The sequence below is a fragment of the Paenibacillus assamensis DSM 18201 genome (genome assembly GCF_000422445.1).
Lineage (GTDB): Bacteria > Bacillota > Bacilli > Paenibacillales > Paenibacillaceae > Paenibacillus_B > Paenibacillus_B assamensis.
Window position 1 is genome coordinate 115,344 of sequence record NZ_AULU01000013.1, and the last position, 84,827, is coordinate 200,170.

The 84,827-nt window shown below is 42.6% G+C and carries 76 protein-coding genes and 1 pseudogene; 48 read left to right on the forward strand and 29 right to left on the reverse strand.

Features of this window, described 5'->3' with window-relative positions; all coding sequences use genetic code 11:
- Positions 1-21 precede the first annotated feature (21 nt).
- The 4 genes from H580_RS0109720 (at position 22) to H580_RS0109735 (ending at position 4,771) form a co-directional block, all read left to right on the forward strand.
- Positions 22-1,683, forward strand: a complete 1,662-nt coding sequence (locus H580_RS0109720) for a glycoside hydrolase family 13 protein (RefSeq protein ID WP_051217369.1) — start codon at positions 22-24, stop codon at positions 1,681-1,683.
- Between the two features lie 315 nt (positions 1,684-1,998).
- On the forward strand, positions 1,999-3,735 hold the full coding sequence (locus H580_RS0109725) for a sensor histidine kinase (protein WP_028594608.1): 1,737 nt from the start codon (positions 1,999-2,001) through the stop codon (positions 3,733-3,735).
- Positions 3,728-4,174 (forward strand): response regulator, encoded by a 447-nt coding sequence (locus H580_RS0109730; protein WP_028594609.1) that lies wholly within the window; start codon positions 3,728-3,730, stop codon positions 4,172-4,174. The genes H580_RS0109725 and H580_RS0109730 overlap by 8 nt, the downstream gene beginning before the upstream one ends.
- Before the next feature lie 3 nt (positions 4,175-4,177).
- Positions 4,178-4,771 carry a type II toxin-antitoxin system VapC family toxin gene (locus H580_RS0109735; RefSeq protein ID WP_028594610.1) on the forward strand — a complete coding sequence of 198 codons (594 nt, stop codon included), beginning with the start codon at positions 4,178-4,180 and terminating at the stop codon, positions 4,769-4,771.
- 286 nt (positions 4,772-5,057) lie between these two features.
- Here H580_RS0109735 and H580_RS0109740 read toward each other — a convergent pair whose 3' ends face one another.
- From H580_RS0109740 to H580_RS0109770, 7 genes are all read right to left on the reverse strand, one after another.
- On the reverse strand, positions 5,058-5,372 hold the full coding sequence (locus tag H580_RS0109740; protein WP_157282834.1) for a hypothetical protein: 315 nt from the start codon (positions 5,370-5,372) through the stop codon (positions 5,058-5,060).
- A 31-nt stretch (positions 5,373-5,403) separates the two neighbouring features.
- Complete coding sequence (locus H580_RS0109745) at positions 5,404-6,531, reverse strand: LCP family protein (RefSeq protein ID WP_084509116.1); 1,128 nt, start codon at positions 6,529-6,531, stop codon at positions 5,404-5,406.
- Between the two features lie 264 nt (positions 6,532-6,795).
- Complete coding sequence (locus H580_RS0109750; protein WP_028594613.1) at positions 6,796-7,362, reverse strand: NADPH-dependent FMN reductase; 567 nt, start codon at positions 7,360-7,362, stop codon at positions 6,796-6,798.
- Between the two features lie 12 nt (positions 7,363-7,374).
- Entirely contained in the window at positions 7,375-8,433 is a 1,059-nt protein-coding gene (locus H580_RS0109755) for an LLM class flavin-dependent oxidoreductase (protein WP_028594614.1), read from the reverse strand.
- A gap of 55 nt (positions 8,434-8,488) precedes the next feature.
- Entirely contained in the window at positions 8,489-9,430 is a 942-nt protein-coding gene (locus H580_RS0109760; RefSeq protein WP_028594615.1) for a ring-cleaving dioxygenase, read from the reverse strand.
- 58 nt (positions 9,431-9,488) lie between these two features.
- Positions 9,489-9,932, reverse strand: coding sequence for a MarR family winged helix-turn-helix transcriptional regulator (locus H580_RS0109765; RefSeq protein WP_028594616.1), 444 nt, complete (start codon positions 9,930-9,932; stop codon positions 9,489-9,491).
- A 145-nt stretch (positions 9,933-10,077) separates the two neighbouring features.
- Positions 10,078-13,254 carry a hybrid sensor histidine kinase/response regulator gene (locus H580_RS0109770; RefSeq protein ID WP_051217381.1) on the reverse strand — a complete coding sequence of 1,059 codons (3,177 nt, stop codon included), beginning with the start codon at positions 13,252-13,254 and terminating at the stop codon, positions 10,078-10,080.
- Between the two features lie 135 nt (positions 13,255-13,389).
- On the opposite strand from H580_RS0109770, the gene H580_RS0109775 reads away from it, so the two are divergent.
- The 5 genes from H580_RS0109775 to H580_RS0109795 all read left to right on the forward strand — a co-directional run bounded on the left by H580_RS0109775 (position 13,390) and on the right by H580_RS0109795 (position 17,919).
- Positions 13,390-13,677, forward strand: coding sequence for an alpha/beta-type small acid-soluble spore protein (locus tag H580_RS0109775; protein ID WP_028594618.1), 288 nt, complete (start codon positions 13,390-13,392; stop codon positions 13,675-13,677).
- A gap of 498 nt (positions 13,678-14,175) precedes the next feature.
- The gene (locus tag H580_RS23865; protein ID WP_028594619.1) at positions 14,176-15,060 is read left to right on the forward strand and encodes an AraC family transcriptional regulator; all 885 of its coding nucleotides are present in this window, start codon (positions 14,176-14,178) and stop codon (positions 15,058-15,060) included.
- Positions 15,061-15,355: 295 nt separating this feature from the next.
- Complete coding sequence (locus H580_RS0109785) at positions 15,356-16,099, forward strand: metal ABC transporter ATP-binding protein (RefSeq protein ID WP_028594620.1); 744 nt, start codon at positions 15,356-15,358, stop codon at positions 16,097-16,099.
- Positions 16,099-16,956 (forward strand): metal ABC transporter permease, encoded by an 858-nt coding sequence (locus H580_RS0109790; protein ID WP_028594621.1) that lies wholly within the window; start codon positions 16,099-16,101, stop codon positions 16,954-16,956. Before H580_RS0109785 ends, H580_RS0109790 begins: the two co-directional genes overlap by 1 nt.
- A gap of 18 nt (positions 16,957-16,974) precedes the next feature.
- On the forward strand, positions 16,975-17,919 hold the full coding sequence (locus H580_RS0109795; RefSeq protein ID WP_028594622.1) for a metal ABC transporter substrate-binding protein: 945 nt from the start codon (positions 16,975-16,977) through the stop codon (positions 17,917-17,919).
- Between the two features lie 113 nt (positions 17,920-18,032).
- On the opposite strand, the gene H580_RS0109800 is transcribed toward H580_RS0109795, so the two are convergent.
- Positions 18,033-18,926 carry a GNAT family N-acetyltransferase gene (locus H580_RS0109800; RefSeq protein ID WP_028594623.1) on the reverse strand — a complete coding sequence of 298 codons (894 nt, stop codon included), beginning with the start codon at positions 18,924-18,926 and terminating at the stop codon, positions 18,033-18,035.
- Between the two features lie 196 nt (positions 18,927-19,122).
- Between H580_RS0109800 and H580_RS0109805 the strand changes: the two genes are divergently transcribed.
- The 7 genes from H580_RS0109805 (at position 19,123) to glpX (ending at position 26,043) form a co-directional block, all read left to right on the forward strand.
- Positions 19,123-19,716: an RNA polymerase sigma factor gene (locus H580_RS0109805; protein ID WP_036604994.1), complete on the forward strand. Its 594-nt coding sequence runs from the start codon at positions 19,123-19,125 to the stop codon at positions 19,714-19,716.
- The gene (locus tag H580_RS0109810; RefSeq protein ID WP_028594625.1) at positions 19,679-20,629 is read left to right on the forward strand and encodes a hypothetical protein; all 951 of its coding nucleotides are present in this window, start codon (positions 19,679-19,681) and stop codon (positions 20,627-20,629) included. The genes H580_RS0109805 and H580_RS0109810 overlap by 38 nt, the downstream gene beginning before the upstream one ends.
- 96 nt (positions 20,630-20,725) lie before the next feature.
- A complete protein-coding gene (locus H580_RS23870; protein WP_051217370.1) occupies positions 20,726-22,132 on the forward strand; it encodes an ABC transporter substrate-binding protein in 1,407 nt (468 codons plus the stop codon).
- 229 nt (positions 22,133-22,361) lie between these two features.
- The gene (gene gap / locus H580_RS0109820) at positions 22,362-23,384 is read left to right on the forward strand and encodes a type I glyceraldehyde-3-phosphate dehydrogenase (protein ID WP_028594626.1); all 1,023 of its coding nucleotides are present in this window, start codon (positions 22,362-22,364) and stop codon (positions 23,382-23,384) included.
- 172 nt (positions 23,385-23,556) lie between these two features.
- Positions 23,557-24,213, forward strand: a complete 657-nt coding sequence (locus H580_RS23875) for a CBS domain-containing protein (RefSeq protein WP_036604995.1) — start codon at positions 23,557-23,559, stop codon at positions 24,211-24,213.
- A 24-nt stretch (positions 24,214-24,237) separates the two neighbouring features.
- On the forward strand, positions 24,238-25,041 hold the full coding sequence (locus H580_RS0109830; protein ID WP_028594627.1) for a pyruvate, water dikinase regulatory protein: 804 nt from the start codon (positions 24,238-24,240) through the stop codon (positions 25,039-25,041).
- Positions 25,042-25,056: 15 nt separating this feature from the next.
- Positions 25,057-26,043 carry a class II fructose-bisphosphatase gene (gene glpX, locus H580_RS0109835; RefSeq protein ID WP_028594628.1) on the forward strand — a complete coding sequence of 329 codons (987 nt, stop codon included), beginning with the start codon at positions 25,057-25,059 and terminating at the stop codon, positions 26,041-26,043.
- A 221-nt stretch (positions 26,044-26,264) separates the two neighbouring features.
- Here the strand turns inward: glpX and H580_RS0109840 are convergent, their stop codons facing one another.
- Positions 26,265-26,651 (reverse strand): tautomerase family protein, encoded by a 387-nt coding sequence (locus H580_RS0109840; RefSeq protein ID WP_028594629.1) that lies wholly within the window; start codon positions 26,649-26,651, stop codon positions 26,265-26,267.
- A 207-nt stretch (positions 26,652-26,858) separates the two neighbouring features.
- Between H580_RS0109840 and H580_RS0109845 the strand changes: the two genes are divergently transcribed.
- Positions 26,859-27,335, forward strand: coding sequence for an SRPBCC family protein (locus H580_RS0109845; RefSeq protein WP_028594630.1), 477 nt, complete (start codon positions 26,859-26,861; stop codon positions 27,333-27,335).
- Between the two features lie 122 nt (positions 27,336-27,457).
- Here the strand turns inward: H580_RS0109845 and H580_RS23880 are convergent.
- Positions 27,458-28,489 (reverse strand): annotated as a pseudogene (locus H580_RS23880) (Gldg family protein); the annotation flags it as partial.
- A gap of 487 nt (positions 28,490-28,976) precedes the next feature.
- On the opposite strand from H580_RS23880, the gene H580_RS0109855 reads away from it, so the two are divergent.
- On the forward strand, positions 28,977-29,918 hold the full coding sequence (locus H580_RS0109855; RefSeq protein WP_028594631.1) for an aminoglycoside phosphotransferase family protein: 942 nt from the start codon (positions 28,977-28,979) through the stop codon (positions 29,916-29,918).
- Between the two features lie 120 nt (positions 29,919-30,038).
- On the opposite strand, the gene H580_RS0109860 is transcribed toward H580_RS0109855, so the two are convergent.
- Complete coding sequence (locus H580_RS0109860; RefSeq protein ID WP_028594632.1) at positions 30,039-31,484, reverse strand: DEAD/DEAH box helicase; 1,446 nt, start codon at positions 31,482-31,484, stop codon at positions 30,039-30,041.
- A 222-nt stretch (positions 31,485-31,706) separates the two neighbouring features.
- Here H580_RS0109860 and H580_RS0109865 point away from each other — a divergent pair, with 222 nt between their 5' ends.
- From H580_RS0109865 to H580_RS0109900, 8 genes are all read left to right on the forward strand, one after another.
- Positions 31,707-32,459, forward strand: coding sequence for an N-acetylmuramoyl-L-alanine amidase family protein (locus H580_RS0109865; protein WP_245583531.1), 753 nt, complete (start codon positions 31,707-31,709; stop codon positions 32,457-32,459).
- Between the two features lie 115 nt (positions 32,460-32,574).
- Positions 32,575-33,453: a carbohydrate ABC transporter permease gene (locus tag H580_RS0109870; protein WP_028594634.1), complete on the forward strand. Its 879-nt coding sequence runs from the start codon at positions 32,575-32,577 to the stop codon at positions 33,451-33,453.
- A 46-nt stretch (positions 33,454-33,499) separates the two neighbouring features.
- Positions 33,500-34,345, forward strand: coding sequence for a carbohydrate ABC transporter permease (locus H580_RS0109875; protein WP_425414126.1), 846 nt, complete (start codon positions 33,500-33,502; stop codon positions 34,343-34,345).
- Between the two features lie 12 nt (positions 34,346-34,357).
- Complete coding sequence (locus H580_RS0109880; protein WP_028594636.1) at positions 34,358-35,548, forward strand: efflux RND transporter periplasmic adaptor subunit; 1,191 nt, start codon at positions 34,358-34,360, stop codon at positions 35,546-35,548.
- 50 nt (positions 35,549-35,598) lie between these two features.
- Positions 35,599-36,897: an ABC transporter substrate-binding protein gene (locus tag H580_RS0109885; RefSeq protein ID WP_028594637.1), complete on the forward strand. Its 1,299-nt coding sequence runs from the start codon at positions 35,599-35,601 to the stop codon at positions 36,895-36,897.
- Between the two features lie 27 nt (positions 36,898-36,924).
- A complete protein-coding gene (locus H580_RS25435; RefSeq protein ID WP_028594638.1) occupies positions 36,925-37,581 on the forward strand; it encodes a hypothetical protein in 657 nt (218 codons plus the stop codon).
- 84 nt (positions 37,582-37,665) lie between these two features.
- Entirely contained in the window at positions 37,666-38,346 is a 681-nt protein-coding gene (locus H580_RS0109895) for a response regulator transcription factor (RefSeq protein ID WP_028594639.1), read from the forward strand.
- Positions 38,343-40,127 (forward strand): sensor histidine kinase, encoded by a 1,785-nt coding sequence (locus tag H580_RS0109900; RefSeq protein ID WP_028594640.1) that lies wholly within the window; start codon positions 38,343-38,345, stop codon positions 40,125-40,127. Before H580_RS0109895 ends, H580_RS0109900 begins: the two co-directional genes overlap by 4 nt.
- Before the next feature lie 145 nt (positions 40,128-40,272).
- Here H580_RS0109900 and H580_RS0109905 read toward each other — a convergent pair whose 3' ends face one another.
- Positions 40,273-40,989: a Dph6-related ATP pyrophosphatase gene (locus tag H580_RS0109905; RefSeq protein WP_028594641.1), complete on the reverse strand. Its 717-nt coding sequence runs from the start codon at positions 40,987-40,989 to the stop codon at positions 40,273-40,275.
- A 319-nt stretch (positions 40,990-41,308) separates the two neighbouring features.
- Here H580_RS0109905 and H580_RS0109910 point away from each other — a divergent pair, with 319 nt between their 5' ends.
- The 4 genes from H580_RS0109910 (at position 41,309) to H580_RS0109925 (ending at position 45,927) form a co-directional block, all read left to right on the forward strand.
- Positions 41,309-42,163, forward strand: coding sequence for an AraC family transcriptional regulator (locus H580_RS0109910; protein WP_028594642.1), 855 nt, complete (start codon positions 41,309-41,311; stop codon positions 42,161-42,163).
- A gap of 164 nt (positions 42,164-42,327) precedes the next feature.
- Positions 42,328-43,230 (forward strand): exosporium glycoprotein BclB-related protein, encoded by a 903-nt coding sequence (locus H580_RS23890; protein ID WP_051217373.1) that lies wholly within the window; start codon positions 42,328-42,330, stop codon positions 43,228-43,230.
- Between the two features lie 338 nt (positions 43,231-43,568).
- Entirely contained in the window at positions 43,569-44,279 is a 711-nt protein-coding gene (locus tag H580_RS0109920; protein WP_028594643.1) for a hypothetical protein, read from the forward strand.
- Entirely contained in the window at positions 44,269-45,927 is a 1,659-nt protein-coding gene (locus H580_RS0109925; protein ID WP_028594644.1) for a helix-hairpin-helix domain-containing protein, read from the forward strand. The genes H580_RS0109920 and H580_RS0109925 overlap by 11 nt, the downstream gene beginning before the upstream one ends.
- A gap of 208 nt (positions 45,928-46,135) precedes the next feature.
- Here H580_RS0109925 and H580_RS23895 read toward each other — a convergent pair whose 3' ends face one another.
- From H580_RS23895 to H580_RS25440, 3 genes are all read right to left on the reverse strand, one after another.
- Positions 46,136-46,531 (reverse strand): NUDIX hydrolase, encoded by a 396-nt coding sequence (locus H580_RS23895; protein ID WP_342663186.1) that lies wholly within the window; start codon positions 46,529-46,531, stop codon positions 46,136-46,138.
- A gap of 12 nt (positions 46,532-46,543) precedes the next feature.
- Positions 46,544-46,633 carry an NUDIX hydrolase N-terminal domain-containing protein gene (locus H580_RS26905; RefSeq protein WP_342663187.1) on the reverse strand — a complete coding sequence of 30 codons (90 nt, stop codon included), beginning with the start codon at positions 46,631-46,633 and terminating at the stop codon, positions 46,544-46,546.
- 165 nt (positions 46,634-46,798) lie between these two features.
- On the reverse strand, positions 46,799-47,206 hold the full coding sequence (locus tag H580_RS25440; protein ID WP_084509118.1) for an HAD hydrolase-like protein: 408 nt from the start codon (positions 47,204-47,206) through the stop codon (positions 46,799-46,801).
- 130 nt (positions 47,207-47,336) lie between these two features.
- Between H580_RS25440 and H580_RS0109940 the strand changes: the two genes are divergently transcribed.
- From H580_RS0109940 to H580_RS0109950, 3 genes are all read left to right on the forward strand, one after another.
- Positions 47,337-50,255: an SIR2 family protein gene (locus H580_RS0109940; RefSeq protein ID WP_028594645.1), complete on the forward strand. Its 2,919-nt coding sequence runs from the start codon at positions 47,337-47,339 to the stop codon at positions 50,253-50,255.
- A 179-nt stretch (positions 50,256-50,434) separates the two neighbouring features.
- Positions 50,435-51,259, forward strand: a complete 825-nt coding sequence (locus H580_RS0109945; protein ID WP_028594646.1) for a Cof-type HAD-IIB family hydrolase — start codon at positions 50,435-50,437, stop codon at positions 51,257-51,259.
- Positions 51,260-51,415: 156 nt separating this feature from the next.
- Positions 51,416-52,090, forward strand: a complete 675-nt coding sequence (locus H580_RS0109950; protein WP_028594647.1) for a YdeI/OmpD-associated family protein — start codon at positions 51,416-51,418, stop codon at positions 52,088-52,090.
- An 80-nt stretch (positions 52,091-52,170) separates the two neighbouring features.
- Here H580_RS0109950 and H580_RS0109955 read toward each other — a convergent pair whose 3' ends face one another.
- Positions 52,171-52,710, reverse strand: coding sequence for an NAD(P)H-dependent oxidoreductase (locus H580_RS0109955; protein ID WP_028594648.1), 540 nt, complete (start codon positions 52,708-52,710; stop codon positions 52,171-52,173).
- A gap of 264 nt (positions 52,711-52,974) precedes the next feature.
- Positions 52,975-53,382, reverse strand: a complete 408-nt coding sequence (locus H580_RS0109960) for a winged helix-turn-helix transcriptional regulator (protein ID WP_245583532.1) — start codon at positions 53,380-53,382, stop codon at positions 52,975-52,977.
- Positions 53,383-53,731: 349 nt separating this feature from the next.
- On the opposite strand from H580_RS0109960, the gene H580_RS0109965 reads away from it, so the two are divergent.
- The 3 genes from H580_RS0109965 to H580_RS0109975 all read left to right on the forward strand — a co-directional run bounded on the left by H580_RS0109965 (position 53,732) and on the right by H580_RS0109975 (position 56,370).
- Positions 53,732-54,496 carry a class I SAM-dependent methyltransferase gene (locus H580_RS0109965; protein WP_245583533.1) on the forward strand — a complete coding sequence of 255 codons (765 nt, stop codon included), beginning with the start codon at positions 53,732-53,734 and terminating at the stop codon, positions 54,494-54,496.
- 173 nt (positions 54,497-54,669) lie between these two features.
- Positions 54,670-55,440 (forward strand): zinc ribbon domain-containing protein, encoded by a 771-nt coding sequence (locus tag H580_RS0109970; RefSeq protein WP_028594651.1) that lies wholly within the window; start codon positions 54,670-54,672, stop codon positions 55,438-55,440.
- Between the two features lie 192 nt (positions 55,441-55,632).
- Positions 55,633-56,370, forward strand: a complete 738-nt coding sequence (locus H580_RS0109975) for an SDR family NAD(P)-dependent oxidoreductase (protein ID WP_028594652.1) — start codon at positions 55,633-55,635, stop codon at positions 56,368-56,370.
- Between the two features lie 271 nt (positions 56,371-56,641).
- Here H580_RS0109975 and H580_RS0109980 read toward each other — a convergent pair whose 3' ends face one another.
- The 3 genes from H580_RS0109980 to H580_RS0109990 form a co-directional block, all read right to left on the reverse strand.
- On the reverse strand, positions 56,642-57,649 hold the full coding sequence (locus H580_RS0109980; protein WP_028594653.1) for a FecCD family ABC transporter permease: 1,008 nt from the start codon (positions 57,647-57,649) through the stop codon (positions 56,642-56,644).
- The gene (locus H580_RS0109985) at positions 57,646-58,656 is read right to left on the reverse strand and encodes a FecCD family ABC transporter permease (RefSeq protein ID WP_028594654.1); all 1,011 of its coding nucleotides are present in this window, start codon (positions 58,654-58,656) and stop codon (positions 57,646-57,648) included. Before H580_RS0109985 ends, H580_RS0109980 begins: the two co-directional genes overlap by 4 nt.
- A 120-nt stretch (positions 58,657-58,776) precedes the next feature.
- A complete protein-coding gene (locus H580_RS0109990; protein WP_028594655.1) occupies positions 58,777-59,694 on the reverse strand; it encodes an iron-hydroxamate ABC transporter substrate-binding protein in 918 nt (305 codons plus the stop codon).
- A 259-nt stretch (positions 59,695-59,953) separates the two neighbouring features.
- Between H580_RS0109990 and H580_RS0109995 the strand changes: the two genes are divergently transcribed.
- From H580_RS0109995 to H580_RS0110015, 5 genes are all read left to right on the forward strand, one after another.
- On the forward strand, positions 59,954-61,003 hold the full coding sequence (locus tag H580_RS0109995) for an NAD(P)/FAD-dependent oxidoreductase (protein ID WP_028594656.1): 1,050 nt from the start codon (positions 59,954-59,956) through the stop codon (positions 61,001-61,003).
- Positions 61,004-61,202: 199 nt separating this feature from the next.
- The gene (locus tag H580_RS0110000) at positions 61,203-61,559 is read left to right on the forward strand and encodes a nucleotide excision repair endonuclease (protein ID WP_028594657.1); all 357 of its coding nucleotides are present in this window, start codon (positions 61,203-61,205) and stop codon (positions 61,557-61,559) included.
- A gap of 412 nt (positions 61,560-61,971) precedes the next feature.
- Positions 61,972-62,751 carry an SDR family oxidoreductase gene (locus H580_RS0110005; RefSeq protein WP_028594658.1) on the forward strand — a complete coding sequence of 260 codons (780 nt, stop codon included), beginning with the start codon at positions 61,972-61,974 and terminating at the stop codon, positions 62,749-62,751.
- Between the two features lie 343 nt (positions 62,752-63,094).
- The gene (locus H580_RS0110010) at positions 63,095-64,072 is read left to right on the forward strand and encodes a ring-cleaving dioxygenase (protein WP_028594659.1); all 978 of its coding nucleotides are present in this window, start codon (positions 63,095-63,097) and stop codon (positions 64,070-64,072) included.
- A gap of 689 nt (positions 64,073-64,761) precedes the next feature.
- Positions 64,762-65,598, forward strand: a complete 837-nt coding sequence (locus H580_RS0110015) for a YitT family protein (protein ID WP_028594660.1) — start codon at positions 64,762-64,764, stop codon at positions 65,596-65,598.
- Between the two features lie 104 nt (positions 65,599-65,702).
- Here the strand turns inward: H580_RS0110015 and H580_RS0110020 are convergent, their stop codons facing one another.
- Together H580_RS0110020 and H580_RS23905 are read right to left on the reverse strand one after the other, a co-directional pair.
- Positions 65,703-66,485, reverse strand: a complete 783-nt coding sequence (locus tag H580_RS0110020) for a hypothetical protein (RefSeq protein ID WP_028594661.1) — start codon at positions 66,483-66,485, stop codon at positions 65,703-65,705.
- Positions 66,486-66,518: 33 nt separating this feature from the next.
- The gene (locus H580_RS23905) at positions 66,519-67,916 is read right to left on the reverse strand and encodes a choice-of-anchor I domain-containing protein (protein ID WP_051217375.1); all 1,398 of its coding nucleotides are present in this window, start codon (positions 67,914-67,916) and stop codon (positions 66,519-66,521) included.
- Positions 67,917-68,290: 374 nt separating this feature from the next.
- Between H580_RS23905 and rlmN the strand changes: the two genes are divergently transcribed.
- Positions 68,291-69,361 carry a dual-specificity RNA methyltransferase RlmN gene (gene rlmN / locus H580_RS0110030; RefSeq protein ID WP_028594662.1) on the forward strand — a complete coding sequence of 357 codons (1,071 nt, stop codon included), beginning with the start codon at positions 68,291-68,293 and terminating at the stop codon, positions 69,359-69,361.
- A gap of 105 nt (positions 69,362-69,466) precedes the next feature.
- On the opposite strand, the gene H580_RS0110035 is transcribed toward rlmN, so the two are convergent.
- Positions 69,467-69,778 (reverse strand): hypothetical protein, encoded by a 312-nt coding sequence (locus H580_RS0110035; protein WP_028594663.1) that lies wholly within the window; start codon positions 69,776-69,778, stop codon positions 69,467-69,469.
- A 571-nt stretch (positions 69,779-70,349) separates the two neighbouring features.
- Here H580_RS0110035 and H580_RS0110040 point away from each other — a divergent pair.
- Together H580_RS0110040 and H580_RS25445 are read left to right on the forward strand one after the other, a co-directional pair.
- Positions 70,350-72,260: a beta-N-acetylhexosaminidase gene (locus tag H580_RS0110040; protein ID WP_028594664.1), complete on the forward strand. Its 1,911-nt coding sequence runs from the start codon at positions 70,350-70,352 to the stop codon at positions 72,258-72,260.
- A gap of 142 nt (positions 72,261-72,402) precedes the next feature.
- The gene (locus tag H580_RS25445; protein ID WP_051217376.1) at positions 72,403-75,192 is read left to right on the forward strand and encodes a phosphotransferase; all 2,790 of its coding nucleotides are present in this window, start codon (positions 72,403-72,405) and stop codon (positions 75,190-75,192) included.
- A gap of 44 nt (positions 75,193-75,236) precedes the next feature.
- On the opposite strand, the gene H580_RS0110050 is transcribed toward H580_RS25445, so the two are convergent.
- The 3 genes from H580_RS0110050 to H580_RS0110060 form a co-directional block, all read right to left on the reverse strand.
- A complete protein-coding gene (locus H580_RS0110050; protein WP_169449362.1) occupies positions 75,237-75,827 on the reverse strand; it encodes a CDP-archaeol synthase in 591 nt (196 codons plus the stop codon).
- A gap of 73 nt (positions 75,828-75,900) precedes the next feature.
- Complete coding sequence (locus H580_RS0110055; RefSeq protein ID WP_028594666.1) at positions 75,901-76,797, reverse strand: hypothetical protein; 897 nt, start codon at positions 76,795-76,797, stop codon at positions 75,901-75,903.
- Complete coding sequence (locus tag H580_RS0110060) at positions 76,794-79,403, reverse strand: PEP/pyruvate-binding domain-containing protein (RefSeq protein ID WP_028594667.1); 2,610 nt, start codon at positions 79,401-79,403, stop codon at positions 76,794-76,796. Before H580_RS0110060 ends, H580_RS0110055 begins: the two co-directional genes overlap by 4 nt.
- Before the next feature lie 104 nt (positions 79,404-79,507).
- Between H580_RS0110060 and H580_RS0110065 the strand changes: the two genes are divergently transcribed.
- The gene (locus H580_RS0110065) at positions 79,508-80,137 is read left to right on the forward strand and encodes a CDP-alcohol phosphatidyltransferase family protein (RefSeq protein WP_036604997.1); all 630 of its coding nucleotides are present in this window, start codon (positions 79,508-79,510) and stop codon (positions 80,135-80,137) included.
- A 123-nt stretch (positions 80,138-80,260) separates the two neighbouring features.
- On the opposite strand, the gene H580_RS25450 is transcribed toward H580_RS0110065, so the two are convergent.
- Entirely contained in the window at positions 80,261-80,779 is a 519-nt protein-coding gene (locus H580_RS25450) for a hypothetical protein (protein ID WP_051217378.1), read from the reverse strand.
- A 141-nt stretch (positions 80,780-80,920) separates the two neighbouring features.
- Between H580_RS25450 and H580_RS0110075 the strand changes: the two genes are divergently transcribed.
- Both H580_RS0110075 and H580_RS0110080 read left to right on the forward strand, forming a co-directional pair.
- Positions 80,921-81,334 carry an Lrp/AsnC family transcriptional regulator gene (locus H580_RS0110075; protein WP_028594669.1) on the forward strand — a complete coding sequence of 138 codons (414 nt, stop codon included), beginning with the start codon at positions 80,921-80,923 and terminating at the stop codon, positions 81,332-81,334.
- Positions 81,335-81,827: 493 nt separating this feature from the next.
- Positions 81,828-82,760 (forward strand): macrolide 2'-phosphotransferase, encoded by a 933-nt coding sequence (locus H580_RS0110080; protein WP_028594670.1) that lies wholly within the window; start codon positions 81,828-81,830, stop codon positions 82,758-82,760.
- Between the two features lie 81 nt (positions 82,761-82,841).
- On the opposite strand, the gene H580_RS0110085 is transcribed toward H580_RS0110080, so the two are convergent.
- Positions 82,842-83,618, reverse strand: a complete 777-nt coding sequence (locus tag H580_RS0110085) for a GNAT family N-acetyltransferase (RefSeq protein ID WP_084509124.1) — start codon at positions 83,616-83,618, stop codon at positions 82,842-82,844.
- 279 nt (positions 83,619-83,897) lie between these two features.
- Between H580_RS0110085 and H580_RS0110090 the strand changes: the two genes are divergently transcribed.
- Positions 83,898-84,488 (forward strand): DUF1802 family protein, encoded by a 591-nt coding sequence (locus tag H580_RS0110090; RefSeq protein WP_028594672.1) that lies wholly within the window; start codon positions 83,898-83,900, stop codon positions 84,486-84,488.
- Between the two features lie 123 nt (positions 84,489-84,611).
- Here the strand turns inward: H580_RS0110090 and H580_RS26395 are convergent.
- A partial coding sequence (locus tag H580_RS26395) for a hypothetical protein (protein WP_425414123.1) occupies positions 84,612-84,827 on the reverse strand: 216 nt, incomplete at its 5' end.

Sequence of the window (84,827 nt, forward strand, 5' to 3'; positions counted from 1 at the left end):
AGCCGAAAGGATTTGAACGCAATGACAGAAACAGTAGCAAACACAATTAAGAATGAAAAAGAAGTAAAGTGGTGGCAGACGGCTGTTATTTATCAAATTTACCCGCGCAGCTTCCAAGATAGCGATGGAGACGGAATTGGCGATCTAAGAGGGATCATTAATCGAATCGATTACTTGAAGCTGCTAGGAATTACGGCAATCTGGTTGTCACCCGTTTACAAGTCCCCGAACGATGATAACGGCTATGACATCAGTGACTACCAAGACATTATGGATGAGTTCGGCACGATGGCAGATATGGACGAATTGCTTGCCAAGGCAAACGCAGCAGGTATCCGCATCATTATGGACCTCGTCGTGAATCATACATCTGATGAGCATAAATGGTTTATTGAAGCGAAAAAGGGCAAAGACAACGAGTACCGCGACTACTACATCTGGCGTGATCCGGTAAATGGGGATGTTCCGAATGATCTAGGCTCGATCTTTAGCGGTTCTGCTTGGGAGATGGATGAAGCGAGCGGCCAGTATTTCCTGCATCTATTCAGCAAGCGTCAACCAGACTTGAACTGGGAGAACCCGAAGGTCCGTCAAGAAGTGTATGACATGATGAACTTCTGGCTTGATAAAGGTGTGGGCGGTTTCCGTATGGATGTTATCGATCTCATCGGAAAGATTCCGGATCAGGGGATTACAGGCAACGGCCCAAAGCTTCATGAGTATTTGCAGGAAATGAACCAGCAAACGTTTGGCAAGCATGATGTTATGACAGTTGGCGAAACATGGGGAGCGACTCCAGAAATCGCAAAGCTGTATTCCGATCCAGCACGCAACGAGATGTCTATGGTATTCCAATTTGAGCATATTGGTCTGGATCAGCAAGAGGGCAAAGACAAATGGGATCTTAAGCCTTTGAGCGTAGCTGAGTTGAAACATGTACTTGTGAAGTGGCAAGTTTCCTTGGGTAACGAAGGATGGAACAGCTTGTTCTGGAACAACCATGACTTGCCGCGCATCGTGTCCAGATGGGGCAATGATAAACAGTACCATGAGCAAAGCGCAAAAATGTTCGCGATTCTTCTCCACATGATGAAAGGTACACCTTATATTTATCAAGGGGAAGAAATCGGGATGACGAACTGCCCGGTATCCAGCATTGATGAAGTAGAAGATATTGAAGCGATAAATATGTATCATGATCGTTTGGCAAAAGGGTACGCGGTTGAGGATATTATCCATTCCATTAATGCAAAAGGACGCGATAATGCTCGTACGCCAATGCAATGGGATGATAGCGCCAATGGTGGCTTTACGACAGGTACGCCGTGGCTGCATGTGAATAACAATCACAAGACGATCAATGTACAGCAGAATCTCGATAATCCAGATTCTATTTTCTACACGTATCAGCGCTTGATTCACATTCGTCAAGAGAACCCAATCGTTGTATGGGGCGAATTTGAACTGATTCAGAACACACATGAAGATGTGTTTGCGTACTATCGCTTGTACGAAGGTGAGAAATGGCTCGTTGCGGCAAATATATCGCAGCAGGAGCATGGCTTCTCTGTAAATGATGAAGTTTCCGAGCTCATTATGAGCAACTACAATCGTACGGAGTTAGATGCGAAGCAACTGACGCTGAAGCCATATGAGGCATTTGCGGCTAAGGTGAAGGCGTAGGTTATAGGATAGGCAAAATTATTGTTTAAATAGAAGGCTCACACAACTTTTGTGTGGGCTTTTCGGGCCGTTCTATAAAATAGGTTTTTTAGAACCTCGAATAGTATCAGTTGAAAATTATCGGAATACAATTAATTTGCAACCAGATAATACATGATTTTGGGGAGACTAATAATAGTTTCTTAGAAGATAATGAGCGCTAGGATAAGAAGTTATGAAGTGGGGTATTAAAAAACTGTATACGATGACGATAATTATAATCTAGCTGGAGTTATGGTATAGTTAAAGAATTAGGATAAATTTGGAGGAGAGGTAATGAGCCTTATCAAGGATGTTTTAAGTGATTTTGAATACTTTATGAGTCGTATAGATGAGCTTAGAAATGTAGGTGAATATCATAGTGCAATTCATGAGTGCTTACAACATATTGAGACGGCTCCACTTACAATTTTTAAATTTTATTATTTAAAAGAGCTGGGGGAGCTCTATTCACTGGTGAGTGAATTTGAAAAATCAGTGAGAGCATATGCTCAGGCTTATGACTATATTAATAATGATGAAGGAAATTTCAAGATTTTTGCTAGAAGCGTAGAGCGTTTTCTTAAAGTAGTACCTGGTGAATATTATGAAAAATTTAGAGATAACTTGGTTGATAAATTGAATGGTAACAAAATAAATATAGCTTATCAATTGTCTAATTTACTGGATTACTCATTTCCATTGGAGAACTTTCTGAGTCCCTTAGGGAAAGAACTTGCCGATTTAATGTCTAAAGATGTTTATTTCAAAGAAATGGTGCCTAAATTGAGAAGACTTGAAACCAGTAGTCCTGAGGAGTTACTAATCATTTTAGACATCAAGGTGCTAGATCGTAAGCGTACTTTCGAAACAATTCAAATTGATAAGTATTGTATTACAGTCTATGAAAGGTTAGAGAAATACTATAACGCCCAAAAGATAGCATATGAACTAATTGAGATAAAGCAAGACTCTGTTATGATACGTTCCTTATTCCGATTATGCAGGAAAATGGATGACTATAATTTAGCAAATCAATTACTACTAAAAGAACCAACGATTGAAAAACGAGTTGATTTTAACATTTTGTATGAACTTGTATATTACTACGATAAGATTAACAACACCCTTGCTAAAAAGTCTGCACTTGCAAAAATCGAAGGTTTTTCAGAAAGCCAACCTATATTAAGAACATTAAAAAATTTATACTTACGATTCGGTACTTTTGAGGACGTTCTTAGAGTTGAGCGTATGCTTAGTAAATCATCTTATAGTAAAAAGTCTAAAGGAGATACTGTAAAAGATTCCGAAGCTAGTGTGTGGTCTGCACTTGAGAACAGTAAGAGGTTAGAGGCATTAGCAAATTTGACTCAAGGCATTTCGCATGAACTTGGCCAACCAATAACAAACATTAGGTTTATGATTCAATATTATATGAATAGAGGACAGGACAGTCTAGATCAAAATACTATATACGAAATGTTTCAAACAGTATTATTAGAAACAGAACGGATGGGTGATCTGATAAATAGATTGTCGCCTATAACAACGGCAAAAAACACCATGATTGAATATAATGTCATGGAGCGAATTAGGTTAAGGATAAAAGCCGAATTTATTCGGCTAGAGTCCGAAGGTATTTTTGTTGATATTCCACCTAGTCCAGACATTGCGGTTTATGGAGATCCAAGTATGTTCGATCAAATATTTAGTAATCTATTGAATAATTCAATTCACTCATTACAGTCTTCAGATAAAAAGAGAAAACAAATCTCAATTCGAATAAAAGCTGATGAATCTAAAATTCGAATTTCATTTCAAGATAATGGTGTGGGGATTTCGCAAGAAAATAGGAGGAAAATATTCGAACCTTTCTTTACTACTAAACCAACTGGCCAAGGTCAAGGTCTCGGGTTATTCATTATATGGAATTTATTGAAGTATCAAGGTGGAACCATATTTTTGGATTATAAATTTAATAAGGGAGCTAGGTTTATTATTGAGCTTCCAAAGGAGGCAATACGTTATGAGTAACAAAGTATTAATAGTTGAGGATGAAGAAATTACAGGAAGATACCTCAAGATGGCACTAGAGGATAAAAAGGTTGAGGTTGAATGGATTAAAAATGGACAGGAAGCTGTGGAGAAATTCCGGAAAGGTGCCTATGACCTTATTGTACTAGATATTGTTCTACCAGGGATTAAGGGAGACGAAGTTTTAGAAATAGTTCGAGAAAAAGATCCTTATGTGGTGGTAGTGGTATATACAAATAATATTAATGAACATAATATGATGAGTAAATTTATTAATTTAGGTGTAGATGCATATATTAATAAGGGTCCAGGTGCAGATTTATCTAAAACTGTAGAAACAATCATGAAGAAACTAGAGCCATATTCGCTTGATAAATTTCATGAGCTAATGGATCATTTAGAAAATAATGAAGATAATACTAATAAGAAGGAGAGTTAACTAATGCCTCTTCCTTACTTAGTAGACACAAATGCATATCATTTATTTTTCAGTAATGCTGCACCAGACGCTAGGAAGCATCTGGAGGCACTGCTTTTTAATAATGGTCATATAGAATTTTACATATCGGAAATAACTTCTATGGAAATATATTCTGTATTAGGTAAGGATCGAAGAGGAATACAAAAACAAGAACAGATATGTTCGAGAACAATTTCAGATGGAGTCTGTACTCATACTTGGCTAACTGCTGGTAGAAAGGGTATAAAGGATAAACTATTTCGTCAGTTAATAAAATTAGCCTCTGATATTCAGGGTGACACAGGAGCAATACGTGCAAGTATTCTTCCACTAGATAATAATGTTATTTCAGCAGCTAAAGACTTTTTAATAGATTATGCAGATCGATATAATTTTGGATCACAAGATGCTTTAATCGCAGGAACGGTAATAGCATACAAAGAACAATATGGTAATGATTTGACGGTTATTACTTCAGACAGAGGACTGAAGGTGGCACTTTCTGCTGCTAGGATCCCCATCCTTGATCCTCTTGCTGTATCTTTATCACATTCAGATGAACTTGTAAAAGTATAGTGAATATTCAGGTGGACCGTTACTAATAACTTTCACGTTTTAGAAAATAGTTATGCTTATGTAAAGATAAGTATTTTTGAAAGGTATTTGAATTAAATCTATCTCGATTGTTTTTTACTCATTTTATATAACTTACTGATCATGCTCTAAGTAGAAATGGACTGAATGTACTTATTATAGAATTAACCGTGGCAGAATCAGCATGTTATCAAATTCATGCTCTATATAAAAAGGCTTTTCCTTGTGTAGAAGAAAAGCCTTTTAATATCATGTATTTATCAGCTACCTACGAGATTCTAAACAGATGGGCAGTAAAAATAAAAACCACGGCCAGCATCATTTGAAACATAGGAATCAGAGGGAAAATGATGCTCCTGCTCTTATTTCTCCTGATCATATAAATAACCAAACAGATGATATAAGTTAACGGATATATACTGGTCAAAAAGATAAAGGTGTAAGTCAGTACAAGCGTGAAGCCTTTCTCCACATAAGGATAGGCTGCCAACTGCATAATATTATCCATCATGACAAATGGATATAGGAATAGAGGAAGTCCCCCTGCAATCAATAAAGTGATGCTCGTTATTTTTTTGTTCAATTACGCACCTCGATTATGAACGACATCCCAACTACTCTTCTTGTTTCACCTTAGGATCAATTAATTGCTCTACAGCCATATTCGGGTCCATCCAGTTAGCGATCAATTGCTTCGTATACTCAACATCCTCCGGGAGGAGTTCATAGTACCAGTAGTCGGTGCGCACACCTTTTCCTTGCATCATATAGTTGCTGATCGGCGGCAGCGAATCCTTCATAAAGAATTCCTTCGCCATTGATACGATAAAGTCAGCGTTCATATTGGTCGTAAAGTTTGCACCTGCAATATCGATGAACTCCGGTATTTTCGTAATATTCTTAAGCGTCAGCATTTCATCCATGACGGCATTTAGGAAAATACGCTGTCTCATCGTTCGGTTCATATCGGAATCTTCACGGTATCGAACATAGTTAAGGGCATCTTCACCGTTGTAAATCGGCTTATTTGGCTCGATTCGAAGCTTCATATGGACTGGATTCTTGTTTTCGATAACCTCCGTTATGGGCAATTTAACGCCACCTAAGGCATCTACAAAATCTTTCAACCCATTGAAGCGAACCGATGCATAATAGTTAATTTTGGTCTGCAACAAGTTCTCGACAGTAGCTACACTCATTTTAGGGCCGCCGTAAGAATGAGCTGCGTTAATTTTCGTTTTCAAATCATTCATGCCAATCTCGTCCATGCCGATAAGGTCGACATAAGAGTCCCTAGGGATCGAAATGAGCAAAATTTTATTATCTTTTGGTCGGACAACGGAATAAATAATCGAATCAGAGAGACCGCGTTCATCGCCTCGTGCATCCACCCCAAGCAGCAGCACAGAAAATGGATCGGTATGTGCGGTTGGTTCTGGACTTACAGGTTCATTACCTATAGCTTCATACGATCTATCCAGTGTGTCTTTAATATCTCCGGCTGCGATCGTATCGAATAGAAAGAGGCCAATTTGTTTTTTGAAAATAAAACTTAAGCCGCCCACGAGAATAAGCGCGATGAGTATATATATGGATATACGGTAATAGTTCCGTTTTTTCTTGTCTGTTCTTTTGGGCAAATCAACGGGTTTCTGTTCCGTTGTAGCTTCACTTGCTTGGACCTGTTCTTGTTCCTGCTCTGCTTCTTTTTTTTCTAAATCCTGCTTTGGCTCCTGCTCCATTTCTTCCTCCAGTCCCTTCATTATTTGATGGAATTATTTTCATGTCCCATATTACTAACATACACTGAAAGATCTATGAAAATCAAATACATAGGCCATGTAAGCAGATGCGAAAAGGATTCAACCCTCTGGCCAGCTTGCAATAGCTAGCGCAAAAGAGTCGAACCCTCTTCAAAAGTAAGTGATAAAAACATCGATAATTGCCACAATTCTTTTAAACCAAGTGGTTCTAATCCTAGTTGCTTATCTTATATAAACGCTTATTTAAAAATCGTACTCCGCATCCTTCTCTTCGCGAATGTTGGCATAGGCGTTCGTAAGCTGTACCGTATCTTCCACTAGCCGTTCAATTCGGAACAAAATATCATCATTAATGATTTCTTTGCGATGAAAGTCTTTGTCTTCTAAAAATACATACGTGGGTACGATGTGCGCCTTCATATACGCCAAAATGGGCTTTAGCTGCATTTCGACCATAAGATAATGCCGTGCTGTTCCGGCGGTAACGAGTATACTGACCACCTTGTCACGGAATCCATTCACAGGCAGCAGGTCGAATATATTTTTCAACGTTGCTGGAATCGAAGCTTGAAACGTTGGTGTGCCGATAATAATCGCATCTGCAGCCATAATCGTCTCCGTTACGAACTTCGTATCACCTTCATAGTCCGTATAATTACGCCCATCACTAAAGACCATATCGTATTCGGCTAGGTCGAGCAGCGTAATTTCTGCGTCTGGATACTTATCACGAGCTTTCTGGAGTGTAACATCTACCGCTGTTCTCGTTTTCGTTCCTACGTTGGAACCTGCAATCCCTACGATTTTCATGAGCATCACTCCTTATTTTTTGGCTGTATGCTTCTTCACAGCAGGTATGATCTCCGTTGCGAGCAATTCAATATTTTTGGCAATCTTATCGAATGGCACGCCACCAAAGTCGATTTCTGCCAAGAAGCGTTGGTTGCCGTACAGCTCATATTGGTACAACATTTTCTCAATAATTTGCTGCGGGCTGCCGATCATTAACGCATCACGATGGTCTACCGCTTGCGCGAACTGCTGCTTCGGATAGCCGCCGCCCTTCAACGCCTGCATACCCGCATTGATATGTGGATAGTATTCGCGAAGCGCATCTTGCGAATCTTTTGCCGTATACAGCAGCCCTGTCGTTGCAATTGGCAGTGTTGCTGGGTTAAAGCCAGCCTTCTTCGCTGCTTCGCGATATGCGTCAACGGAATGCTTGAAGTTAATAGCAGGACCGCCAAGTGTCGTCAGCATCATAGGCACACCAGCATGTCCAGCTTTGATCGCGCTGGCAGGTGGCCCGCCTACTGCGCGCCAGATTGGCAAGACGCCATTCATAGGCTGCGGCAAAATAGATGCGTTTTTCAATGGTGCTCGGAACTGGCCTTCCCATGTCACCGTATCTTCGTTGTTCAGTTTCATGAGCAGCTCCATTTTTTCCTCGAACAATTCCTCGTAATCTCGTACGTCGTAACCAAGCAAGCTGTAAGCACCGACCCGAGAACCACGGCCTGCGACGATTTCAGCTCGGCCATTCGAGATAAGATCAAGCGTAGCGAAGTCCTCGTACACACGAACCGGATCGGAGGTGCTCAATACAGTTGCAGAGCTGGCCACTTTAATATTTTTCGTAGCTTGCGCGATAGCGCCAAGAATGACGGTGTGGGCTTGGGTTGTAAAATGAGTTTGGTGGCTCTCACCGACTGCAAATACGTCTAGTCCAGCTTCATCCGCAAGCTTACTTGCTTCAATTAGCTCAAGAATCCGCTGCTGGGAACTAATCAATTCTCCTGTATGCGGGTTAGGCAAATGCTCACCGATAGAATATAGTCCGATTTCTACACCTTTATCTGGCTCAATACGATATTGTTTCATGGATAATCTCTCCCTTGTTGTTGGTTTATTTACTCAATCAGTCAATCCAAGTCAATCAATCTATGGGTGCTAACGCCGTTTCAATTTCTGCCCGTCGGTCTTCTAAAAATGGCGGCAAATCTAATATCGTTCCGAGTTCTTCCACCGTTGAATCCACTGTAAATCCAGGGCCGTCGGTTGCAATTTCAAATAAAATACCGTTTGATTCACGGAAATATAAGCTTTTAAAGTAGTAGCGATCGACAATTCCGGTTGATTGGAATCCACGCTGCTTCACAGCCTCGTCCCAAAAGCGAAGTTCTTCTTCGTTGTTCACGCGAATCGCTAGATGATGCACGCTGCCTTTGCCATTTCGCTCAACAGGTCCATCTAATCGCTTAATGACAATTTCACCGAATGCTTGACCAGCTACGGACTGGTAAATAGCTTCATCTTCTGTGCGCGATGCTTCTGTGTAACCAAACGTATCTTTCAACAAGTTTGCCAATCGATCCAAGTAACGTACGGTCATTTCAACGGTACCGAGTCCTAGAATGCGATACTGCTCCTCAACAGGTGAGTCTCCCCATGCGGACCAGAACTGAGGAATGTCTCCACCATCATGATTCAGCAACATTAATCTCAAGCCATCTGGGTCTTCAAAGTGAATCGCATCTCGTCCGGCATATGTGGTAATACCGCTATGCTCGATGTTGAATTGTTCTAAGCGCCCTCGCCAATATATCAAGCTTTCATAGGATGGAACGAGCAGTCCAATTTGGGTGATAGCATTGGTGCCGCGTACCGTTCTTCCTGCCATCGGCATTTCAAAGAACGATAGCTCTGTTCCCGCACTGCCTGTTAAATCGCCATAAAAGAGATGATACATCTTCGGATTGTCTTGGTTAACCGTCTTTTTCACACGGCGCAAGCCGAGTATATTTTTATAAAACTGATTGTTTACAGAAGCTGTTTTCGTTAGCATGGAAACGTGGTGGTGTCCAGGTATCGTATACATGACAGTTCCTCCTTATTTTAACTTGACTAGTCAAGTGATGGTGTAAAAAAAATCCGTGCTACGCAGGCGGGATTTCTTTTTTCTCGCTATGTTTATGAACGCGTGACATTAACGCATATAGTGTTTTTTGTTCTTCTTCGCTTAATACATCGTCAAAGAAGGAGGATTGGAACGCCAGCTGCTCTGGCAATACTTGCTCCATAATCGCTTCTGCTTTATCGGTCAGGCTAATCGTTTTCGTCTTCCAGTCTTGTTTGCGGACAATGTAGCCTTCCTTCTCAAGACGGGCGAGCATACGAGAAATGCCACCTTGTGTAACGGTTACTTTCTCTGCTAACTCCATTTGCGTCAACGGCTGATAGGTGCGAACTTGTATCAATACATCAAATTGAGCTGTCGTTAAATCAAATCGTTTCAAAAATTCATTCGACATCTGGTTGCTCTGGTTCGTAAAACGCATTAAACGTAACCAGATTAGTGATCCTATCGTATTATTACGCATTTCGTTTTCATCCCCCTTCGCTAACCTTGATATCACTTTACTACTCAACTGATAAAATGTCAACTCCGTAGGTAGGAGGGGAAATACCCCTAGTATCATGTCGATTCTGTAACCGATTATGGATACTAAGGGTCTCCTGAAAGTTCTATTGGACGAGGCTGCGACGGTATCCGCAGCAATCAACTTGCTTCACACGTTGATCGGGAATAACAAAGGACACCGTTGTACCTTCACCAAGTTTGCTGTCAATGGACAGCCCCTGACCATACATTTGAATCAACCGACGATTGGTATTAGTAATGCCAATACCGCCTTTTCCTTTCATCGTTAGGTTCAATAGCGATTCAACTTTCTCTTGTTCTATGCCTTTTCCGTTATCCTTTATTTCGATAAGGACGGAATGGTCCTGCCTTGTTATTCGGATATGAATCGTACCGCCTTTCACTTGGCTAAGGACACCGTGCTTAACGGCATTCTCGACGATTGGCTGAATCGAGAGTGGAGGGAGCTGCAAGTTGATTCTCGATTCAACCTCCCACACGATGGACAACCTGTCTTCAAATCGGGCTTTTTCAATATGCAGATAAGCTTCTATAAGTCTTAATTCGTATTCAAGATCAACTAACTTGCCTGTATTTAAAAAGTCAAAGCTGATGCGTAAATACGATGCGAATGCTTCGCCTACATCTCGCATTTTATCTGTATCAATATCACTGAGTGCCATAATGGAGTTCAACGTATTGAACAGAAAATGAGGATGAATTTGCGCCTGAAGATAGGCGGCTTCCATCCGTAATCGCTCTTGGATGGACTGTCGCAGCATCGTCAATGCTCGAATACGGTATTTCAATTCCAGCGCGTCTACAGGCTTGGTTACATAGTCATTGGCACCAGACAAGAACCCAGTGTAAATGTCTGCAGGCTGGCTGCGTGCAGTCAACAGGAGAACTGGAAGCTCTGAGACCGAGTAAAGCTCCCTTACTCTTTGTGTTAATGCGTAACCTGACATATGCGGCATCATGACGTCAGCGATAAGCAGATCCCACTGCTGAGTACCTAGCAATTCCAACACCTCTTGTGCGGAATGTGCAGTCGTGATGTGATACGGCTCAGTGGAGAGGATGCCGACAAGCACATTTAAGTTAACCGGATCATCATCGACGGCCAAAATGTTGAGTTTGCCGTCATTCAATAGCGGTGGCACCAGTGTATTTGCAGCCATTTCCGTAATGGCATGGTTCAGCAGCATAAACCCGTTTGATTCTACTTTATTGGGCTCCACTACTACTTGATGAAGAAGATTACTATGCAGCGATGATGGGCTCGCAACATTTACAGATATCGGCAAACCAAAGCTGAATACGGAGCCTTGGCCAAGTTCGGAACGAACAGTCAATGTACTGCCGTGCAATTCAACCAGCTGCTTGCAAATATTTAATCCAAGGCCAAATCCTCTTCCATCATTTTTTCCATCAGCACCTTGTTCATAACGTTGAAACACCTTTGCTTGTGTTTGGTTATTCATGCCGATCCCGGTATCGGAAACATGGATGATGAGGTGCCCATCTTGAACTTCAGCAGAAACAGAGATAGTGCCTTCGTTTGTAAATTTGAGCGCATTATGAATGAGGTTGTACAAAATTTGTACGAGCCTTTTCTCATCGGCCATTACGCTTGGAACGGAATCCTCAATGTCGATCTTTAATTGGACAGACTTGCCCTCAGTCATAAAAGATAGCATACCGATAACACCGGGAATGACCGACTGAATGCGCAATGGCTCCTGTTGAAGTACAATACGATGTTCCTGAAGCCTTGCGACATCGAGGAGGTCGTTAAGTGTATAGGACATGCGCCGACTAATCGTAATCAGCAATTCCATATCTTTAATACTCCGCTCATTCATGTTGGCTTTTTCTTTAGTTACGACAGTCTGAGCGATATTCATAATCCCGTGCAAGGGTGTTCTTAGCTCATGCGATGTATTTGCGAGAAATTCGTCCTTTAACTTGTCTGCTTTTTGCAGCTGCTCGGTCAGCTTTTTATTTTCCTCTGTGTGACGGAAATATTGTTTAAACCAGTAAGCGGAGAAGCCGGTAAGTGCTGCAAGTAGATCGATTGGGTAGTAGACGACCGTAACATTGATATTTGAATTGATCATCGACCATATGGCGCCTGACAGTATGCTTGCCGCAGAGAACAATAAGTAAATCTTGTCGTTATCTTGCTTCGGAGAAATTTTGGCTATAAGTAAATAAATAAAACCAGCTAACGGTAACAAATAGAAGGCATAATAAATGCCCCATTCTACTGAGCTATGGACGAGTGAAGCGCTCGATATCCATATAAACCCGGTGTACGCAATAAGAGCCGATGTATATATGCGTAGCCACATGTTTTTTCGTGCAATTAAAAAGAATGAGTTGAACAGCGCTAAAATAAAGAATGAAAGCCATAAATAAGCGATCATCTTAATCTTCAGCGCCCATGTATAATTTATAAATGGTGCCCACAACATAAGCAAATTATCTCGATCAACGACAATGGATATTCCTACGGTTAACGTCAACAAACCGAAGTTCAGCAGTAATCGCTCGCGCCTGTTGAACAAATAAATGATACCTGCATACAAGCTATGCAGCATGACAATGATGAAGGAAACGAGCTGGAATCCAATGGAATACCAACGTACATGGTCAAGAGCTGCCAGCGATCCAAACCGAATGGAGCGTACGATCCCACCGTTATTTGGATTATCATAATTAGCTACGCGAATGAGCAGCTCGATTTCCTCCGCACCTTTAACCGAATAAGTGGCTGTATAGGAGGTGCTTTCAGGTACATATTCATTTGCCTGGTCGGATGGCTGTCCCACTTGCGCGGCGACTATACCATTTATCTCCGCAGTAGATGAAGCTTGTATGCCCTGCATCCAAAAAGAAATGGGCTCCTCCAACGGATCGATTAAAATACGAAGCCGATAAGTACCGTACCCGAACGAATTCGCTGATTCGTTTGTCAGTAGGCTGCTCCAATCTCCTGGTACTGGGATTGAATGGGGCTTCGTTGTGGTCAACGATAGGTCCTGATAAGAAATAAAGGTGTCAGGGTAGAACTTCCATTCTCCATCTAAAGGGATCGTGTCATATTTCTCTAAATCCCAGCCACGCATATCCAGTACCCCATTAACAGGACGAGGGTGATCGATAGCAGGGAAAAATAGTTCAGACCAAACCCAACGTAAACCGAGCATAATGCATAGAAAAATGAGTAGGACGACGATATTGTTGTAGATGGTTTTATTTTCTATTTGTTTTATCATACAGAGAATTTCGCTATATATCCGTGTTATTCCTTTAGGATCAAACATTTTCAGAATATGCCTGTGCCACCAAGGGATGAATAGGGGAGAGTCGGGCAAGTTATTGGAAAAGGTACGTCCAGGGAGTGAACTATAGTGGCAAGAAGAAGGAATCGAAGATATGCAATGCCTGGTGTCGAGCAGGCGGTACAAGATTTTAAGGCAGAAGTAATGAAAAACGAAGGCTACGCCGTTGATCCGAATCGACCTGACGATGTGAAATTCGAGGTGGCGAAAGAACTGGGCATACCGCTGCAGCATGGTGCAAATGGCCAGCTAACGACAGAAGAGGCAGGACAAATCGGTGGGAAAATTGGCGGCTCGATGGTACGTGAAATGATCCGTCTCGCGGAGCAGCAGTTGGCAAAGCAGCGGCAGTCATAGCGAAGCGATAAATGCTGTTATCATAGGTAGTTTTCGTACAATAGGGTTACGTTCTGCTTCTAAGCTCGAATGTAACCCTTATATCAGCTAAATTAATTAATAGTTGGCGCGTTTGATTTCTTGAGTAACTTGCTAGTACGCACGGTTCTTCTCAAAGACATGTTTGGAACCGCAGACATCGCTGATTCCCCAACTAAATAATAATAATCTGCAGCAGCTTGTTCATCGGACCAGTCTAAGGTTGCACTAGTAGCATGATAGGCAATAATGTTCTCGTCTATTGGAGGATGTTCTATGCTCGTATTTTTGGATCTGCTCGCTCATAGTTAGCACCTCAATGTATGAATTACATAATTTAAAAAGACATGCTTATGTACTTATTTGATAGTATGATCAATAGAGTTGTTTGTAAATTAGATTCAGGACAAATCAAAGCACCTCCGAACAGGAACTGCACGATTTTTTCCTTTACACTACTTTTGAAAGGAGATGATGACGGTGGAAGCTTTGCTTATGCTTCGGCAAGCGATCGATTATATCGAAGATCATCTTTCGGACAAAATGGAGATCGACGAGATTGCGAAGGCGGCGCTATTATCCAAGTACCATTTTCAAAGAATGTTCCACGCCCTAACTGGCTTTACCTTGACCGAATACATTCGCAATCGCCGATTAACGATCGCTGCCGAAGAAATCGCAGGAACAAGCAGCAAAGTCATCGACATCGCGCTTAAGTACGGTTACGAGAGTCCGGAAGCTTTTACGAAAGCCTTTCAGCGGCTGCACGGTGTAACCCCTTCGCAGGCGAAGAAGACGGATGTGAAGCTGAAGACTTTCCCCAAGCTCTCCTTTCAAATTCAGATTCAGGGAGTGATGGAAATGAATTATCGAATCGTGGAAGAACAGGCTATGATCGTAGCAGGCACCAGTAAACGGATTATGCAGGATCCTTATCAGGAAATACCTATGTTTGTTGAAGCGGTATGGAACAATGGCACACATGATCGAATTAATGAAGTGTTAGGAAATTCACTGCAGACACTGCTGGACGGCTATCATTTTGACTTGGATGAAGAAAGCAGAAGAAGTTATTTGGTAGGTGGAGTAGTCCCAGAAGGGATTCAAGTCCCTACTGACTTTTCTGTATTGAACATTTCTGCGCAAACCTATGCTGTATTTGATCGTATAGATAAATTGACGGAGGACAATCAATCTAGAACAGGTATAAAAGAAGTTTGGAGAAGGATCTACTCAGAATGGTTTCCTTCGGTTAGCTTCGAGCAAGTTGAAGGGCCTTGCATTGAAAAATATGAGTGGATTGATGATCAAAAAGTTGACTACAAATGTGAAGTTTGGATTCCTGTTAAGCGTAAAGCTTCATAGCTAGTCTATATAGCTTGTCTACTAAATGGCGGACACGAGGGCTGAATGGCTCAAGTGTCTTTTTTGTATGCAAAAAAGCCTAAGGAAGTGGAAAAAGAGGATTGACAGAAGGTGGCTCTTCGTTTAATTTGTTGTACAAGGGAAACATTTTTAAATCTATGCATATTATTTAACTAAAACAAACTCTTTTGTCATTAACCACATTAACATAGTTCGTTGCAAGACAGGTTATGATGGTGCTCGACTTATGGTATAGAGCGGATGCCAGTTAAAAATTTTGAGAGGAGAAAATGGTATGGAACAGGCTATCACAGTAAAAGAACTTCATGTCTCTTACCACGGTAATGAAGCTGTACGAGATGTATCGTTCTCCATCGAGCAAGGCAGTATGGTGGGGATTATCGGTCCGAATGGTGCGGGGAAATCCACGTTAGTCAAAGCTTTACTTGGACTACTTCCGAAAGATAAAGGATCGGTTCGGTTCTTCGGTAAAGATCCAGAGGAAATGAGAAAGAAAATTGCTTATGTTCCACAGCGCAGCAATATCGATTGGACGTTTCCGATTACGGTGATGGATACCGTCCTGATCGGGACTTATCCTAGCCTAGGCCTATTCAAATTTCCTAGGAAGAAGGAGAAAGCTCTAGCACTGGAATGCTTGAGAAAGGTTGGACTCGAAGACTACCGAGATCGTCAGATCGGGGAGCTGTCCGGTGGACAGCAGCAGCGTGTGTTTCTTGCGCGTGCATTGGTTCAACAGCCAGAATTGCTGCTGCTAGACGAGCCTTTTGTCGGGATTGACGTATCGAGTGAAGAAACGATTGTAACTATCCTGAAGGAATTGCAGCAGGAAGGGAAGACGGTCGTTGTCGTCCATCATGACTTGAGCAAAGCGAAAGACTACTTCGATCAGTTGCTCCTGTTGAACAAGGAACTCGTCAAGTACGGCGATGTGGAGGCGGTCCTTAATCAAGAGGTCATGTCCAAAGCGTATGCCAATCAACTTAGATTCCTACAGGAAGCGGAGGTGGCATTATGATCGATTTTTTACAAGCTGTTCAACAGTATGAGTTTCTACAAAAGGCATTGTTTACATCGGTAGTTGTGGGCATCATTTGCGGCGTAATTGGCAGCTTTATTATTTTGCGAGGAATGTCCCTCATGGGGGATGCCATTTCTCATGCGGTACTGCCTGGAGTCGCACTCTCTTACGCGTTCGGCATTAATTTCTTCATCGGTGCGGTGGCTACGGGTGTCCTGACGGCTGTGGGCATTGGGTTTGTTAGTCAAAATAGTCGGATTAAAAACGATACGGCGATTGGCATTTTGTTCACGTCTGCTTTTGCACTAGGTATCATTCTGGTCACGATGTTAAAGAGTAGCACCGATTTGTATCACATTTTGTTCGGTAATGTGCTAGCTGTACGTCCCTCTGATATGTGGACAACGGTGGGCATCGGAGTTGTCGTTCTTATTACGGTATATGCTTTTTACAAAGAGCTGTTGCTCACCTCATTCGATCCAACGATTGCGGCTGCGTACGGCTTGCCGAATAAGCTTATTCATTACTTGCTTATGACGCTGCTGACGCTCGTTACGGTCGCTTCCTTGCAAACGGTAGGCATTATCCTCGTTGTAGCAATGCTCATCACGCCTGCGGCAACGGCGTATCTGCTTACAGATCGGCTGTGGGTCATGCTTTGCTTGGCTGGATTGTTCGGAATGCTATCTTCCATTGTCGGCTTGTACTTTAGCTTTACTTACAATTTGGCGTCTGGTGCCACGATTGTTATGGTCGCCACGGCTTTCTTTATGCTAGCTTTTCTGTTCTCTCGCAAACACGGAATTGTGTGGAGATCAGTACGGGCACGCCAAAAGCGGGCTCAACTTTCATAGTAGAGGAGTTTATAGGTTATGAAAAAGTGGAATCTAGTATTTGTCCTTCTTCTCACCATGGTTATGCTGGCAGCCTGCGGTAATACAAATGATAAGACAGCAGCGGAAAAGCCGGATAACGATAAGCTGCAAGTCATCACGACGTATTCGATTCTGTATGACATCGTCAAAAATGTCGGCGGTGATCGTGTAGAGATACATAGTCTTGCGCCTATCGGTTCCAATCCGCATGAATATGATCCATTGCCTGCGGATGTACAAAAAACAACGGATGCAGACGCTGTGTTCTATAACGGTCTCAATTTGGAAGCGGGCAACTCTTGGTTCGAGAATTTATTGCAAACAGCGGGCAAGTCAGGTGAAAATGCGCCTGTGTTCCGTCTTAGTGAAGGAGTAGCAGCTAAGCATTTGACGACAAAAGGAAAAGAAAGCGAAGAAGACCCGCATGCATGGCTCGATGTTCGCAACGGTATCAAATACGCAGAGAACGCTCGTGATGCTTTGATCAAGGTTGATCCTGAGCACAAGGCGGCGTATGAGAAGAACGCTAAAGACTATATTGAAAAGCTCAACAAGCTGCATGAGGATGCGGTAAAGCAGTATAACAAGATTCCAAAGGAGCAGCGTGTGCTCGTTACAAGTGAAGGTGCGTTTAAGTACTTTAGTGAAGCATACGATTTCCAAACGGGCTACATTTGGGAAATTAACTCCGAGAATCAAGGGACGCCTGATCAAGTAAGTGCGATTGTTGACTTGATTCGAGAGAGAAAAATCCCAGCTCTATTCGTAGAGACGAGCATCGATCCTCGCAGTATGGAAATGGTGTCGCGTGAAACGGATGCGCCAATCGTCGGCAAAGTATTTACCGATTCACTTGGCAAGCCGGGTGAAGATGGCGATACGTACATCAAGATGATGGAATGGAACATTAAGACGATCTATGAGGGCTTGACGAAGAAATAAGCGAAGTTAGCTGAATATAGCGGAGTTGGCAGACGAATTATCGTTATAGCTATCCCATCAAAAGGACCGATCAGGAGGCATTTGCTTCGAGATCGGTCTTTTTTATGTCTTCTTTATGCTCGAGCTAAGGTGGGAATCATAAGCTTATGGCCTGAAAATATATAATCTTTGCTGCCTAGCACGAAGAGTGTTGTGTCTTCTTCATGCAAAGGTTCAATTGTGCAACCTTCCGTCAGCTTTGGCGTAAAGCCAAGCACAGCCGACTTCGTATGTTCCACAGCAACTGCACTTAAAATATCTTCAACACGGCCATCATTTCCACTTGAATAAATATCGTAACAAATCAACTGCTCACCTTCATGTTCGGCGATGACGATGGCGTCATATTCCTCAACATAGTAGATGAACTCATGAAACAATTCTGTACAGCAGAACATGAGCAGCTCGGTATTGTTCTCCATAGGGAGAGCAGAAAAAGGATTGGATAACTTGTACGTGTTTAGCAGCAGTTGAATATCTTGTGCTGATGTCATATCTAGCTTCTTTGCAGCAGCGTTTGACTGCTGAATGTTCATCGTATATTGATATTCATCAGCCCTCACGAATCCGAACTTAGGATAAAAATCAACGACGCTGTCGTTTGCCATTAAAAAAATCGCATCGCATTTTTCTGTCCATTCGCATAGTACTTCGTTCATTAACCAGCCGCTTAACCCTTTTTGACGATATTCATTGGCAGTCATTACAGTTCCAATTCCAATATAAAGGCGCTTCTGACCTTGCCATGTCGTATCGATAACGTTAACGGAAACGTTGGCGACAACCTTATGGTTAGTAACCAATGTATACGTGATGTATCGATCTCCCCAATAGCCCTTCTGATACCAAGGTTCAAAATCAAGCTCAAATGTTTCTTTAGCAAGCTGGAAGAAGCTTGATCGAAGCTGAACATCTGCTTTGACGTGTGTAACGTATTCATATTCTGCACCATTGATGATAACGTTCATAGGATACCTCGTTTACTTATTGATGTTTAAAGAAATAGTACCAATTTATAAACGATATTGAAATCTACGATGTCATACTTGCGATACTACATGTTCTTTATTTTATTCCTAGCGTAAAATTTATTATAAATTTTCTAATTAAATGTCACATTGTGGTATAGCTCATTCGTTGTACAGATTGAAAGGGGATGAGAGCGTGGATGATGCTGAGCTGCGTCAGGTAATTACTGATGTGCAGAATGGTGATATCGAAAGCTTCGAGAAGATCGTGCATCGTTATCAAAAATCAATTTTTCAATATTGTTATCACATGCTGGGCAACTATTCGGAAGCCGAAGATATGGTGCAAGAGGTATTTTTGAAGGCGTTCCGCAATTTGGAGAAATACAAAGAGGAAATCCCATTTGGGGCTTGGATCTACAAGATTGCTTACCATCAATGTATAGATATGATACGCAAGCGGAGGTTAGTGAAGTATTTGCCGTTCTTTTATCGCGATGAAAAAGAAAATAAACCGGTGGATCAACAAATTGAAGCCCACTACTTTAATGAGTTTGTACATAAGGCGATGACGAAGTTATCCATGGAAGAGCGGAACTTGTTAATTTTGCGCTGTGTTCAGGATAAGAGTTATCAGGAGATTAGTTTTATTTTGAATCAGAATAGTACGAATCTTCGAAAAAAGTACGGACGTACAGCTGAGAAATTTCGCAAGTACTACACCCAAGTGAAGGGAGTGGGAGAAGTTGACGTTGAACAACCATCCAGATTTGAAAAAACTTTTTCATGATTCACATCTTCCTGATGTCGATGTAACGGAAAAAGTAATGAAGCGTATCTATGCGGAGCAGCAGCCCAAAGCACGATTTATGACGAGACGAAAACTAAGTTTATTCATTGCAATAGGGTTGCTAGTGACAGCATCAACGGCTGTTGCAATGGTTGAATACCATTCTATTAAAAATAAGCAGGGTGAAGTCGTCTATCAGACCGGACCGTTGAAGGATTCCGATTTTCGAGTTCCTAGTAAAGAAGAGAGTATGCGTACGGGGACAAGTGAGAGGTTAAAGCAAGAGCTGTTGCCCAAAGGTTCAGCGGCCTACTTCTATGTCGTCCCTCATAATCCGAATAAAGAGCTGGACCTGAAGTTTACGCCGTTTGTTTTTACCGATGTAGCGGATCTTCGAGCAAATATGAAGGACAAATCGGTTCAGATTGTTGGGAGCCTGAATGAGACGTTAACGTTTCGAATTGCGGAAGTGTTCTATCAGCCAGAAGTATTATCAAAGCCTCCAACTCCTAAAGAAGAGGCAGCGATTGCAGATAAGTTGCATAAGCAAGCTAAGGAAGCAAAGAAAGACTATGCCATGATGCCCTTAACGTTCACTGATCAACTCATGCATATGAGTGCAACATACTCGCACAGAGACAAGGTTATTGAGGTTACGACTAGAAAACACGTTAAAGATGGTGATTCTATCCCTGCAACATATTGGGATGAAGACATCAATATGAAACAGGAAGTATTGACGGTAGACGGAGTAGAGCTCCTTTATATTAAGTTTGAGCAGAGTGGGTCTTCTCTTACATGGGTTGATGAGAACTCTGATCCTAAATATCAATATGTGTATGAGATTCATGCGGTTTCAGGTAAGACAACGAAAGAAGAATTATTGAAAATGGCGGAGTTATATATGAAATAGTTGAAGCTAAGAGGAGAATGTTTATGCTCTAACACGTATACGAGTAGATAGGGCCAGATAGCACGATAGACATCGACATCGAGGGGAGTTTGCAACTTGGGCAGAAGAAAATGGTGGAGTTGGGTTGTTGCGTGCATGGTTATCGTTCTGTTAAGCGGCTGTATGAAGGAAAAGCCGCTATTGGACGAGCTGGCTGAGGACGGAAGCGGCACGCTGCGAGTGATGTACTATGATGAGGAAAGTTTTCATGAGCAGTATGGAAACTATTTTTCTGTTAAATATCCAAATATGGATATCGAAGTGGTCAGTACGAAATCTATTTTTGACGATGGTGGTGGTAACGGATTAACGCCCAGTGAAATCGATCAGAAGCTAGTGTCATTTATTGAGAAGGAACGTCCGGATATTATTCATACTAGTATGGACGATCTGTCTAAGTTAGTCGAGCAGGGGAAGCTGTACCATATGGACCCTATCATTCAACAAGAGAGTTACAGCTTGGATGATATGCTCCCGGGTCTTATCGCTAAGCTGCGTGAGAAGGGCGATGGTGGTCTCTATGGATTGGCACCAAGCTTCTACACCAATGTGATGTTCTACAACGTCGATCTCTTTAAGCAGCATAATATCCAGCTGCCTACGAACAAGATGAGTTGGAAGCAAGTGTTGGAGCTTGGGGAGAAATTTAATCAGGTAGGCTCAGGGAACGAGAAGCTGTATGGATTATCAGCAGGACAACGCGATAGTTATGAGATCCTATCTATCATGATGCAAACGTCCAATCTGCAATGGTTCGATGCACGCGGGGAGAAGATTGTCATTGATACCCCAGCATGGCGGGAACTGTTCACAACTGTGGCGAAAGCGATTGAACGTGAGTTGATCTGGATGCCGGGCACGAAAGAGAACGGGCGACTTGATTATTCCACTCCAGAAGATCCATTTTATAATGGCAAGGCAGCAATGACGATGGATATCACCTACATGATCGACCAGATGGATAATATGTGGACTTGGCCAGATAAGAAGTTAAAGCCGTTCGTATGGAATATCGTAACGATGCCTATTAACCCTAATTATCCAAACGAGTCTCCTTATGTATCCACTTATGATGTGTTTGCTATTAATCAAGACTCACCGCATAAGCGTGAGGCGTGGGAGCTTATCAAGTTCATTCATAGTCCAGAAATAGCAAAGGTTACATCCAAAATGTTAGCGGGAGATATACCTACTCGTGTGACGTACTTGAAAGATAAAGATGGAGTACATATTGAAGCATTGGCACAGCTAGGCCCTACGGCAAATAACGCGCAGGATCGATTCGAGGAGATTATACAAGAACAGCGTGTGTCGAAAGACTTCAAGGTAAATGTGGAGTTGCGTATGAAGACAGCCTTGGATAAGATTGTTGCTGGTGAGTCCGTTGATGATGTATTGCCAGCTTTGCAGCAAGAGCTGCAAGCACTGTGGGATCAGGCTAGAGAGAAAGGGAATAAGGAATAGTGATAGGTCTGTAAAGGGTCCAATTAGCTTCGTCTTACAGCTAATATGGGCCTTTTTGTATACAATAATGAGGGTCACATTATACAATTTACACTGTAAAAGCATAATATTGGGCGGATATTTCACTTAATAATGTACATTAAATAATTATTTATGATGATTATATATTGATTAATGATGTAATATATAATACATTATATGTACAATATACAGAAAAGAGTGATCTTCGATGCGTGTAGCGGTTAGCGGTACGGGCCGAATTGGTCGATTGTTTCTTAGAAAAGCACTTACGATGGTATCAGGGTCTTTAGAAGTAGCAGTTATCAACTCGACAACTCCACCAGCAACTCTTTCGCATTTGCTGCAGTATGATTCGGTACATGGTAAATGGGCAGCGGAAGTTCATGCAGATGATGAAGGTTTGATCGTAAATGGGCGCCACATTCCGGTTATTTCGGAGCGTAATCCAGAGAAGCTTCCTTGGGCTTCTTACGGTATTGATCTCGTCGTTGATGCGACAGGCAAGTTCAACGATCGTGCTGGCGCTGAGAAACATATGGCCGCGGGCGCGAAGCGGGTACTTGTTACTGCCCCAGGCAAAGGTGCTGACGCCACAATTGTAATGGGTGTTAATGAAGAGAGCTATGATCCAGATCAGCATACTTTTGTTTCGACAGCTTCCTGTACGACCAACTGCCTCGCACCCGTTCTTTCTGTATTAGATACGGACTATGGCGTTAAACAAGGCTGGATGACTACGGTGCACGCTTATACGAGCGACCAGAATCATTTAGATAATCCACATAAAGATTTAAGAAGAGCTAGAGGTTGTGCGAGCTCTATCATTCCTACTTCTACAGGAGTAGGGAAGGCACTGAAGGAAGTATTGCCGCATCTCGCTCATGCCATCGACGGTGTTTCGCTGCGTGTGCCTACACCAAATGTTTCGCTCATCGATCTAACGGTTCAGCTCGCTCGAGAGACGACGGCTGATGAGGTGAGGGAGAGCTTTCGGATTAAGTCGCGAGGGAAAATGGGGAGTGTACTCGGCTATACTGAGCTGCCTTTGGTGTCGTCAGACTACATAGGCGACGATAAATCCGCTATTGTAGACGGCTTGAGCGTGATGAGCCGAGGGGATCAGGTGAAGCTGATGGCTTGGTACGATAATGAATGGGCCTATGCTTCACGTGTGTACGATTTTATCTGTTATGCACATGCTATTGAGAAGTCAGCTGTCCCTGTAGGTTAATAGTAAGTATGTAGGCAATTTGCCCATGTACCATTTATGGCATCTGGTTCTTCCTAGATTACATAAATGGATGAATTTATGAACGAATCATTGAAGTATGGTACGATTTATGAAATTATTTAAATTATATAGAGACTAGCTATGAAAAATAAAGCGTGGAGGAGGAGCTTATATCGAACTAACAGCGAGACAAAATGAGTTGTTGACCTTAATCCAGCGCAATGCGCCGATTACAGGGGAAATGTTAGCCGAAATGCTTGGTGTATCGCGACCGACTTTACGGTCGGACTTAGCTATACTAGCGATGCTCGGTTTGGTTGAAGCGAAGCCCAAGGTCGGTTATTTCCCTGGCAAGAAGCTGCAGCGGGAAATGCCGCAATTCGCGCAAGTACTTGATCTGCGGGTCAAAGATGTGATGAGCTTGCCGCAGGTTGTGCGCAACTCGGCGACCGTTTCAGATGCGGCGGTTATGATCTTTATGCAGGATGTAGGCAGTCTTGCCGTGCTTGATGAGGAGGATTTACTTACAGGAGTCGTATCACGTAAAGACTTGTTGAAGGTCCTCCTTGCTGGTGGAACGACAGCAGCCCAGCTTCCTATTGTGACAGCGATGACACGACAAGCGAGCATTATTACGCTAGATCCTGAGGCTAGCTTGTTGGAAGCTTCACGGACGTTGAATCGACATCATATTGATGGCGTTCCTGTTGTGAAGCCTGTTAAAGACAGTAAAGGCGAGCTTCGTTCGGAAGTGGTAGGCAGATTAACGAGAAAGCATTTGACAATGATCTTTGCGGATCTGCTGGAGTCAATGGCGGGGACAGAATGATATGACGACTATGGGGGTTCGCATATGACAATGCAACGAAAGCAAGTCGTCTACATCTGCTCAGATGCAACGGGGGAAACGGCTGAAGCGGTGACGAAGGCGACGGCAAGGCAGTTTGGTGATGGAAAAGTAAACATTGTTCGGTATGGTCAAATTAAGCATGAAGACGATATACGTCGTATTGCCGACGAAGCGGCTGAAGCTGGTGGATTTATTGCTTATACGTTGGTACAGCCTGAATTAAGAGAAACGATGAAAATGGAAGGGGTTCGTGCAGGTGTGCGAACCGTCGATATTCTTGGCCCGATGATGCAGGCCTTTGTGGATACGTTTCATGATTCCCCTCATCGGCAGCCAGGTCTTATGTATCAGATTGACGATGAATATTATCGTCGTATTGAAGCAATTGAATTTGCTATCCGCTGTGATGATGGCAAGTATGTCAAAGGCTACGAGGAAGCAGATGTCGTACTTCTGGGTGTTTCACGTACGTCTAAGACACCGCTTAGTATGATTCTTGCTCATAAAGGGCTGCGTGTAGCCAACTTGCCTATCGCACCAGAAGCAAAGCCGCCGGAGGAACTATTCCGCATTCCATCCGACAGGATTGTTGGTTTGATGATGGATGCAGCTGTGCTGCAGCGTATTCGCAGCGAGCATTTGAAGTGGCTAGGTTTGCCTGAAGGCGCGCAATATGCGCAGTTGAACCGAATCCAAGAAGAATTAGACTATGCCCAGCAGTTAATGAACAAGCTGGAATGTCGAGTCATTGATGTAACAGGCAAAGCGATTGAAGAAACCGCAGGCATGATTATGAGTCGTGACTAAAATGGGGGCATCGATATGGAGCGCGAATTATCTTTGGAGATTGTGCGAGTAACGGAGTTGGCAGCATTGGCTTCCGCTCCATGGACAGGTCGAGGCAACAAAAATGCTGCAGATGATGCAGCGACACAAGCAATGCGAGCCATGTTTGATTCGGTCTCGATCCAAGGAACCGTTGTCATTGGCGAAGGGGAAATGGATGAAGCACCGATGCTCTATATTGGTGAGCGGGTCGGAAGCATGGATGGTCCAGAGGTGGATGTAGCTGTCGATCCTCTGGAAGGCACCGAGATCGTTGCTAAAGGGCTTAACAATGCGCTATCTGTCATCGCCATTGCGAACAAAGGCTGCTTGCTGCATGCGCCAGATATTTATATGGAGAAGCTGGCTGTCGGCCCTGCACTCGTAGACAAAGTAAAATTAGACGATCCTATCGATGTTACGCTTCAAAAGGCATCAAAGCATTTGAATAAGCCGATTTCAGAACTAACCGTCATGATTCTTGATCGAGAGCGACATGCTGACATGATTCAGACGCTGCGTCGTATGGGAGCTCGTATCAAACTGTTGAGCGATGGCGATGTAGCGGGTGCGATGGCACCTGCCTTCCCTGAAACAGGCATAGATATGTACGTAGGATCAGGCGGTGCACCAGAAGGTGTGCTTGCGGCTGCTGCACTCAAGTGTCTCGGCGGTCAGATTCAGGGCCGCTTGATGCCTGCCCATGCTGCGGATTATGAGCGCTGCAAGTTGATGGGCATGGATGATCCGCGGAAGGTGCTAACGATGGATGATATGGTCGGCACCGAGGATGTTATTTTTGCGGCGACAGGCATTACACCTGGGGAGTTTCTAGAGGGAGTCCGCTATTTGCCGGGCAATCGCGTAGAGACTCACTCCATGGTCATGCGTGCTGCTACTCGTACAATCCGACATATTAAATCGCTGCACTATATCCCGAATAAACCTTTGCTGGATGTTGTTCAGAAAGCACAGTGTTCATAAGCAAGCAAACATAGATGTAGCCAACCGATAATAGCTGCAAGAAGCGAAATCGGGTAGCTACTCAGAAGACGATTCAGAACTTAAAGAGGCTCACCTTTCAGTTATTCATGGCTGTTGGGGCAGCCTCTTTGTTCTATTATTACTTTTAAAGGCTTGCATACTCCATCATTACAGGGCCCTTCAATAACGCTGCGTGCCGATATACAAACGACAGCATCCATTTAGAGATTTACTTTATAGTTAAGCTGCAACTCATCACCAGGCAATCCTCTTATTCCCCAACTACTCTTCTGTGTTTCAAAAATCGTTATTTCAATGTCATTTGACCCTATGCCTAATGTGCCGATTCTATCGAATAGCAGACGTATGAGTTCTTTCTTTACTTCAACGGAACGCCCTTCGAACATACTAATTTCTATGATCGTATACTTTTCCGTTCGATCGGAGGGATATATAAAGTCTTCGGGTTGCATACGGAAAAAGCGATGGAATCGTTTATCAGGGGGCAGTTGTAATGAATCAACGATACAAGAATGGATGATGTCAGATAGTTGGGCTTGAACAGGTGTTAAAAAGCTATGCAATCCGTACACTTTTACTTGTGCCACAACAATTCTCCTCTCGATACGATGGTAGGCTGTGTCTAGTGTTTCTAAGTTTGATTCACTCTATTTTACAAGTAGTGGAAGTGTAAATACAAATAAGGATTAGTTGACTAACATGCTGCATAAATCTCCGGTGCTATGTTCTTATATAGAAATCGTACATAATAAGGCGGTGCAGTATAGAGACTTGCTATATAAGGAGGTATATCTATGTTAGCTGTTCTGCAACAAGTTGAAGGAGAGCATTTAGCTCGTTTCGAGCGTCATCTACAGCACTCCGTTGAGGAAGTATGGTCTATATTGACGGAGAATGAAAAATTAGCGCAATGGTTCTCCGAGTTACGAGTAGACGAGCTTCGAGCAGGAGGATTTATTAAGTTTGATATGGGGGATGGGACGTTCGAGGAGCTTGCGATCACTGATCTTAAGACGCATTCTGTGTTGGAATATACTTGGGGGGAAGATCGTGTCCGTTTCGAGCTGCATCCAACACCCAATGGATGTGAATTGGTCTTACTTGAAACGATTCGTACGATTACAGACCACACACCAAAGGACCTTGCTGGCTGGCACGTATGTCTGAATGTTATTCACGCCTTGTTAGATGGAAGGGTGATTGAATCACGTACAAATGAGTGGAAGATATGGTATGAGAAATATATAAAGTTGATCAATGAATATAAATAAGGGTGAGTACGTAATTTCCAGAAGTGTGAGTTGTGAGAGTATAGTAAATAGGAGTCTACCCAAGATACGGGTTAGACTCCTTTCCATTTCTATTGTTGTAAGTCTTGAAGCTGCCTTTATTTATAAGATCCTGGCTTAAAGGTAGCGCTGTCCCACCATTTATAACCTGTAGTGGGTTTTTCCCAAGGTTCAGGGAGGGGTTCTGTTGACTTTTCTGGCTGTTCGAATGGAAGTAATGAGGTTGGCTGATCAAGCTGAATTTTGGTTTGCGTAAAGTCGGTGTACGACTCTTTTGCAGCTAACCATTTTACGATTTGTACGAGTAGTTTTCCATTATCTGTGCCGCGTTCTGTGAATCCAGAGTGAGTTGTTTTGGTTTCACCAGTCTCTTCATGCTTATATTTAGGTGTCGCATCTTCAACTGGAGAGGAGTCACCAATGAAAGCCGCTTTCCCTGCACCTAGCTTAGTAATGGCAGCATAAGGACCTTCAGCTTCCCCGCCTTCATAAACGCCTTGATCTACCGCAAAACGCCATTTTGGAACGATATATACGATCCCTTTTACCTTTTTCGGATCTAATATGGCTAATGTGCTGCCAGCGTGCATCGAAACTTTAGATATATCCTTCGTTACTTCAAATGTTTGCTCAGACAATGCGATCTGATTGGTCACTATATCGCCTAGAGCGTTAAAGCGGAAGCGCACCCCAAAGTTTTTGCCTAGCCAGTCCTCACTTGTAACGCCAGCCATCTTTGCAGATTGACTTTCTTCTTGTCCCATTCCTTTTGTAGGATTACCATAAGCACCACGACGGTAACCATTCAATACTTCGGAGGCATCCCAGCGATTTTTGTTGCGGTCGGCATTGTAATGATCCGCGATAAAGAACAGACCGCCGCCTCCTTGTACATATTGAAGGAGTGCTTCTTGTTCACTCTTTTTAAATGGAATATTAGGTTCAGGGAGCACGAATACATCGTAGTCTTGAAGATCTTTAATTGTTATCGGTTCAGACTTCCTCAGCTCATTCACGGTATAACCTGCTTCTTTAAGAGCATCAGCAAAATCAGAAAAACCACCATCGATGACCCAGTCTGCTTGTCCGGCTGTTTCACCGTGTGTATTGTCAAATAACACTTTTTTGACTGCATTGGCACGCATAGTACCGTTGTGAGGCTGATCTCCATCAACGTTGTTGCGTTTATCATGATGTGAAGCAGCTTTCATTTGGCTGCGAGTGGTGTTAGCCGCTCCTTGCCCCGTTTTCGTAGTCGTTCCCGTTCCGTATGAGCAGGCAGAAAATAAGCTCAGGCAAATCATTAAGGCGGTAACTGCCCTTACATGCTTCATTAATAGAGCCCCCAATTCGTAAACAATTCGGTGAGATCGAAATGTGGCGATTATAAACCATCGCAAGTCCTAACTTGTTCAATCCTCACAAACACAAATCATATTGTTGTACAGGGAGGTTTCTTTTATTAAAAAAGGACGTAAATTGCTCCATTCGGTAATCGGAAACCTATATGACTATACATGTTAAAAATGTGTTTTCTATATATGAAGAATATGGTATGTTAATTAGCCCGATAAATGGGGTTCACCAAAATTAACAGCTGAAAGGATAACCAGAAGTGTCATCATGAGACAACTTGAAACTTTGCGCAAATCGATTCCATTCCTTCGTAACAGCTTGAGGCTGGAGCAAATCCATAAAGGATACTCTAGTGATAAGAAGTACATTGTCTATGACAGTAATGAACGCCCGCAGTACATACTAAGAACCTATAGCATTACTGAAAATGACAACAAGCAAATCAAATTCAAACATCTTCAGATGATGGAAGAGCAGGGTGTGAGATGCACTAGACCTATTGAAATTGGCACCTTACCTGATCAAGAGCTAGGTTACACAATCCTTACATATGTGGAAGGTAATGAAGCTTCGGAAGAATTGCCGCTATTAACTGAAATGGAACAGTTTCATATTGGGTTTGAAGCAGGCATAGAGCTGCTGAAAATAAATCAGATTACTGCACCTGATCATAAGGAGCCTTGGCATGAGCTCATGTCTAGAAAACACCAATGGTATAGAACGCAGTATGCGGAATGCGGTGTCATCATCCATAACGATACAGCGTTATTATCCTTTATCGATAGCAATCTTCATTTGATGAAAGATCGACCTAACAGGTACCAGCACGATGATTTTCATCCTCGTAATCTGGTCATTAAGAACGACAAGTTCTCAGGCGTCATTGATTTCGATCGAGATGACTGGGGAGATCCGATACATGAATTTGTGAAGATTGGCTTGTTCAGCACGGAGGTTAGTCTCCCATTTTCAGCAGGGCAAATTCGGGGATATCATCATGGTGATGGCGAAGAGCCTGGTGAAGAGTTCTGGCGATTGTATGCCTTGTATCTTGCAATGACCTTGATCGCATCGATTGTATGGGTACTGAAGGTAAACGCTGATGAACTTGATGATATGATGCGGAGAATTCAAAGATGTATGGACGACCATGACAACTTCGAACTCATGGTGCCGAAGTGGTACAGCGAGTTTAAACTAAAAGCGTAAGGGTAAGACTCCGCCTTTTGGTCAGTGAAAATGCCAATGAGGAAAGTAAAAAGCTGCCTCGATAGCTTATATAGCTTATCGAAGGCAGCTTATTTCATGTTTATTGCGGGTCGATATGGATTACTTCTTGCCCTTGCGTACTTTTAAAAGTTTCCCCTTTATCGTAATATCCTGCATCATTTCAAGCACAAGCGGCCCTTTGCCGTTCAGAATCTCTACATCGGTTACATGATCAAAAATTGTAATAATGCCGATATCGTCTGCGGTTACACCGTCAAGTTTCGCAATGGTCCCCACAAAGTCTACGGCTCTAAATTTCTTCTTCTTGCCGCCATTAAAGTTCAACTTCATAATTTGCTTGTTCAACAGTTCACGCTTATCAACCTTCGGAACTTGTCTAATGTGCAGGTTTTGTTCGAACTGTTCTCTACGCAGCTCTACCTCTTCTTCGGAAGGGGCTTTTACTCTCGGAATCGCAAACCCAATATACGCTTCAATATCAGCTAGACGATGTCCGTCTTTAGGCGTGACGAAAGTAATCGCTTTGCCTGTGTTGCCTGCGCGTCCCGTGCGCCCCACGCGATGCACATAGCTTTCTTTCTCCAACGGAATATCGTAGTTAATGACATGGGTGATATTCGTGATATCGATTCCTCTGGCAGCTACATCCGTCGCAATCAAGTAACGGAATTGCCCTCTACGGAAAGCGTTCATCACCTCGAAGCGCTCTTCTTGCTCCATTCCGCCATGAATACGATCACATGGATAATCGAGGTCATCCATTTCATCGAACAACCGATCCACATGCTCCTGCGTACGGCAGAAAATAATACAGCTTTCAGGATTCTCAACAATAAGAAGATCCTGCAGCACATCTAGTTTATCTGCCTCTTTCACCTGAATAAGAGCATGTTCGATCGTAGCTGTTGTGACACCACTCGCTTCAATCTCAATCTCAACGGGGTTGTCCATATACTGGCGCGATAGTTTGGCTACATCCTCAGGGAACGTAGCGGAAAACAGCATCGTAACTCGGTTGCGAGGCAGCTCTTGAATAATCGCTTGAACTTGTTCAATAAAGCCCATATTGAGCATTTCATCAGCTTCATCAATAACGAGATAGGCAATGCGCTCTAACGATAACGTGCCACGCTGAATATGGTCGAATACACGACCTGGTGTACCCACCGCGATATGAGTGCGCTGCTTCAACTCCGCCTTTTGCTCATAAAAGGGATGCCTTCCATACAGGGCTGTTGCTTTAATCCGCTTAAAGCGGCCTATGTTCATGATGTCTTCGTTAACTTGTAGTGCAAGTTCGCGAGTTGGTGTTAAAATCAGTGCCTGCGGCTTATTCTCGTTCCACTCCACTAGCTCGCACAGTGGAATACCGTAAGCGGCAGTTTTGCCGCTGCCTGTTTGTGATTTGACAACAAGATCTTTTTGCTCAAATGCAACAGGAATAACCTTCGTTTGTACTTCTGTTGGCTTTTCATAGCCCAAGCTAGTTAGTGCTCTCACGATCTCTTCACTTAATGGATAATCTGTAAACTGCTTCTCGCTCATGTTAAACCTCTTCTACGTTTTATTCGGAATACACCTATACATACAGAGTTTCACCGTTCATCTTCCGTATACTCCTCCTATTATACTCGCCATTCTAGATTCAGTATCCTACCAAATAAAAAGGATATATTTTGATTCATCTTTATAGCATCTTCACCTCATCTTCATATAGCGTGAGTAGACTAAGGTCATCTGGTGGAGAGGCAGGGGAGTAGAGCGGTAATGAGACGACACACGAAACGAACGAATATGACAAATAATGATCCGATTTATAGATTGAAAAAATCAAAAAAGTCGAAAAGGGCCCCCAAACTAGCACTGCTAGGTGTGTTGAGTTTACTCGTACTAGGGCTAGTCTTCTACTACAACCTCAAAGAGGTTCGTGTACATGTAGAGGTGCAGCCATTGATGGCGGTATCTGGACGACCGCTAGAAGGAAAAACAATCGTCATTGATCCCGGCCATGGTGGGAAACATCCGGGGTCCATCGGTCAGCTAGGGACATTTGAGCGAGATGTGACGCTGCAGATGGCAAAAGAAATGGAGCAAGAGTTGCTGGAGAAGACAGGGGCGACAGTCCTTTTAACGCGAAATCAGGACGAAACCGTTGACCTACAGCAACGTGTTGATATAGCTGCAGAAGCAAGGGCTGATCTTTTCCTCAGCATTCATTTCGATGCGTTTACAACGAACGATGTGGAAGGAATGACGACTTACCATAAAGATAGCCATGATCAACCGATCGCTCAAGCGGTTCATGATCGTTTGATGGAAAAGGACTTTGATACAAGAGATCGTGGAGTGAGAGTAGGTGATTATTATGTTCTTCGTGAAAATACAGTCCCAGCACTGCTGCTTGAGCTGGGTTACATTTCAAATGAAAAAGACGAGAGGCGGATGAGATCATTGGACTTTCATAAGGAAGCATCGGAGGCGATTGTTGAGGGTATGATCGATTATTTTCGTGAACGTTAAATGACGAATGACGATAATGCCTGCAAAAATGTATCCTATTTCGTTCCGTATTCGCACAACGGATACATGACAAACGGGGAGTATTTCAACCTGAACGAAGGAGGTGTACAATGTCATGCTGCTGCGATTGCGGCGATTGGTTCGCAAACAGGGTTTTATAGCTGTCGGATTTTTGGCGCCGAGTATAGTCGGATTTGCGATGTTCTACGTAATCCCTCTCGGTGTAGGTATTCTGTATTCGTTGATGGATCAGACGATCGGGGGCGAATTTGTAGGGGCAGCAAATTACGAGAGTGTGCTGGCCAGTGCTTCATTTCGCACAGCAGCCATGAACACGTTGCAATTCACGGCTGTTAGCGTACCGATACTCATCTTATTGTCGCTGCTGCTAGCTCTCATATTGAACGGAAATGTCTATGTGAAGCGGTGGCTTCGAACGGCTTTTGTTTTACCTCTGGTCGTGCCTGTCGCCTCCATTGTGATGGTCTGGCAGATCCTATTTGATTGGAACGGGTCGCTTAACGCTTGGATGTCTTACTTTGGTTGGGAAAGGATTGACTGGATGAAGTCAGAATGGGCAATCGGTGTGCTGACACTTGTGTATGTGTGGAAGAACCTAGGCTATAACATAATTTTGTTCCTTGCGGGCCTGCAAAGCATTCCTAAGGATTATTATGAGACGGCTGATATAGAGGGTGCCGGGCCGCTGCATAAATTGCTTCATATTACAATCGTATATTTGACGCCAACGATGTTCTTCGTTGTCCTCATCTCCATTATTAACTCGTTTCATATTTTCAGAGCAACCTACTTAATTGCGGGAGATTACCCGCACGATAGCATTTACATGCTGCAGCACTATATGAACAACATGTTTGCCTCGTTAGATATGCAGAAGTTAACGGCAGCTGCGGTAATTATGGTCGTATGTATTCTAGTACTTGTCTCCAGTTTGCTAACAATAGAGCGGAAATTCAGCCGATCCCTAGAGTAAAGGAGAGCGGAAGATGAAGAAGCCGACTGTATTGTATAAATGTATCATGTCTCTTTTTCTCATCGTATGTGCGGTGATTACACTCCTGCCAATTGGCCTTCAGCTAACGAATTCGCTCATGAAGGAGAAGGAAATTAGCCAAAATTATGAACTGCTGGGTAAGATGCCCGATGCAGGTTCTGGGGCGACGGATCCTTTTGTTAATTTAAAAATAATTCCAGATTGGGTTTCCTTCGAGCAGTATGAAAAGGTGTTGTTGGAAACACCTCTCTTCTTAAATATGTTCTGGAACTCCGTATTTCTAGTCGTTCCGATTGTCGTAGGGCAGACCGTAGTAGGGGCATTGGCCGCTTATGCCTTCTCGAAACTGAAGTTCCGAGGCAGGGAGGCCTTATTCTTTGTCTACTTGATGACCATGCTGATGCCCTTCCAAGTAACCTTGGTACCCAACTACATTATCATCGACCTGTTAGGGATTGGGAACAGTGCGAGTGCCATCATTTTACCAGGTATATTTTCAGCGTTTGGAGTGTTTATGATGCGGCAGTTCATGCTTGCTATCCCGTATGCATTTGTGGAGGCGGCTGTTATGGATGGTGCAGGACACTGGTATATTTTCTGGCGGATTATCGTTCCTCTTATGAAGCCTGGCATTGCGGCTCTCGCCATCCTGCTGTTTGTTGACTACTGGAATATGGTCGAACAGCCATTAATATTTCTCGAAGATGCCTTTAAACAGCCGTTGTCCCTGTACTTATCTCGGATTCAGGAAGCAGAGAAAGGAGTGGGATTTGCCGCTTCGGTGCTGTATATGTCGCCGATGGTTCTCTTATTTCTATATGCGGAGTCTTACTTCGTACAAGGTGTCCAGCTGTCAGGTATTAAAGGGTAAGGAGGGGATTGTATGGATGCAGGTGCAAGTGCAGGCGTAGAGGAACATTCCACTCGAAAAAGAAAAAAAACGCTCCGGCTCCTCCTCATCGGAAGTACGATAGCGCTGCTAATTCTTACTTTGTACAGCAATACGCTGAGAACGTTGGATCTGCCTAAAGTATGGACAGAGGTTGGCAGACAAGGGCAGATCGTCCAAGAGTTTCGTGCGATTGGAACACTGCGGCCGGTAAGTGAGGTTGAGCTATCAAGCTCTGCGGGATGGACCGTGAAAAATGTAAGAATAAAGAAGGGAGATCGAGTAACAAGAGGTCAGACGCTGGTCACATATGAGAACCCAGATGCTCACAATCGACTGCAAGATGAACAAGCCGCACTTGTAAGGATGAGATTAGAATTGGAAGTACCCCAAGAAGGCTATGTCGAAGCGGTAAGGAATAATGATGAGGCGAGTATACGTACCTCCAAACGAGACATGAAGCTCGCGCAATTGCAAATAGAGAATCAGGAAAGAAAGATACAAAATCTAAGTCAGGAAATCCGGCGGGATTCAAGCATGGTGGCACCGTTCGATGGATTTATTACGCAGTTGAATGCTGTGACAGGTTCGCCGTCGGCCAATGATGGTTTCGATGTACGGCTATCGAATGAAAGTTTGGGCTATCAGGTGGAGCTTTCACTTCCTGCAGCTGCTACTGAGGAGTTAAAGATGGGGGATAAGTTGGATTTGCAAAGCTATGGTGGCGGGGCTGCCAGACCGCTGAACGGCACGATCACAACGATAGAGCATGTGGGTGCTAGAGAGTCCTCATCTCCCTCCCTAGCTGGAGATGAAGTAGAAACAGATATCCAGCAGCCGTTAGAAGCAGTGGCTAGGAATCGTCTTATTGTAAAAGTATCGGATAAAACCGTTCGAACAGGTGAACAAGTCCGTGTACATTTGACCCGTACATCTGGGGAAGGAAGCAGCATGCTCCTCTCTAATAAGGCAATTCATAAAGAAGGAAAGCACCACTATGTACATGTAGTAGAGGAAGCCAAAGGACCTCTGGGTAATACCTACCACATCCGAGAGACAAAGGTTGAAGTCGGAGCTGCCAATGACAGCGAAACCGTTATTCTTTCTGGTGCTTATCCAAATGAACAGATTGTCGTCGAAAGTACGGAGCCATTAGTAGAGGGAAGTAGAGTAAGACCACAATAAAATTCGAGTAGGTATGATGCAGCTTTCATAATGAGAGGAGACAATTACTTATGAAAAAATGGTTGATGTTGATGTGTGGAATACTAGCTATTACGCTTACAGGATGTGCAAGTGGAAGTGGAGATGAGCAGCCAAAAGAGAGCGGACCTAAGAAAGTGGTTCTCTCCGTACATACGGCGGATGACTACTATAAGTCAGCAAAGGCTGAGTTTGAGGCTTTGCATCCGAATACAATTATCGAGATTAAAGAGTACAAATCTGAGGGAGGAAACGCTGAGGCAGATTTCGAAAAGTATGTGCAAACAACAAATACACAAATTCTTTCCGGCAAGGGTGCGGACTTAATCGATCTGAACGTTGCTGGGCTTCAGATTGGAAAGTACGTAAATAAAAAGGCACTCGTCAATCTTACAGAATTGATGGAGCAGGATAAATCATTTCATAAAGATCATTACTATATGAATATTTTTGAACATGCGAAAATGAATGACGGTCTTTATGTGCTGCCGACGAGATTTTTCCTAGATACATTGCTCGGAGATAGTGAAGCGATCACGGCTGCGCAGCTCCAAATTGATGATAAGCATTGGACATGGAGCCAATTTGCACAAGTAGGTAAGCAGCTGCACGAGAAAAATGGTCGTTATGCGATCGGCAATACGCCTCCAGAACAAATGTTAGGCTATCTTGTCACGGATAACTATACGGAATTGGTCGATTCATCCACTTCGAACGCCAAGTTTCAGTCCCCTTTCTTTATTGATATGTTGGGTCAGGTGAAGGCCATGTATGACGAAAAAGTCATTACGACTGACCCTGTAGGTATTGGAGAAGCTTACTTTTACCGACTTTTACTATTATCACCAGGCGATTTTTTTACAGAGAGCGTCAGTTTCTTCAAGCAAGGAAAGGTATATCGCAAGCCTCATACGAGTGAACAACCTTCTGGGGTTTCTTTTAGAGGAGCTAACCCCATCGCAATAAATGCCAATTCAAAGGTCAAGGCGGAGGCGTGGGAGTTTCTTAAATTTCTCTTATCTGATCAGTTTCAATCTAAGTCTGATCAACAAGGGTTTGCAGTGAATAAGTCGGCTAATGAGAAAGCAATGATTCAGTTGGTGAAAAAGGGAAAGGTTAGTTCATTAACTGGAGAGGACGTACCCGTGACTGCTGCAAATATGGAAGTTTTAAAGCAGATGATAGCTGACGCCAGCATCTTTATTAAGGAAGATAGCAAGATTCAGTCTATTATAAGCGAAGAAGCGGTGGCTTACTTCAGCGGCCAGAAGTCGGCGGAAGAAGTCGCGAATCTGATCCAGAACCGTGTTACGACCTATCTTAACGAATAAACGATAGGAAACGAGAGGAGATTGAAGATGAAGCGCATAGCAACCTTTCTCATGTTTATTGTATTCGCAAGTACCATCATGGGCTGTACCCAGGTTTCATCTAACCTAAATGCAAATAAAGAGTCAAGTAAAGAACAAAGTTTACAGTCATCAGATGAGTTTACGGACAAAAAAGTTATTAAAATAATCCCAGATCATACAAAGGGAGAAAAGTTAGAAGAAAAACAGGTGCTCACTGATCAAACAGACGACCGATTAGAAAGGAAGACTGTACTTTCTAATCAACTAGAGATTTTGATTCCCAAAGATTTTAAGTCGGAGTCTCCCAACGACCGGGAAATCAAGTTTCATGATGAATCCAATCAAGTTACGATTACGATTATGCATGATCCGGAGCAAAAAAGCGGGGGAGAGGCTAGGCCAACTGAACAAAGTTTGAGAAAGATGAAGGGTATTCTGGAGCAGAATTATGAAGGCGCTGAGGGAATAGGTCAGGAAGTCAGGGAAGTTGATGGCAAGCATATAGCGGTGCAAGAGATAACGACTAAGAATAAATATATCCTTCTATCTTGGTCAAGTTTACATGGCGGGCATCTGGAAGTTCAAGTTTCTAGTCCCATTGAAATGAAAAAGGAATGGAGTCTATTAGCCAAAAAAATGATCGAATCTATCAAGATGAAGTAGTGCAAAGTTCAGGTGGTAGGGAGATGACTTCTATGTGTGCTGGTATAATATAGATATCACAACCTAGGGTTAGGAGTTATCATGATGCCAAGGACCATTCTAATCGTGGAAGATGAACCGATACTACGAGAGATTGCAAAAGATTATTTTATAAATGAAGGCTATGACGTGTTGGAAGCATCTGATGGCAAGGTAGGCTTAGCCTTGTTTCAAGAACACCAAGTGGACTTGATTGTGTTAGATATTATGCTGCCAGAAGTCGACGGTTGGTCAGTATGTCGACGCATTCGCAAGACATCGGACGTTCCCATTATTATGCTAACTGCACGGGTGGACGAAGATGATACGCTGCTGGGCTTTGAACTAGGGGCGGATGATTATGTGACGAAGCCCTATAGCCCACCCGTTCTGTTAGCTCGGGCTAAGCGTCTGCTCGACAGTCGAGCTCGAACAACTACAACGTCAGCAGATACGTTGATACATGGCGATGTATGTATTGATAATGCTTCACGGATGGTGATGATTGACGGTGCAAGCATCAGCTTCACCTATACCGAATTTGAGATTTTGTCGTATTTGATGGTGAATGAAGGGATTGTTATTACTAGAGAGCAATTAATTACAAAGATCTGGGGGTACGAGAGCTCAGGTGATGATCGTACGGTAAATACACATATTCGAAACATACGGGGTAAGCTGGGTAGTAAGGGCAAGCTCATCAAGACCGTTGTGCGAATGGGTTACAAATTCGAGGCTAATATATGAGAATCGGTGTAGTCTGGAAGCTATTCTTGCTAACGACAGCGTTATGTATGCTCATTTTAGCAACGGTTTATGTAGGACAATCGTTTTTCTTCAAGCAGTATTATGAGAGTCGTAAACTGGATGAGTTTCAAGCTAATCTACAAGTGTTTGAGAACGATTATGTAAATGCCAAAGGGAACATAGCTGCCATACAAAAGTTAGAACATGAGTTCTATCGAGATAACAATACATGGATTACGACGCTTGACAGGCATGGTAACTTGCGGAATGCGGACGACTTTTATTTAAAAATTAAACAACATAATACTTCTATAGAGGGAAAGGAATTTGATGGTGTTACTCGTATTCCCCTTTACAATCTGGTCAGTACAGAGGAAGCCGCTGCTGGAACGTCAATTCTGCGAGTAGGATCAAAGGTTCAAATTGTTGCAGCAAATAAGGATAAATATGTGCCGATTCGAATTAGGCAGGAGCTAGGTGAGTACTATTGGGGGAACGATCAAATTGTAAAAACGATAGACGACAAATTTATTAAAATGCAACACATGGAGGGTTTGATTGCAGTATGGTGGGGGACGATCATGGAGATCAAGCTTCCTGACGAGAGCAATGTATCCAGCCTAATGTACGACGATACATTGTTTATGGAGCAGATTAAACAATTTCAAGCGAGCCTATTGCAAGACAAGGATAATAAGGACATCGCTTCCATGCAAATGCTAGATAGAGTGCACAACAACGTGAAGTACAAACTATTTATTAAACCGATTCGCAACAGCGATGGTTCAACGGTTTATTTGTTCTCAATGGCATCATTACAACCGGTCGATGAAGCAGTGCAGATGCTAGAGGAATACTATGGATATGTTATCGCACTTGCGCTGCTGTTAGTCGTTCTCGTTTCCTTCTACTATTCCAAAAAAATAGCTAGACCGCTCTTACGAATCAGTAGTACTACTGAAAAAATCGCGAATCTGGACTTCTCCGAACAATTGTCTATCGGATCCAAGGACGAGATTGGTGACTTGTCGTCTAATATCAATCAGCTTTCGCAGACGTTGCATTCTTATATTGAGCAGTTGCAGCGAGATATTGAGAAGGAGAAGCAGCTGGAGAATACAAGGAAGGAATTTATTGCTGGCGTATCCCATGAATTGAAGACGCCTCTAAGCATTATGAAAAGCTGCATCTCTATACTGCGAGACGGCGTTGCCCAGCATAAACGAGAGCATTACTTCGAGGCGATGGTGAAAGAAGTCGATAAAATGGACTTGATGATCGTGGATATGTTGGAGTTGGCTAAGTTTGAATCTGGCACGTACAAGATGGAGATGGATATGTTCCAGCTCGATACGATCGTAGCCTATATATGCGAACAGCTTTCGCCCGAGATGGAAAAGAAACAGTTGCTTGTCCATATGCAGCTTGTACCTGTAACCGTTGAAGCGAATCAGCTGCGTATTGAGCAGGTCATTACGAACTTTATGACAAATGCAATACGCTACACACCTGAAGGAGAGGAACTGTATATTTTGACTGTCGAAGAGGGTGAATTCATAAAAGTAAGTATTGAGAACAAAGGGGTTCATATTCCGCCTTCTCAGTTGGATAAAGTGTGGGACCGTTTCTATCGGGGGGATTCATCTCGTCAACGGATTCAGGGTGGAACTGGACTCGGGCTTGCCATTTCTAAAAATATTCTTGAGCTCCACCACGTACCGTACGGCGCTGAAAATACCGAAGATGGTGTTCAATTTTATTTTTATTTGCGTAAGTGTTAGTTGTTGCATTAGTTACTCTTATATAGAAGTACAGGCAGAGATAATTGAAGCCATCGTTAGCGAAAAAATGATCCAAGCCATCCTAATCGGGATGGCTTGCGTGTTGTGTGTAACTTCAACTGGTGATACTCCAATCTCCTATAGCTTATGAGCCATTTCCTTTGCTCGTATCATCCAGCTCTAATGGAAGAAAGGCATAGTTTTCATGCCTTACAATTTCACATTTACGAACAGGAATAGGGTGCTTGAAAATAGGCCCATCGATGACCGTCGTATGGAACTCTCCGCCTTCTCCGCAAGGGTCGATGCCACGCGCTTCAAGTTCTTTCACGTATTCATGTGTTAGCGTTCGCCCAAGATCGTCTTCTGTCATCCCCAACGATAGATTGACCGTCACGACAACTGTAACAAACCCTAAATGGATAAATTCATCGACTGCTTCGCGATGGTCCATTTCCCACAGGGGCATGCCGAGCTTCATTCCCACTCGCTGCGTAATGCCATCCTGCCAGCAGCCATGAGCAGGCATATCCAGGTCGCCAGTTACCAACACTTCAGCACCTTGCTGCTTCGCTTGTTCTAGAAGGTCGATAAAGACGGCCTCATAATCGGCCCAGCTTGCAGCAGCTGTAAAGGCAGGCAAGCCAATGGATTCAGCTTGTGCATGAATGAGTTCGGGCGGCATGCCATGGGAACGGGAACGTTTCCCTTCCTCTTCTAGCATGACGATGAGCCCCAATGGCTCTCCGACTTTCATTGCTTTATACAATGCTAGGACGCTATCTTTTCCACCGCTAAACGAAGCAATAAACTTGCGACCAGCAGCTCCATTTCTCCAGTTGTTAATGTTAGTTTCCGTCATACGTATGTCCCCTTTACCCAAGATGTCTATTTCGTATTTTGTATTACCTATGATTCGTCCAAAGGCAGCTTGGATGATTGTAATTGTCTCATTATCCACCATTTTATTTCAACTCAATGTGTCATTGTATGGGGGTAGATAAAGGTATTTTCCCGTTACAAACGAAATAAATACTACGATTATAATGCTATCAATCTCTTACTTCCATTTGTGAGTTACCTATTTTCAAATATACGTATCCTTGCAGTTTGGTGCATCAAATGCACGGCTGTAGGCCTTAAATCAAGATATATTGATAATCGAAAGGACGGTTATGTGGATGGATTGGGTCACGAGAATGAATGAGGCAATCACCTACATTGAAAATCATATTACAGAAGACATTTCTTACGTAGAGTTGGCGAAAATAGTATGCTGCTCGACGTACCATTTTCAACGTATGTTCTCCTTCATTACAGAGGTCTCCTTATCGGAATATATAAGACGCCGCCGTCTGACCCTCGCTGCTTTTGAGCTGCAAAATAGCCAGAAGAAGGTGGTTGATGTTGCGCTTAAGTATGGGTACGATTCGCCAGAAGCGTTTACGCGAGCATTTCAGCAAGTACACGGAACTACACCGACGGCAGCACGTAGTGTAGGGACGCAGCTTAAAGCCTATCCACGCTTATCTTTTCAAATTTCAATTAAAGGAGTAGCCGCTATGGATTACCGAATGGAAGAAGTGGGGAGTTTCACCATTGTTGGGCAGAAGGAGTATGTGCGCCATAAAGATTCACCTCAGGTCGTTCCTCAATTGTGGGTGAAGGCACAAGAGCAAGGGCTGTTTGAAACGCTTCTGTCTATACAAAAGGAGTCGAGTCAAATTAGTGGCATCCTTGGTGTTTGCGCAAATGGACAATGGGGTGAAAATGAAGGATTTGAATATGTCATGGCGATTGCATCAGAACAAGAGGTTCCTGAGGGTTTAGTGAAACTAGAGTTTCCAGCGGCAACTTGGGCTGTATTTGAATCAGCTGGGGCACCACAAAACATTCAAGAAAGTTGGAAACGGCTATATACAGAGTGGCTGCCTGTATCTTCGTATGATCTTGCGAACTTGCCTGCGATTGAGCGTTATTTGCCGCCAGAAGAAAATAAAAATGAGCTGTGGATTCCAGTTGTGAAAAAGCAATAAATAGGTAAATTATTCAGATGAGGTCGCCCTAATTGGGGCGGCCTTTGTCTATAAATATGGACAAGTGACACAGAAAAATGATGTGTGAAAGGTACAGATGTCCAACCGAATCGTCTGCTCCCCCAATAAAATATGGGTAAGGAAAACGAAAAAGGAGGGACGATATGGTGTTTAATTACAAAAAGCGTCGGAATACCTTTAAAAAGAATGCTCATCGCAAGGTGAAAATAAAACGGCATAACCTATGCAAAAAAGTGATCGTGAAAGTAAAACGAATTGCCGGACCTCCTGGTCCGCAAGGGTCTACAGGGCCTCAAGGCCCAGCAGGAGCAGTAGGTGCCACAGGTGCTACCGGAGCCGTGGGAGCAACAGGCATTGGAGTGACAGGTGCCACAGGTGCGACGGGAATGGGGGTTACCGGAGCCACCGGCAGTGCAGGGGCCACGGGTACTACGGGTGTTACAGGTGTAACTGGAGCCACAGGGCTCACCGGTATTCAAGGTGCTACAGGTGCAACGGGAGCAACTGGGGCAACCGGAGTCACTGGACCTCCAGCTGTTGGAATTGGGGCGATCATCCCGTACAGTACCGGTGATGATACCATTTCACTAATTACAGGTGTCGATGATCCGATTGTGGATGGAGGGATGTTTACATTTGGTGTTGCTTCGCAAATAAGTGTCACCCCAGGTGGGCCCATAACGTTAGGCTTACCGAATGTACCTAACTTCAGCTTCGTTGTACCTCGAACAGGAACGATCACCTCGTTAGCAGGTTTCTTCTTTGTTTTAAATCAGGGCACTTTACCGGGCCCTGTGCAGGTGAACATGCAAATCTACTTGGCTCCGGCTAGCAGCAATACATTTAACCCAGCGGGGACACCGTTAGCCTTGGTGCCGAACTTTACTACCGTTGCTCCGGGAGACAACGCGAGTGGGATTAGTCCTCAAAGCATCCCTGTCGTAGCAGGGGATAAGCTGCTCCTAATCGTCATTCCTAACATTCTAGGCGCTAACTTTGGATCTGTCCTTACTGGATTAGCGAGTGCGGGCATTACGATCCACTAAAACGAAGAGAACCAATCACTTGGAGCACAGGACAGCTATTGTCCCATATCTAAGTAATTGGTTCTCTTTCTGCTGGTATCCACTTTTCAATCTAAAATAACGGGTTTCTCTGTATGCTCAAGAAACTCAAACATCGTTCTAATCTGCTTGGCTGTATTCCGTTCCAGTGATAGTGGCAGCAGATGATCGGCATCAAAAAACTCAACTGCGCTTGTTTCTAAGTCTGTGTTAGCGTTGTAGTATTTTATTAGGATGAGAAAAAAGAAAACGTGTATTTTATATTTATGACTGATCAATTATAATTAAATTTAAAACTGAGGAAATTTTAGGGAGGTACTATGAGTGGTTTAACAGCTGAATTATTATTAATTACAACAGCACAAGATTTGTCACGAAATATTAAAAAGCATGTTGAAGAATGTTCAGAAAAAATTTCTTCTATGATAAATCATTTGAATTTGCTTGATTTTTGGTCAGAAAGCTTAGTAGATACCCCCACTCAAGTGATACTAAAAGAAATTGGATATGACCTTCTCTCCTCTATTTATATAAGTACTAACGGGATGTATAGGAATGCTTACATTAGTTTAAGAAGTGCAATAGAACTAGGTATTGGATTTTTTTACTTCACGGATCATAATTATGATTTTCTAGAGTGGAAGAGAAACAATTTCGATTTAACATGGAGTAGATTAAAAGATTTTGACAAGGGAGTTCTATCAAAAAAGTACCTTTCTTTATTTAACGATAAGTTTAATTTTGAATTATACATAGAATTAGTTTCGAATATCTATAGAGAATGCTCTGAATATGTTCATGGTAAATATGATTACATGCACTCGACTGATTCACACCGAATTTTATTTAGTAAGGAAAAATTTAATGAATGGAGCAATATGTTCTTACAAATAGTCGAAGTTATTATAGTTTTATTGAGTGTACGATTTAATGAAAAACTTGGAGACCTAGATGGATTTCAGTTAGAGACTTCTAACGATATATTTAGAAAATTGGGGTTCATGGAGCTGATTATAGAAAATGAATATTGATGACTATATTTTTAGAACAGAAGATATTAAAGACGAAGAACTATTAGAGTTATACGTAGAATCTAAAATGGATAGGGAAAATATAAATTTTATTAAAACTAAAGCTCCCTTGTTATTGGTAGGAAGTCGTGGTACTGGCAAAACAATGTTACTTAAAGTAGCAGAAAAAGAAATGGATGATGCATTTCAAGAAGAAAGAGTGTTATGTATTTTTATAAGCTTTAAAAAAGCAATTTTCTTAGAGACTATAGATGATCCGCAGTATTTTAAACAGTGGATGATTGCAAAAATTTTATTTGCGATGAAAAGAAAAATTGAAAAAAAAGGATTGCAGATATCACACTCAGGTATATTCGGAAGATATTTTGATGTAGAAGAGCTCTTAGAGAACAGTATAATGAATAAACTACAGTCATTTATTAAAATTTTAGAGAGTTCTTCGAGAAAGAGAAATTTTGACTTTAGACAAAAGATTAAATCAATATTTCTCCAAGAAACAGAAGATATTGAGGTTTTAAATGAATTGGATTACTTCCATGCACTTATTGAAGATATTTGTGAAGAAATAAATATTAATAGAATTGTGTTCTTGTTTGATGAGGCGTGTCATAATTTTATACCTTCGCAACAAAGAGAATTTTTCACTCTATTTAGAGACTTGAGATCTTCTTTAATTTCTTGCAAAGCTGCAGTTTATCCTGGAATCACATCATACGGTACATTTCAACAATTTCATGATGCTACAATAAGAAGGGTCGAGCGGGACCTCCATGATCCTGATTTCATTTCAATAATGAGGGATATTATAAGAACTCAAACCAAGGAAGAAGTATATAAAAAGCTAGAACAGCATGGAGAGTTATTGGATTATTTAATTTATGCAGCTACAGGAAATCCTAGACTTCTATTAAAAAGTATACATCTTTCAAGTAGTAAAAATTTTAACAGTACAAATGTAAACAGTACTATTAAGGATTTCTATCGGAATAATATTTGGAACGAGCATACTAAGTTAGGTGAAATTTATAAAGGGCATAAAAAATTAGTCGACTGGGGCAGGGATTTCCTTGAAAAGATAGTGCTAGTGGATACCAATGAAAAAAACGAGACTAGATTTATCGAAGGAAAAAAACAACAAACGATTTACTTTGCGATACATCGTGATGCACCAGAAGCAGTAAAGCAAGCAATAAGAATACTGGAGTACTCAGGTATAGTTTCAATTGAAACTGAAGGAACAAGGGTTCGAGGTGAAGTGTTTGATAGATATCAAATTAATATTGGAATTATACTCAGTACTGCTCAGAGTCCTACTACTATTGCAAAGCACTTAGTCCAAGGGCTATCAGTTAAGTTATATACAGATTATGGAATGAAATCCTCGCATTATCATAATATCCCCGAGTTTTCAGAGCAACAAATTAATTTTAATGATGTTATAGAACGAGTTCTAGAAATACCAGTAGATTTTTTGGATATATCAGATTATCAGCGTATTAAGATCAAATCAGTGGGGTTCGATACACTTGGAGATATATTAAACGGTGATGAGGATGATTTACAAAGAGCTGAGCAAATAGGTCCTAAGCGGGCTAGAAGAATTTACAATGTTGCTTATAATGCAACAATGGAGTATTTTTCAGGATAATTATTTAGGAATGATTTAAATAATCACAACATGATCGAAGAGGAATATACTTATTCGGTCATGTTGTGATTAAGGCAACTCAATTAAGAACAATAAATTTGTCTTAATCCAACATAATGGGCTTATCAGGATATTCAAGAAACCAAACATCGTTTTTATTTGCTCAGCTGTATTCCGTTCAGGTGACAGCTCTGGTAGGCGATCCACTTCAAAAACTCAACGGTGCTTGTTTTAAGCTTACTATCGCTTCACAGCCAACAATTTCAAAGCAAATAAACAGCTTGTAGACATGATAAGGCTCAGGAGGATGGTTTTTATCCATAATTGCTAGCAAGTGGATAGCTACAACATCAAAGCCGGATTCTTCTTTAACCCCTTTTACTACGATTTTGGAAGGGGAGAAATCAATATCCGTCCCTCCTTCAAGTGCCCATGCCCCATCTATTTTCTCACTAATAAGAAGAATCTTATTATCTCGAAATATTACGCCCTGTGTATCTACTGTTGTAGTTGCATAGCCGAGATCACTCGCAAACGTAAGGGCAATTTTCACTTTGTTTGTAAATGTGTAGTTCGCTAAAATATCGATACTAATTTCTCGCAAAGCCTCATATCGCTAGATATCATACTCATTTTGTGTGTATGCGAGTCCAATTTGCGCGATTGCTTTGGTTTGTTTCGCCCATTCGAGCCACTTAGTGTTCATGGATAACGACCTCTTTTCCAAGAAGCTCGCGAAAGTGTGCCACACTTGTAAATAGGTCATCTGATTCCACATCATAGGTTAAGTTTTGGCAAGTAGACAGCCATTGAACCGCATATGTACGTAATCCGGCAGCTTTTCCAGCAAGAATAACTGCGTTCCTATCACTTACAAAGATAGCTTGAGTGCTTTATGAATACCTTTTGGGTGAGGCTTAGGATGAACCACATCATCACCTTTGATGGTTACGTCAAAATAGGATTCCAACTGAAATGCAGTAGTAGAGATGTCAAAAAAGCATCTGCTTTTACCTGTGACAACGCAAATAATATGTGGATAATGTTCCTCACATTGGGATTCATGATGCTCTGGTTCATAGTAGGAATAGTAGTCTTGAATGGCGTCTGACACAGATGGCTTGTTGGAGCGGTAGGAATCAACAATCTCCTCTTCTGTTGGACCAAATACCGCAAAAAATTCCTCATTTGTAAACTCTCGATTATCGTATTGCTTATAAACAGACCTAAAAGCATTGAATGATAACGGCAAAATATGAGCAAGAGTTCCATCAAAAATTTAAGAGCACAGCTTTTATCGACATTTTAAGAACACGCTCCGTATGAGAATTTGAAGGGAACTTTCTTGGTTACACTAACCAATAACCATATACTCCCATATAAAAGGTCTTTCAGAGAGGTGAAATTCAATGGACAAAATTAATCGATATGTTAAGGAAATTATTGAAGCTTCAAAGAGTGGTAAGCTAGTTTTTTTCGTTGGCGCGGGGCTTTCGACTCTATCTAACTACCCACAGTGGTGGCAATTAGTAAATAGATATTATGAGCAGCTATATGGGAAAACAAAGGAGGGTAGCTATTCATCTGATGATTACTTGAGAATCCCGCAGATGTTTTATGATGTCTGTGGGGAAAAGGACTATGACAGGATTCTAGAGAATGTTTTCTCGGTAGAGAAAGAGACAAATCAAATTCATGACAAAATGATTGCATTAAATCCAGTGCACATCATTACAACAAACTACGATAACTTAATAGAAAGGGCATGTGGTAAGCGAGGAAAATATTTTAGTGTGATAAGTGGAGATGAGGATATTGCACGAGCCACTTCTTCTAGGTATCTACTTAAAGTACATGGCGATTTTAGCCGAGGATTTAAGGGTGCAAATGTAGTTTTAAAAGAGAGTGACTATATAAATTATGAACAGAATTTCCCTTTAATTAGCAACCTTATGAAAACTATTATGGCTACACATACTATTGTTTTCATTGGGTATGGCCTTGGTGATTATAATATTAAAATGTTAATGAACTGGGTTAAGAAGTTGCAAAATGATAGCTATAAGGAACCAGTACTGATTCGTACTGAATACGAACCACTGGAAGAAAATGAGGAAGTATACTTTGAAAAAAAGGGCCTTCGAATTATAGATGCGGCAAGTTTAATTCAAAGTGATAAAATGGAATATTTACAACGATATGATGCTGTTATGAACCGGCTTATTGAGTCGAGAGATAATAGTTTAATCTCATGTGACGATGATGTTATTGAATTCATATATTTGAAGTTAAATCCATTATTTACAATGAAAAAATTAAGAAAACTTGATCTCAAATATGTATTTGATTATGACTATCACTTTGAAGTATGTGGTCGCGTTATTTGTCATAATAATAATGGATTTGGTTATATGGAAAGATATTTTGAAATTAAAGATAATAACGGCCATTTATCTTCGAGTTTAAAAGCAAAACTAAGTGAAATTAATTTGTTTTTTGAAAGAACAGGAATAACCTCTATGCTCAATTCTTCAAATAGTGCTAGCATTAGGCCATTTGAAATAGATAGCTTAGTATATCATAATAATTTTGAGGAAATGAAAAATTTTATAAAATCACCATCATTTAATCTCGAGCATAAATATAAGAAAGCATATTTTTTGGCGTATTTAGGTAATGTGGTTGAGGCCTATAATTACTATTCTGAGGTCATTCTAGATTCTATAAATAAGTTAGATTGGTATCTACACTATCTCGCACAGATTAATAGATTTAGACTATATCAATCCATCAAGCATAGATCTAGGTATGATTATAATAATAATCTTTTTTCAAAGGACTTTATAAGCCAAATAGATAGAGAAATGAAGAACTTTAACATTGACAATGTTTTTAGTAGTATGCCATATGACTTTCAAAATAAGTACTCAATACTAGAGCTCCTCAGTGATAATAAGTTTCTGCATGATGATACAGTCAGATTGGTTGAATTAACCGACAGAGTTCATTCAACTATGAGTAAGGGATCGTATGCAACCGGTCTAACTGCTGATATTGAAGTTGAGCTACGGCTTAATGACAACATTTCATTTTTATATGAAAATTGTTTATGGTTCTCTGAATTTTTTACGTTCAAACAATATATTAGAAATTCATTACTGCTATTATTTGAGAAGGCGAACTATGATAATACACGGGATCTAGATATTGTCGGGTATTCAATGGGATTTGATCGGGATAATTTTCATATTAGTTATTATGATTTTTTAAATGTAGCGAAGACATTTAGTGTTGATGATATCAAACATCTAGAGAGAAAATATAATTTCGAAAATTTTAAGTTTATAGATACTGATAAAATTGAAAGTTATCTTTTGCGTATGGCGGATGAGACTAACAAACTGCTTTCGAATAATAAGGTAAGAATATGGGGGGAATATAGGCCAATAATTAAAGAAGCAAAAGTTGCTTTTTATTTTGCAAAATATATAAAAATATCTACAGAAGGGCTTATAAAGATTTTTAATACCATTTTACTACATTTTCCGGATGATGATCTAGACATAAGGGACAAATATGTTTGGATAAAGCGACTTAGCCAAAACCCCCCAGATGTATTGATAACAGTTATTGAGGACTTTTTAATCCAAAAAGTTAATACTCTTAAGGAAGGGCATTGTTTCTGGTATTCAAAAGATAAAAATATTATAACTTACTTTGGTAATTTAATTAGAGATTATAAGCCTGGTTATATTTCAAAAAGGTTATCAGAGCATCTAGTAGGTAAACCCGAACACTCAGATATACAAATAGATTTTATTTATCAATTATATAGATTGTTATCAAAGGAAGCAAAGGAAAAAATACTTGTTTTGAGGCCAATACTAGAGCTTAATGGGTTTATGAACGCACTAGAGGTTGGTGCCGTTAAAAGTATATCTGATGGTCAGGAACTGATTTTGGAATATTTAGAGAAACAAATACAAAAAAAATTTTTGGAAAGGGAGGAAGGGGTAATTTCAGACGGTGTAAACATTTATTATTTTCCTGTGTTTGGAATATGGTATTTTTTAGGGGAGCTAAATGACCTTAGAATGAAGAATTACAGGGGACTGAATGAAGAATACGACATGTTTCTTGAGCCTGAATCTTTTGATTATAACAGCTTTGAACCGAGATGGCTAAAAACTTATAGTGACAAGTTGTTGGAGAAAATGTCTCAAAATAAGTTTATGCGTCCGCACATTGTAGAAAATCTTAAGGAGTGTATTTTAAATACAAATGATAAAAATTATATTGAAATATTTTTAAGATATTTCGCTTCATAAAATTTACTTGGTTAATATTATTATTTATTAACCAAATTGCATTTATTCTTCTGTAATTGACGTGCGCCCATTTCACAGTATCCGCAACAGATATTGGTGAGCCTCAACATCCAGAGAAATGTTATAGTAGAATGAGTTACTTAACTTTTACTAGACCATAGATAAAGGGATGTTGCCATATGAAATATAAAATGATTGTACTCGATCTTGATGATACATTACTGCGTAATGACGGAACCATTTCGCCAGGCAATAAGCAAGCACTAATGGCTGCACAGGAAGCAGGCGTTAAAGTTGTATTGGCGTCAGGCCGCCCAACCTACGCGATGCGAGCATTGGCAGATGAGCTGCATCTTGAGCGTTATGGCAGCTATATTCTATCGTTCAACGGTGCGAAAATTATTAACTGGAAGACGCAAGAAGAGTCGTTCAGCAGTACGTTAACGCCAGAGATGGCGTACAAGCTTCATAAGATGAGCATTGAAGAGGGCGTATCAGCTTTGACGTATGTCGGCGATGATATCATCACAGAGGAAGCGACTAAATATACCCATGTTGAATCTGAAATTACAGGGATGAAAGTAGTTGAGGTGCCAAGCTTCGCTGAGGCAGTTCAAGTACCTGTTGTAAAGGTACTAATGGTGGCAGAGCCCGAGAAACTTGTCCTTGTAGAAGAAAAGCTAAAAGCGAAAATGGCAGGACAATTGAATGTGATGCGCTCCAAGCCATTTTTCCTAGAGTTTACGGAAGACGGTGTGAACAAAGGGACAAGCTTGCATCATCTTATCCAAAAGCTTGGCATCGAGCGCTCAGAAGTTATTGCGATGGGTGATGGTTATAACGATGTTGCGATGCTTGAGTTCGCAGGTCTTGCTGTCGCAATGGGCAATGCACCAGATGAAATTAAGCAGTTAGCTGATTACGTTACCGATACAAATATGAATGATGGGGTAGCAAAAGCGGTAGAACGGTTTGTACTAAACGATCTCGTTCCAGCAACGTAACCATTACTAGTATTGAACATAGTCCATGTATGAAACGCCCTTCGGGGCGTTTTTTATATCTCAACTATCCATCCATTTATTATCGGTCATGCGATAGGCTATACTGAATTGACCAATACATTTTCGATCACATGCAAGGCAGGAGATGAAGCACCAATGTCTAAAACCATCGTAGAAAAATTGAATCTAAATAAGTATAAGCAAGCTGCTATATTAAATCAGCCCGAAGGTTCTGATTATTTCACAGAGCTGTCAGAATATCATACAACGCTGAAAGAAGGCACTTCGTACGATCTCATCTTCGCTTTTACACTAGATATGGAATCCTTAAAGGAGCTTGTAAATCGCGTTATTGATAAGCAGCATCTCACTCAGAACGGCTACCTCTTTGCTGCCTATCCGAAAAAGGGCAATAAAGTATACGATACGTTTATTCACCGTGATGACCTACTGTCTGGACTAGGCAGTGATGAACAGGGTTATGTCGGCACGAGCACGGTGAAATTTGCGCGTATGGTCGGCCTTGATGATGTGTTTACTGTGGTCGGGTTTAAAGAAAATGCGAAGGGTAAAGGTCAGACTTCCTCAGCGTCCAGTCAATGTGTAGATGATTACATTGCCTTAATTCCAAATGTAGAACAAGACTTGGCAGATTCACCAGAACTGCTGACGATCTATGAGGGGCTGACTCCAGGTTATCGCAAGGACTGGGCACGTTATGTGTACAGCGCAAAGCAAGAAGCGACACGATCAAAGCGCCGGGATGAGATGAAAATGATTCTTCAAGCAGGCTATAAAAGCCGCGAGCTGTATCGCAAAGATCTCTCATAAAGGTAGATGAAAAATAATAAGACCCTCAATCGGCGAATAGATTGGGGGTCTTTGTATGTTATGGCTGTGTTTATTTATATTTATTTTGCGTGAGAAAGCTGAGTAGAAGTTAGGTGCTGTACATACGCTGCCTTGCCTTGCTCCAACTGCTCTTCAGTTAGGCTGCCTACATTATAAAGCTTGAACGGAGGCAGGTAAGAAGCTCCTACAAAGTTCACGGTTGCCTCAAACGGTCTTAGCAGTTCTTCGATCGTGAAACGGTTATGTCCATCCGCTTGGTATTGCCCATTGGTTCCGTATGCCGATATTGATACGCCAATTTCTTTCCCCTGCAAATGTTCACCGTTCGGTCCGTAAGCCCAGCCGTATTGCAGCACATGATCGAGCCACTTTTTTAATAGAGGCGGGCTGCTGTACCAATAAAGCGGGAACTGAAAAATAATCCGATCATGTGCAAGCAGAAGCTGCTGCTCGCGAGCAACATCGATAACTTCGTCAGGATAAGCTTCGTAAAGGGTGTGAACGGTAATTTGCTCGTGCTTTCCTAGTTCCTCAATTAACGCTTTATTAATTTTGGACTCAGCTAAATTTGGGTGAACCGCAATAACTAACACGCTCATCTTTACCACTCCTACTTTTCCGATTTGGATGTATGACTTAATCATATTCATCATAAAGCAACTACGCACAAAAAATAAGTACGCACTTTTTCGGAAGATACTTACCCACAGGTAAGCGTAAGTTGTGTTACTTTAAGAAATCTCGTTTCATAGAAGACAGAACAGAATAACAGAAAAAACCGTCCAGCGTCTATGCACATACAGTAATGACTCCTATCTCATAAACGGGGGTCAGTACCTGCAGGGGCGGTAACCGTGTCGGTTTTATTTTTGTTCCTGAGCAAGTTCAGGACAATGGTTTGCAACGGGCCTAGTCTTTGAGTGTTCGGCTTGGAATTGAAGACCCCATTGCTGTAAATGGTCAATGGCAGGCTTTAGACCTTCGCCGAGAGGAGTTAGTTCATACTCTACTTTTGGAGGATTCGTTGGAAAGACATGTCGAGCGATAATACCGCTTGCTTCAAGGTCGCGCAGTTGTTCGGCAAGCACTTTGTGATTAATACCTTCGATGAGCTTCTTCAGCTCGCCATATCGCTTCTTGCCATCAAGCAGTTTGTAAATAATAGTGGGTTTCCATCTTCCGGCGAACAAGGCGATGGACAGTTCGATCGGACATTGATACGTCTTTCCGTTGAATTCGTAGAATGGACTAGGGGTTTCGATCAGGAACACTTCCCTTCTGGTAAGTATCAAACGAGAAAGTGCGTACTTACTTATATAAAGTATATGGTGTTAAATTGGAAATGTAAACCACATAAAACTCCGACTAAAGGGGCACAAACAAATGAAGGTATTATATATAAATGTTCATATTTACATATAATGCCTAATTAATGTACAATATATGTATATGTCACGTTTAAGAGAGGTCATTCTGATGATGAAAATGGGTAACTGCTCGGTGCAGTTGAGCTAATCTGATAACAGATTGCGCCGAGCTTACATAAGGACTGTTATCAGTCAGCTGCACCGCATCCGCACATGAACAACTAATGATCAATGATGCGAGAGGGGTACAGTTATGATGAAGATAAATGAATGGAAGAACCTATGGAAATCGGAAGAGGAAAAGACATTTGCAGGCTGGGATTTCTCCTATATTGACGGTCGGTCTGAGTTTCAGGCTGAACCTTGGGATTACAAAGCCACAGTCTTATCTTATATACATTCGTCCACAACGTTGCTGGACATGGGGACGGGTGGAGGAGAATTTCTATTATCCCTTGCACCACCGAAGGGTAGTACGTACGCGACCGAGGCTTACCTACCGAACTATGAATTGTGCAAGCGCATGCTGCCTGCTCATGGGATTGAGGTTAGAAGAGTTATCGATGACAATGAGCTGCCGTTTGAAGACAACTTCTTTGATCTGGTGATCAATCGCCACGAAGCCTTCTCTGTAGAAGAGGTACGCCGTATTCTCAAGCCGAACGGCATCTTCGTCACACAGCAGGTCGGTGGACTGAACAATAAGGAGCTTTCCACCTTTTTATTAGGTAAAACACCTGACATTGTGGACCGAACGTTCGACCTTGCTAACAGCTGTGAAGAGCTTATAAAGGCTGGGTTTACCATCATCGATTCGGGCGAGTATTTTCCGAAGTTGAAATTCTTCGATGTAGGCGCACTTGTGTATTTTGCTAAAATCATTGAATGGGAGTTTCCTAATTTCACAGTCGAGAAGCACTTTGATAAGCTCTGTCTTCTTCAAGAACAAGTGGAGGAGAGGGGCTATGTGGAGTCGATGGAACATCGATTTTTCTTGATAGCTAGGAAATCTGTTTAGTCATACGTACTTCTTAGGCCGAAATAATGGATACTGTCTTAACGATATAACGTAATCGTACACCCCTTAAATTACACGCTGGTGCCGTTTTCGTGAAGCCAACGTCTTTTTAAGGGGTGTGTTTTATGTGATTTGCGCTTTAAATCATATAGAGGAAAGGAGCGTGGTTCTGCGTGCTTTGTACAACTTGCGGAGAACATAGAATTAAAGATGGAGATAGATTTTGCGGTAATTGTGGCGAAAGAGTGATGCTGCCGGACGTCGAAAAGATGGAGGTTGCCATACATAGTCAGGAAGTAATGGAGATATCCAATAGAAAACCGAAGTCTAAAAGATCTATCTTTAAAAATGTTGTTACCGTAATTGCCGTTATAGCTGTAGGCTTTATTTTTGAGCGTCATATTCTTCCTAGCGCTAAGTATTTGCAAGCAAGGTCATTTATGCAAGATAACGAAAATACGAGAGCAATTGAAATATTTGTTGATTTAAAAGGATACAGAGACTCCGAAATTCACTTAGCCAATCTTAGTTATGAAGAAGGGTTACGGCAATATGGAGCCGGAGATTTAAATAAAGCCAAGGAGTTTTTCACACTTAGCGGCATGCATATGGACGCGCAAATGTATGTGCAGGCAATTAAGGAATTAGAGGGAATGCAGGGAACTTGGGCAGTTAATTCTATGAAAGCTCTATTTAAACAAATCGTTATATCAGGTAATCAATCGATATCGGTATTTGCACCGTATACCGATACTCCTATAGCTAGCAACTCGACGCTATCGATAGTTAGAGGCAAAATACAAGATGAAGAGGGAAGGCATTATTACTTAAGAGAGCCTTACTTATATATTAATAATGGTAAAGACGACATCATATATGAAAAAGTTAGTGATTCTACCGAGGTTCCAGAAGGAGAAGAGGAAGAAGAAGACTGTCATTGCTAATGTAAAGCCCTATTTGAAAGTATAAAAGTATAAGTGAAGAGTTGCACCTATATTTAATAGGGAGCAGCTCTTCTTCTTGTAAAAGCAGTGTATCAGAATAGCCACACAAACTTTTTATACTTTTAAGTTTACAAAGTAATAACATTTCTATATGCTTAAATGGTGGAATGTGTAAACCAAGGAGGGATAACGATGGAGTTAGCAGGGAAGAAAGTTGTCATTACAGGAGCGGGTCGTGGACTTGGGCAGGCCTTAGCGATTAGCTTGGCAAAGATGGGGGCTCACTTGTTTCTGTCTGCACGCACGAAGGATAGTCTTAACGAAACGTGTCGGCTTGTAGAAGAGACAACAGGACAAGTACCATTTACATACGAGGTGGATTTGCGTAATGCGGAGCAGATACGCTTATTTGCCGAGGGAGTAGAGCGCGTAAGTCCAGAGATCGATATATTGATTAACAATGGTGCAATGTGGCTGGCTGGAGAGTTAGATAGTGTGAGCGATGAAGAGATTAGCGACACGATAAACTCTGCTGCTGTAGGCACTACCCTTACTACACGTCATTTCCTACCGCTGCTGCGCCGTTCCAAAGGTGCCGATATCGTCAATATGATATCCGTATGCGGTCTGTTGAACGTTCAGCATGAGTCGGCACATGAAGCGTTCCATGCAGCTAAGTTTGCTCAAGCTGGCTTCACGGATCGGCTGCGCCATCGCCTTAAGCCGGAAGGAATTCGTGTTATTGGGGTATATCCGCCTGACTTTGACGATGTTTCTCCGGTTGACTCAGAATGGTCACATCCTCGAAACACTCGTAACGACCAGAAAATTTCGAATCGGCATGTGGTGGAGGCAATTACGTTTGCGCTTACGCGTGATAGGATTTGCTCCATTAATTCGATCCAGTTAGATACGTGGCCGAGTGTTTAATAGGATGGGCAGGAAAAAGGAAGCCTGTTCTTAAAAGAGAGGAAGTCTTGTATTGCATATTATACTTATATAAAGAAAGAACCTGACTAGATCCCGAAGCCTACTGGCCCCGGATATCTGTAAAAAAGAAAAATCCTTAAGTGATTATAGGATTAAAAACAACAACCCTCACTAACCATTTTTTGAATGGAAGTGAAGGTTGTTGTCACCTGTAGCAGTAGATTTTTATACTAGTAGAATCGTCTTTCATGAAGGCTTTGGACAGCAAGGACTACTTCTTCCACAACAAGTAGATAAAGTATGGCGCCCCGATAATCGCAAACATAATACCTGCTGCAATCCCTTCTGGATCAGCAATATTGCGGCCGATCGTATCAGCAACCAGCAGCAGCCAACCGCCGAGCAGCACGGCTAACGGAATAAACAGCTGATGGCGGGGCCCGATAAGCGCTTTTGCTAAGTGAGGAGCGATAAGGCCAATAAAGGCAATGCCCCCTGTAACGGACACCGCAGATGCCGCTAATGCGACAGCCGCTAGCAGCAGCACGATTCGTTCCTTCTGTACAGAAACGCCAACACCAACAACGACAGGCTCGCTTAGCATAAGGATATTCATCCGGTTTGCCTTATAAAGCGTAAATGGGATGAGTACGATAAGCCAAGGAAGTATTGCCCACACGAACGGCCAGTCTGTCCCCCAAATATTGCCCGACATCCATTTTGCAATAAAATCGACTTTGTTACGGTCTGCCGCAGACATGATCACGATCATAAGACCCGACAATGCCATGGAGAATCCGATACCAACGAGAACGAGCCGAACAGGCTGCAAACCTGTGTGCTTGTTATAGGAAAATGCGTAAATGAGAGCCGCCGTCAGCAATGCCCCTGCAAAAGCTACAGCAGGAATGAGATAGACGAACGAATCCACATGAATCGGTACAAATAAATAGAAGATTGAAATGGCGACGCCAGCCCCTGCGTTAATGCCGATAATACCCGGTTCGGCCAGATCATTGCGTGTAACGCTTTGTAAAATTGCCCCTGACAGCGCTAATGCCATACCAGCAAGCACGGTAATGACAATTCGAGGCAGGCGAAGCGTGAATAAGACAAACTCTTCTTTGAACGTACCGTTGCCTAACAGTGTAGGTACTATTCGGTCAAACGAAACAGAGGAGTAGCCCAGCCCTAAGCTAACGATAGTGGTTAGTAAAATAAGAGCCGAAAATGCAATCAACAGTATTCGCTGTTTGCGAATGAGAGTGGGAGGAATCATGACAGTGTTTTCCCTCCTTTACGCACAATGATTAAGAAGAACGGCAGGCCAAGAGCGGCAATAAGAGCTGCTATAGGCGTCTCATACGGTGCACCAATAATGCGTGCCATCGTATCGGCAAACATCATAAACGAAGCGCCGACTAATGCACACATTGGCACAATATAGCGATAGTCAGTCCCTACTATGCCACGTACGATATGTGGAATCATAAGCCCGAGAAAGGCGATATTGCCGACTAAGGCAACAGAAACGCCGGCAAGGAGCGTTGTGACCACAAACAACACCGCTTTAATCCATTTCACATTTTGCCCAAGTCCGATCGAAACTTCCTCACTTAAGCTCAGAATCGTTAACTGCTTTGAACATAAGATGGCTAGAATGAGGCCAATACAAATGAATGGAATAATGATTTGCAACTGCTCCCACGTAGTACCTATCAATCCACCAGCCGTCCACATGGACAAATCTTTTGATACTTTAAAATAAATACCTATCCCCTGTGCAATCGCATTCAGGAATGCGGTCATCGCAGCTCCGGCCAACACGAGGCGCAGCGGAGAAAGATTGCCTTTCTTCAAGGAAGCGATGCCGAATACAATAAAGGCCCCAGCCGCCGCACCGATAAAGCATGCAATCGTAATGCCAAAATAATTGGCTGTCGGGATAAAGGCAAGCGTAATCGCGAGTGCCGCATTGGCCCCGGCTGTTAAGCCAAGAAGCCCCGGATCAGCCAGCGGGTTGCGCGTCATCCCTTGCATAATCGCCCCAGACACAGCTAATGCAGCCCCAACGAACATCGCGCCCAACTCACGCGGAAGGCGAAGCTCGCGAATAATCGAAATGGACTCGCTTGTTTCTTTTGACGTAATGGCAAGCCATACATCTGATAACGTTGTGTTGGCAGCGCCTAGTACAAGCGATGCTGAGAGTGTAGCTAGCAATAGGATCAAACCAATAGCTAGCTTTAATGGATAAGGAATCTTACGTCGATTAGGTTTCATCATAAGTCGCTCATCTTTTCTATTGTGGATTAAATGGACAAAAGAACCCCCCAACCACATTAATCTGTGGAGGAGAAGGTTCTTTATTATCCTAGTCGTACAAGGACTTGCTTATTTGCTTACTTATTTGCCGAGAAAGCTTTTAATAAAGAATTCCAACTGCAATTCAAGTGTTAGCGGATCGTTGAAGTAGAACTCCATCATATTCGCTTCATATACACGGTTGTTTTTCACAGCAGGGATATTTTTGTATGTTTCCGTTTGTTGGAAGGAGTTATCGCCTTCTTTATTTTTGCTGAGAATGACGTAGTCACCCGCATATTGCGAAAGAACTTCCGTAGAAAGGGCATAGTAGCCTTCTTTCGTCATTTCTTTCACTTTGTCTGGCATGTTAAGCTTCATTTCTTGATACAAAATTTCTGTACCGCGTCCCCAGTTGTCGCCATAAACGTACAGCTGCTTATCAAAGTTTTCGATGACAGAAACGGTTGCGTTCTCACCAATTTTAGCTTTAATTTCATTTCCAGCTTGTTGAGCACGTTTCTTGAAGTCATCGACCCAAGCACGAGCTTCTTTTTCTTTATTCAGCAATTTTCCGATTTCGATATGCTGTGTTAAATAATCGACTTTACCGTACGTGTACGTAATCGTCGGTGCAATTTTATTTAAGTTGTCTACATTTTTCATATTAGACAAACCAATAATTAGATCCGGTTTAAGCTCAATAATTTTCTCCAAATTCTCATCGGATACTTCTGCAGCCTCTTTCATTTTTTCTGCAAATCTCGGATTTTTCTTCGTCCAAGTATCTACACCAACTAGGTTAACACCTAAGGCTTCAACATTCCCTGCGAATGAACCTAGAACGATGACGCGCTGTGGATCAGCAGGAACTTGTACAGGACCACCTTCTGATTGGTACGTAATCGTGCTTGCTTTTGCTTCATTAGGTGCTTCCGCTTCCTTGTTAGCGGGCGCTTGGTTACCACACGCACTAAGGACAAGCAGGCAGAGAAGCAGAGGGAAAAATAGTTTTTTCATCATATGTACTCCTTTAGGCAGTTTCGTACTGCTGATCGTTAACGTTTAAAATGAAATTCACAATAACGATACAAATAGATTGAGATATCGTATTGCGTTTTATACTGATAATGATTATCATTAACAATACGTAATTAATATAAGAGTATCTATGCACAAAGTCAATCAAGTAAATAATGGAAGTTAGCATATACAGGATATAAAGACACTTCGCATGAACAACGAGCTTGCGGAGATATCAATTTAGGAGTGTGCGGAGATGGATGAAATTGAAGTTTTTGATGTGACGATAATAGGTGGCGGACCCGCAGGGTTGTTCTCTGCTTTCTATAGCGGCTTGCGAGAATTGAAGACGAAGCTGATCGAATTCCAGCCGCGCTTAGGCGGTAAAGTTCATGTGTATCCGGAGAAAATGATCTGGGATGTAGGCGGACTTGTACCTACGACGGGTGCGAAACTTATTGAACAAATCGTTCAGCAAGGTCTCACTTTTAATCCTGAAGTTGTGTTAAATGAAAAAGTAGAGTCCATGGAGAAAAATGAAGACGGATTGTTTGTCCTACATACAGCGTCAGGAACGAAACATTATTCGAAGACGGTTATCGCGGCAATTGGCGGTGGTATTTTGAATCCGCAGAAGCTGGAAATTGAAGGCGCTGAGCGCTATGAGGTATCGAACCTGAACTATACGGTTAAGTCGTTGGCTTATTTTAAAGGGAAGACGGTCGTTATTTCTGGTGGCGGCAATTCAGCTGTGGACTGGGCTAATGAGTTGGAGCCGATTGCAGGCAAAGTGTATCTAACTTACCGTAAAGATGCTTTGTCAGGTCATGAAGCACAAGTGTCGCAGTTGATGAACAGCTCTGTGGAATGCTTGTTCCATACGACGATTACGAAGCTAATCGCTGATGAGCGTCATGAAGTGATTGAGCGTGTGGAGCTGACGAACCATCAGACAGGTGAAGTGACGCAGCTGGAGATTGACGAGGTCATTATCAATCATGGCTATGAACGTGATTCAGCATTAATTGGCAATAGCGATCTTCCCATCGAACAAGTGGATGAATTCTATATGGCTTGTAATCCGAAGGGTGAATCGTCTGTGCCAGGATTATACGCTGCAGGGGACATCTTGCATCATGAAGGGAAGCTACACCTTATCGCTGGCGCGTTCCAAGACGCGGCGAATGCGGTCAACCAAGCGAAGCTATTTATTGAACCAGAAGCAAGCAAATGGGGGATGGTATCGTCTCATAATGAAGTGTTCAAAGAACGCAACCGCGAGCTTGTAAAGCAAATGATGAGCTAGCCGATTACGAATCGGTGAGAACCAAGTTTAGTTTTGTGCGCTGCGACATTTGATAATCTGTGATTAAAAGGATGAGCCGTTCCGATTTAGGAGCGGCCTTTCTGTTGTTGGCTCGTGTATTTCAACCTATATACAGATTGGTTTTGCATACAGATTGTGATAGTATGTACACCTATAAGAGATAAGGAAGTGAACGATGATGATCAACATTACGGTCCCAACACCGGACGTTACAATTTACAAAGAGATTGCACCTGAGCTGAGCAATATTTATGGTTTTACGGATTTCCACCTCATCACGCGTGAAAAGGGCGGCATCTTTATGTTCTACAACAGCAAGGATGAGTTGTTGTTCGTAGGTAAAGCGAGAAAGCTTAGACCAAGAATTAAGAAGCACTTCGAAGATTCGGTATCCCCTATGAAAAATTACAGAAACGAAGTAAGCAAAATTGAAGTATGTGTCATTGAAGATGCGGTCGATCGTGAAATTTACGAAACGTACATCATTAACGAATTCCAAGCGAAGTACAATGTGGATAAAGTATTTTATAAATAAGTAAAAGTACAGGTTCCAAACATTCCCTTGCCTTTGAGCAAAGCCATTGTTATGCTGAGGTTAGAGATGCAAGTGGAAGGAGCCCATCGCTTAGTATGTGTCCAAATAACCTGTAAAGCTGATGAATTTGATAGCATACCAATGGTAGTGAGTCACGAGGTGTCGCTAGTTTGCGCTGCTTCTGCCGCTCGTTTATTTGGTAGCCCTATCGTCAACCTTACAGGATACGCAGGATGAGCGATGTATATATACATTCATGATGCGGATACCTTTTTGGGTGTCCGCTTTTTTGTATGGATATGTACAATATATACAGCCCAGCAATCAACAATTAGGAACGACCAATCTGCATCTCTACTATGCAACGCCTGCTATCCTCCATATGAATAAAACGGAGGAATTAACTATGACTATGTATTCATTGAAAAATAAAATTGCAATCGTTACGGGCGCTAGCCGCTCAACTGGAATTGGAACAGCTATATGCCGCGAATTAGCACGCGCAGGAGCGGACATATTCTTCACGCATTGGCATGCGTTTGATGTAGCCGAAGGCAATGGCGTGGAGATCGGCTGGCCAGAGCAATTATGCCAGGAGCTGGAGAGCTTAGGTGTGAGGGCGTGCCATATGGAAGCTGATTACGCCAATTCTAATATGCCGGCGATGATCATGGAGCAGGTAGAGAAAACGTTAGGTGTCCCGACCATTTTGATCAACAATGCGGCCTATTGCGCACCTTCGAACTATCGGACACTTGATTTGCGCTCGCTCGATCAGCATTATACGGTTAACAATCAGGGGACGATTATGTTAAGCGTGATGTTTGCCCGAAGATTTGAACAGTATTATCCAGCAGGGACGCCGGGAAGAATCGTCTACATGGTGTCCAAAGGAGACGATCCAGATAATTTGGCGTACATTGCAACGAAAGGTGCGCTGCTAGGTTTAATTGAACCGTTGTCGGTTGGGCTGGCACCGCTGCATATTACGGTTAACGGGATAGATCCGGGGCCGACAGATTCAGGGTGGATGGACGATACGTTGAAAGGCTTTCTGCAACCCATGTTCCCAATGGGGCGAATCGGCGTGCCTGAAGATGCGGCGCGAGCGATCCGTTTTCTAGCTAGTGATGAGTCTCAATGGATAACAGGGCAAATCATTAAGTCCGAAGGTGGATTTAGAGGTAAATAAAAATGGAACGGATGCTAAGTAAGCAACTATGTAACATCATATTGCAGCGCTTGTCGTGAAAAATAAGCAATGTATGAAAGGAACTGATCGGAACAGGATCAGTTCCTTTTTTTAATCACTACCTCCAAAACTACGTAGTCACTAACTTATTGACAGTAACTTATAAGCATGATATATTTATCTCGAATTAAAGATAATTTAATTAAAGATAACTCAACAGAGATGTACGATACACAGTAACAGTTAGGCTGTACGAGGGAATTTGGTTAATCTCCAACAGCAATGGTTAGTATTTTCAAAACAGAGCAGACTCAAATATGACAATCATACGGAGGTAGTTATAATGAATCCATTGAAAGGTATCCACCATGTTACGGCAATTACAAGCAGTGCAGAGAAGAACTATGATTTTTTCACAAATGTATTGGGGATGCGTCTTGTAAAGAAGACGGTCAACCAAGATGACATACAGACATATCACCTATTCTTTGCTGACGATAAGGGCAGCGCAGGTACAGATATGACATTCTTTGATTTCCCTGGCATTCAGAAGGGTGTGCATGGTACAGACGAGATTGCAAAAACATCATTCCGAGTACCGACAAATGCCGCTTTGGATTACTGGGTGAAGCGCTTTGATCGCTTGGAAGTAAAACATACGGGGATTCAAACGTTCTTCGGGAAAAAGACATTATCATTCGTTGATTTCGATGACCAGCAATATCAACTTATTTCAGATGAGTACAACAAAGGCATCGCATCCGGTACGCCTTGGCAGGATGGTCCAATTCCATTGGAGTATGCCATTACTGGTTTAGGCCCTGTCTTCATTCGTATTGCTCCGTTCGATTATTTCAAGGAAGTGCTGGAGAAAGTGTTCCTCTTCAAAGAAATCGCACAAGAAGGCGACTTCTACTTGTTTGAAATGGGGGAGGGCGGTAACGGCGCGCAAGTCGTTGTAGAGCATAACGAGTCTCTTCCACGTGCACAACAAGGCTTCGGCACGGTTCATCATGTGGCATTCCGTGTGGACAATCGTGAGGAGCTGGATGCATGGATGGAGCGCTTGGAAAGCTATCGCTTCAATACTTCCGGTTATGTAAATCGCTACTTCTTCGAATCACTTTATGCTCGGGTAGCACCGCAAATTCTGTTCGAGTTCGCAACAGACGGCCCTGGGTTTATGGGAGATGAGCCTTATGAAACGCTTGGAGAGAAGTTGTCCCTACCGCCGTTCCTAGAACAGAAGCGTGACCACATCGAGAAATTGGTTCGCCCAATCGATACGGTTCGCAGCACGAAAACGTTTGTGAAGGAATAATGGATGTAAGCAATAGAGGAGAGGCCGTGCAGGATAGTAATTGCGCAGTCTCTCCTTATTTAGGTTATAAGTGTCAATGGTTTGGCCATTCGTCCGCTAAATATCGCGGGTAATTGAAAAAATAATCCGATCTGGTCAAATTTATTTTTCTAGCCATTTTTAAAAATAAGATGATCCCGTCTTGCTAAACTTCATCGTAAATGGGTTACCTTATAGAATGGCAGCTGCATAATTAATCGTCCAAGACCGCAGCTACTCTTGAAGCTAAAGGTAGGTGCTGCATAATCAATATTTCCTTTGCATATAGTATAGTTACTAAATCAAATTATTGTCAACACATGATTATTTTTGTAGAACAAGCGCACCGTTTCAGCCCCCTATTTATAGTAATTTTAAAGGTAATCGACCAATAGACGAAAATACTAGTATATGGTATCTTGTTAGTGCTACCTGATATGACGGCTGTTCTCATGGACAGTTTAAGCTGTACGTATAGTTAGGGAGACAATGCAGCACGTTAAATATACATCGTGGAAGTTCGCCATTATGAATCAAGCGTTGATATACATAGATGTCCCTTTATTGAATTATTTTACAGTAAGCATTCTCCTTGCAGAGGATGGCTTTTAGTTATGACAACGTAGATTTCGACATCATTTATTGGGGCGTCATCCAGAAAGGAAGAAAAGATGAAGAAGCGATTTATAGACATTTTTATGATTATGCTTGGAGCTTTTATTTTTGCAGTAGCGATTAACGTCTTCGTTATTCCGAATGAATTCGGAGAAGGCGGGGTTACAGGGATTACGATTATTCTTTATTATTTATTCCAATGGTCTCCGGGGCTTGTGAACTTGGTCATTAATGCATTCTTGTTAATTGTCGGGTACAGGTTCCTCGACAAGATGACAACGATATATACAATTATTGCGGTCCTATTTAATTCCCTCTTTTTGTACCTTACAGAAGATTGGTCGATTGCATCTAACGAGCTTATTATTAATGCCATCTTTGGTGGTGTCTTTACTGGAGTAGGGCTTGGCTTAATTATTCGTGTAGGCGGGACAACAGCAGGTACGACGATACTTGCACGCATTACGAACAAATATTTAGACTGGAACATCAGCTATGGACTCTTGTTCTTTGATCTCATTGTAGCGTTCTCCTCGTACTTCATCATTGGTGCGGAAGCTTTAATGTTTACGATTGTGATGCTTTATGTAGGCACGAAGGTAATGGACTTTATTATTGAAGGTCTCAATACACAAAAGGCCTGCATGATTATATCCGATGCACATAAGGACATTGCGGAGCAGGTCAATTTGTCGATGGATCGGGGCGTTACCGTCTTCTACGGAAGAGGTCATTATACGAATACACCGAAGGAAATCCTGTATGTTGTTATTAGCAAGCAAGAAGTGAGCGCATTGAAAAAAATTGTACGCTCCCACGATAAGGACGCGTTCATTACGATTCATGATGTACGCGATGTGTTCGGTGAGGGATTTGTAGATATATCGAAATAACGGAATATCAAAGTAACGAAAAAAGGCGAAGAAGTTTCCCCTTCAGGGTTGGCTTCCTTGCCTTTTTTGTTTGTACCTAGCATGTAGATGTCTTATCTAGGTGACTATTCAATCGTAATCTGGATGCTTGATTCTAAACGTTGTACAGGCAGGTCAATAATGCTTTTCGTTGGGTCATTACTTGCCATGCGGTAATCTGCAACGACACCAATCGTGTAAGTTCCAGCAGGCAGGTGGAGAGGTCTGATAATTTCCTTCTTAAAAATTTCTTCGCCACCTTCTAGGTCGTAGCGTGGAGATGAGCCGCGATTGTATTGATAGGCAACGAACCTACTCCATGATCTAGCTTCCTGGAATTGAGGGGCAATGTCGCTCGTTCGCAGAGCTAAAGCTCTTGTTTCCCCGAATATGGCCCCTTTTGCATCTGTTACATAATAATGAAGCAATGGGCTACCATGATGGAGTTTCGCCTGTTTCCCACTTTTGTTGCTCAGAACGGACCAAATTGCCAGCGGCTCTCCTACGTTATATCGCCCTTTACTGCTGTTAATCCGAAGGTGAAATAAAGAATTTTCGTTGTCAGCATATAAGTTTGATGCGCCTCCAACCTCATCAATTGAATGATACATATCGATATAAATGCTTTTGCTGGCTTTATCGTATCGCGTAAATCCTATGTCGGCATTTTCAAGGGAACGGATAGGGATATACGTCAGCCCATCCTTTTGCAGGAATGGCAGGTTTGGATGATTTCCGAGCTCGTTCCCCTCAAAAAATATGTTCCCCTCATATTTGGTGAGAACCCACTCATTGGATGCGACAACGGTTGTTCCCGTAATGAATAGCACGATGACAAGCCACACGAGGTGAACTTTGAGATTTTTCATCGCATGTCCTCCTGCTTACTTCCCGTAGATCGATTAATCTTTATACTGATAGAAGCTCAGTGTACCTGTCTTCTCATCTGCGCTCACAAACAAGTCTCGTTTGTTTACTTTATGAATGCCCTCTGGTGCTTTGCCACCGGATGGAACTAAGCCTAAGTATTTTGGTTTCAAGGGATTCGTTACGTTAAAGAACAAGATCGTGTTGCCACGCTCGGAACATACAGCCAGAATCTGCTTACCATCGAACTTGCCGATCGTTAAGTTCTCCACTTCACTGCCGCGCTTTGGACTACGGTCATCTGGATATACACCAGCTTCGGCGTTGACACGATCAATTAGATCCAAGCTGTCATACACGACATTACCATTGAGATCCCATGCCATAATGTTGCGTCCGCCGGAGAATACGCCGTCCTTGAACTCATTAGAACCGAGATCGCCTTCATTCGCAGTGTACAAATATTTACCGTTAGCGCTCCATACGATTCCGTCTGGCTCAGGACGAGCAGTAAGGTCTTCGGTAATGGAAACGACGCCGTCCGTTTTCAAGTCTGCTTTATGCTGCGTTGTACCAAGGCCAAACACTTTCGTTACTTTTTTGCTCTGCAAGTCAATGAGCGCAATCGCATTGTTCTCTTGCAAGGTTACAGCTGCGGTCTTGCCATCAGGGCTGATAGCAGCGTATTCAGGCTGCGGGTCATTCGGATACGTGACATTAGGACCTGCATTCGTCAAATCAATCGGTACATCCGTTACCGTTCCGTTCAGCACATCTGCCTGCGGGAAGGATAGAATGGCTACAGAGCCAGGGCGTTTTACTTTGCTGAAGTCAATTTCATCGAGAATGGGGTCAAGTTCTTCATCTTCGATAGCGACAACTGCCGTACGGCCATCTTTGGAAAGGTCGATCGCGTCGGGGCCGATTCCTACCTCGTACGTTTTGGCAATGGTGCCAGCTCCGATATCGACAACAGCAATGACACCTTTATTGGCGTTGTTTACGTTGTCGCCTGTCCGTACAGCTGCTAATGCATATTTGCCATTTGGTGTAACGACTACACTTGTTACCTCGGCCTCGGCGGATATAGATTTCAAGCTGATTTGCTTAATAGTTTGGATGTTTTTCAGATCTTTAATGGATACGACACTAATAGAGCCTAAATTTGCTTCGGTTACGAGAAGTGTGCTGCCGTCTGGGGTGGAGGAGATGATTTCTGCTGCTTTGCTAGGCATGGCGTAAGTAGCTGCAAGTTGGAAGCCGCTTTTATTTTGTACCTTAGTTTCATTATGCTTATGGCTGTGATTCCCTGATTGGTGGGATGAATGTGAATGCTTGTCATGGTCATTGCTTGCAAAGGCTGTAGAGAACAGCGAAGCAGTAGATAATACACATGCTAAGGTAACAGAAATAAACCAACGTTTACGATTCAATCGAAACACTCCTTTTGCCTATTCATTTTTTTGGATGGGTAACTAGATTGGTTAACTTACTGACTTGCTAAGGAAAATGAATGTATGTAGGTTGTTCATGGATGCGTACAATTGGGGGAAATCGTTCTCACTTGGGCAAGATAGGTGATAATTAACGATATTATTCGACAGCCATAAACAAATTCCTCCTTTGATTCCAATTCGTGTTGTGTGAAATGGTTAGCCGGTTCGCTTCATCAAATTCACTTGTTTTCATATATAAAATTTGGGACAATAAGAAGCAGATTGTGAGTATAGGCGTGGCTTGCTGGAACGTATAGGGAGTTGCGTTAAATAGAACTTAGAAATTCAGTGTTTTGAAAAGAGGACAACGAATGAATAAGCAATCCATTTATGGATTAACACTAGATCAATTAATAGCATGGCTGTCCGAACACGGACATAAGAAGTCTCGCGCAGCAAAAGTGTGGGATTGGTTGTATCGCAAGCGGGTGACGGATTTCGCTCAAATGGATGATGTGAACAAAGACTGTTTGCAGCTGCTATCTGAGCATTTTGTCATTCAAACGTTAACCGAGCACGTGAAACAAGAGTCTGCGGACGGCACGATCAAGTTTCTATTTAAGCTGCAAGATGGCAACCTGATCGAAACGGTGTTGATGCGACATAAATTCGGTCTATCGGTTTGTGTAACGACGCAAGTTGGCTGTAATATCGGGTGCAGCTTCTGCGCGAGTGGATTAATTGCGAAAAGCCGTGACTTATCCAGTGGTGAAATTGCGGAGCAAATTATGAAGGTTCAGCATCATCTTGATGCGGTTGGCAAAGGTGAGCTTGTCAGTCATATCGTTGTCATGGGAATCGGCGAGCCATTCGATAATTATGAGAACTTGCTTAATTTCTTGAAAGTTGTTACCGATCGTAAAGGTTTAGCGATTGGCTCAAGACGAATTACCGTATCGACGAGCGGATTGGCTACGAAGATTAAGGAGTTCGCAGATGCGGACTTGCGGGTGAATTTGGCGTTGTCTTTGCATGCGCCTAATAATGAACTTCGTACGCAAATCATGAAAATTAACCGCGCGATTCCAATCGAGCAGTTAATGGAGGCGTTGGATTATTACTTTGCGAAGACGAATCAGAAGGTGACGTTGGAATATATCTTGCTGCGGGATGTAAATGATCGCCCAGAGCATGCGTTGGAGTTGGCGCAGTTGATTCAGGACAAGCGCCAGTTCTTGAAAGTAAACTTGATTCCATACAATCCAGTTGATGAGCACAGCCAGTACCAACGTACGACACGCGATTCAGTATTGGAGTTCTTCGATGTGTTGAAGAAGCATCAGATTAATGCGAGCGTGCGCGTGGAGCACGGCAGTGATATCGATGCCGCATGCGGACAGCTGCGCAGTAAGCAGATGAAGAAAGCTGAAGTGAGTAAATAAGCGTAAAGAGACCATGTGATATTGAGTGTGGAGACTAAACCCATTTTTGGACAATAAAAGAGCGTACCCACCGACGAAGAGTGGGTACGCTCTTTGTTACATCAATTAGTTTTGAATTTTATCAGTTAGTGCATCGATGTTCGTCAAACCTTGGTTGATTTGACCTAGGCTCGCTACGATTTGACCTTGAATGTTGTTAATTTGCGCTTGAAGGTTTTGGAACTGCATAGCTGCCATTGGGTCGGAGTTACCGATAATTTGAGCGAACTGTTGAAGCTGAGATTCAACGAAATCGAATTGTTGAGCTACCATGTTTACGCTGTTTACCATGTTTTTAAGGCCTTTTACTTCAGCATCGATTTGATCGCCTACGCGAGCGCTTTTGTTGCCAAATCCAAATCCGTTTGATCCAAACATGTGAACATCTCCTCTAAAATATATAATAGTTGCTCTAATGGGGGTAGAATCATTCTCACAGCCTTGATGATTATCCGACACGAAAGGTTCAGCATGATTTAGCGCTAACGTAAATCCATGAACTATAGCAACCAAAACTTATGTATGAGATGCTTATCCCACTTCGCATATCAAGGTTCCCCTTGCAGTTCTCCTGCGTGAGTCTTACATGATAAAAAAAAATATGTAACGATATCTTGAGTATTTGTATTTTAATAAGGTACATATTTACATACGCACATAAAAGGATATAGTTTCATACCAAAGAACTTTATTCCATGTTATTTTTTACAAAATAGATATTGTGGTGCACGATTCTCTCAAAATGAATCATGTTCTTTCTATGAAACGCTTCAAGGCAGTAGTTTTCTCTGATTTTACGATTAATACTGTAACGAATCGTTGCTGAGACTACCTCCTCAAACCTACTCGTTTGTACTACAATGAGATCGAACTATATTTTTCCTATGCACTTGTCATTACATAGAAATTAGAAATCATACTATGAATACTTGGTTAGGAGGAAGTATCGATGAAATTGCGATTTGAGGGAGATTTGACGGAATTACTAGCTGGAATTGGCGCGTTGTCGCAGGACAATTGGTTTAGTGAAGCAGAAGATGGTGTGCTTGTTCGTGTGGGGCCTTCAACAGGCAATCTGGAAGTGGGCTTAGAGCAGGGTCAAGCCTATATACGTTATGGACATAAGCATCAATTTTATAGAGGGCTCGGGCTTCTTGTGCAGCACGGCAGCAGTGGGCAGGCTTTTCATATCGAAGAGAAGCAGCATATCCATACGGTTGGACCGATGTTCGACCTTTCTCGCAATGCAGTACTGACATTAGATAGCTTTAAAGATTTATTACGCAAAATGGCGCTTATGGGCATGAATTCGGTCATGCTCTATATGGAAGATACGTATGAAATTAAGGGTGAACCTTACTTTGGCTACATGCGTGGTCGATATTCAGAGGCTGAGCTTCGTGAGATTGATGATTATGCATATCAATTCGGTATTGAGGCTTTCCCAAGCATTCAGACGCTTGCCCATTTAGAGGAGTTTCTCAAGTGGGAGCCGGTAAGGGAATATAAAGATACGAAGGGTGCTTTGTTAGTTGGCACAGAGAAGACGAATCAACTGATGGAGAATATGATCGAGGCGGTTAGTGCTCCTTTCCGCAGTCGTAAAGTTCACATTGGTATGGATGAGGCAGAAGAGCTTGGACGCGGCAAATATTTAGATAAGAACGGGTATGTGGAACGCTTTGAAATTATGATGGCTCATTTGGACAAGGTGTTGGAAATTGTACGTCGTCGTGGCTTGAAGCCGATGATGTGGAGCGACATGTTTTTGAAATTCACTTCTGCTGACGGTACAGAACATTTTGATACAGAGAGTCAATTTTCTGAATCGATGGCAAATCGTATTCCGAGTGACGTTGATATGGTGTATTGGGACTACAACCATATGGAAGAAGAGCATTACGATAAGCTCATTGCGAAGCATCGCCCATTGAACTGTAATCTCGTATTTGCTGGCGGAGTATGGGTATTCAATACGTTTGGCGTTAACTACGGCATGTCCTTGAACGCTACGGATAGTGCGCTGAAGGCGTGCAAACGTGCTGGTGTTGGCGAAGTATATGCGACGCTATGGGGCGATGATGGAATGGAAAGCAATCCATATATCGCATTGCTTGGCTTGCAGTTCTACGCGGAGCATGCTTATGCCGAGGGCGAGTTGGATCGAGCCAAGCTGGCGGAGCGCGTGAAGTTCTGTACAGGCATCGAGCTGGATGCTTATATGCTGATGAAGGACTTGGATGAGACGCCTGGCGCAGAGCCTAACAATGAGAAGCAGAGCAATCCGTGTAAGTTCTTATTGTATCAAGATGTGCTGCTCGGTTTGTTCGATAAGCAGATTGAAGGATTGGAAATGTCGGCTCATTATGCGAACGTGGAGCAGGCGATTCGCAGCAGCCGTGTCCCTGAAGCGGAGCTGGATTACATTTTCGATGTGCCAGAGAAGCTGTGCGGCGTATTGAAGCTGAAAAGTGAGATTGGCATCGAGCTGAAGCAAGCTTATGATGCAGGTGATAAGGAAACGCTGCGACGTATCGCGGTAGAGGTACTGCCAGCTATCGAGGCAGGAGTGCAAGATCTTCGTGCTGCGCACCGCAAGCAGTGGCTGCGTATGTTTAAGCCTTTCGGCTGGGAAGTTATTGATATCCGCTACGGTGGGGTTATCAATCGTCTAGATACTGCTTCCATGCGCTTAATGGATTACGTAGAAGGGCGCATCGGACAGATTGAAGAGTTGGAACAAGAGCGTCTTGTGTACAGCACAACGAATCGCTTCAACAATAAAGGCGCTGGCTGGTGCAGCTTCTATTATCGGATGGCCTCGCCAAATGTGTTCTTCCATGTTATGAATCCTTTTTGACAGCTTATTGAACAAAGCGGCTGAGACTTTCCATAAAGCTCAGTCGCTTTTTAATCCTGTCGAAGGGATTCCAGATAGTCTCTATATGATTTGCATGAAATGTGAAATGGCAACGAGCACAAGCGCCAGAAGGGGGATTCTAATGGATCATTTTGATGACAGGGAGCAAGTGCGTAGCTTTCATGATCAGCGAATGCCAAAGTTATATTTTGAGTATAAAGGTCAACATTATGAAGGATATTTATCTCACTACTGGTACGATGGCTTTCGAATAATGACCTATCAACACGACTTGCACCTGCAGCCGGGTGATGCATTGTCACGCATTGGTTTGTCTGAATACGAAATGGATAAGGAGGCTTATCTGTTCACAGTCACCGACGTATCACTCGGTGTAGATGAGTGTTCTGTGATAATAGCTGTACAGTTACAGGGCGCCGAGTCTATCGATTTCCTACATCAGCGTATATACGCAGTCATCTTAGGCAATTCACCTCTGCATCGTTTTTCATCGTCGGAATTTACTCCCTTTCCTTCCTTTATTGGACGCAAACATTACACTCAGGATGCAACAGCAGCCCGCCAACAGTGGCTTGAACAATTTACGGGTAATACGCTCGTGCATGTCACCCAGTCCCTCTTTCACGAACAGCCATCTCTGCTTGCAGGAAACATTGAAAATTATATAGGTTCCATACAGGTTCCTTTAGGGATAGCAGGTCCACTATGGGTTAGGGGAACCTACGCAAATGGGCATATACCTATCCCGATTGCCACGACGGAAGGAGCGCTTATTAGTTCCATATCTAGAGGGGCTAAGGCTTGTAATGCTGCAGGAGGGATTGAGGTGCATGTCCTTAAGCAGACGATGGTTCGTGCTCCTGTATTTTTCTGCGAGGATATGTCTAGCGCGATCCGACTTGCTCAATGGATAGATGAACATAAAACGTCGATTAAGGCTGAGGCAGAACGAGTATCTTCTGTTGCTAAATTGATTACCTTACATACGTATCCATTCGCAGATTTCGTGCATGTGCAGTTCGGTTACGAAACAGGAGATGCCGCTGGACAAAATATGACGACTTCCTGTACCTATGTCGCTTGCGAATGGATTGCGTCTAAGGTTAAACATCTTGCAGAATTAAAATATGTCCGCTACATGATTGAAGGCAATCAGGCAGGGGATAAAAAGGTAGCATACCGCAATTTTATCGGAGGAAGAGGAATTCAGGTAAATGCCTCGATCCATATTCCAGAAGCTATACTTAAGCAGACGCTGAGAATTTCCGTGGATCAATACATGAAATGTTGGTATGCAGCAGAAGTTGGTGCCTTGCAAACAGGAATGATCGGACATAATGTTAATTTCGCCAACATCATTGCGGGTGTATTTAGCGCTACTGGACAAGACATGGGTTCGATTCATGAAGCAAGCTGTGGTATTTTCAAGGCGCGTCGGGAGGGCGATGGTATTTCCTTTCACGTACAGCTCCCTTCATTAGTTATCGGCACAGTGGGAGGAGGAACAAGCCTACCGACTCAGCGTGAGTGCCTTGAGATGATGGGGTGTTACGGACGTGGAAAAGTGTACAAGCTGGCAGAAATAATTGCATCTGCCTGCCTCGCATTAGATTTATCTACTTCGTCAGCTATTATCTCAAACGAATTTGTCAAAGCCCATGAGCGTTTAGGAAGAAAGGCCGATGGTGTGGGTATTCGGCGGAGCGATATTAAGCCTCGTTTTTTTCAGGCACTTCTTGGAGAGGAATATGGTAAAGTAACGTCTTTTGAACGGACACCTTTAAACACGGAATCAAGTGTTGTTACTAATATGCTTAAAGCCAATAACCGTTCGTTTCAAGGCCTTCATCGTTATCTGTTGCACTTGCAACCTCCTCTCCGGCAAGAATGTAACATAAGAGATACGACTACTTACCTTCCTGTTATTCTGAAAGTGAAATCCAATGATCGGGAAGTTATGGATCTAGGTATAGGAATAGCGAAACTGTCAGGAGATGACCGGTTATCTGGTTTATTTGAGTCGCAAATGCATATTTTCGGATTTGAAGGATCCCACATTAGAGAAATAGCTTTTTATCAACAGGCACCGGAGGCATTGTTACAGTATTGTCCACATGTGTACGGTGTAACTTGCGATGAAGACAAGGAAGCTTATGCGATCCTTATGGAAGACTTATCTGACTGCAGTCACCTCGGCACGATTGAATCGCTTGCTGTCTGGGATGAAGAGCATATTGATTATGTGCTTGCGGATGCAGCAAAGATGCATGCGCACTTTTTAAATAAAGCAGATGAGCTGCCTGCTGTCCTTCAGCTAGATCGGCTAGATGAATCGGGCTGTGAGGATGCAACTGAGCTACTGCTTGCTTTGACGGAATATAACTATGCACGCTTTCCCACACTGATTTCTCCACATCTCTATCATTTGCTGCGTCAATTTATTCTCCAACTCCCTTCTCATAGGCAGCGAATGAAGCAATATCATCAGACGATTACCCACAATGACTTTAATCCGCGTAATTTAGGATTAAGATCTACCGATGGTACTAAGCAGTTGGTTGTATATGATTGGGAACTTGTATGTTATCAAAATCCTCAGCATGATTGTGTAGAGTTCTTGTCGTACACAGTCGGAGTGAATGCTTCGATCCAACAATGGGATAGCTATATGGAACAATATCGCTTCTATTTGGAGTGTGCGAGCGGTATATCACTGGACAGGGAAGAGTTTGAGCAGATTACCTTGCTGAATGCGTTGGAATTAGCGGCGGTTCGCTATAATCTCTACTTATTGGCTCATAATTTGCTGCACTTATCGTATATGGAGACGATTTATCACAATCTTTCTCGATATATTCTCGATAAGGTAAAGGAGAATCCACGCCTTATTGAGCTGCAAGCATCTAATTAGACATAAACAAAGAGACAAGCGGGATAGCTTGCCTGCATAGCAAGTTATCCCGCTTGTTGTTTCAATCCGAACAGATAGAGAAGGATATTGATAATGTAATGAACAGTCGTCCCTATTAGGAGGAACAATGCTGCTTCAAGAATGGAAGGCTGATAGAAAAGATAAGTGGCAATCATACAGCCGATAACCGAGTCAGCTTGGTCAATGATCGTGAAGCAGATACCGAGCCATCCTTTTTGGTTTTGACCTGGTGGAATGTTTAAGCGGCGTTTGATAAAGCTATTTGGTAGTTCGAACAGCACGTAACTGAATCCCCATAGCATGCCAATCATCCATTCTGTATAAGGCGTATGATAGGTATCCCATGGTAGGAGGGAGTTGGATTTTAACCAAGTCCAGTGATCAACGAGCCATCCCATCGCTGCAAACCAGCATGCTGTAAATAGGATCATGCCCATAAATCCATACCATGTCTTATTGTCGCCGAAAATCCGCTTTCCATCTCTCCAATATCGCCCAGCATCCATGGGACGGCGATGCTTGCGAACAAAAGACAATTTCACAAATATCATATTTGTAACGCCACCCAAAATAACAGGCATCATAAACAATAGTATTTGCAATGATAGTAGCATGGGCATTCGAACCTTTCTGATTATAGTGGCTGTTTCTCGTTACAAAAAGTATCTTAATGTCCTCGCTTATTTACTAAAGGATGTTTATTGTATTTATCACTCTTACTATAATACGGACAGCTAAAGGGATAATAAAAAAGGTGAAGCCAAGTACGTAGAACTTTTGAGAAAGCTTCGAAGTAGGTTGGTAGATAAGCCTACCGATTAGATAGGTATTCACAAGCATATGAATGATTAGTGCAATTAAGAAAGCACCCTCCTTCATGATGCTCGCCGTTATAGCGCCACAAATGAAGGAACTCGCAAATAGTAAACCGGCTAGAAGGGCTGTACCTCTTGCACCGATGATTTGTGTATATGTAAGTGGCGTGGATGTAGGTTCTAGCTCATGTTCATCTTGTTCATCCCCCTTATCAGGCTGTATGTTGTGAGCATATTCATGGGCAATAACGGCAAAGTAAAGGAATCCTGCAACGTATAAAGACTCCACTTGCCAGGGTATTTTATGGACAGCACCTATATAGAACGGTATGACCGCAAATATGAAATTGGAGCCGAAAGGGCGAAGTAGGATTGGGAGGCGTGGACTTAACTTGAACCACAACCAATAGTAAACCGTGAGAAAACATAGGATCACAACTCCAATCCAATTCTGGACGTGCAGAAAGATAAGGAGTACTAGAATGAGTATACAGATGCGGCGAAGTGCAGAGGCTTGAATATAGCCTGTCACTAAACCACGATGAGGACTCTTATCTCGGTCAGCCTGTATGGAATGTAAATCATCCGCTGCGCGCAGCAATAACAGTCCGAGCCATGTCGTAAGTACAGCAAGCAAAGTTAACAACAAGTGATTGTGGTACTTACCCGTATCGATAGACGGTATTAAGCTTAACGTGACGATGATGCAGAGGGGGATCGTGATGAATAGCGGGTACCGCTCTTGAATAAAACGCCATACGTGCATCATATGATTTCACGTACATCAGTAGCCAGTTCAACCCGTTCAATTTCACCAGTATCACCATGAAGGATGAGAATATCACCATCGGCAATGCGTGAGGTTGCTCGCTCTACAGCGGCAATAGCAGGAATGCCGAATTCTCGTGCCACAATTGCACAGTGGGATAACATGCCGCCCCTCTCGACAACTAAGCCAGCAGCAATTTTGAATAAAGGTGTCCAACCTGGATCTGTACTCCTCGTAACGAGAATATCACCTGGCTCCAAACTTGGCTCATTTACGGGATCGAAGATAATTCGTGCTCGTCCGGTAACGGTTCCTCCTGATACCGCAATGCCTACAAGTCTTGTATGTTCTTGATCATGCTCGATAGGCGGTATAGGTTGGCCTTGATAGTAAATGCCTTGTTCGCGCACAAACAGACTTGGAGGTTCTGTACTCTCGTTATTTCGATGTGCATCTTGACGTAGTGCAATAAGCGTTGGAATGGTCTCAGGGAATTGATATTTTCCATATGCGAGATCTTGAATCTCGTTCCATTGCAAGTAGAATATTTGATCAACTTGTGCCAAATGTCCCTTTTCAACGAGCCGTTGCCCCATATGTAGCGCAATCTGGCGAATCTCCCCAAATAATAAACTGCGGATAATACGGCTTCTTTCTCGCAAGCGAATCGATTGATGGGTATGGTGCAGTAGGAAGCGGAAAGCGACTCGCTGCCAACGTGTTAAGGATTGCTGGATATGGGCTGTCCAATCGATAACAGAAGACTGGGTTTCCTGTGTTGGCGATGAATCCGATGTTGGGGAAGTACGCTGTTGTGAAGCAGCTTGATATTTTCTTACTAATTGCCAATACAAATCATGTCGTTCCTCAAAGGTAGGAGAGACAATTGTGCAATCGTGATAGCATCTTCCACCGTACTGTTCCATAAATCGTTCAAACTTCTTCTTTGCCTCGCCATGAAGTTGTAGTTCGAGTTCTTCCAGTTTGTTCTCTTCCAATAGACGCTGCCATGAAGCGTGTGAATGGATGAGCATGGCTTGTTCTTCGATAAGGTGTGAAGGCTCTAAGCTGCGTATGTCTTCTGTTTGCATAAGATGAACAACAGCTAAATCTGTATTAATGTCGACATTTTTAAGCCAGCGCTTGACGAGAAGTTTCAATCCTCCTGGGAATACTGCTGCCAGTAAGTCGACGATGGCAGGTCGATCATAATAGTGCTTTACCAGTCCGTTCATTACGTCGTCTAACACTTGGAGCAATTGCTGAAGCGACAGCTGTTTATAGCCGCCAGCGCGCCACTTCGACCTTCTTTCGTAGAAAGCAGTTTCATATTGTTCCACTCGGGTTGAGGCTGACATCCACAACTTCGTGAAATGATAGGAGAAGGAAAGGTAGCGTCTGATTTTATTTTGCTTGTTGAACTTGGAGGGGATGTCGGTATTTGGTATGAACGGAAAAGGGACTTGTTGACCGATAAAATGATCAAGCAGTGTTTTAAGCAGCGGGCCGATAGGCAGCAAATAAGCACTTTCATACCAATTGCTCAAGTTATAGTAGATTCGCCCTGCATGAATGCCTGTTGTGTAATCAGTGACGGTTCGAAGTGACTCTAATTCGGAGTCCTTCCATCCGAACAACTTCATCATTTGTCTAGTATAATGCTGATAGAATGAACTAACGATCGACCATGTGAAAGGAGTTACTACAGTAGGGAAGTTCTCCACCATATTGACATTTGTCCAAATGATGTTCTGTTTCCCTTGTAAGGCTGTAATTGGGCGAACTTGCAGCATAATGACTTCGTCTTGTTCGATACACCATTCCACGTCGATTGGGAATTGATAGTCTTGCTCAATACTGAGTGAGAGTTGAACGAGCCTAAGGGTGAGATGAGGCGGTAGAGCAGTGCCAACGTGAAAAGTCACTTGCCGAGTCAGGCGGGATACAACGATTCGATTAGGAGTTACTTCACCCGATACAAGCTTATCCCCTAAGCCTTCTACCCATTCAATAATGAGATGATCGGTATCCTTGCTGACGGGGTTCATGGTGAAAAGTACTCCTGCGTATTGGGGGTTTTTCTGTTCTTGAACAATGACACCCATCTGGAAGGCATTAACCGTTACATTCCGTTCGTTATAAGCTGCTGCTGCGGTGCTGTACATACTCGCCCAACAAGCCTTAATAAGCGTGAATACCTCATCGACTGTTGCGTTTAGATAGGTATGATATTGTCCTGCCATGGAATTAATTGTTCCGTCTTCTAAAATAGAGGAGGAGCGAATGGCATAGGTGGTGAAGGAATAGCATAAAAGGGCTTGTTCTATCTCATGCTTGAGCTCAGGAGGATAGTTACCGTTTAGGACCTGATCAGCTTGTAGTTTTCTATCATCTTCATCGCAATTCGTGTCTATTTGATTATATTCGCAGTATCGTTGAAAGGCTGCTACTGTAACGACGAACCCATGAGGTACAGGATAGTGACGTTGATGCAGCTCGATTAGGCGCGCTGCCTTGCCTCCAACGGCAGTAAACTCTCCTTCTTCTGCTGATAAATGCAGGACCATCCAAGGTTGCTGATCTCGTTGAGGGATATGCTTAGTCATCGTATCAACTCCATCGGAATTTATTATTTGTCGTATTATTATGGATCAATTATAGTTGCTTTCCATGTACATACCAATCATTAGTTTCAAGGAAGGAGTACTTTATGAAAATTCGCAATTATTTCCCCGCTATGCAGTTTTCGAATGTTCCTAATCTACTAACAACATTGTCTGTTATGACTGGATTCATTAGCATTGCATTCTTGCTCAACGACAAATTGAATTGGGCATTTACAAGCTACGCCATTACAATTTTACTCGATCGTCTAGACGGAGTCGTGGCGCGTCGCTTTGGACAATCCTCATCATTCGGCCAGCAATTGGATAGCTTGGCGGATGTGATTAACTTTTGCTTGTACCCACCCTTATATGTAGGATTATTCTATGGTTTCACAACTTTATGGATGCTACCATTCTTATTGCTTTATTTGATGGCAGGTGTATGGCGTCTTGCGTATTTCAATATATCAGGAATGCAGCAAGTCGATAGGGGCGCTTATTTTAAAGGTATACCTACAACGGTATGTGCCAGCTGGTTCCTAATTACATTTGCCTTGCTACATATAAGTAAAATAAATTTGGACATTCAACGCATGCTCCTCTGCTTATTTTTCCTGCTGACTGCTATATTCATGGTATCGGCAATCCCCTATCCCAAAAATGGCTTTGCAACTAAACTATTGTATGTGCTTGTCCCAGGTTCGGTTCTGTTCGTGTGGCTAGTACAAGGATGAAAAAATGATAATGAAGCAATGGGAACCTTTTACGTTCATAGAGCCAATAATTGCAGGGGCTGTTTCCTAGGTCATGAACGATGACGGAGACAGCCCCTTTGTCCTGTTTTCCTGAAAGTTAGATTAATCAGATTCCTTTTCTACAGTCAGTTCTTCCACAACGCCATAGGTTTCCCAATGGTTATTTTGAGCCAACACGAGTTTAATTGTATTTTTCCCTTCCGTAAGATTGGACAGCAGAAAGGGTTTCTTATCTACGATGGGCCCGATTAAATTGCCGTTCAAGTAGAAGTGAATATGCCCTTCTCCTTCTACAGGTGGACCATTATAGTTTTTGATCGATAGCTTTAAATTGGTCCTAATAGTTAAGTAATATTGGTCATCCTCATCTTCCACGTTAGCATCCAGCCAATATGGTTTTTGCGTATTTTCATCGTCCTCTTCGTCGTTGTCGTCATCGTCATTTAAAGGAAAGGATTTCACGATTGAAGCATTGGCAGTAAAGGCTGTTTGTTGTCCGTGTAAAGCTGCAAGAGTTCCCTTGTCGGCTTGACCGCACAAACCTGTGGTTTCATGACTAAAGCCTGCAAGCACCGTTATAGCTAGCGTTAGTATCAACATGCCGAACACCTTTTTTAACAATGGAAAAACCTCCTTGTATCGTTCATTATTAAAGGGTGAGGATCCTCTATTGCTCATTCTAGCGCACACATTTGTGGTCTTTACATGCATTGGTGAAAGCATTTTGCTCTTATTACTTTGTTCGTGAAAGGATGCGTACGCATGTTGGATCACATTGATATGGAAATTATCCGATGCTTGCAAACAAATTCAAGAATGCAGTGGAAGCAAATTGGGGAAGTCGTGCACATGTCAGGGGTAGCCGTGGCTAATCGGATTCAGCGTTTAGAAGAAATGGGCATTATAGAAGGCTATACGATCCGGGTAAATGAAAAACTGATGGGAAGTGCGTACTGTGTATTTGTCATTGTGATGATGAAAGATTACCGGCATACGAGCTTTCAAGAGTTTATTCAGCAGCGGGACGTTATTAAGGAGGCTCACCGTGTGAGCGGAGATCCTTGCTTTATTTTGAAAGTTCAAGTTCCTGATCACCATACGTTGTCGCAGTTGCTAGATGAGATTTTGGTCTATGGTCACTACAGAATCAACATTTCGATTGGACAGTATAAATAAAAGTCATGAAGTTAGCCAAACATTCGTATGCTAACTTACACTAACTTGTGGATTGAAATGGTATTATTTTTTGTGATAAAATAGACGTACTTTAATGGAACGGAGGGGTTACGTGTGGCACATTATTTCCGATTAAGATCTTTGCGCTAATAGGTAATATTGCTCAAAGGCTCTGTCATGTGTACAGAGTAATCGGGATAGGTCTGCCATTTTTCAAAGGTAACCCCAGATAGCTACAAGCTAACGAGAGGGCCTTTTGCGCCCTCTTTTTGTATACCTTTATGATAATGTTGATATCGTAAGAAACAGATGAGCGTTCAGCTAACGGGGGTGTAATCCGCCGATAGTTTGTTTTTCTGCATGTTTCTTATGATGTACCGCATACCATGTTGAGGAGATTCATTCTTCTTACCGATTACAGATGACACAGGCAGCAGCTGGCCTGTGTTTTTGTTGTTTTACAGGAACCGTATAATAAGGGAGGAACGGAAAGATGTCCGATAAAGGAACGAAAGAAAACTACGATAACAGAGTTGAAGAGATGGTGGCATTGGCTGAGAAACACGGCATTCATTTGCAAACAGAGAAAGTGGAGATGAATGAGTCAGGTATGGATTTTCTCGTTGCGTTTGCTAATGATACAGATGGTGACAAATGGGTGCTCCGTATGCCGAGAAGATCGGATGTGCTCGAGCGAGCAGACAATGAGCACCGCGTATTGAAACTGCTCAAACAACATTTGTCTGTTGTTGTACCTGATTGGCGAGTGTATACGCCAGAGCTTATTGCCTATCCTTTATTAGATGGGGTTCCCGCGGCTGGTATAAATGTGGAGATGCGGAACTACGAGTGGAATATGGACCATGAGAATCCTTCACCTCAGTTTGTTGACTCTTTAGCCCACGCTTTAGTTGCCTTGCACGGTATCGATCATGATGCTGCCAGAGAGGCTGGACTGCGTGTGAAAAGTCCGGCAGAAGCGCGTGAAACGTTAGGGCAGCATATGGAGAAGGTCAAGCAGGAGATAGGCGTGTCCGAGGAGCTATGGACGCGTTGGCAAGTATGGATGACAGACGACTCGTACTGGCCGCCACATTCTGTACTCGTTCATGGCGATCTGCACCCGCCTCACATTATTATTGATGAGCAGCAGCGGGTAACGGGTTTGCTGGATTGGACAGAAGCAGAGGTGGCTAACCCAGGAACAGACTTTGTTCTCTACTCTGCTATATTTGGGGAGGAGCGCTTGGAGGATCTGCTCACTCGATATGAGGCAGCGGGCGGACGTGTATGGCCGCGAATGAAGGAGCATATTGCGGAACAAGTAACGACCTATCCGGTACTACTTGGTATGTTTGCTTTAACATCTGGCGATGAAGAAGTTATGAAGATGGCGAGAGCTGCGTTAGGTGTCGCGGAAGCGTAGATGCGGTATCAAATAAAATCCTTCCTAGCCGTGTGTTAGGAAGGATTTCTACATTGCGGTGGGGATGTTAAGCAGTTCCTATCAGAATTCAAACTCGTATGTTTTTAGTTTGTAGACAAATTCGAACCCACATTTCTCTGCTACTTTGCACGATGATTCATTCGTTTCTTGGGTACTCCATCGTGGAGATATCCCTTTGTTCAGGCAATCTTGAATATACGCCCGGCTGACCATTGTACCGAGTCCTTGATTTTCTTCTTCTTCCAAGGTCCTTACATACATCTCAAATTGAAGGCCGTCTATAAAACAGGTATAGCAAGTGCTTACAGCATGTCCGTCCTTAATGATAGCCATGCCAAAGCCTTGATCGATGAAGTCATCTACAGAGCTCCAGAAGTCGTTGAAGTCCTCAAAGAGCTCTTCATTTTGCTCCTGTTCAATGATTTCTTTGGTGAGTGGGATCAACGCGTATTCACTTGAAAGGGAAGGTGCATGTTTATTTAAAGCATGGAACTTGTCTGCATGGAGTTGGAAATATAAATCGTAGTCGGTATCATAATCTCGGTGTGAGAATGTCGTTTCTAATACTTGTTCCCACTCTTCATCAAATACAGCTGAAATCATCCACGTTCCACCGCATGTTTCCAAGTTTACCTGCTTGTATACGTTATCGATGAATGTGTTCAAGTGGCTTATAAATGCGTCGTTATGGGGATCTCCAATGAAAAAATCTATGACACCCACGACATAGACGAGCGCTGTTCGCGGCTGAGCCGGATCATCTACATAAATATGCCCGCGGTTCGTACCGTTGATAACGGCTTTGTATAAGTAAGCTATCTCGCTCCGTGTCTTTATTTAATAATGGCTGTATAAGATGAAAGTTATTACTGTCTAGCTCTACAATCATATTCCCAGCCTCACTTCCCAATACATTTTAAACCCACATTTTTACATAAAATCAGTATACGATCAGAAAGTGGATATTTCTAATTGAACTATACAAAAATGAATAATGGGTATTTTATCGAATCAGGATTGCGATTCTATACATTTGGCTGATACACTGGTAGCGCATCGGATTCATTCGCGTTCCATCTGATAAGAAACTGGGAGTATGGAGAGGAGCGGGCTTTTATGTCCCAACGAGTGGAGCAGCCAACATCCACATTATCGTTAAAGGAATGGGCTGTAGCCGTGAAGGCACTAGGTACAGGAGAGCAAATTATTACGGTTCGCAAGGGTGGACTATATGAAGAAACAAAAGAATTTAAATTGGAAAACAACAGCTTCTATTTGTATCCGACCTATGAACACCAGAAGGCTGAGCTAGTGAAGTCAGACTATCAGTATTTGCTTCAAGCCACTTTGGAGGGTTGGTCAGCGGAGCAATCCACTGTAACAATTGAATACTTCGCCGAGGTGACGGACGATATTGAGCTTATGGATGAAGAAAAGTTACGAGCACTATCATCCTATCATATATGGACGGACTCTTTTGCAGATGTACGTTTGAAGTGGAAGCGAAAACTTCCTTTGCATATTTTATTTATTCGTATGTATCGACTAGATCAGCCGATATCGATTCCAGTCGATGAGGCCTATAAGGGATGCAAATCGTGGCATCATCTGCTGCCCGAGCTCCCACAGAGTGGCTTTGAGCCTATTCTGTCGGATGAGCAATATGCACAGCAGAAGGAAGCAATTATGAAGGTATTGAACAAGTAAGATCGTATTTACATATAAATTAAAACAGCACCCTGTCAAACTTGCAGCATAAACGCTTCGCTTATGCTGCAAGAGATTGAAAGGGTGCTGTATTTGCGTGCTTATTTTACACTTAAGAGTGTATTATTCGACTGTAGGCGAGCTGCCTTTTCCTTTTTTGCCATCAGGGGCAGTGCCGTCGTCTTTGCTAGGAGGTGGAGTTGGGCTCTCACTTTCAGATGGCTCTTGGCCACTACCTTGCCCTTGGCCACTACCTTGCCCTTGGCCGCTACCTTGCCCTTGGCCGCTACCTTGCCCTTGGCCGGTGCCTTGCCCTTGGCCGGTGCCTTGCCCTTGGCC

What these genes read in the sequence shown, in the direction of transcription:
- H580_RS0109910 (WP_028594642.1), top strand. Translation starts at nt 41,309, where the DNA reads ATGGATTGGGTCACGAGAATGAATGAGGCAATCACCTACATTGAAAAT.
- rlmN (WP_028594662.1), top strand. Translation starts at nt 68,291, where the DNA reads ATGAATAAGCAATCCATTTATGGATTAACACTAGATCAATTAATAGCA.
- H580_RS0109765 (WP_028594616.1), bottom strand. Translation starts at nt 9,932, where the DNA reads ATGCGTAATAATACGATAGGATCACTAATCTGGTTACGTTTAATGCGT.
- H580_RS0109920 (WP_028594643.1), top strand. Translation starts at nt 43,569, where the DNA reads ATGAGTGGTTTAACAGCTGAATTATTATTAATTACAACAGCACAAGAT.
- H580_RS0109880 (WP_028594636.1), top strand. Translation starts at nt 34,358, where the DNA reads ATGGATGCAGGTGCAAGTGCAGGCGTAGAGGAACATTCCACTCGAAAA.
- H580_RS0109945 (WP_028594646.1), top strand. Translation starts at nt 50,435, where the DNA reads ATGAAATATAAAATGATTGTACTCGATCTTGATGATACATTACTGCGT.
- H580_RS0109760 (WP_028594615.1), bottom strand. Translation starts at nt 9,430, where the DNA reads ATGTATACGATACCTGGACACCACCACGTTTCCATGCTAACGAAAACA.
- gap (WP_028594626.1), top strand. Translation starts at nt 22,362, where the DNA reads ATGCGTGTAGCGGTTAGCGGTACGGGCCGAATTGGTCGATTGTTTCTT.
- H580_RS0110000 (WP_028594657.1), top strand. Translation starts at nt 61,203, where the DNA reads ATGATCAACATTACGGTCCCAACACCGGACGTTACAATTTACAAAGAG.
- H580_RS0109860 (WP_028594632.1), bottom strand. Translation starts at nt 31,484, where the DNA reads ATGAGCGAGAAGCAGTTTACAGATTATCCATTAAGTGAAGAGATCGTG.
- H580_RS0109845 (WP_028594630.1), top strand. Translation starts at nt 26,859, where the DNA reads ATGTTAGCTGTTCTGCAACAAGTTGAAGGAGAGCATTTAGCTCGTTTC.
- H580_RS0109795 (WP_028594622.1), top strand. Translation starts at nt 16,975, where the DNA reads ATGAAAAAGTGGAATCTAGTATTTGTCCTTCTTCTCACCATGGTTATG.
- H580_RS0109725 (WP_028594608.1), top strand. Translation starts at nt 1,999, where the DNA reads ATGAGCCTTATCAAGGATGTTTTAAGTGATTTTGAATACTTTATGAGT.
- H580_RS0109870 (WP_028594634.1), top strand. Translation starts at nt 32,575, where the DNA reads ATGCTGCTGCGATTGCGGCGATTGGTTCGCAAACAGGGTTTTATAGCT.
- H580_RS0109885 (WP_028594637.1), top strand. Translation starts at nt 35,599, where the DNA reads ATGAAAAAATGGTTGATGTTGATGTGTGGAATACTAGCTATTACGCTT.
- H580_RS0110050 (WP_169449362.1), bottom strand. Translation starts at nt 75,827, where the DNA reads ATGCTACTATCATTGCAAATACTATTGTTTATGATGCCTGTTATTTTG.
- H580_RS25435 (WP_028594638.1), top strand. Translation starts at nt 36,925, where the DNA reads ATGAAGCGCATAGCAACCTTTCTCATGTTTATTGTATTCGCAAGTACC.
- H580_RS0110040 (WP_028594664.1), top strand. Translation starts at nt 70,350, where the DNA reads ATGAAATTGCGATTTGAGGGAGATTTGACGGAATTACTAGCTGGAATT.
- H580_RS0109750 (WP_028594613.1), bottom strand. Translation starts at nt 7,362, where the DNA reads ATGAAAATCGTAGGGATTGCAGGTTCCAACGTAGGAACGAAAACGAGA.
- H580_RS0109900 (WP_028594640.1), top strand. Translation starts at nt 38,343, where the DNA reads ATGAGAATCGGTGTAGTCTGGAAGCTATTCTTGCTAACGACAGCGTTA.
- H580_RS0110010 (WP_028594659.1), top strand. Translation starts at nt 63,095, where the DNA reads ATGAATCCATTGAAAGGTATCCACCATGTTACGGCAATTACAAGCAGT.
- H580_RS0109755 (WP_028594614.1), bottom strand. Translation starts at nt 8,433, where the DNA reads ATGAAACAATATCGTATTGAGCCAGATAAAGGTGTAGAAATCGGACTA.
- H580_RS0109985 (WP_028594654.1), bottom strand. Translation starts at nt 58,656, where the DNA reads ATGATGAAACCTAATCGACGTAAGATTCCTTATCCATTAAAGCTAGCT.
- H580_RS0109995 (WP_028594656.1), top strand. Translation starts at nt 59,954, where the DNA reads ATGGATGAAATTGAAGTTTTTGATGTGACGATAATAGGTGGCGGACCC.
- H580_RS0109975 (WP_028594652.1), top strand. Translation starts at nt 55,633, where the DNA reads ATGGAGTTAGCAGGGAAGAAAGTTGTCATTACAGGAGCGGGTCGTGGA.
- H580_RS0109925 (WP_028594644.1), top strand. Translation starts at nt 44,269, where the DNA reads ATGAATATTGATGACTATATTTTTAGAACAGAAGATATTAAAGACGAA.
- H580_RS25445 (WP_051217376.1), top strand. Translation starts at nt 72,403, where the DNA reads ATGGATCATTTTGATGACAGGGAGCAAGTGCGTAGCTTTCATGATCAG.
- H580_RS0109955 (WP_028594648.1), bottom strand. Translation starts at nt 52,710, where the DNA reads ATGAGCGTGTTAGTTATTGCGGTTCACCCAAATTTAGCTGAGTCCAAA.
- H580_RS0110005 (WP_028594658.1), top strand. Translation starts at nt 61,972, where the DNA reads ATGTATTCATTGAAAAATAAAATTGCAATCGTTACGGGCGCTAGCCGC.
- H580_RS0110055 (WP_028594666.1), bottom strand. Translation starts at nt 76,797, where the DNA reads ATGATGCACGTATGGCGTTTTATTCAAGAGCGGTACCCGCTATTCATC.
- H580_RS0109720 (WP_051217369.1), top strand. Translation starts at nt 22, where the DNA reads ATGACAGAAACAGTAGCAAACACAATTAAGAATGAAAAAGAAGTAAAG.
- H580_RS0109875 (WP_425414126.1), top strand. Translation starts at nt 33,500, where the DNA reads ATGTCTCTTTTTCTCATCGTATGTGCGGTGATTACACTCCTGCCAATT.
- H580_RS0109940 (WP_028594645.1), top strand. Translation starts at nt 47,337, where the DNA reads ATGGACAAAATTAATCGATATGTTAAGGAAATTATTGAAGCTTCAAAG.
- H580_RS0110035 (WP_028594663.1), bottom strand. Translation starts at nt 69,778, where the DNA reads ATGTTTGGATCAAACGGATTTGGATTTGGCAACAAAAGCGCTCGCGTA.
- glpX (WP_028594628.1), top strand. Translation starts at nt 25,057, where the DNA reads ATGGAGCGCGAATTATCTTTGGAGATTGTGCGAGTAACGGAGTTGGCA.
- H580_RS26905 (WP_342663187.1), bottom strand. Translation starts at nt 46,633, where the DNA reads ATGAACACTAAGTGGCTCGAATGGGCGAAACAAACCAAAGCAATCGCG.
- H580_RS0110060 (WP_028594667.1), bottom strand. Translation starts at nt 79,403, where the DNA reads ATGACTAAGCATATCCCTCAACGAGATCAGCAACCTTGGATGGTCCTG.
- H580_RS0109990 (WP_028594655.1), bottom strand. Translation starts at nt 59,694, where the DNA reads ATGAAAAAACTATTTTTCCCTCTGCTTCTCTGCCTGCTTGTCCTTAGT.
- H580_RS0109735 (WP_028594610.1), top strand. Translation starts at nt 4,178, where the DNA reads ATGCCTCTTCCTTACTTAGTAGACACAAATGCATATCATTTATTTTTC.
- H580_RS0109745 (WP_084509116.1), bottom strand. Translation starts at nt 6,531, where the DNA reads ATGGAGCAGGAGCCAAAGCAGGATTTAGAAAAAAAAGAAGCAGAGCAG.
- H580_RS0109770 (WP_051217381.1), bottom strand. Translation starts at nt 13,254, where the DNA reads ATGATAAAACAAATAGAAAATAAAACCATCTACAACAATATCGTCGTC.
- H580_RS0109980 (WP_028594653.1), bottom strand. Translation starts at nt 57,649, where the DNA reads ATGATTCCTCCCACTCTCATTCGCAAACAGCGAATACTGTTGATTGCA.
- H580_RS0109730 (WP_028594609.1), top strand. Translation starts at nt 3,728, where the DNA reads ATGAGTAACAAAGTATTAATAGTTGAGGATGAAGAAATTACAGGAAGA.
- H580_RS23890 (WP_051217373.1), top strand. Translation starts at nt 42,328, where the DNA reads ATGGTGTTTAATTACAAAAAGCGTCGGAATACCTTTAAAAAGAATGCT.
- H580_RS0109865 (WP_245583531.1), top strand. Translation starts at nt 31,707, where the DNA reads ATGAGACGACACACGAAACGAACGAATATGACAAATAATGATCCGATT.
- H580_RS0109855 (WP_028594631.1), top strand. Translation starts at nt 28,977, where the DNA reads ATGAGACAACTTGAAACTTTGCGCAAATCGATTCCATTCCTTCGTAAC.
- H580_RS0110020 (WP_028594661.1), bottom strand. Translation starts at nt 66,485, where the DNA reads ATGAAAAATCTCAAAGTTCACCTCGTGTGGCTTGTCATCGTGCTATTC.
- H580_RS0109905 (WP_028594641.1), bottom strand. Translation starts at nt 40,989, where the DNA reads ATGACGGAAACTAACATTAACAACTGGAGAAATGGAGCTGCTGGTCGC.
- H580_RS0109785 (WP_028594620.1), top strand. Translation starts at nt 15,356, where the DNA reads ATGGAACAGGCTATCACAGTAAAAGAACTTCATGTCTCTTACCACGGT.
- H580_RS0110080 (WP_028594670.1), top strand. Translation starts at nt 81,828, where the DNA reads ATGTCCGATAAAGGAACGAAAGAAAACTACGATAACAGAGTTGAAGAG.
- H580_RS0109965 (WP_245583533.1), top strand. Translation starts at nt 53,732, where the DNA reads ATGATGAAGATAAATGAATGGAAGAACCTATGGAAATCGGAAGAGGAA.
- H580_RS0109800 (WP_028594623.1), bottom strand. Translation starts at nt 18,926, where the DNA reads ATGAACGTTATCATCAATGGTGCAGAATATGAATACGTTACACACGTC.
- H580_RS0110075 (WP_028594669.1), top strand. Translation starts at nt 80,921, where the DNA reads ATGTTGGATCACATTGATATGGAAATTATCCGATGCTTGCAAACAAAT.
- H580_RS0110015 (WP_028594660.1), top strand. Translation starts at nt 64,762, where the DNA reads ATGAAGAAGCGATTTATAGACATTTTTATGATTATGCTTGGAGCTTTT.
- H580_RS0110065 (WP_036604997.1), top strand. Translation starts at nt 79,508, where the DNA reads ATGAAAATTCGCAATTATTTCCCCGCTATGCAGTTTTCGAATGTTCCT.
- H580_RS0109830 (WP_028594627.1), top strand. Translation starts at nt 24,238, where the DNA reads ATGACAATGCAACGAAAGCAAGTCGTCTACATCTGCTCAGATGCAACG.
- H580_RS0109950 (WP_028594647.1), top strand. Translation starts at nt 51,416, where the DNA reads ATGTCTAAAACCATCGTAGAAAAATTGAATCTAAATAAGTATAAGCAA.
- H580_RS0110090 (WP_028594672.1), top strand. Translation starts at nt 83,898, where the DNA reads ATGTCCCAACGAGTGGAGCAGCCAACATCCACATTATCGTTAAAGGAA.
- H580_RS0109895 (WP_028594639.1), top strand. Translation starts at nt 37,666, where the DNA reads ATGCCAAGGACCATTCTAATCGTGGAAGATGAACCGATACTACGAGAG.